This is a genomic window from Bifidobacterium pluvialisilvae (genome assembly GCF_019331695.1).
Taxonomy (GTDB): Bacteria; Actinomycetota; Actinomycetes; order Actinomycetales; family Bifidobacteriaceae; genus Galliscardovia; species Galliscardovia pluvialisilvae.
On sequence record NZ_JAHBBI010000003.1, the window covers coordinates 1 to 115343 of the forward strand.

Genomic DNA, 115343 nt, shown 5'->3' on the forward strand with positions numbered 1-115343 from the left:
GAACAAGCCAACCCGAAAAGTCAAGCACCCCGCCGGATTAACACCCAAAACGTTAATCACACCCCGACACGCAAGACCGGAGAACACCTCACCACGGATTTAAGACCCACGTTTTGACCCTTAACCCCTATTTTGGCTTGTTTTCCTTTACGACGGTAGGCGTTTCTCCTGTTTGGGTTATATGGGCGGGGAACTCGGTTTCTGCCGGTTTTGTGGGTCTATCGGCTCGCTGGAATATGAAAGTGGGTCTGTCGGTTCGCGAGGACGGTGTTTTTGACGTCCCCGTGTATATCTCAGACCCACAAGTCCGTAGATGAACGGGTAGACCCACGGTTATTGAACATGCCGGACCCACAAATCCGTTTGCCTGAACGGATAGACCCACAAACCGGAGGACACAGGCCCTTGGGCGGTTGATGGCTGGCGTTGTGGGTCTATCGGCTCGCTGGAATATGGAAGTGGGTCCATCGGTTCGCGAGGAGGGTGTTTTCGGCGTCCTCGTGTATGTCGTGGACCCACAAACCCTCAGATGAACGGGTAGACCCACGGTTATTGAACATGCCGGACCCACAAATCCGTTTGCCTGAACGGATAGACCCACAAACCCGGTTTATTGACCGGTCCGTTGATTGGGTAGACCCACGAACTTGGGCCGTTGATTGGTCGGACCCACAAACCAGAGGACGGATAGACCCACAGACTTGGCGTTGCGAACGGGTAGACCCACAAATCCATTGAACGGGTGAACCCGCAGACTTGGCCCATTGGGCGAGTTGGCCTATGAACATGGTTCGCTGAACGGATAGGCCCACAAGACCTGGCCCATTGATTGGATGGGCCCACAAACCTGGTTCGTTGATTGGCCGGACCCACAAAACCATTGAACGGATAGACCTACATATTTCCGAATGTAGGGTTTTGGCGCTTGGCCCTCCTGGGAAGGAAACCGCTCGAGACGTTGGGTTTCGGGGGTCTTCGGGTGGGAAGTCCCTGCCTCGAGGACGCGGCGCAGCCCGCCGTGCGGACCATGTGTTCCTCCGGCGCGAGCCCTACCAGCCGATGCGGGGGACGGCGTAGACGACCGAGGCGAACACCATCAGGCTCGTCGCGCACTCGACCAGTCCCGTCACCATCGGACCAATCGTCCGGTTGCGGGCCAGCAGCGGCAGCACGACCGAACGGGCCACCAGCGTCGCGCCGCCCGCGCCCAGCGTCGGCTGCGCCGCGAACCCGAGGCACGTCAGCACCACGTTCCATATGACCGATGCGCGAAGATACGACGACTTGCCGCGCTCGCGAATCATCGTCTTGACGAACAGGACGGATCCGAACTGCGTGAACGCGAAGATCGCCGCGGCGTAGCAGCCCTCACGGGAGAGCGGCACATGCATGCCGAACACGTCGAACCCGACCGCCGTGCCTCCGGGCGTCGGATGCTCGCCGAACAGCGGCATCACCGTGGCCATGGTCGCCGTGGCGAGCACCGCGGCCGCGTTCGCCCACAGCGACCGCTCCCGCCGGTTCCACGACGCCATCAGCGACACGGCCAGCAGCACGGCGAACACCGGCGCCCACGCCAATACCTCGGGATGCAGGAGCACGAATGGCACGCCGACCAACGCGGTCAGCGCGCCATAGGTGAGCATCGGCTTGCGGTAGCGCCTCCGGAACCGCGACTTCACCCACCGGGCGGCCGAGAACTGGAGAAAATAGCACAGCAGCCATGCGGCCAGCAGCCACAGCTGCGTCGGCGTTGCGCCGCTGAGCGTCATGCCGGCCATCGCGGGCAGCAGCACCATGGCCCAGGCGCCATGCTGGTCGGGGATCCAACGACGCAGCGCACGGCCCGCGATCGGCGGGACCGATGCCGTGGGGCGCCTGTTCGGTGAATACGGAGTGTATTGAGTCATAACGGACCATCGTACGGCACGTCGTTCATGCCACGCGTCAGAAGCGTGTGGGAATATGGGGGTGTAGCAAAGGATTCCTCAGGGTCCCACATGGTCGTGGCCCGGCACGCGGAACCCCGTGGAATGAAGGGAAAGGGAATGCCATGGCATTCATCGGTTTTGGAACGACGCTCCTGTTCATACTATTGGTGCTCATCATCGTGCTGCTGTTCCTGAGCCTGTACATCGTGCCCCAGCAGAACGCCTACGTCATCGAACGACTGGGCAAGTTCCATGCGGTCACGGTGGCCGGCCTGCACATGAAGATACCGTTCATCGACCGCATCGCGCAGAAGATGAACCTGCGCGTCAGCCAGTTGGACGTCAAGCTCGAGACCAAGACGCTCGACAACGTGTTCGTCACCGTGGTGGCGTCCACCCAGTTCCGCGTGGACGCGCGCCACGTGGACGTGGCCTACTACGAGCTGCAGAACCCGGCCGCGCAGCTGCGCAGCTACATGGAGGACGCGCTGCGTTCCGCCATTCCGGCGCTGACGCTTGACGACGCGTTCGCCCGCAAGGACAACGTGGCCCTCGACGTGCAGCAGACCGTCGGCAACGAGATGCAGCGCTTCGGCTTCAACGTGGTCAAGACGCTGATCACCGCCATCGACCCCTCCGCGCAGGTCAAGCAGGCCATGGACTCCATCAACGCCGCCCAGCGTGAGAAGGAGGCCACTCGCCAGCGCGCCGAGGCCCAGCGCATCGCCATCGAGACCCAGGCGCAGGCCGACGCCGAGAAGACCCGCCTGCAGGGCGAGGGTCAGGCGAACTACCGTCGCGAGATCGCCAACGGCATCGTCGACCAGATCAAGAGCCTGCACGCCGTGGGCATGGACATCAGCGAGGTCAACCAGGTCGTCATGTTCAACCAGTACCTCGACGTCATGCGGTCGATGAGCGAGTCGAAGAACGCGAAGACGGTCGTGCTGCCCGCATCCACACCGGCCGGATTCAAGAACATGTACGACGAGGTCACCAACGCGCTGCTGACCGGCCAGGCCGCCGGCGAATCCGGCGGCTTCCCGGCCACGGGCTTCCCGACGTCCGGGAAGTGAATCACCGACGGAACAAACGAAACCATGGGCAAAATCGGCACGTGGAACGTTTGACGTGTTTTCGGCCTGATACTGTTGAAAACCGTGCAAATAGGGAATCGTCATATCCGCCTCGGTGTGCTTGACATCGGGTCCAACACCGTCCATATGCTCATCGTCGACGCCGCTCCGGGCGCGCGCCCGGAGCCGGAGGCGTCCAGCCGTTCCGTCGTCCGCATGATGCAGTACCTCAAGGAGGACGGCACCATCAAGAAGTCGGGCGTCAAGGCCATCCTCGCCGCCGTGGACCAGGCGATGAAGCTCGCCGAACAGTATGAGGTCTCGCAGGTCGTGCCCATCGCCACGTCGGCGTTGCGTGACGCGCCCAACGGGCCGAAGATCCTCGTGCAGATCGAGCAGCGCATCGGCCAGGGCGTCTCCGTGCTCTCCGGCCCCGACGAGGCCCGTCTCACCTTCCTCGCCGCCCGGCGCTGGTACGGCTGGGGCGCCGGCCGCCTCCTCGTGCTCGACATCGGCGGCGGCTCCCTCGAAGTCGCCTCCGGCGTGGACGAGGAGCCGGACAAGGCCATGAGCGTCCCCGCGGGCGCCGGCCGCGTCACCCACTCCTACCTGCCGGAAGGCACCGCCGACTCCAAGCAGCTCGCCCACCTGCGCAAGAAAGTCGACCACATCATCGAGCCCATCGTCAAGGAGTTCGCCGACTCCAAGCGGCCCGACCACGTGGTCGCCACGTCGAAGACCTTCCGCTCTCTGGCCCGTCTCGCCGGATCCAAGGTCAAGACCATCGGCTCCGACGAGAGCTGGCGCATGAACCGCGCCCAGCTCGAGGACTGGATTCCGCGCCTCGCCTCCATCGAGCCCGAGCAGCGTGTGGCGTTGCCGGGCATCACGCCGGAACGCACCAACCAGATCGTCGGCGGCGCCGTCGTGGCCGACGAGATCATGAAGGCGTTGAAGATCGACGAGATCGAAATCTGCCCGTGGGCCCTTCGCGAGGGCGCCATCCTGCGCTGGCTCGACCAGTTCGGCCGCACGCGCTTCGGATTCTGAACGGTGTTGCCAAAACCCGGGAGGTACGGTATACTGAAACGCCGTTGCCCGGGTAGCTCAGGGGATAGAGCACCGCTCTCCTAAAGCGGGTGTCGTGCGTTCGAATCGCATTCCGGGCACGAGAGAGGTCTTGGATTCATACGAAACGTATGGGTTCAAGACCTTTTTATATATACATGTCCATATATCCATCTCGGATTTCGGTCGACCGTGGTCGACCGCCATCGGCGATGGGTTCGTAAACAGGCGGGGATGACGTATGACGATGATCGGCGGGGCTTGGCGATCCGCGTTCGGCAGGATATGCGGCGCGCTCGCCGGGGTGTTGGGATTCGTCACCGGCGTCGGCATCGCCGCCAGGCTGCTGCCGATGGGCCTGTCCGCATTGCCCTATGTGCCGAATGTCGTCGCCGCCACGCCATGGTTCGCGGTAAGCGCGACGCTCGCGTTGCTGTTCGCCGTGCTGGGCCGCCGCCGCATCATGACCGGTTTCGCGGTGGTCTGCCTTGCATTGCTGACCTACTGGCAGGCGCCGTTCTACGCCCATGTGATGTCCCCGTCGTCGCAGTCGCAGACGTCCGCCGGCTCCGCGACCCTGCGCGTGATGACCTGCAACGTGTACAAGGGACGTGCCGACGCCGCGAAGATCGTCGAACTCGTGCGTGACCGTCATGTGCAGGTGCTTGCCATGCAGGAGACGACCGAGGAGTTCGTGAAGCGTCTCGACGCCGCCGGCATAGAAAAATATCTTCCGTATGCGAAGACCGCGTCCGCGGACGGCATCTACGGCAACGGCGTCTGGTCGTCGCTGCCGCTGCGCGACACCGTCCGCGACGAGGTGCAGTCCAGCGCCTCGCAGATGCCCGCCGGCACCGTGACCCTCGGCAACGGCAAAACGCTGCGGTTCGTCTCCGTCCATACGACGTCTCCCGTGAACGGCTACTGGAAGCAGTGGAAGCGCAGTCTCGACGAACTCGCCGCCATGCGTGAACGCACCGGCAGCACCTACGTGTTCATGGGCGATTTCAACGCCACATACGACCATGCGCCGTTCAGAAACATCCTCGGCGACCGTTTCACCGACGCCGCGCGTTCCGCCGGGCATGGCCTTACCCCGACATGGCCCGCCGACCGTAGCGGGGTGCCGCTCATGTTCGGCATCGACCACATCGTCATGGACAAAGGGGTGTCCGCGGGGGGTCTGGAGACCAGCCGCGTCGACGGCTCCGACCATGCCGCCCTGCTGGTCACCTTGCATGTTGGCGAATGAATACTGAACAAAATATGGAAACGTGTTCCCGTGGCTTTACATTTTTCCATCGGGGTACTACACCTGACATTGGCTGATGTCGGAGCGATCCGAAATCGGTAGATATTGTCGCTATGAATAGGAGTTCTCATGGACGAGAAGACGCTGGTCGAAAAGATGAAGAAGGTCGTTATCGTTGACGATGTTCTGGCTCTTGCCAAGGAACTGGGTCTGGATTGGACCTACGAGCAGGCCGACGAGGCTCTGGGCCGCATCAACGCGACCAAGAACGACATCGCCGAGCTCGCCGGCGACACCATGGAGAAGGTCGCCAAGGAAGTCTTCGGTATCTGAGACTCTTCGGATCGTCGTCTGTAGACGAATGGGGCCGTTGCGTTATCATGCGCAGCGGCCCCTGTTTTTTTATTGTGCAGCGGCCTTTGGCCGATGTGGTCTGTTGTGCGAACCGCGTTCGCAATCTCTCCCTCAGCCAGCCTTCGGCCATCGGTCTCCCTCTGACGAGGGAGCTGTCGAGCGTGGCGAGACTGAGGGAGAGACCGCGGCAGCAGCCGCGATCGACACTGTTCGGCCGAAGGTCGATGCAGTGTAGCCGATACCTTTTACAGATTGCCTTGCGTGCCGGCGGTGGCGCCGGCGCTGGCCTGTTCGGCCTGGGCGGCGTCGAGCTGGGAGCGCACGTCGTCGAGCAGCTTCTGCGCGCGCTTGGCCAGCGCCTCGCCCACCTGCCACTGACGCATCGAGGCGTCGAGATCCAGGCCGCCGGCCTCCAGCGCCTGTACGGCCTGGATGAGCTGGTCGCGTGCCTGCTCGTAGCTCAGCGAGTTGATCTTCTCCAGCTCCTCGGCGGTCAGGGACGGTACGGATGAGGCGTTCTGCGTGGTCTCGTTCGTCATATCGGGCTCTCCTTTATATATGTCCATGTATTGCTATGTATGTGTTAGTGATTGTTATATGAATGGATGGCGGTCGTGGGGCGTTATCGCGCGGTGGCGTGGATGCGTCCCTGCCGCAGGGTGACCGCCAGCTCGTCGCCGGCATGGACGCCGTCGGCGTCGGTGACGACATGGCCGTCGGCATCCTGCACGACGGCGTAGCCGCGGTCCAGCGTGGACTGCGGGCTCAGGGCGGTGAGCGAGGCGTGCAGTTTCTCCACGGTCAGGCCGGCGTCGTCGACGATGCGGCGCATGCCGATGTCGAGGCGCTGTCGGGCGTCGTCGACGAACCGCTGCGGGCGTTCGAGCATGGTCAGCGGCTGGGTGAGGCTCGGCCGGTTCGCGTAGCCCTCGATGAGCCGCATCTCGTTGTCCACTCGCGAACGGATGCGGTCGCGGATGCGGCGGCGGGCCTCGTCCACGATCTGCAGCTGCTCGTTGACGTCGGGCACCGCGCGCTTGGCGGCGTCGGTCGGCGTGGAGGCGCGCATGTCGGCGGCGAGGTCGATGAGCGTCCAATCGTCCTCATGGCCGATGGCGGAGACGATGGGCGTCACGCAGGCGGCCGTCGCGCGGACCACGCCCTCATCGGAGAAGCCCATGAGGTCCTCGAAGCTGCCGCCGCCTCGCGCCACGATGATCACATCCACATCGGGGTCGGCGTCGAGCCGCTGGATGGCGGCGATGACGTCCGGCGGGCAGCTCGGCCCCTGCACGTGCGCGTGCACCACGGTGAACCGGATGGTGGGCCAGCGCAGACGGGCATTGGTGATCACGTCGCCCTCCGCGCGCGCCTGCGGGGCGCATACGAGGCCGATGCGACGGGGGAATTCGGGAATCGGCACCTTGTTCTCCGCGTCGAACAGGCCTTCGCCCTTGAGCCGCCTGCGCAGCTCCTCGATCTGGGCCATGAGGTCGCCCTTGCCCACGCGGCGGATGTCGTCGCCCATGAAGCTCAGCCGGGTCTGCTTCATCCACACGTCCGGCCTGCCGTGCAGGATCACACGGTCGCCCTGGCGGAATTCGCGGGCCATCTGCGCGAACCGTCCGAAGCCGGTGACGTTCAGCGAGATGTCCTCGACGTTGTCGCGCACCGTGAGATAGGCGGAGCCCGCACGGCGCGTGTTGATCTCGGAGATCTGCCCCTCGATCCACGTCCCGGGCCATTTGGCCACGGCGTCATGGTACTTGCGGCTGAGCAGGCTTATCGGCCACGGGTTGTCCGGCGTGGTGTCGCGGGCGAGCCGGGGCAGCGGCTGCGGCTGCGTCGGCGCGGCCGCTCGCGGCGCTGCGGGGTCCTGGGAAAACAAATCGGTCATACGTTCCACTGTCGGTCAGATGGGGGACATCGACGCCGTCCGTGAACTTCGTCACAGGACCCGTGTGAGGCATGTCACAATGCGCCACGGCGTGCCGGAATTGTCTTGCGTTCCCGGCACAATCATTGGTCGGCGATGACACGCCGACGGTACGGTCATCCGACGTCGGTTTTCCGCATGATGAAGCCGAAATCACTAGATATGCGTTTATGGCAACGGTAGACAACTAGATATTGTGGTCGAAGTGCTGTAATGTGCTATAGGCCGGTTGACGTGGTCCCGGCGGGAACGACCACGAAACACACGTCCGACGAACGTTATTGGAAACCATTGAGGAAGGAGCCCCATGAGTGCGCAGGTGCTTGAGCAGGATACGACGGTGACCATGGAAGACAGGAGCGATGCCGTTCTCGTCGAGAAGCGTGACGGTCGTGTGGTGGACTTCGACCCCATCAACATCATCAACGCCGTGGCCGCCGCGTTCAGCGACCTCGACAAGAAGGTCGGCCCGCAGGAGGAGCAGATCATCCGCGACATCGCCCTGCGCGTGGAGGCCGAGGTCAAGGACCGCTACACCGGCCCCGCCAAGATCGAGGACATCCAGAACCTCGTCGAGCACGCCCTGATCGGCGAGCACCTGTACGAGGTGGCCCGCACCTACACCAACTACCGTCTCAACCGCGACATCGAGCGCGCCAAGGCCACCGACATCAACGAGGCCGTGAGCCGCCTCGTCAACAAGGACGAGGCCCTCGTTCGCGAGAACGCCAACAAGGACTCCAACGTCTACGCCACCCAGCGCGACCTGCTCGCCGGCGCCGTGAGCAAGGCCTCCGCCTTCTCCATGCTGCCCGAACGCGTCTCCAACGCCCACATGAAGGGCGACATCCACTTCCACGACGCCGACTACTCGCCGTTCACCGCCATGAGCAACTGCTCGCTGCCCGACTTCGGCGACATGCTCGCGCACGGCTTCGCCCTCGGCAACGCCATGATGGACTCGCCGAAGTCCATCGGCACCGCCGCCACGCAGATCACGCAGATCATCAAGGACATCGCCGGCTGCCAGTACGGCGGCCAGACCGTCAACCGCTGCGACGAGATGCTCGAACGCTACGCCAAGCGCGACTACGACAAGAACATGAAGATGGCCGAGGCCATCCTGCCCGACGAGATGCCCGTCAACGTGGCCGAGGACGTGGTCAGGGGCCTCAAGGCCCAGGAGCCCAAGTGGCTGCACTTCGAGAACCGCGAGCCGTTGCCCGACGACGTCCCGTTCGACGAGAACCTCTCCGAGATCGAGCAGCTGCGCGAGGTCTACGCCAAGATCATGACCCGCAAGGCCATCTACGACGCCATGCAGACCATGGAGTACCAGATCAACTCCAACCGCGTCTCCAACGGCCAGACCCCGTTCGTCACCGTCGGCTTCGGTCTCGGCACCTCGTGGTTCGCCCGCGAGATCCAGCGCGCCATCCTGCTCAACCGCATCCGCGGCCTCGGCAAGGACCGCCACACCGCCATCTTCCCGAAGCTCGTGTTCACCGTCAAGCACGGCGTGAACGCCGACCCGGGCGACCCGAACTACGACATGAAGCAGCTGGCGCTCGAATCCGCCACCAAGCGCATGTACCCCGATGTCGTGTTCTACGAGAACATCGTCAAGATCACCGGCTCCTTCAAGGCCCCGATGGGCTGCCGCTCCTTCCTGCAGGGCTGGAAGGACCCGAAGACCGGCAAGGACGTGACCGACGGCCGCATGAACCTCGGCGTCGTCTCCGTGAACGTGCCGCGCATCGCCCTCGAATCCCACGGCGACGTGGAGCGCTTCTGGAAGCTGTTCAACCAGCGCATGGAGGTCGCCCACGAGGCCCTGCAGTTCCGCATCATGCGTTGCAAGCAGGCCACCCCGGTCAACGCGCCGACCCTGTACCGCTACGGCGCCTTCGGCCGCCTGAACGCCAACGACAAGGTCGACCAGCTGTTCAAGGACGGCCGCGCCACCGTGTCGCTCGGCTACATCGGCCTGTACGAGACCACCGCCGTGTTCTTCGGCAAGGACTGGATGACCGACCACCACTGGGACGAGGACGGCAAGAAGTTCGCGCTCTCCATCGTGCAGCGCATGAACGACCTGTGCAAGCAGTGGAGCGCCGCCGAGGGCTACCACTACTCCGTGTACTCCACGCCCGCCGAGTCGCTCACCGACCGCTTCAACCGCATGGACCGCGAAAAGTTCGGCAAGGTCCCCGGCGTCACCGACCACGACTTCTACACCAACAGCTTCCACTACCCGGTGTGGCTGCAGCCCACCCCGATGGAGAAGCTCGCCTACGAGAAGGACTTCCCGTACCTCGCCTCCGGCGGCTTCATCAACTACTGCGAGTTCCCGTGCCTGCAGCCGAACCCGAAGGCCCTCGAGGCCGTGTGGGACTACGCCTACAACATCGGCATCGGCTACCTCGGCACCAACACGCCGATCGACCACTGCTTCGTGTGCGGCTTCGAAGGTGACTTCGAGCCCACCGAGGAGGGCTTCAAGTGCCCCGAATGCGGCAACTCCGACCCGGACAAGTGCAACGTGACCAAGCGCACCTGCGGCTACCTCGGCAACCCGGTGCAGCGCCCGATGGTGCACGGCCGCCACGAGGAGATCGCCCACCGCGTCAAGCACATGAGCGGCGAGACCGGCCACGTGACCCTCGCCGACGGCACCGAGCGCGAATGGTTCGAAGAGACCAAGTGATCTCGCGCTGAAGCATCGGCTCCCCTCCGGACCGGAGGGGAGCCTTCTTTGCGTGTAAGGAGGTGAACCATGCCGCAGGACTCATGGAAGCAGGTGAAGCACCACGACTTCGCCGCCGGCGAACCAGGCCGCGGCCCCGGCGTCCCCAGTCCGCTGACCAACAATCCCAAAGCCGGCCAGTGGGACGGCCGGCGCATGTGCCGGAACATGATCGCCGACTACAAACGGTTCCTCATGACCGACGGCGAGGGCATCCGCTGCTCCATCTACGTGAGCGGCTGCCCCTTCCGATGCGAAGGCTGCTACAACTCGTCCATCTGGGACTTCCAGGCCGGCTACGAGTACAACCAGAGGCTCGAGGACCAGATCATGGACGACCTCTCCCAGTCATTCGTGCAGGGACTCACCCTGCTCGGCGGCGAGCCGCTGCTCAACACCCCCGTGCTTACACCCTTGGTGAAAAAGATCCGCGAACGCTTCGGCCACGCCAAGGACATCTGGTGCTGGACCGGCTACACGTGGGAGGAGCTTATGAGGCCGGGGGAGACCCCCGACAAACGCGAGTTGCTCGAACTCATCGACGTGCTCGTCGACGGACGCTACCTCAAGGACCAGCACGACTCGCTCCTGCAGTTCCGTGGCTCGAAGAACCAGCGGATCATCGACGTGCAGAAGTCCCTGGAGGTCGAGGAGCCGGTGATCTGGGGCCGTCTGCACGACCAGGAGCGGTTCATCCCCGAGATGTACGGCAAGGACCGCGACAACGCCGAGGGCGACAAGTAGAGGGAGGCGGGGAGAGAGTCTTGACAGTCTCGGGCGTTGCGTCGAATATACTTCGCCCGTGGCTGAAAAGACGGGCGCTTTGTGAGAAATCTCATGGGAATCGTCGCCAGTCGTTCCGCCCCGCCGACTACGATTCAACAATGAACAATGTGCGAGAACGTGAGGTTGGACGCCGCGAGGGACAGTGAAGGCGCGGCCGGTTGAACGTGAACAGGGCACACGAACGGATGAAGGAAACAGCATGTCGGAGTTGAAGACGAACGACTACATCAGAATCGGTCTGGACATCGGATCGACGACGGTGAAGGCGGTGGTCCTTGATAAGGACGGCTCGAAGACGGCCGTGGGGGAGGAGTCCCCGCTCGCCGCACCGGGACAGCATATTCTCTACGCCGACTATCGACGACACCATGCCAACGTCCGTGCCACCGTGGCCGAACTGCTGACCGACATCCGCGAGCATCTGGCCGAAATCGGACGTCAGGACGAGCCGGTCAGGCTCTCCATCACCGGATCCGGCGGCCTCGGCCTTGCAGACAACCTGCACGTCCTGTTCGCACAGGAGGTCATCGCGGAGACCGTCGCCATCGATGCGAAGTACCCGCAGGCCGACGTCATCATCGAACTCGGCGGCGAGGACGCCAAGGTCACGTATCTCAAGCCCACGCCCGAACAGCGCATGAACGGCTCCTGCGCCGGCGGCACCGGCGCGTTCATCGACCAGATGGCCACCCTGCTCGACACCGACGCCACCGGGCTCAACGAGATGGCCAAACGGTACGAAACGCTCTATCCGATCGCCTCGCGATGCGGCGTATTCGCCAAAACCGACCTGCAGCCGCTTATCAACGACGGCGCCGCCAAACCCGACCTCGCCGCATCGATCTTCACGGCCGTGGCCACGCAGACCATCGCCGGCCTCTCCTCCGGCCGTCCGATCCGCGGCACCGTCATCTTCCTCGGCGGCCCGCTGTTCTTCCTCTCCGAACTGCGCGAGGCGTTCCGCCGCGCGCTGAAGGACCAGGTCAAGGAATTCATCACGCCGGAATCGGCCCACCTGTATGTGGCGTACGGCGCCGCGCTGCTCGCCGGCGAGGAGACCAGCGACGAGACCGAGGAGGGCTCCACGCACTACGAGCCGCGAACCCTCGCCGACATCCTCGACGCGTTGGAGAACCTCAAGAACCTGCCGGGCAACACCCCGACCATGCCCCCGTTGTTCGACACGGAGGCCGACCGTGAACGCTTCAACGAACGCCACCACCGCGAACACATCCACATCGGCACCCTCGACGGCGCCAAGGGACCGCACTTCCTCGGCATCGATGCGGGATCGACCACCATCAAGGCCACGCTCGTCAACGACGACCGCGAAATCGTCTGGTCGTCGTACGCCAACAACGAAGGCAGCCCGCTGACCGCGGCCGTCAACATCGTCAAGAAGATTCAGAGCGAACTGCCCGACGGCGCCTGGATCGCACGCAGCTGCGCCACCGGCTACGGCGAAGGGCTCATCACCACCGGACTGCACCTCGACGAAGGCGTGGTGGAGACCATGGCCCACTACCGCGGCGCCGAAATGGTCAGCCCCGGCGTCACCGCCGTCATCGACATCGGCGGCCAGGACATGAAATACCTGGCCATCAACGACGGCGTCATCGACTCCATCGCCGTCAACGAGGCCTGCTCCTCCGGCTGTGGGTCGTTCCTCCAGACCTTCGCCCAGTCCATGGGGCTGACCATCCAGGAGTTCACGCAGAAGGCACTGGCCTCCGACCATCCCGTCGACCTCGGCTCGCGCTGCACCGTGTTCATGAACTCGTCGGTCAAGCAGGCGCAGAAGGAGGGCGCGTCCATCGAGAACATCGCCGCCGGACTGTGCTACTCCGTCGTGCGCAACGCCCTGTACAAGGTCATCAAGCTGCGCGACGCCGGCGAACTCGGCGACACCGTCGTCGTGCAGGGCGGCACGTTCCTCAACGACGCCGTATTGCGCGCCTTCGAACTGCTCACCGAACGCGAGGTGACCAGGCCGAACATCGCCGGCCTCATGGGCGCGTACGGCGCGGCCCTGACCGCGCGCATGCACTACAACGACGACGACGAACCGGGCAAACGATCCTCCATCCTCACCGGCGACGCGCTCGACAACCTGTCGATGACGTCCGAACGCGACGTGTGCAAGCTGTGCCAGAACCACTGCAAGCTCACCATCACCACGTTCGCCGACGGCTCGCGCTACGTGACCGGCAACCGCTGCGAACGCGGCGGCGACCGCAACAAGCAGCGCTCCGACCGGCCGAACCTCTACGAATACAAGTACAAGCGCTGCTTCTCCTACCGCAGGCTCACCGACAAGAAGGCCACCCGCGGCGAGATCGGCATCCCGCGTGTGCTCAACATGTACGAGAACTACCCGTTCTGGTTCACGCTGCTCACCCGGCTCGGATTCAAGGTCATGATCTCCGGCCGCAGCAACCACGAACTGTTCGAGACGGGTATCGACTCCATCGCCTCCGAGAACATCTGCTACCCGGCCAAGCTCGTGCACGGGCACATCAAGTGGCTGCTCAAGAAGAACATCAAGACCATCTTCTACCCGTGCGTCTCCTACGAGGAGAACCTCGTCGAGAACACCGACAACCACTACAACTGCCCGGTCGTGGCCAACTATCCGGTCGTCATCGGCGCGAACATGCCCGAACTGCGCGACCCGTCCATCCGCTACATGCGCCCCTACTTCAACCTCGCCGACCACGGCCTCATGGTCGACCGCATCGTCGAGGAGTTCGCCTGGGCCGACGTGACGCGCGAGGAGGCCGAGGAGGCCGTCAAGGCCGCCTACGCCGAAGACAAGCTCTTCAAGCATGATGTGCAGCAGGAGGGCCTGCGTGCGCTCGCCTACATGAAGGAGCACGGCTGCCGTGGCATCGTGCTCGCCGGCCGCCCCTACCACATCGACCCGGAGATCAACCACGGCATCCCCGAGACCATCTGCGCGCTCGGCATGGCCGTGCTCTCCGAGGACTCCATCTGCGAACTGCAGCCCGGCGAGGACCTGCATCTGAGCGACTACCTCGCCGACGGGGAGAAGAGCCCGCGCGAGAAGGACGCGGCCGGATTCCGCCACGTGGGCGACCGCAAGGTGACCCGCATGCCGCTGCGCGTGACCAACCAGTGGGCCTACCACTCCAGGCTGTACGCGGCCGCGCACTTCGTGGCCTCCTATCCCGGCCTCGAGCTCGTGCAGCTCAACTCCTTCGGCTGCGGCCTCGACGCCATCACCACCGACCAGGTCGCCGAGATCCTCGCCGACAAGGCCGACGTGTACACGCTGCTCAAGATCGACGAGGTCTCCAACCTCGGCGCCGCCAAGATCCGCCTGCGCTCCCTCAAGGCCGCCGTCGAGGAACGCGAGGCCAACAAGGCCCGCGAGGAGCGCGCCGCGCAGCAGGCCAACGAGGCGCAGCAGGCCGATGAGAAGGCCGCCGAGCAGCGGACCGCCGAACAGGTGCGCCGCGAGACCATGGCCGAGAACCGCCTCGCCGAGGCCCAGGCCAAGTACGAGGAGGCGCGCCGCCAGCTCGAGGCCGCGCAGGCCGCCATGGACAAGGCCATGCCCGCGGCGAACCTCGACGCCGGATTCGTGAAGAAGCCGTACGCCATCGAACTCGGCGCGGGTGCGAAGAGCACTGCTCCGTCCGCGGCCGCCAAGCCGGCCGGCAAGGGCGAATTCCGCAGGACCGGCTCCAAGGCCCCCACCGCCGGACGTCAGGTGCTGCTCGACGCCGTCATGGAAAGCAACCCCAAGGCCAGCGCGCAGACCAAACGTGCCGTGAAGAAGAACGCGCACAACACCGCCACCATGTCGAAGTACGCCAACCGCATCCCCTTCGGCAAGTCCATGAAGAAGGACTACACGATCGTCGCCCCGCAGATGAGCCCCATGCACATGTCGCTCATCGAATCGGTCATCCGGTCCGGCGGCTACAAGTTCGACGTCCTCAGGCACGCCAGCCGCGACGACGTGGAACTCGGCCTCAAATACGTGAACAACGACGCCTGCTACCCGGCCATCATGGTCGTCGGGCAGCTCGTCAACGCCATCGTCGAAGGCAAGTACGACCCCGACAAGGTGGCGCTCGCCATCACGCAGACCGGCGGCATGTGCCGCGCCACCAACTACTTCGGCCTCATCCGCAAGGCGCTCATCGACGCCGGCTACCCGCAGGTGCCGGTCATCGCATTGAGCACGCAGGGGCTCGAATCCAACCCCGGCTTCACGCCCACGCCGGCGCTGCTGCACCGGGCCGTCAAGGCGCTCATCGTGGGCGACCTGTTCCTCAAGTGCCTGTACCGCGTGCGCCCGTACGAGAAGGTCAGGGGAAGCGCGAACAAGCTGTACGAGATGTGGGACGCCATCGTCCGTGAGGTCATCGAGCATCACGGCTTCTCCAAGACCGCCAAGTCGAGGATCGGCAAGGGGTACCTGCCGTACCCGACCCTGCTCAAGGAGATCGTCAAGTCGTTCGACGCCCTGCCGTTGCGCGACATCCCGCGCAAGCCGCGCGTGGGCGTGGTCGGCGAGATCCTCGTCAAATACCATCCCGACGCCAACAACCACGTGGTCGACGTCATCGAATCCCAGGGATGCGAGGCCGTGGTGCCCGGCATCATGGAGTTCATGACCACCCGCCCGTACATCACCGACTGGAACGAGAAGAACCTCGGCATGGGCGGCAACAAGCAGCTGTATGCGCTCATGCGCTGGGGCCTCGACCGCTACCTCAACCCGGTGCGCCGCGCCATCGCCACCGCCAACGGCAAGTTCTCGCAGGACCTGCCCATGGCCGAGCTGGTCAAGAAGGCCGGCGAGGTCACGTCCGTGGGCGTGCAGGCCGGCGAAGGCTGGCTGCTGACCGCCGAGATCCTCGAGCTCATCGAATCGGGCGCGCCGAACGTGGTGTGCGCCCAGCCGTTCGCCTGCCTGCCGAACCATGTGACCGGCCGCGGCATGTTCGGCGAGATCCGCCGTCAGCATCCCGAGGCGAACATCGTGTCCATCGACTACGATCCGGGCGCCTCGCAGGCCAACCAGCTCAACCGCATCAAGCTCATGATCTCCGCCGCCAAGCAGGCCGAGGCCAAGCGCCAGGCCGCCGAGGCCGCGAACGACGAACGCAATCGCGCGCAGGGTGCGCACGGTCAGGACGGCGGCGAAGGTCAGTCCTCCACCCCAAGCCTGTCCGAGGCCGCGTAGGCCAAGACGGCGCATGCGCGCGTAGGCCGGAGCCGCGCGCATGCGGGGCGAGATCGTCCGCGCACGGGCCGATGCCCGGCCGGATGATGGCGTCCGGCGTCCCCAATGCCACGCGACACGCCGAATGTTGCATATGCAACTGTTGTATATGAGTCGTATTACCATCTGCTGTTGCATATACAACATTCGATGCAGGCGATGCATACGAAACGGATATGGCAGGACGACGTGAATCGGGGAATCGCATGGACAAACGCATACTCAGCATGGAACTGCGTGCGTTGTGCAAATCCGTCGACCGCTATCTCGGCGAGACGATGCCGGAGTCGGCGGCGGACGCCACGGGCGGCAACGCGCACATCATCATGTTCCTCGCGCGCAACCGCGACAAGGACATCTATCAGCACACCATCGAGCAGAAGTTCTGCATCACCCGGTCCACGGCGTCGCGCGTGCTGACGCTCATGGAGAAGAAAGGGCTGATCATCCGCGAGCCGGTCGCGCACGACGCCCGGCTCAAGAAGATCGTGCTGACCGCCAGGGCCGATTCCATCGTCGCCGACCTCAAACGCAGCGGCGAACGGATGGAACGACGTCTCGTCGACGGCTTCTCGGACGACGAACGACAGGCCGTCCTCGACTACGTGCGCCGGATGCGCGACAACATCGACAAGGCGCAGCGGGAATTCGAACAGCATGGAATACACAACGAAACGACGGATACGAAACGCAACGATATGACGAAGAAGGAGGGCGACAAGTGACCGATACCGCAACAACGGGCGCCGCAACAACGGGCGCCACGACCGACGTCGCAAGGCAGAACAAGCCGGCCAGGCCGACGCACCTGTTCCGCACATTGGGCGGGTCGATGCGCGAATACAAAAGGGAAAGCCTGCTCGCGCCGGCGTTCGTGGCCGTGGAAAGCATCCTCGAGATCCTCATCCCCACGGTCATGGCCATGCTCATCGACCAGGGCATCACCGGCGGCAACATGAACGCCATCGTGAAGTTCGGCCTCATCCTGCTGCTGTGCTCGGCCGTCTCGCTGAGCTGCGGCTTCCTCGCCGGACGCTTCGCCGCCGTCGCCGCGGCGGGCTTCGCGAAGAACCTGCGCCACGACCAGTTCGAGCAGGTGCAGCGCTTCAGCTTCACCAACATCGACCGGTTCTCCACCGGTTCGATCATCACGCGACTGACCACCGACGTGACCAACCTGCAGACCGCCTACATGATGATGATCCGCATGGGCGTGCGCGCGCCCATCATGGTCGTCGTCGCATGGATCTTCTCGTTCCGCATCAGCCCGTCGATCTCCATGGTGTTCCTCGCGTGCATCCCCATCCTCGGCCTCGGCCTGTGCGGGCTCGCCGTGCTCGTGCACCCCGTGTTCGAGCGCGTCTTCCACACGTACGACGAACTCAACAACGTGGTCGACGAGAACCTGCAGGGCGTGCGCGTCGTCAAGTCGTTCAACCGCGAAGGCTACGAGATCTCCAAGTTCGACCGCATCTCACAGCGCATCTTCAAGGACTTCACCAAGGCCGAACGCATCATGAGCTTCAACATGCCACTCATGATGCTGTGCGTCTACGGCTCCATGATCCTCATCTCGTGGATGGGCGCCAACCAGATCGTCGCCTCCGGCAACGACCCCGCCGTGGGCCTGACCACCGGCGACCTGACCGCCCTGGTCACCTACGCCATGCAGATCCTCATGGCCATGATGATGCTGTCGATGATGTTCGTCATGGTCATCATCTCGCAGGCGTCCGCCGAACGCATCACCCAGGTGCTGCAGGAGAAGAGCACCGTCGTCGACCCCGAGCATCCGGTGCGCGAGGTGGCCGACGGGTCCATCGTGTTCGACCACGTGACCTTCCGCTACTCCGACGGCTCCGAAAAGCCCGTGCTCGACGACATCGACCTGACCATCCCGTCCGGCGCGACCATCGGCATCGTCGGCGGCACCGGCTCCGCGAAATCCTCGCTCGTGCAGCTCATCCCGCGCCTCTACGACGTGTCGCAGGGCTCACTCAGGGTCGGCGGCGTCGACGTGCGCGACTACGACCTCGAACTGCTGCGCGACCAGGTGGCCATGGTATTGCAGAAGAACGTGCTGTTCGGCGGCACCATAGCCGAGAACCTGCGCTGGGGCAACCCCGACGCCACCGACGAGGAGCTGCGCCACGCGTGCCGCCTCGCCCAGGCCGACGGATTCATCCAGGAGTTCCCCGACAAATACGACACGATGATCGAACAGGGCGGCACCAACGTCTCCGGCGGACAGCGGCAACGACTCTGCATCGCCCGCGCGCTGCTCAAGAAGCCGAAGATCCTCATCCTCGACGATTCCACCAGCGCCGTCGACACCAAGACCGACCGGTCCATCCGGGCCGCGTTCCGCGACGAGATCCCCGACACCACGAAGATCATCATCGCACAGCGCGTCGCCTCCGTGCAGGAATCCGACATGATTCTCGTGATGGACAACGGCCGCATCGTGGCCCGCGGCACGCACGACGAACTGCTCGAAACCTGCGACGAATACCGGTCCATCTACGAATCCCAGACCAGGAACCAGGCCAACCCGGAAGAAGTTGAAGGAGGTGCCCGCTGATGCCCGCGAAGAACGAATCGGCAACCAAGTCCGCCGCCACGTCCTCGTCCAAGTCCGCCGCCGGCCGCCGGCCCGCCATGGCCAAGCCGGCCCCCGGCACCATCAAACGCATCTTCGGCTACATCATGCAGTACAGGGCACGCGTCATCATCATCGTGGCGTGCATCCTCATCGGCGCCGCCGCCCAGGCCGGCTCCGCCCTGTTCCTGCAGACGCTCATCGACAACTACATCCTGCCGCTCGTCGGCGTGGCCGACCCCGACTGGGGGCCGCTCATCCGCGCCATCACCCTGATCGGCTGCCTCTACGCGGCCGGCATCATCACCGGCTGGCTGTGGCAGTGGCTCGTCGTCACCGTCGAACAGGGCACGCTCAAGAAGATCCGCGACGACATGTTCGCCCACCAGCAGCGGCTCCCCATCCGCTACTTTGACAGCCACGAGCACGGCGACATCATGAGCCACTACACCAACGACACCGACACGCTGCGTCAGGCCATCAGCCAGTCGTTCCCGCAGATGTTCTCCGCGGGCATCTCCGCGCTCGCCGCACTGCTGTCGATGCTGTGGCTGTCCGTGCCGTTCACCGCGTTCGTGGTGGTGTTCACCATCGGGCTGCTGTGGGTCGTGCGCAAGGTCGTCGGCCGTGCCGGACGGTTCTTCGTCAAACAGCAGCAGTGGCTCGGCGACGTCAACGGCTTCGTGGAGGAATCCGTCAACGGCCAGAAGGTCATCAAGGTGTTCAACCACGAAAAGACCACGCAGAGGACCTTCGACGAGAAGAACGAGGAGCTCTTCCAGGCGGCCGCCGCAGCCAACACATGGGGCAACGTGACCATGCCGATCGTCGGCAACCTCGGCTACCTGCTCTACATCCTCATGGCCATCATCGGCGGCGCCGTCGCGCTCGCCGGACTCGGCAACTTCGGCCTGACCGGCGCCGGGCCGCTCACGCTCGGCACGCTCATCTCCCTGCTGACGCTCTCGCGCTCGTTCATCAACCCGATCGGCCAGGTGTCCATGCAGCTCAACATGGTGATGATGGCCATCGCCGGCGCGTCACGCATCTTCGCGCTGATGGACGAGCCCGTGGAGACCGACGGCGGCACCGTGACCCTCGTGAACGTGGAGCTCGGCGACGACGGCCGCACCATGACCGAAACCGACCACGAGACCGGGCATTGGGCATGGAAGCGCGAGGAGGGCGACGACGGCATGCGTTCGCTGCGCGCCGCCGAAAAGCTGCACGGCGCCGCTCGCGAAGTGGCGCTGAAGGCGCGCGAGCAGGCCGTGACCTCGCCAGACGGCCGCTACACGCTGCTGCGCGGCGACGTGCGCTTCACCAATGTGACGTTCGGCTACGATCCGGACAAGCCCGTGCTGCACGACATCACCTGGTTCGCCAAACCCGGTCAGAAGATCGCGCTCGTGGGCGCGACCGGCGCCGGCAAGACCACCGTGACCAACCTCATCAACCGGTTCTACGACATCCAGGAGGGCCAGATTCTCTACGACGGCATCTCCGTCAAGGGCATCCGCAAGCCCGACCTGCGTCGTTCGCTCGGCGTGGTGTTGCAGGACGTGAACCTGTTCACCGGCACCGTGATGGACAACATCCGCTACGGCCGGCTCGACGCCACCGACGAGGAGTGCATCGAGGCCGCGAAGCTCGTGAACGCGGACGGCTTCATCCGCATGCTGCCGGAAGGGTACGCCACCGTACTCGAGGGCGACGGTTCAGGTCTGTCGCAGGGCCAGCGCCAGCTCATCTCCATCGCACGCGCCGCCGTCGCCGACCCGCCCGCGCTGATCCTCGACGAGGCCACGTCGTCCATCGACACGCGCACCGAGGAGGTCGTGCAGGCCGGCATGGACGCGCTCATGAAGGGCCGCACCGTGTTCGTCATCGCGCACCGTCTCTCCACCGTGCGCAACTCCGACGTCATCATGGTGCTCGACCACGGCAACATCATCGAACGCGGCAACCACGACGAGCTCATCGCCCAACGCGGCGAGTACTACCAGCTCTACACCGGCGCCGTCGAGCTGGAGTAGCCGCATTCAGGGCCCGCATTCCCGCCGGGGGAGTGCGTGCCTGCTCGTTCCGGTGTGCGGCGCCGGAGGCCCGGTGCTGCTGGCCAACTCCAAGTTCTGGGGTGTTGCCGAGGTCTGCCCGGCACCAATCCGCAAGTTCTGGGGTTTCGTTTCGGGAGAGGCCGAGTATGGTCGTTGCGATTGCAACGACCATACTTCGGTTCTGCCCGGTGAAGGCCCCAGAACTTGGAGATAGATGTCCGCACGGTGGTGCATCGCCCCGGAACTCAAGGATTGCCCGGTTGGGATGCGATGTCGCTCGCCGTTTTGCTCGGAGGCCGCCGGGCGGTGGCGTGGATGCCGTATCCCATCTCCGCGTTTCCCGGACTAGGCTGGTAGCCATGGCAACTGAACAGCAGATTCCACATGATGCACGGCCGTCCCAGACCGACCATTCCCGGCATGCTTCCCATATTCAGCCCGGACGGACGAAAGCCACGATGCTGGGCCTCATCATGGTGTTTGCGCTTCGCAAGCGCATACGGGAACAGTGCCATGCCGATCTTCGTGCGACCGACGTGGAACGCCTGATCGAGGTGGTCGAGGAGGGGGAGCTCAATCAGAGCATCCTCGGCATATTGCACGATGCGTCGCAGCGGACCGAACCGGTGCCCGCCGCGCTGGCCACGCTGCTGACGCATGAGGATCCGGTCAACAAGCCCTTCGAGCTGCACGATGAACCGGCGTCGGAGGATGAGAGGTCCCTTGCCGTTGGTTTCTGCATTCGCATGGATACGGCGCTGCATGGCACCGAGGCTGCCGATGAACGCGATACCGTCCACGCGAACCTTACCGGGGAGCGCGCCTCCTCCCATCGTTGCGACATGGTCTTTCGCGTGCTTTCCACCATCCACAGCTTGCTCAATCTGCAGGACGAGATCGACCGCAAGCATCACCAGGCATAAGATGATATTCCCGTTGCGATACTCACCATTCCCTCCGCGAACGTGACGGAACTCCGGCTGTGTTCTCGTTGTTCGCCGTTTCCGGACGCAACACGCCGAAAAACGGGCCTGCTCGCGTCCGAAAACAGTGAACGACCGAGATTCGCGGTGATTTTGGCGAACAATCGCAATCCGGCGGCGGATTTGGCGTACGACGTAATCCGCCGCACCGATGTTCGTTGCGTTTTTGTCCGGTTCTCTGTGGTGTCAAGTGATACGGAACAAGACGGAGAGACGGGACGGAACGTCACATGTCGTTGATTCACCTGCTGTCGGTGCAGCCGAGGACCATCACAGAACGGTTGCGTACGGGGCGGGCCGTGCGATGCGACCCCGCCAAGGCGAGAATCGAAAGCTTCGCCGACTATGCGTGGCGGCAGTACGCGTGGGTGGGCGAGCAGATGGAACGGCACGGCATCGCGCGGCCCGACGGCGTGGAGCTGCCGATGTGGGCGTGGGCGGCGCGCGAGCCGGGCGTCGATTTCGACGTCGACGACGTCACGACGGCGCATTCGTCCGGCGACGGCGCACCGACCATCGAAACCGTAGAGGACGTGCTGGCCTTGGAGGTCCCGGAGGAGAACGTGCTGCTGACCAGTTACGACGACTGGTCGGCGTGGCCGTTCATCTCGACGGACGGACTGGCGATGCCCGGCCCCGACGAACTGGCCGCCATGGACGCCGACCCGACCGACGTACTGCTCGACCGATGGTTCGACCGGTCCGACGCCATGAGTTTCGAGGAGCGCGCCGCCACATGGTGGCGTTGCATGCGCCCGGCGTCGTCGTTGCGCAAGCCGGTCGAGATGGGTATCGACAGCGAGACCGGCAAGCCGTATCATGACTGGATTCAGGCCACGGTATGGGAGTTCCGTCTCGAATGGCTGCGACGGGTCTGGAAGTCAGGGGAGAACCTGGCCGGTACCGCCGCCTGGCTGGACTGGAACATAGGGAACGCACCCGCCTAAGTTTTTTATATATTTTTATAATGTTTTATATTCTTTTATAATTCTTTATAACTTTTTATATTCGTGCGATTCGATTGTTTCGACACGAGACGCGATTGCTCGTATGGGAGAAAGGCGGCGGTATGTCCCCGAGGAAAGCAAACCCATTCAAGCCCACCGCCGGGCGTATGCCGCCATTGCTCGTCGGCCGCGACGGAATCATCGATGATTTCGTGGAAGGACTGGAGGATGGTCCGGGGGCACCTGGCCGTCTGATGTGCGTGACTGGTGCGCGCGGAGTGGGGAAGACGGTGATGCTGACCGAATTCGGTCGTATCGCAAAAGAGCGAAAATGGGAGGTGATCGACGAGACGGCTTCCGACGGTCTTGCCAAGCGTCTGTTGGAACGGTTCGTTCCAGATAAGCCATCGGTGAACCTGTCCGTGAAGCCATCCCTGTCCGTCGCCGGTCTTGGGGGTCTTTCGTTGGGGGAGGCCAGCGTGTCGTCGCAACGGATGCCATTGACGTTGCGTGAGGCCATGGGGCGACGTCTTGACGTTCTGGAACGGCGGAAGGCCGGCATGCTGATCACTGTGGATGAGGCCCAGTCGGCGGCTCGCGAGGATATGATCGCCATCGCCACGGCAATACAGCATCTCATCCGTGAGGAACGGAACATCGCATTCGTCTTTGCCGGCCTGCCGACCATCGTGTCCAAATGGCTCAATGACGATGTCTTGACGTTTCTTCGGCGGGCGCAGTCCGAGCGTTTGGGCGATATTCCGCTTGCCGAAGTGCGGGACGCGTTCGTTGATACATTCGAGGAGTCCGGCATCGCCATAGGCGGCGACGCGTTGCGTATGGCGGTCGATGCGACCGAGGGGTATCCGTTCATGATTCAGCTCGTCGGATACCACATCTGGCGTATCGCCTATCGGCGCCAACGCGATGGTGCGGCAGACGAGAAGGGCATGTCGGTCAGCGAGGATGATGCGAATGAGGGTGTTGCCAATGCCCTGAGCCGGCTCGGCGACGCCGTGCATGGTCCCGAAGTTGACGGTCTGTCTCCAGTGGACAAAACCTATCTGCTGGCGATGGCCCAGGATGACGGCCCCTCCTCCACATCCACAATCGCCGAACGTATGGGCAAGGACGTCGGATACGCGAATATCTATCGCACCCGTCTGATTGATGCGCAGGTGATTCGGGATGTGGGATACGGGAAGGTCGATTTCGCGATACCTTACCTACGTCGGTATCTGCGTGAGCACGCCGCGTATATTCGCATGAGCGCGGATGGCGGCAGGGCTGAGCGGAAATGATTTCGTGTTCTGGCCATTATTCGCGATGTCGGCGTATGATTCGACGGATTTCGTGATGCGGGTCACATTCCGTGGGGATTCTCCGGGATGACGTTCCTGCCGTCCGTGCGACGGTGCTATCATATACGCGGTGAGCATCGATCCGTCATCAGCGGGGAGCTTCCGGAAGAACGGCCGACGTCCGATGCGGCGACAACGCAACGTGACGGCGGCTTATTAGACCCGGCGGGTAGGCCCGAGACAGCCGAATTCAAGCGGTCGCATCGACGTTCCGGGACGTTTGGGACGGGTGCGGCAAGCGAGGTGGTACCGCGGTTCGCCGCGCATCGCACGTTCGCGTCGCACACGACGCAGCGACATCGATGCCGGATGATTCGTCCTCGTGGCAGTAGTAATGACGAAACTGTGCATGAGGAGATAGCGGTGAGCAACAAGTTCCCGAAGGCCGCGGCCGACTCCAGTCTGGAGCACGTGGCACCGAACCCGAGTTTCCCCGACCTCGAGGTGAAGACCCTCGACTATTGGGACAAGGACGACACCTTCCAGAAGTCCGTCGAACGCAATCCTTCCGGCGACCACAGCCAGAACGAGTTCGTGTTCTTCGACGGCCCGCCGTTCGCCAACGGCCTGCCGCACTACGGCCACCTGCTCACCGGCTACGCGAAGGACGTGATCCCGCGCTACCAGACCATGAAGGGCCGCAAGGTCAACCGCGTGTTCGGCTGGGATACGCATGGCCTGCCCGCCGAACTCGAGGCGCAGAAGGAACTCGGCATCGACTCCGTCGACCAGATCGAGAAGATGGGCATCGACAAGTTCAACGACGCCTGCCGAGCCTCCGTGCTCAAGTACACGAACGAATGGCAGGACTACGTGCATCGCCAGGCCCGCTGGGTCGACTTCGAGCACGGCTACAAGACCCTGAACATCCCGTACATGGAATCCGTGATGTGGGCGTTCAAGCAGTTGTACGACAAGGGCCTCGCCTACCAGGGCTACCGCGTGCTGCCGTACTGCCCGAAGGACCGCACGCCGCTGTCCGCGCATGAGCTGCGCATGGACGCCGACGTGTACCAGGACCGTCAGGACACCACCGTGTCCGTGGCCGTGAAGCTGCGCGACGAGGACGCCTACGCCGTGTTCTGGACCACCACCCCTTGGACCGTGCCCACCAACTTCGCCATCGTCGTCGGCGCCGACATCGACTACGTCGAGGTGAAGCCGACCGAAGGCAAGTACGCCGGCAAGAAGTTCTACTTCGGCAAGGACCTGCTGCCCCACTACGAGAAGGAGCTCGGCGAGAACTACGAGGTCGTGCGCGAGCTCAAGGGCTCCGAGCTGGAGGGCCGCCGCTACTGGCCGGTGTTCCCGTACTTCGCCGGCGAGAAGGCCGAGTCCGAGGGCAACGTGCCCGGACCGCAGGGCTACACCATCTTCACCGCCGACTACGTCGACACCGTCGAGGGTACCGGCCTCGTGCACCAGGCCCCCTACGGTGAGGACGATATGAACACGCTCAACGCCAAGGGCATCAAGAGCACCGACGTGCTCGACGCCGGCTGCCGCTTCACCGCGCAGTGCCCCGAATACGAGGGCATGTACGTGTTCGACGCCAACAAGCCGATTCTGCGCAATCTGCGCAACGGCGACGGCCCGCTCGCAGCGATCCCCGAGGAGCACCGCGCCATCCTGCTGCAGGAGAAGAGCTACGTGCACTCCTACCCGCACTGCTGGCGCTGCGCCACGCCGCTGATCTACAAGCCGGTGAGCTCGTGGTTCGTCTCCGTCACCAAGATCAAGAAGCGTCTGCTCGAACTCAACCAGGAGATCAACTGGATCCCGGAGAACGTGAAGGACGGCCAGTTCGGCAAGTGGCTCGCCAACGCCCGCGACTGGTCCATTTCCCGCAACCGCTTCTGGGGCTCGCCGATCCCGGTGTGGGTGAGCGACGACCCGAAGTACCCGCGCGTCGACGTGTACGGCTCGCTCGAGGAGCTCAAGGCCGACTTCGGCGACTACCCGCGCGACCGTGACGGCAACGTGAACATGCACCGCCCGTGGATCGACAACCTCGTGCGCGTCAACCCCGACGACCCGACCGGCAAGAGCCACATGCACCGCATCACCGACGTGCTCGACTGCTGGTTCGAGTCCGGCTCCATGTCGTTCGCGCAGTTCCACTACCCGTTCGAGAACAAGGAGAAGTTCGAACAGCACTTCCCGGCCGACTACATCGTCGAATACATCGGCCAGACCCGCGGCTGGTTCTACCTGCTGCACGTCATGGCCACCGCGCTGTTCGACCGCCCGGCCTTCAAGAACGTGATCTGCCACGGCATCGTGCTCGGCTCCGACGGCCAGAAGATGTCGAAGCATCTGCGCAACTACCCGGACGTCAACGGCGTGTTCGACAAGTACGGTTCCGACGCCATGCGCTGGTTCCTCATGAGCTCGCCGATCCTGCGCGGCGGCAACCTCATCGTCACGTCCGAAGGCATCCGCGACACCGTGCGCCAGGTCATGCTGCCGCTGTGGAGCTCCTACTACTTCTTCACCCTCTACGCCAACGCGGCCAACAAGGGCGAAGGCTTCGACGCCCGTCTGCTGCATGCCGACGAAGTGGCCGCCCTGCCCGAGATGGACCGCTACCTGCTGGCCCGCCTGCGCAAGCTCGTGGCCAACGTGCAGAAGTCCCTCGACGAGTTCGCCATCTCCGACGCCTGCGACGAGGTGAGCGACTTCATCGACATGCTCACCAACTGGTACATCCGCAACACGCGCGACCGCTTCTGGAACGAGGACGCCAACGCCTTCAACACGCTGTACACCGCGCTCGAGGTGCTGTGCCGCGTGATGGCGCCGCTCGCCCCGATGGAGACCGAAACCATCTGGCGCGGCCTCACCGGCGGCGAATCCGTGCATCTGGCCGACTGGCCGTTCCTCGCCGACGAGAAGACCGGCGAGCCGACCGAGCTCGGCAGGACGCTCGTGGCCGACGACAAGCTCGTCGCCGCCATGGAGAAGGTGCGCGAGGTCGTCTCCGGCACGCTGTCGCTGCGCAAGGCCCAGCAGATCCGCGTGCGCCAGCCGCTCGCCAAGCTCACCGTGGTCGCCGAGGACGTGGCCGCGGTCGAACCCTACACCGACATCCTCAAGTCCGAGCTCAATGTCAAGGACATCGAGTTCTGCACCATGGAGGACGCCGGCACACAGGGCCTGCGCATCGTGCACGAGCTGAAGGTGAACGCCCGCGTCGCCGGCAAGCGTCTGCGCAAGGACGTCCAGTTCGCCATCAAGGCCTCCAAGACCGGCGCATGGCACGTCGGCGAGGACGGCGCCCCCGTGGCCGAGACGCCGAACGGCGACATCGCGCTCGTGGAAGGCGAGTACGAGCTCATCAACCGCGTGGAGGAGAAGAACGCCGAGGAGGCCGCCAACTCTGTGTCCTCGGCCCTGCCGACCGGAGGCTTCGTGATCCTCGACACCGAGCTGAACGACGACCTCGTGGCCGAAGGCTACGCGCGCGACGTCATCCGCGCCGTGCAGGACGCCCGTAAGGACGCCGGCCTCGACATCGCCGACCGCATCAGCCTGAAGCTGACCGTGCCGGCCGCCGACGCGCCCAAGGCCGAGCAGTTCAAGGACCTCATCGCCCACGAGACCCTGGCCGAAGCCGGCGTGACCATCACCGCCACCGACGCCAAGGAACTCGGCATGGAGGTCGCCAAGGCCTGACGTTCCGCGTGGCCCCCGCGGCAATCGGGGCCGGACAGGGGCTGCGAGCCGTTTTCCACGGTTCGCGGCCCCTTCTTTGCGTCGTGGGCTATATGGAATACAGGAATATACCGAACACAGAAACATATGGAATACAGGAACATATGGAACGCAACGGAACCAAGGAGAGCAGCATCATGACCGTTTCTTGCAGCGCCGGCAGGCGTCCGCACCGCCGCCCGCTCGTCGCCCTCATCGCCTGTGTGGCGGCGCTGGGCATGTTGTCCGCGTGTGGGGAGGCAGCCGACTCCTCGTCGGCATCATCTTCGTCGTCGGCCGCGTCGTCGTCTTCGTCGTCGACGACCGGCGGAACGGGTACGTCGTCGGGCAGCGCTTCCGGTTCGACGTCGACGAATGATTCGACGTCCACCGGCAACGGCACCAAGGCCACCGACGCACTGGCGAAACTGCCCGTCAAGGGCCGTGCGCCCAAGACCGGCTACTCGCGCGATCAGTTCGGCCCCGCATGGGCCGACGTCGACGGCAACGGATGCGATACCCGCAACGACATCCTTGCACGCGACATGCAGAACGTGACCTACAAGTCCGGCACCCACAACTGCGTGGTCACGTCCGGCACGCTCGCCGACCCCTACACCGGCAAGACCATCAACTTCAAGCGCGGCCAGAACACGTCGTCCGCCGTGCAGATCGACCACGTGGTCGCCCTGTCCGACGCATGGCAGAAGGGCGCGCAGCAGATCGGCGCAGACAGGCGCAAGCAGCTGGCCAACGACCCGTACAACCTGCTCGCCGTCGACGGTCCCGCCAACCAGCAGAAAAGCGACGGCGACGCCGCCACCTGGCTGCCGTCGAACAAGTCCTACCGCTGCGCCTACGTGGCGCGGCAGATCGGCATGAAGACCAAGTACTCGCTGTGGGTCACGCAGGCCGAGCATGACGCCATGGCCACCATCCTCGCCACCTGCCCCACGCAGACCGTGCCCACCTCCGGCGGCAACGGCACGGAGTCCTCAGGCTCCACCGGCTCCGCGCACACGTGGGCCGTCACGCCCAGCCCCCCAGCCAGCGCAAGCACGCCGGCGGCCACCAGCACGCCAAGCGCGACGTCAGGCTCGTCATCCGGTACGTCGTCGAATTCGTCGAGTGATTCGAACGTCACGTACAGGAACTGCGCCGCCGTGCGCGCCGCCGGCAAGGCGCCGCTGCACCGCGGCGACCCCGGCTATTCGTCGAAGCTCGACCGAGACGGCGACGGCGTGGCCTGCGAGTAGCGGCCAGACCGGCCGGGCCGACCGAATCGGTCGGGCCGTTTGAGCCGGCCATCGATAATGCGTATAGCGGGAATCCGCCGATGTTCGAGGGCGCGCAGCCCCGGCATCCTAGAATTTCCGCTATACGCATTTTTCTTTTTTGGAAGGGGATTCCATTGACCGACTCCACGCCGATCGATTCCGTGCCGAACGATACGCAACCCATCATCGACTTCCGCCTCCGCCCGTTCTCCGAGCATTACGACCGCGGCTTCTCCGACGCGATGGTCCGCCGCTTCTTCTCCGGATTCGGCTACGACATCACCGCCGCCGCCACCGACCGCAGTTACGCATCCCTCAGGCGCGAACTCGACGAGGCGAACATCGTCAAGGCCGTGCTCCCCGGGCGCAAGGTCTACGACACCACCAACGACGAATTGTTCGACTACGCCGCCAAAGACCCGGATCGATTCCTCGTCTTCCCGTTCCTCGACGTGGCGAAGCCCGGCGAGGCATTGGACGTCATCGAACGCGACGTCGTGGCGCGCGGCGCCAAGGGCGTCTCCATCGAACCGCTGGGCGGCAACGACGTGCGTTTCGACGACGAGCGCATCCTCCCGGTCTATGAGCGTCTGCAGGAGCTCGGGCTGCCGGTCATGGCGACGGTCAGCGCCTTCGCCAGCGACCTCATCGACAACACCATCCCGCGGCAGATCCATCACGTGGTGCGCGAATTCCCGGACCTCACGTTCATCGTCTCGCATGCCGGCTGGCCGTGGGTGGCCGAGATGGTGCCCATCGCCTTCATGAACACGAACCTGTACCTGCTCGCCGACTTCGAGGGCACGCGCGGCAATGCGGCCCCGGAGTTGCGTCAGGCCGCCGAGCGCATGATTCCGGACCAGGTGCTGTTCGGATCCTCGTTCCCGCTGGGACCCATCGCCCAGGGCGTGCGGAACATCCGCGACTGGCGTCTCGACCAGGCGAAGGAGCGCAAGGTGCTATACGGCACCGCCGCGAAGATTCTGGGAATCTAACCGTGCAATCAGCCGGAAACCTCGAGTTGTGGGCGTGATTCTCCGAGAGAATGCCGGTGTCGGATGAAGTACCGGATGGATTGCGTTGCGATATCGCCGGATTGCGTCGTGCTCCATGGGAATTGCGGCGGTTTTGATGGATTGGGCTGTATTTTGTCGGAATTGCGGTTCGGTCCATGGGGAATCCGGGGCCGTGACATCAAGATCCGCATGATTGCAACGTTTCTTTGGTATCGGTTTTCTTCCGACGATGGACAGCGGCGCATTTTCGCTGGAATTGCGCCGTGGTCCACGAAAAACCGAGGTTTCCCAATGGATTGGGCTGCATTTCGTGAGAAACGCGGCGCAATCCATCGTCATGCCCATTCCTCCGTCCCGCCACTTACCGAGCCTGACGTAATCACACCCGTCGTGCGCCGAAGTCACCGCGCACGGACGTCTCCTCCCCAGGACTGACTTGTCCGTGTGTTTTTCCGTCGCATTACGTGTTGCCGCCGTCGATGACGGTATTGTTCGGAATGTGCGATGCAGCTTCGCGGGACGAAACCGCCATATATGCTGTTGTGGGCAATACGAACGTGGACGAGGTGTGTATGAAACAGATCGTTGTGGGTATTCTGGCGCATGTGGACGCCGGAAAGACCACGCTTTCCGAAGGGCTGCTCTACCGGGCCGGCGAAATCCGCTCACTGGGCCGCGTGGACCATGGCGACGCGTTCCTCGACACCGACGACATGGAGAAGCAGCGCGGCATCACCATCTTCTCCAAGCAGGCGATCGTCGAATACGGCGACCTGCGCATCAGCCTGCTGGACACGCCGGGCCATGTGGACTTCTCCGCCGAGATGGAACGCACCCTGCGCGTGCTCGACTATGCGATACTCGTGGTGAGCGGCGCCGACGGCGTGCAGGGCTACACCGAAACGTTGTGGCGGCTGCTGGAACGCTACCATGTGCCGACGTTCGTCTTCGTCAACAAGATGGACGCCGTCGGCGCCGACCATGATGCGCTGCTCGCCCAGTTGCGCCGCCGCTTCGGTGACGGATGCATGGACTTCGGCATGGAACCCGCTCCGGGGAAGCGCGAGGACACGGCCATGCTCGACGAGGACGCCATGGACGAATATCTCGCCGACGGCGTGATTAGCGACGGTCGGCTGCGGGAGATGATCGCCGGGCGGCGTCTGATTCCCTGCTATTTCGGGTCGGCGCTGAAACTCGACGGCGTCGACGAACTGCTTGAAGGACTGGCCGCATACACCCGGCAGCCCGCATACCCGGACGAATTCGGCGCACGCGTGTTCAACATCGCGCACGACCGGCAGGGCAACCGGCTCACCTGGCTGAAGGTGACCGGCGGGGAGCTGCCGGTGAAGGCGTGGCTGACGAATGAGAGATCCTTCGGCTCCGCTCAGGATGACAGAAAGGGTGCGGGGGCAAGCGGCTCCGCTCAGGATGGCAGGGACGGCGTGACCGATACGGCGACGCCGGGAGAGGTGTGGCGGGAGAAGGCCGACCAGCTGCGCATCTACTCCGGCGCGAAGTTCACGCTCGCCGACACGGCCCCGGCCGGCACCGTCTGCGCCGTGACCGGCCCCACCCGCACCTTCCCCGGCGAGGGCCTCGGCTTCGAACCCGACGCCGGCGAGCCGGTGCTCGAGCCGGTGCTCACCTACACCGTGCTGCCCGGCGACTATGACATCCACAAGGCGTTGGTCGCCCTGCGCGAGCTCGACGACGAAGATCCGCTCCTGCACGTCGTCTGGGACGAGCGGCTCCAGGAGATCCGCCTGCAGCTCATGGGCGCCGTCCAGCTGGAGATCATCCAGCAGATGATGCGCGACCGGTCCGGACTCGACGTGCGTTTCGGCCCCGGCACCATCCTCTACAAGGAGACCATCACCGCACCCGTCGAAGGCGTCGGCCACTTCGAGCCGCTGCGCCACTACGCCGAGGCGCATATCCTGCTTGAACCCACCGGCGAAGGCAGCGGCCTGAGCTACGCCACCACATGCAGCGAGGACGTGCTCGACCGCAACTGGCAGCGGCTCATCCTCACGCATCTCAAGGAGAAGGAGCATCTCGGCGTGCTCACCGGCTCGCCCATCACCGACATGCGGTTCACGCTCGTGGCCGCCCGCGCCCACCTCAAGCACACCGAGGGCGGCGACTTCCGCCAGGCCACCTACCGGGCCGTGCGCCAAGGCCTCATGCGCGCCAGGGAGCGCGGCGACTGCCGGCTGCTCGAACCCTGGTACCGGTTCCGCCTCGAGACGCCGCAGGATATGCTCGGCCGCGCCATGGCCGATGTGCAGCGCATGGGCGGCACGTTCGACCCGCCGCAATCCGACGGCGACCATGCCGTGCTCGAAGGCGTCGCACCGGTATCCGAGATGCGCGACTACGCCATGGACGTCAACGCCTACACGCATGGCCAGGGCCATATCGTCTGCACGTTCGGCGGCTACCGACCCTGCCACAACGCCGACGACGTCATCGAACAGGCCGCCTACGACCCCGAATCCGACATGGAGAACACGCCCGACTCGGTGTTCTGCGCGCACGGCGCCGGATATCCGGTCAAGTGGGACGACGTCGAATCGCATATGCATCTGCCGTTGCGGACGGCACGATAGCACTCCGGCAGCGAGCCCGCCGTTTTCCTTAGCACCGTCTGAGAACGCGGATGGCATGGTGAAGGCAACGGCATCGCCATGGGCGATGACCGGTTCCGCAAATCTTCGTAAGGATTGTCATGCCACAGTTTCTCAGCCCCGAATTCATCATCGGCGCGGCCGGCCCGTGGGCGCTGGTCGTCTCCGCCCTCATCGTGTTCGCCGAATCCGGCCTGCTCATCGGGTTCTTCCTGCCCGGCGACTCCCTGGTCTTCCTGCTCGGCATGGTCTCCGCCGCCATGGCCCTGCCCGGCTCCCCGCTCGCCTCCACGCCCCTGTGGATCATCTGCCTCGTCGTCGGCGTCTGCGCGTTCATCGGCGACCAGGTCGGCTACGAGCTCGGCAAGTTCGGCGGCGACAGCCGTCTGCTGCATTCATGGACGACCGGCAGGAACGCCGAACGACTCGCCCGCGCCCGCGCGTTCTTCGACCACTACGGCTACAAGGCCATCATCCTCGCCCGCTTCGTGCCGATCTTACGCACGTTCGTGCCGTTCGCCGTGGGCCTGACCCATTACAGCCACCGCAAGTTCATCTCCGCGAACCTCGTCGGCGCGCTCGCCTGGGGCATCGTCGTGCCCGTCGCCGGGCATCAGCTGGGGCGCGTCTCGATCATCGCCGACAACATCGACGCCACCTGCATCATCATCGTGTTCATCTCCGTGCTGCCGCTGATCGTCAAGGGCGTGCGCTCATGGCTGGCATCGCGCAAGCCACAGGCCGCCCACGCCGACTGACGACTGACAGCAGGCGCCCGACCACTCACGGCACCGGCGTCGGCGTTGTCCGGGGGCCTGCGGAATCGCCGTTCGCCGGGGAGGCGAATCCCGCTCCCCGGCGAACCGGATATGATACGGTTCTCGTGTATTCGGCCATACACCAAGGAGACGGGTCATGCTGCAGATCAAGTCGATCTCCAAACAATACCGGACCGGCGATTTCGTCCAGAAGGCGCTCGACGACGTGAGCCTCAACCTGCGCGACAGCGAATTCGTGGCCATCCTCGGCCCCTCCGGGTCGGGCAAGACCACGCTGCTCAACATCATCGGAGGCCTCGACCGCTACGACAGCGGCGATCTCGTCATCAACGGCATCTCCACGAAACGATACAAGGACCGCGACTGGGACTCCTACCGCAACCACACCATCGGCTTCGTCTTCCAAAGCTACAACCTCATCCCGCATCAGACCATCCTCTCCAACGTGGAACTGGCGCTCACCATCTCCGGCGTCTCCAAGTCCGAACGCCGCGAACGCGCCCGCAAGGCCCTCGAACAGGTCGGCCTCGGCGACCACGTGGACAAGCGCCCCAACCAGCTTTCCGGCGGCCAGATGCAGCGCGTGGCCATCGCCCGCGCCCTGGTGAACAACCCCGGCATCGTCCTGGCCGACGAGCCCACCGGCGCACTCGACTCCGACACCTCCGTGCAGATCATGGACCTGCTGCGCGACGTGGCCAAGGACCGCCTCGTCGTCATGGTCACCCACAATCCCGAACTCGCCGAACGGTACGCCACGCGCATCGTGGAGCTGCGCGACGGCCGGATCCGCAGCGACTCCGACCCGTTCGAGCCCGATCCCGGCTCCGACGCCGCCGCCAAGCCCGCCGTGCACAAGACCATGGGCCGCGCGTCCATGTCGTTCGCCACGTCGCTCGCCCTGAGCTTCAACAACCTCGGCACCAAGAAGGCGCGCACCATACTCACGTCGTTCGCCGGTTCCATCGGCATCATCGGCATCGCGCTGATCCTGTCCATTTCGACGGGCGTGAACACCTATATCTCGAACATCCAACGCGACACGATGGCCTCGTATCCGATCGAGATCCAATCGCAGTCGTTCGACATGTCGAGCATCATGAAATCGCAGATGTCCGACGCCGAGGAGGGCCGCAGCGCGTCCGCGAAGACCGACGGCATCTACCCGGACGACTCCGGCATCAAGCAGGTGTCCAGTCTCACCAGCTCCATCACCAAGAACAACCTCAGCAAATTCAAGAAGTATCTCGACGACCCGAACAGCGAGATTCATAAATACGTGGGCGCCAACGGCATCCAATACACGTACGACGTCAAGTTCTCCGTCTACGACCGCGACCCCAAGGGCACGCTGGTCAACGCCGACGGCGTGACCATCGGCTCGAAGTCCGGCGACGCCATGTCGTCGAAGATGGCGTCGTTGGGCGCCCGGTCGTCGCAGAACATGGCCGACATCCAACGCACGCAGATGTCGATGATCACCGGCAAGACCGACGAGAACACCGCGCCCGAATCGTTCAACGAGATCATGCCCGGCGCGAAGTCCGGCCAGCGCATCAGCAAGGTCATCACCGACAACTACGAGGTCGTCAAAGGCTCCTGGCCCAAGGCCAAGGACCAGGTGGTGCTCGTGCTCGACCAGAACAACAAGGTCTCGCTCACCACGCTCTACGAGCTCGGCCTGCTGCCCGCCAGCGACTACAACGACATGATGACGAAGATCAACGACGGCAAGGACGTCAAGACCGACACCGGCCGCATCGACTACGACAAGGCCCTCGACCAGACGCTTCGGCTCGTGCCCGCCGCCGACCAGTACGTGAAGAACGCCGACGGCACGTACCGATACGTCGTCGACGACGAGGACGAGGTAGCCAAACTCGCCGACAAGGCCATGAAACTGAAGATCGTGGGCGTCGTCCGGCCCCACGCCGACTCCAAGACCACACCGCTGGCCGCCGGCGTCGGCTACACGCGCGACCTGACGAACTACCTCATCGACTACGCGAACGACAGTGCCATCGTCAAGGCGCAGAAGGCCTCGCCGAAGAGGAACGTGCTCAACGACCTCGCGTTCTCGCCCGCCGACGACAAGGCGAAGGCCGCCGACGCGAAGACCTACGTGGCGTCGCTCGGCGTCAGCGACAAGGCGAACATGGCGCGGTCCATGCTCGGCGACTCCGCCGGCGCCTCCGCACAAAGCGGGGGAGCGGCGGCCGGCACGACGACGGACGCGTCCGGCGCCGCATCCGCATACGGATCGGAGGCCACGACCGGCGCGTCCGGCGCCGCTGCCGCCATGGGCGCGATGAGCGAACAGCAGCTCGCCGACCAGTTCGACGCGTACATCGCCACCGCCCCCACCGCCACGCTCGTGAAGATCTACGACCAGTACGTCTCCAGCGGCGACTACGACGACAACCTCGCCGCGTTCGGCGTCGTCGGCCGCGACGCGCCCACCGCCATCAGCATCTACACCGACAGCTTCGACGACAAGAACGCCGTCGGCGACGCCATCAGCCACTACAACGACGGCGTCAAGAAGGCCGACAAGATCGTCTACAACGACTACGTGGGATTGATGATGAACTCCGTGACCACCATCATCAACGTCATCTCCTACGTATTGATGGCGTTCGTAAGCGTTTCGCTCATCGTGTCGTCGATCATGATCGGCATCATCACATACATCTCCGTGCTCGAACGCACCAAGGAGATTGGCATCCTGCGCGCCATGGGCGCCTCGAAACGCAACATCTCCCAGGTGTTCAACGCCGAGACCGGCATCATCGGCCTGCTCGCCGGACTCATCGGCATCGGCGTCACCCTATTGCTGCTCATCCCCGGCAACCAGCTGCTGCATCATCTCATCGGCAACAACGACGTCAACGCCGTGCTGCCCGTGGGCGGCGGCGTCATCCTCGTGGTGCTCAGCGTCGTATTGACGCTCATCGGCGGGCTCATCCCGTCGAAGAAGGCCGCTAGGCAGGATCCGGCCACCGCGTTGCGTACGGAATGACGTTGCGTACGCGATGACGTCGGTAACGTCGGTTTTCCTCGACGTTGCATGCACGATATATTGCAAAACTAGACTGCGTTCTAGTCAGGGCGGATGGGGGAACGGGCGACAGGCGCCGTTCCCATCCGCCCGACGCACCAGAAAGGACCATATGATGGCAGGAAAGCACATCGGCGTTATCGGATTCGGCAACATGGGCGGCGCAATCATCGGCGGCGCCATCGAACACGGCGTAATTAAGGCGTCGGACGTCACCATCTTCGACCCCAATGCCGAGAAGATCGCCTACGCGAAGTCGCTGGGGCTGGGCACGGCCGCCAGCGAGAAGGACGTGGTCGCCGCCAGCGACATCGTACTGCTCGCCGTCAAGCCGCAGATGTTCGCCGCCATGGCCGCCAAGGCCGGCTCCTTCGACGGCAAGGCCATCCTGTCCATCATGGCCGGCGTGACCGCCGACCGCGTGCGCGACACCGTCGACGGCACGCCGCGTGTCATGCGACTCATGCCCAACACCCCGGCACTCGTCGGCGCCGGCGCCTTCGCGCTCGACTCCGACAGCGACTTCACCGACGACGAGAAGGCCTTCGCCAAGGCGCTGTTCGAATCGCTCGGCATCGTCGAATTCGTGCCCGAACACCTGCTCGACGCCGTCACCGGCCTTTCCGGCAGTGCACCCGCGTTCGTGGCGCTGTTCATCGAGGCGCTCGCCGACGGCGGACTCAAGGAGGGTCTGCCGCGCGCCACCGCCTACCGGCTCGCCGCGCAGACCTGCCTGGGCGAGGCCAAGCTCATCCTCGACAAGAACATGACGCCGGCCGCCGCCAAGGACATGGTCACCTCGCCGGCCGGCACCACCATCGCCGGCTACGCCGTGCTCGAGGAGGCCGGACTGCGCGGCACCGTGATGAAGGCCGTCTCCGCCGCCGCCCAGCGCTCCCGCGAACTGTGATTCCTTTGGCGTCCTGAGCGGAGGGCATGCCCCTAATGTCATCCTGAGCGGAGGATGTATTCCTTAATGTCATCCTGAGCGGAGGCCGTACTCCTTAATGTCATCCTGAGCGCAGACCGTCAGGTCGTAGTCGAAGGATCTTGGACCCCTTGGGTTTTCATAGATCCTTCGACTCGCTGCGCTCGCTCAGGATGACAAGGAGAGCACTCGCTCAGGATGACGCACACGGGGGCCGCCAGCTCAGGATGACGGGGTCTCCTTCCTGAACCGGCTAGAACATCGGGCCGGCGGCGCCGATGCCCTGCAGGAACGTCGCCACGTCGCGCATCTCGGGCATGTTGATGCTGTGCGCCATGCCCGGATACACCTTCTCGGTCAGCGTGCCGTGCTTCCTCCAGAAGTCGCCCATCGCCGCCACCTCCTCCTTCGGGAAGATGGTGTCGGCGGCTCCATGGCCGTAGAACACCGGGGGAACCAGTTCCGCAAGACGTTCGTCTCCGGCCACGGCGCCCGGCGCCAGCCAGCCGGAGAAGCACACCGCAGCCCGGTACCGCTCCGGGTTCACACGCAGCAGATGACCGGCCAGCAGACCGCCCTGCGAGAAGCCCATCGCCACCACGTCACGGTCGGCGGGAATGTTCGCCGCCACCCAACGGTCCACGGCTTCGGCGGCCTCCAACGCCTGCTTGTCCAGTGATGCGCCGACCGGCACGCCCTCATGATCCCACGTGCCGAACCACGTGTATCCCATGCCGTAATCGATCGGCGCACGCAGTGACGCATAGTCCGCGTCCGGCGCGCAGAAGCGCAGCAGGTCCGGCAGATCGTATTCGTTCGACCCCCAGCCGTGCAGCAGCACGAACACCGGCCGGCGGGGATTGCCGTTGAGTTTCGTCAACGTCTTGGTGATTTCCATGATGGTCCTTCCTTGATTGCCATATCCAGCATACGGGGAACGGCGTCATAGCGGTGGAATCGTCCTGCGGGCGATACGGTATGGCCGATGGCCCACGGGTCTACGGCCACAGTCTCTCCCCCAGTCGGCTGACGCCGACAGCCCCCTCGTCAGAGGGGGCCAGAAAACCGTGTATTGATGTGACGGTCAGAACGTGACGCGCATCTGATGCCAGACGACGCCACCATGCGTGGAATCGGAGACGCCCTCGTCCACGAAGCCAAGCCGCGCATAGAACGCGATCTTCTCCGTCTTGCACGTCAGCACCACACCGGCACGCCCCTGTTCGCGGGCGTCATCAATCACCCGGCGCAGCACCGCGGACGCATACCCATGCCGGCGATATTCCGGCATCGTATTCACGCCGAAAACCATCTGCCACCGGCCGTGCTCGTCATGCATCGCGGCATCGGCATACATCACGTCGGCAAGATCGCGTTCGTCCGTCGTCATGCCGTTGACGAAACTGATCAGCGTGCCGCCGCCATGATTATCGGCACCGTCGGCAGCACTGTCGTTTTCGTTGTCGACCATCAGCCAGAAATGATTCGGATACGCCTCCAGACGCCGGCGGAAATCCTCGCGCGACGCGGCCTCCGCCGGCGGGAAGCACGCCGACTCCACCGCGGCGATCGCATCGAGATCATCCAACGTCGCATGACGAATGGTCGTATGACGAACGCACATCGTTCCCGTTCCCTCCAACCCGACGGGACGAGACCCGTCAGCAAAATCTATAACCGGCTATCAATCGTTGCAACGACGTCGCCGGTCGCACGCCATATAGATTTTACCTATGCTGACGCGCTTGAAAGCAAGGAAGGCGCGCGCTTAGCTGTAATCAACGGACTTTTCGCAACAGGAACACGAACGACAGAAGGGGAAGACGATGGCACGGTTGAAGACGCAGCTCGTACACGGCGTACCGGTGAACGACAACAATACTGGCGCGGTGAACCCGCCCATCTACAACTCCTCCACCTACACGTTCAAATCCGTCGAGGACACCCCGCGTTGGGACTACGCGCGATCGGGCAACCCCACGCGCGAATTCCTCGAACGGCAGATTGCCCAGCTCGAACACGGCTGTCAGGGCTTCGCCTTCGCCTCCGGACTCGCCGCCATCCACGCCGCGCTCGCCATCTTCAAGCCCGGCGACCACATCATCGTCAGCGACAACATCTACGGCGGCACCTACTCGCTCATCAACGAACACTTCACCCGCTGGGGACTCATCTTCCACCCCATCGACACCACCGACCTCAAACTCGTCGAAAAGGTCTTCAAGGCCGTCGAAGACGAAGGCGAGCACGTCGAGGCCATCTACTTCGAAACCCTCACCAACCCGCTGCTCAAGGTCAACGACACCGCCGCGCTCGCCGACATCGCCCACGAGCACAAGGCCATCGCCATCGTCGACAACACGTTCCTCACCCCGTACCTGCAGCGTCCGCTCGACGTCGGCGTCGACATCGTGCTGCACTCCGCCACCAAGTACCTCGCCGGGCACTCCGACGTGAACGCAGGACTCGCCGTCGCCCGAAAGAAGGACATCGCCGAACGCCTCTACTTCTCGCTCAACCGTCTCGGCGGTGTGCTCGCCCCCGCCGAATGCGACGCCGTGCGCCGCGGCATCCAGACGCTCGCACTGCGCATGGACCGTCAGCAGGAGAACGCGCTCACCATCGCACGGTTCCTCAAGAACAGCCCGGTCGTCGCCGACGTGCATTATCCGGGACTGGCCGACTCGCCCGACTACCATCTGGCGGTGCGCGAGCTCAACGGCTTCGGCGGCGTGCTCTCCTTCGAGGTGAAGAAGGGCGTGAATCCGGCCGACGTGCTCAACAACCTGCACGTGTTCCGGCTGGCCGTGAGCCTCGGCGCGGTGGAAAGCCTCGCCGAGTTCCCCGCACGCATGACCCACTTCGAGGTGCCGCGCGAGGAGCGGCTCAAGCTCGGCATCAGCGACGAGCTCATCCGCCTCTCCGTCGGCATCGAAGACGTGTTCGACCTGCTCGAGGACCTCAAGCAGGCGCTTGACATCGCGGAACGCAACGCGTTCTCCGGGCGCAACGACGGCAATCGCATCGCCGTGGACTCCCGGTCGTTCGAGCAGGCGTTCGGCGGGGAGCTGGGGGAGACGGAGCGGCGCGAGGTTCCGGTGAACCCGCTGAACGAGCAGGCCTCCCTCTGAAAGGGTTGTGGGCGTCAGTCGCTTGCAGACGGAACGGGCCCCCTCTGACGAGGGGGCTGTCGGCGTAGCCGACTGGGGGAGAGATTGTGACCGTGATTGTGCCGTGGCGGCTGTGGTGCTTTCGTTCTCTCCCTCCGTCACGGCTTCGCCGTGCCACCTCCCTCGTCAGAGGGAGGCGGGGATGGGACGCCGCGACTGCGGCGGGCCCCCTCTGACGAGGGGGCTGTCGGCGTGAGCCGACTGGGGGAGAGACTGGAACGGTGATGGCTGCGCCGCCCGTGATTACGGTGGTTGCCGTGATTGTGCCTTGGCGGCTGTGGTGCTTTCGTTCTCTCCCTCCGTCACGGCTTCGCCGTGCCACCTCCCTCGTCAGAGGGAGGCGAGGGCAATCGGCCTCACGACGCCACGGTCTGCAATTGTGGGCGGGCTATGCCCGCGCCTTGCTTGCTTCGCGGTTCCTTGGCGGAACCGCTACGCCCGTGGCTGCTCGACAGTCCACCGGACTGTCTCACGACGCCACGGCCTGCATCGCCACGGCGGCGAGGTAGTTGACCGGCTGGCTGAAGTTCGGCTGGAAGAGCAGGTCCACGTTGGCCAGCTGGTCGATGGTGAAGCCCGCCTGGATGGCGATGGACACCGCATTCGCCGCCTGCGCCACATCCGGCTGCTTCGACAGGAACTGCGCGCCCTTGATCTTGCGGGTCTCCGGGTCCCAGGTGAGCGTGGCCGTCACCGGCGTGGTGGTGAGCATGAACGCCGGACGGAAGTCCTGCGTCAGCGTCGTCGACTTCACGTTCACGCCGCGCGCCTCGGCGCCGCCCTGCGTCAGGCCCGTCGCCGCCAGCGACAGGTCATAGAGCTGCACGGCGCTGGTGGCCTGCGTGCCCATGTACTTCTGCGTCGGTTCCACGATGTTCGCACCCACGAGCAGCGCCTGACGCACCGCGTTCGTGGCCAGCGGGATGTAGTCGTAGGTGCCGGTCGGGTTGTAGAACACGGTGGCCGAGTCGCCGGCGGCGAACACGTCCTGCGACGGCTCGCTTTCGCCGCTGATCGTGGCGCGCATGTACTCGTCGGTGGTGATGGCGCCGTTCTTCAGCATGTCGAGCTGCCCGGCGAACAGGTCGGTGCGCGGCAGGAAGCCCGCGCCCATGATGGCGCAATCCACCTCGAACTCGTCCTCGGAGGTCACCACGGTCACGGTGCCGGAATCGTTGAGGCGGAACTCGGTGACCATGTGGCCCAATGCCAGCGTCACGCCGTGATCGGTGAACGCCTGCTCCACCACGTCGGAGATCGGCTTGTCGAAGTTCTTCGCCAGCGCGCGGTCGAGGCCGTCGACGAGCACCGACTGCACGCCGATCTCGCTGAACTGCTCGGCCAGCTCCGCGCCGATGTATCCGGCGCCGATCACGGCCACCTTCTTCGCGCTCTTCGCCATCTCCTTGATGGCCAGGCCGTGGCCCCAGTTCTTGCACAGTTTCACGCGGCCGTCCCCAAGGCCTTCCGCCAGACCCGGAATCGGCGGCGTCACCGGCTTGGAGCCGGTCGTCACCACGAGCTTGTCGAATTCCAGCGTGCTTTCCTCTCCGGTCTTGAGGTCCTTGGCCACCAGCGAGCCGCCCTTGACGTCCACGCTGAGCACGTCGTGCTCCATATGCATCGTCGCGCCCAGCGAGGCCAGCGCCTCGGGGGAGGAGTAGAACATCTTCTTCGGGTCGGAGACGTGGTCGCCGACCCACAGGGCGATGCCGCAGGAAAGGAACGAGAGCGTGTCATTGCGCTCGTAGACGTGCACATCCCAATCCGGATGGGCCTGAAGAATGGACTGCGCGGCGAACGTTCCCGCGTGGGTGCAACCGACGATGGCTACGGTGGTCATAGCAAAACTCCCATGTTTTGTTGTATGTGTCAACACCCAACTATAGAAGACCGCTATGGCAAATCGCGGCAACACGTTCGCCGAAAGATAACAAAACGATTACAGGGTAAGAATAGTCACAAAACGTCGTGACGACATGCGGATGCATGCTGTCACGACGTCATATGTCGTCACACATTCGTCGCGTCGTAAGACGTCATGCGGCGAAAAACTCGGCCACGGCCTTGGCGTCGGCATATCCGCGCCGGTACATGAGGTTCAGCCCCTCATAGGACTTGTGCAGCGTGGAAAGCCCGTACAGGTCGGTGGGGGCGAGTATCAGCACCCGGCCCTCATCCTCGTATCGCTTCGCCAGCGCCACCTCGTCGTTGTACGTCCGGTATCGGTTCAGCAGCCGTTCCGCGGCCTCGGGGTAGGTGCGGCGGAGGATGGCGGCGGGCCCCTTGTCGCGTTTCTGCTCGCGCAGCACATCCTTCGGACGCGTGAGCACGACCACCACCTTGTCGCATCCGTCGTCGAACGCCTTCTGCACGGGGATCGGATCGGCGATGCCGCCGTCGAAATACGGCACCCCGTCGACCACGTACGGCTCGCAGGCCACCGGTACGGCGCTCGACGCCTTGCAGATGTCGTAATCGTCCTGATGCATGCGCGACTTGGGGAAATAGTGCGGCAGGCCCGTCTCCGCCTCGGCCGCCACCACATAGTATTCGATGGGGCTGTTCTTCACGGCCTCGTAGTCGAGGGGGTCCTCGCCGTCGTGGTTCGACAGCGTGCCGTACACGTAGTCGAGATGCACGAAATTACGGTCGTGCACGAAATTATAGGTGCTCGCGTATTCACGGCGGAACGCGTAGCCCGTGTAGAAACGGTACGTGCGGTTCTTCTGCTTCGAGAGCAGGCACGTCAGATTGGCGCTGCCCGCCGATACGCCGATGGCGTAATCGATGCGCACATCGTCCTCCAGCAGACGATCGACGACGCCCGCGCCGTAGATCGCGCGGAATCCGCCCCCGACGTCGATGATTCCCGTCTTCATGACGACTCCCTTCCATGACGGTTCGTATGCCCGTCCGCCGCCGGCTGCATGACGGACGACGTCGAATCGAGACCGACCGATGCCCGTCCGCCGTTATGCGGTCGATGATACGCTATTCGCCGAGCAGGGTGTGCGACAGTTCGACAATACGTTCGGAAGTGTCCGAATTGGCGATTTCGACCGAGCCGGGATGCGTGTCCTCGGCCAGTCCTCCCAGCGATTCGAGAATCACGCCGAGATGGTTGATCGTGCCCTCGTTGCCGTCGATGATGGCGGTGTGCGTGGGAAGCAGCTCGCGGAAATAGTCGCGGTAGAACACGAAATGCGTGCAGCCGAGCACCACGCTGTCGATGGAATCGAGGTCGTACCGGTCGAAATAGCCATGCAACGTGTCCATCACCAGATCGTGGTCGCCCAGCTCGCCGGCCTCGACGATGCGGACCAGTTCCGGGCACGGCTGCTTGCGGATGTCGTGTTCGGAATCGAACCGGTGCAGCAGGTCGGCGAACTTGCGCTCCTTCAGCGTCAGCGGCGTGGCGGCCACGATGACGTGCTGACGCACGCCGTGCCCGCGGTCGCAGGCCACCTTGAGCGCCGGCTCCATGCCGATGATCGGGATGTCGTAGCGTTCGCGCAGATCGTTGACGGCGGCCGACGTGGCGGTGTTGCAGGCTACGACGATGGCCTTGACCCCCTGCCGCACGAACCGGTCGCAGATGTCGAAGCAGAAGCCGCGGATCTCCTCCGGCGGCCGCAGGCCATAGGGCGCGTGGGCGCTGTCGCCGAAATACAGCACCGACTCGTTCGGCATGTCGTGGCGCAGCTGCCTGGCCACGGACAGTCCGCCGAGTCCGGAATCAAACACTCCGATGGGCGCGTTCGACGACATATGGTCCTCCTTGTGACGGGTTCTCGAGATAATCCCCTACAAGATTAGTCGTTTCACTGCCATAGTCTTGGGTTTCATGAGCATTCCCCAGACTGTTTACAAAGGGCATGGCACCGGCAACGACTTCGTCGTATACGCCGATGCCGACGGCGACCACGAACCGACCGAGGAGGAGATTCGTTTCCTCGACGACCGTCATTTCGGCGTCGGAGGCGACGGGTTGCTGCGGCTGACGCATCCGCGATACGTCTCCGACCTTGACGACGGACAGGTGGATGAGTTCGAGAAGGCGGGAGTGGACTGGTTCATGGACTACCGCAACGCCGACGGCTCGCTCGCCGAGATGTGCGGCAACGGCACGCGTGTGACCGCCCTGTTCGCGCAGATGATGGGATACGCGGCGGGGCCGGGCGGCGAGCCGTTCCGGTTGGGCACGCGCGCCGGTGTGAAGACGCTCACCTCGTTGGGGGCGGTCGAGGGGCTGGGACGCAACGTGTTCCGCATCGACATGGGTGCATGGAAGTGCGCGGAGGAGAAGACGTTCACGGTAACGATTCCCGGACACGAAGGATCGGCCCGCGGCACGTTCGTCGACATGGGCAACCCGCATGTGGTCGCCGTGCTGGAGGACCGCAGCGGCAGTGGGCTCGCCGACGGCGCTACGCTGCCGGCGGTCGCGGACCTCGACCTCGCGGCCAAGCCGGTGGTCGACCCCGTGTTGGAATCCGACCAGAACGCGGAGTTCGTGCGCGTGGACGCCATCGACCGTAAAGCGAACCATGGTGTGGCGTTCATGCGGGTGAACGAGCGCGGCTGCGGCGAGACGCTCTCCTGCGGCACGGGCCTGTGCGCCACGGCGGTCACTCTGCGCAGGCTCGCCGGCATCGACGACTGGACGATCACCGTGCGCGGCGGCACGCTCATGGTGCATGTGGATGACGGGCACGTGGAGCTCACCGGCGATGCCGCCATCGTCGGCAGGGTGGAGCTGCTGTAGCGAAGTCGCCGTGGCCCAAGCCGCTGGGGCGGGGGTTCCGGGTGTGTGGCCCGGAACCTAATGCCTGGAGCCTAGAACCGGAGCAGGGAGACACCCTCGTTGAGCATGATGACGGTGACGAGGACAAGCACCCAGACGACGTCGATCATGAGGTCGAGGTTGAGGCGGTAGTACGTGTCCAGGCCGCGGCGCAGGCCGCCGAGCGGACCGTCGGCGCGCGGCAGGTCCTGCGTCTGCACGCTCGCGTGCGAGAGCGCCATGAACTGGATGGTCGTGGAGAACATCAGCACCAGGCACCACGGGCACAGCGCGCGGATGACGAACACCGACTGCGTGAACAGCCAGTATGCGTAGAAGAGCGCGGCCAGGCCGCCCAGCCATGTGCAGATGGCGAACCAGCGGGGCACGGCCACGCGTGCGAGGCCGATGACGGCAACGGTGACGAATACGGCCTCGGCGGCGATGCCGAAGAACGCGTTCGGATAGCTCAGGTCGCCGAGGTGGATGATCTCCGCCTGCCAGCTCTGCGCCACCGTGGAGCAGGAGACCACGGAGTTCACGTCGCAGTCGAGCTTGACGTCGGGGTTGCGGGCCAGATGCAGCGTCTCGGCCGAGAGCACGAACGACACGCCGAGCGCCACGAGCGACATGACCAGCATGACGAGATAGGTCCATGTGGCGCCGTGCCGCCATCCCCGCGGTGTTCCCCGGTAGCCATCCGCCTGGTAGTCGTCCACCATCGTCGTCATCGTCTCGTCCCCCTGACGTCCGTCGGCGCCGTCCATGGGCGGCGCCCGTGAAGGTGTCCGCCGCGCATCGTCATGCCATTGCAGGGCATGATGTCATCGCGACTGACGTGTATTTATGACGCCAACAGCTTACGATAGTGATATGACTGCACGAAACGTAACGAACGCCGGCTGGGATCTGCACTGCCACAGCGCATACTCCGACGGCACCGAATCACCGGAGGGACTGGTTCTCGAGGCGCGCCGGCGGGGACTCGCGGGCGTCGGCATCACCGACCACGACACGTGGGCCGGCTGGGACGAGGCGGAGGAGGCGAGCCGCCGTTATGGCGTGCCGCTGGTGCGGGGCACGGAGATCACCGCCGACGTGGACGGCATTTGCGTGCATATGCTCGGTCTGCTGTATTCACCGGACGACGAGGTGCTGCGCTCCCTGTTCGAGACCACGCGCGAGAACCGCACGAAACGCATGAAGAAGATGGTGGAGAACCTGTCCGCCGACTTTCCCATCACATGGGACGACGTGATCGCGCAGGTGAAGGAGGGGGAGGCGACGACCATAGGCCGGCCGCATATCGCCGACGCCATGGTGGCGTTGGGGTTCTTCCCGAACCGTTCCGCCGCGTTCGCGGGCACCATCAACAAGAACGGCCCGTATTACGTGCCGATAGTCTCGCCGGATGCGAGGACGGTGGTCGAGGCGGTCAAGCATGCGGGCGGCGTCGCCGTCATCGCGCACCCTGCGGCCACCTCGCGCAACAAGCGCATCCTCACCGATGAGCATATCGCCGGTCTTGCGCAGGCCGGACTGGATGGTCTCGAGGTGTTCCATCGCGACAACTCCCCCGAACAGCAGCAGCGTCTGCTGGGGCTGGCCCGGGACCTGCATCTGCTGACCACCGGAGGTTCCGACTGGCATGGCGCGGGCAAGCCGAACGTCATGGGGGAGAACACGACCGATGCCGCGACGGTGGAGGAGATCGCGCGCCGGGGTGCCATCGGCATCGTGCGGTAGGCCGGGCCGTCCCCGGTCTTGGCGAAACCGAAACGGCCCCCGCAAGCGGGGGCCGAGGGTTGGGGTCAGTTCAGTGCGCCGAATCCAACCGGATGAGAAGTATCCGAGCCCACGATGGCGTAGCCGATGGCCTTGCCGGGGATGACGATGCGGCGGCCCTTCGTGTCGGTGAGGTCCACGACCTCGCCGTTCTTCACGGCCTCGCTGATCGCGGCGCTGACCTCGTCCGCGGACTTGTCGGTGGCGAAGCTCACCGGGCGGGTGACGTTCTGAATGCCGATCTCGACGTCCATGATTCCTCCTTGGCCGTATGGCCGGTTGCTGGTTATCAACACTATTACCGGATTCTAGCGATTCCCGTCGGATCCGTCCGAATCGTCCGTAGGCTCTTCGCTGTCGGCGTCAACGGCGTCCGGGGTCCCGCCGTCGGATGCGTCGCCGATCAGCGAGACGTAGCCGGTCGGATGGCCGCCCACGTGGTTGTCGTCGGGGGCCTCCACGGTTGCGCCGCCGTCGGGGGCGATGTTGCCCTCGTCGTCGAAGTCCGCCTCGGTCAGCCTCGGCAGGGCCACGGTCCGCGTGTCGTCGCTTTTCACGTCGGGCGGCGTCACCACGTCGGTCTTGGACTCCGGTGCCTGCGGGTGCGCGTCGGTCGGCTCGTCCAATAGGGGACGCTGGCGCCTGGTTTTCGGCGGGAACGACGTCTGCGCGGCATCGCGGTCCCGACGGTCGTCCTGCGGGGTGTTCCGTGGTTCGGCGGCAGGTGCCGGCCCGGGACGGTCCGCACGCCGCCCGGCTTGCCGGTCGTCCTGTGCGTCGTTCTCCAGCAGTGTGCCCACGGTGATCGTGGAAGGATGGCGTTCGGACTTCTTGGAGTCGCCCTGCGGCGCGAGTTTGGACGCCCGCACGGAAAGCTGGTGGGCGAGCCGCTCCACCTGTGCCTTGAACTCGATGATCCTGTCGTTGTCGGCGCGGTCGAGCGCCCGGATGAAGTCGCCCACCTGCTCCATCTGCAGCCACAGGCTGGCCCGCAGCATGATGAGGTCGTCGAGCCGGGATCCGATCAGCCGCGCGTAGGCGGACAGCACGTTGTTGCGGCGCTTGGAGTCGAGCCGGCTGAAGATCCAGGCCAGGTCACGCGCCGGGTCGTTGACCTGCATGTTGCTCCAGTGGTAGATGGCGTTGAGACCGGTGCTCGAGAACAGTATGTCGCCGTCGTCGAATCCGCCGTGCACCGGGCAGGTGTGGAACGCCCACAGTCCCTCGGTGGCCACGATGCGGTCCCAGCTCGACGTGATCTCGTCGGGGACATGGCCCGCCTCCTTCAGACGGGCGATCCACGAGACCAGCTGGTTCCTGATCTGCATGGAGGAGAATGACGGGTACCGCTCCTTTTCGAGGAACGCCGGACGCAGACGGTGGATGGCGCCGATGGCCGTGCCCACGGAGACGCATTGGCTTTCGGTCAACTGGTCGAGCGGGGTGGCGAACCCCTCGTTGTGCACGGTGATGAGCACGGCGGTGGAGCCGGTGGGACCGTTGGCGTGCTCGCCCGACTGGAACGCCACGGTGCGTTCCAGCGCGAAGCCCAGTCCCGCGGGCTCCTTGGCGCGAAGCAATGCGGCCGATGAATCCGCGCGGGTCAGCAGCAGCTTCTTCCCGGCCGTAGTGTCGGACACGCTGACGTCGAACTCCCGGCCCGTGGTGTCGGTGACCACGGCCGTATCGATGCCGTCGGCGCCGGAGAGCGGATACTGCTCGGATTCACGCGTGCTGGCCACGGCGAGATTCGGCATGGCGGCGGATGCAAGAGCTGCCAAGGTAAATACTGAACGTTCACTCACGTGTCCCACTCTAATGCACGTCGGCTTCCGATTCGTTCAGGAAACCTGCAAGAATGGGCATGTGAACACAACAGGCGAGGAAATTCTCCAGGGACTCGACGAGGCGCAGACCGCGGCCGCGCGCGCCGTCGACGGCCCCGTGCGCATCATGGCGGGCGCGGGCGCGGGCAAGACCCGCACCATCACACGCCGCATAGCCTACGCATGCGCCACCGGGGCGTGGAACCCGATGGGAAGCCTCGCCGTCACCTTCTCGGTGAAGGCCGCGGCGGAGATGCGTTCCCGTCTGGCGGCGCTCGGCGTGCCACAGGTGAAGGCGGCGACGTTCCATTCCGCCGCGCTGAAGCAGCTGCGTCGCGTATGGCCCGAGCTGAGCGAGGCGTACTTCCCGGCCATCCTCGAGGATCCGAGGGAGGTCGTGGCCGCCGCCTATACGCGGGTGACGGGCGAGACGGGCGTCGATCCGATGATCGTCCGCGCGTTGCTTGCGGAGATCAATTGGACGAAGGTGTCGCTGATCGCCCCCGAGGACTACGAACGCGTGTGCGCGGCCACGCATCGGATACCGCCCGCGGAGCTGGACGCCGGACGCATGGCGGACGTCATCACGGCGTACGAGCAGACGAAGACGGGACGCAACCGCATCGACTTCAATGACATCCTGCTCATGGCCTGCCACGTGCTCGAGCATTTCGAGGAGCAGGCGGCCTCGATCCGTTCCGGGGTCCGTTGGGTCACCGTCGACGAATACCAGGACGTCTCCCCGCTGCAGCACCGGCTGCTGAAACTGTGGATGGGGGAGCGGGACTCCCTGTGCGTGGTCGGCGATCCGGCGCAGACCATCTACTCGTTCGCCGGGGCCACCAGCTACTATCTGCTGAATTTCGGCGACGAGTTCCGTTCGCTGAACGCCGACGTCAAACTGGAGACGGACTACCGTTCCACCCCGCAGATCGTGCGCTACGCCAACAGGGTGCTGTCCGCCGCGGCCTGCGCCGACGACTATCTCGACCTTCGTTCGGGCCGCGACCCCGGCAGAAGGATGATGTGCTCCTCCTACGACACCGACGAGAAGGAGGCGCAAGGGGTGGCGAGGAAGATCGCCGCACTGGTGGACCGTGGCGTCGATCCCGGCGACATCGCCGTGCTCATGCGCATCAACGCGCAGGGGGCGATGGTCCGTGCGGCGTTGTCCCGGCTGCGAATCCGCTCGCGGGTGCGCACCGAATACGGGCAGAGCGAGGCGTCGCTCCTCGACTCGTCCGGTGCGGCGGCTCGGGCGGCCGCGGCCGACATCGCCGCCGGCCCCGCCGGAGCCGTCAGCATCTCCACCATTCACGCCGCCAAGGGTCTGGAATGGCGGCACGTGTTCATCATCGGATGCTCGGAAGGGCTGATGCCGTTCGGCTCGCCCGCGCCGGGGGAGCTTCTCGAGGAGGAGCGGCGGCTCATGTACGTGGCCGTCACCCGCGGCGAGGACACCGTGGACCTTTCCTTCGCCGCGGCCAAGGACGCCGCAAGTATGCAGCGCCGTACCCCGAGTCGTTTCCTCAGATAGTCGTTGCCGAGTCGGGCGTGCGGCGGCGGGTTGTTGACGCACTAGGCGGTCGGCGGCGGGTTGTTGCCGTGCTAGGCGGTCGGCGGGTTGTTGTCACGCCGGGCGAGCGATAATCTGCCTTGTCATTCTGAGCGAGCGTAAGCGAGTCGAAGAATCTTTAATCTTTTGCCATGACAAACAAAGATCCTTCGACTCCGGACTCCGTCCTCCGCTCAGGATGACACAGGGCGGGCCTTCGCGGCCGTTCACCCGGGACGGCGGAAGGCGGGTCAGTTGCCGCCGTCGCTCCCTTTGTCGTTGTCGCCGCCGTTGTTCTCGTCAAGGAGCTTGCTGAGTTCGGCGTCCCAATCCACCGAAGTGCCGGGGCGGGACCCGTCGGCGGCGCTCCTGGCCTGGGACCCGTCGCCGGCCGGCTTGTCGTCCGTGAACGTCGGCAGCAGGTCGGGATGCCCCCACCTGCGGTCGCGCTCCGCGGCGCCTTCGGCCGTGGTGATGGATTCCCACAGCCCTGCGGCCTCGCGCAGTCGCTTCGGACGGAGCTTGAGCCCCAGCAGCGATTCGAACGTCAGTTCCGCCGGTCCGCCGACGGCGCGTTCGCGCCGCATCATCTCGCGCAGCTGCTCGATATGCGGCAGATGGGCCATGCCGGCACGCCACACCACGCAGTCGACCCAGCCCTCGACCAGGGCGAGCAGCGTCTCGAGGCTGTCGAGCGCCTCCTTCTGCTCGGGAGAGTCGCTGATGCCGACCTTGGCGAGGTTCACCGCGCCGGCGATGGACTCGGGATTCATGGCCTCGGCCTCGCGCAGCTGCTCCTCCATGGCGTCGAGGTCGATGGAGATGCCGCGCGCGTATTTGCCGATCAGCGCCTCGAAACGGGGCATCAGCCACGGCACGGAGGCGTAGAGGCGGGCGTGGGCCACCTCATGCAGGGCGAGGAACCCCATGACCTCGGCCCTGTCGATCTCCAGCTCCTTGGCGTAGGCGTCGATGTTCTCGGGGATCAGCGCGCCGGCCGGGTTCTTCAGCAAGGCGATGCCCTGGTCGAAGCTGCCGTGCACCTCGCTGGAGAGGTTGCCGGCCGCCTGGCCCAGCTGCATGGCGAACGAGGTGTTGCCCAGCAGCTTCATCAGCATGGCCGGGTCCTTGAGGTCGTCGGGAATCGGAATCGGCACGGGCCCGGCGAACATGCCGGACACCTCGCCGTCGATCGCGCCGCCGAGACGTTCGGACAGCACCGAGGCCAACGCGTCGTTCATCGACTCGGCCACCGGCGCGGCGAACGACGCCCACGAGGGCAGCGTGCGCTCCACCCATTCGGCGCGGGTGAGCACATCGGCCTGTCCCTTGACCGGATCGAATTCGGTGACGGTGTCGAGCCACAGGTTCGCCTCGCTCAGCGACTGCCGGGCCGCCGCGCCGTCCTCGGCGCTGACCATCGATGCGGAGCCGGCCTCGCGGGTCTTGTTCAGGGCGATGGACTGGGCGAGCTTCACGTTGATCGGCCCCTCCTCCATCGTGCGATGCACGTCGCCCGCGGTGTTGAGGCCTCCCGCCGTCAGCGCCTCCGCCAGCGAACGGACCTCCGACGGCTTGGGCAGCCCCTCGACCCCCTGGCTCATGATCTGGTCGCGAATCGATTCGGGCAGCGCGGAAAACTGCTTCCACGCCATTTCCCCCTGAACCGGGCCGAAGGAGTCGATAAGCCACTGATGCAGTTCGTTGTCTTCCATACCTTCACCATCTGTTGCCCGACGCATGAGCGCCGCTACGGTTGTTATTGTTGACTCCAATACTATAAAGAAGTCCTTTGCATCCATACTATGAGGGGTATGTCCATCATGCATCTCAAACGCGCCAAGTTCGCCGTCAGCGCCATGCCGTCGCGCATCATGTGGTATTTCCGTGTTCGCGGCCTGAAATACAGCCTCGGTCTCATCGGTGCCGTGCTGTGCGTGGTCATGCTGTGCATGCCCAGCGGCTACGTGACCGAGGGGCCCGGTCCCACCAGGGATGTGCTCGGCACGGTGGGCACCGACGACGCCGGCGGGTCGGGCGACGCCAGGCCGATGATCGTGGTCAAGGGCGCGAAGACCCATGACGACACCGGCCGTCTGCTGCTGACCACGGTGAACAGCTACGGCATCGACTGGCCGCCGACCAACGCGGAGGCATTGGTGGCCTGGGCGAACCCCCATGCCGGCGTGCTGCCGCGCGAGGCGGTGATTCCGCCCGGGCAGAGCGGCGACGACTACACGCGCACGGCGAAGAAGGAGATGACCGGCGCACAGGACACCGCCTCCGCACAGGCGCTGAAGTTCCTCGCGGCCCGCGGCATGGACACGTCCGGTGTGACGATCTCCATGAACGTCGACGAAATTGGCGGCCCCTCCGCCGGCATGATGTACGCGCTGGGAGCCATCGACAAGCTCACCGCGCAGAACGAGACCGGCGGCAGGACCATCGCCGGCACCGGCACCATCGACAAGGACGGCAAGGTGGGCGCGATCGGCGGCATCAGGCTGAAGATGCTCGGCGCCAAACGCGACGGCGCCACATGGTTCCTCGCCCCGAAGGACAACTGCGACGAGGTCGTCGGTCATGTGCCGGCCGGTCTGCGCGACGTGAGCGTGTCCAACCTGTCCGAGGCGTACAAGGCCCTGGTCGCCATCGGGCAGGGCAAGGGCGGCTCCCTGCCGCATTGCGCCGTGAAATGACGTCGTCGAATGGCGTCGTCCCGCGGCGGACGACCACTATTCGTACATTCGTGGTTTCGATGCCGTTGTTGTTCCGCAAGTGTTGCTATGCTGAACCCGTGGTTGAAACTACTAGGCATACGGCTGACGTTTTTGGATTCCATTCCGGCGACATCATTCAGGAATGGCTATGGGACGATGACGTGGATGATTCCATCCGCGAGGGCATCGAGACCATCACCGGCGAGGACCTCGTCGACGAGGATTATGACTCCGACGTCGACGGCGTGATCCTGTGGTGGCGTGATGGCGACGACGAGGACGCGTTGTCCGACACGATCATGGACGCAGCCACCGTGCTCACCGATGGCGCCCCGTTCTGGGTGCTGACCCCGAAGCCGGGGCGTGAGGGCGCCGCAGGTGCCACGACCATTGAGAACGCGGCGAAGACGTCCGGAATGAACGCCGCTACCCCGCAGACGCTGAACGCCGACTGGAATGCGGTTCGTCTGCGCGCGTTCGGAAAAGGAAGATGATGATGTGGGGCCGGTAGAGGCCCCTTCCATTCATGAATCGTCGATTAGGGTGGAAAATTGACGGTTTTTGGCGTGCATTGGCACATTCGTGAATTGAAAAGGCCGTTGGGATTGTCCAACGGCCTTTCATTGTGGGTGATAAAGTGCCCTAGGGTTATAGCCCAAAATGCGGGCACGATGTGGGCATGGAGTCGTGAAATCGAAGGAAAATGAAAAGGGAACGTTGATATTCCAACGTTCCCGGCATGTGGGTGATAAGGGACTCGAACCCCTGACATCCACCGTGTAAAGGTGGCGCTCTAACCAACTGAGCTAATCACCCGCAATCGTCTAGGATAACGTATTCCATATGGACGACGGTCCCGCGTGTCGTATTTTTTGCTGGTTTTTTCGTGTCCGTCCGGTTCCGGTACGACATTTGACCGCGCAATCACGTAAGGTGACTGTAGTCAAAGAAATCCATCGCAGCCGGGGGAGGTCGGTTTTATGGCGCATCAGCGTGAGACAGGGCGGAATGGCGCTTCGATCGCGAAGGCGGGAAAACACAAGTGGGGCTACGACGTCAGCCAGGTCAATTCCTTCCTCGAACGAGCCCATACCCTGTACGAGGACGCCGAACCGAAGATGACCCAGGAGGACATCCAGAACGTCTCCTTCGCGCTTGAGAAGGACGGGTATGTGATCTCACAGGTCGACGCGGCGCTCAACCGTCTGGAGAAGGCCGTGGTCGACAAGCAGACCCAATGGGACGTGGCCTCGTTCGGCCGCGTCGCGTGGCGGGCCACCACCGAGCAGCTCGCCCACAGCCTGTATCCCCGGTCGGAACGCCCCGAGAAGGATCGCTTCTCCCCGGGGGAGGACAAGAAGCCGTCGTACGACCGCAAGCAGGTCGACCGTCTGGTCGCGCAGATCGTGGGCAAGATCCGTCGCGAGCTCGGCGAATCCGACCGCGACGGGGACGTCGACGACAAGGCCGACGCCGAACTGACGTCGATGCGCGTCTCCAACATCATCTTCACCCAGCGCACCGGACGTCGCGGATACAGCGAACGACAGGTGGACGCATACCTCAACCGCGCCGTGCAGGTGCTGTCCCGCCTCGAATCGTTCGCGCGCCTCGAAGGGCCGCTGTCCAAGGTCGGCGTCGCCGATGCCGACGCCGACGCGCCCGCGGCCCCGGTCCGCGCGGCCGTCCAGTCCGCACCGGCCCCGTTGAACAAGCGTCCCACGGAGATGCTGTTCAACACCGTGCCCCAGCCGAAGAACGAGGCCAGGACCGAGCCGTTGGAAGGCTACGGATACGCCCCGCGCAAGGCCGCGGCCCCGGCCCCGGCGCAGGACGCCGGAGGGAACGGGGGAAGGGACTCCTCGTTCTACGATCTGCGCAAGGCGGAGAACGAGATCTTCAGCGGCAACAACGACGGCCTGCCCTTCGCCCAGTCGCCCGCGGCCGCGGTCAGCGGGTCGCTGGCGGGACTGGTGAACGCGACAGGCGCCGCAGCCAAGTCCCAGGCCCCCGCCGCCGACACGTCACGGCGTCCTTCGGCGCCGGAACCGTCCCCGCTCGAGGAGACCGCCGCATACACGCCGGATGACCTGCCCGCACCGCCGGCCCCGGCCGCCGCGGCATCCCACCGGTTCGACTTCGCGTCCTCCCCGGCCCCGGCCTCAGCCCCGGCCACCGGTACCGCGCCGTCACCGGCGATGACTCCGGCCGCGCAGGCGCCCACCGTTCCGCCGTCGCCGGCATCGCCCGCCGTCTCCTCCCCGGCTTCGGGCGGCAATGCGGTGCCGGAGCCGTCTCCGGCCCTCGGACAGACCGAGGCGTACTCCTTCGACTTCGACGCACTCGACGGCGCCGGCAAGGACGATGCCGGCGACGACGGCATCCGGACCACGCCGTATCTGGCCTCGTCATATGAATCGGCGTACGCTCCCGCGCCCTCGAACACGTCCGCAACGACGGGTACGTCCGCGGTTTCGCATGCGCCCGACGTCGCCCCCGCAGGCACCGCCCCGAAGAAGGACGACGCGGGGGACGCCGCCCACCGGGCATCGGCGAGCGAAGCGGACGACTACCTGTCGTCGCTGCTCGACACCAGCTCCATCCCGGCGTTGGACTTCCACATCCCCAGCCTGACGTTCCCCACGGACGACGAGAAGAAATCCTGACAGGCAATCCATCAGAAGCAGGTGAACAGCAAGTGAGTCAATCACCGAACGACAACCCCGTCGACACCGGGTTCGACGACGTTGCGTGGCATCGCAGCGTCATCGTGCTCGGATCCACGGGATCCATCGGCACCCAGGGGCTCGACGTCATCGCGCGGCATCCCGAGCGGTTCGAGGTCATGGCCCTCGCCGCGGGAGGCTCGCATGTCGGGCTCCTCGCCGAACAGGCCGTGCGCTTCCATGTGCGTCATGTGGCGGTGGCGCGGCAATCCGCGGCCGATGAGCTGCGCCGCGCCATGGCCACGCTCGGCGCCACCGACGTGGACGTGACCGCTGGTCCGCAGGCCGTCATCGACGTCGCCGCACTCGGCGCGGACGTCGTGCTCAACGGCATCACCGGATCCATCGGACTGGAACCGTCCATCGCGGCGCTCCAGGCGGGATCCCAGCTCGCGCTCGCCAACAAGGAATCCGTGGTGGCCGGCGGCCATCTGCTCTTCGACGCGCAGGTGCGCGCCGGGCAGATCAACCCCGTCGACTCCGAGCATTCCGCCATCTGGCAGTCGCTCAGGTCCGGCACCCATGGCGAGGTGGAACGGCTCGTCGTCACCGCCTCCGGAGGCCCGTTCCGTGGCCGCAAGCGCGCCGAGCTCACCCATGTGACACCGCAGGAGGCCCTCCATCACCCCACCTGGAACATGGGGCCGGTGGTCACCATCAACTCCTCCACCCTCATGAACAAGGGGCTGGAGGTCATCGAGGCCAGCCGCCTGTTCGACATCCCGCCGCAGCGCATCGCCGTGACCGTGCACCCGCAGTCCATCGTCCACTCCATGGTCGAGTTCCGCGACGGCGCCACCATCTGCCAGGCCTCGCCGCCCGACATGCGCCTGCCCATCGCGCTGGGCCTCTCCGCCCCCGACCGTCTGCCGAACGTCGCCCGGCCATGCGACTGGACGACCGCCTCGCAGTGGACGTTCGAGCCGCTCGACAACGAGGCGTTCCCCGCCGTCGAGCTCGCCCGCCATTGCCTCGCCGCCTCCGAAAAGCACACGGCGGTGCTCAACGCGGCCAACGAGCAGGCAGTGCATGCGTTCCTTGACGGCAGGCTACCGTATCTGGCGATCACCGACACCGTGCGCCGGACGCTTGACGAGCTGGACGACGAACTGCGCGGCGCGCCCCTGTTCGAATCCGTGGAGGAAATGAGCCAACTCGAGCAAACCGCACGACGTCTGGCCGACGATTTGATAAACAACAATCGTGACTGATTCCAAAACCATGAGCAAAACCGCATCCGACACCGCGTTCCGCAGGACGGGGACGCCCTCCATCGGCGAATCCCCGTTGCACCCGCGACGCAAGTCCCGCCGCATCATGGTCGGACCCGTCCCCGTCGGCGGCGGTGCGCCCGTGAGCGTGCAGTCGATGACGAACACCGTGACCGCCGACGTCAACGCCACGCTGCGCCAGATCGGCGAACTGGCGCAGGCGGGATGCGACATCGTACGCGTGGCCGTGCCCAGCCAGGACGATGCCGACGCCCTGCCGTCCATCGTGGCGAAATCCCCGATCCCCGTCATCGCGGACATCCATTTCCAGTCCAAATACGTGTTCCAAGCCATCGACGCCGGATGCGCGGCCGTGCGTGTGAACCCCGGCAACATCCGCAAGTTCGATCAGGTCGGCCCCGACATCTGCAAGGCGGCCACCGACGCCGGCATCAGCCTGCGCATCGGCGTCAACGCCGGATCGCTCGACAAGGAGCTCTACGCCAAATACGGCGGGCCCACGCCCGAGGCCCTCGTCGCCTCCGCGCTCAAGGAGGCCCACATGTTCGAGGACGTCGGCTTCCACGACTTCAAGATCTCCGTCAAACACCATGACGTCGTCACCATGGTGCAGACCTACCGGCTGCTCGCATCCAAGGGCGACTGGCCCCTGCACCTCGGCGTCACCGAGGCGGGCCCCCAATGGCAGGGCACCATCAAATCCTGCCTCGCGTTCGGGGCGCTGCTCGCCGAGGGCATCGGCGACACCATCCGCGTGTCCCTGTCCGCGCCGCCGGTCGAGGAGGTCAAGGTCGGCTGCAAGCTGCTTGAATACCTGGGGCTGCGAGCACGCAAGTTCGACATCATCTCCTGCCCGAGCTGCGGCCGCGCGCAGGTGGACGTCATCCAGCTCGCCAACGCCGTGACCGACGGGCTCAAGGGCATCACCGCGCCCATCCGCGTGGCGGTCATGGGCTGCATCGTCAACGGGCCGGGCGAGGCCCGCGAAGCCGACCTCGGCGTCGCATCCGGCAACGGCAAGGGGCAGATCTTCATCAAGGGCAAGGTCATCAAGACCGTGCCCGAGGACCAGATCGTCGACACGCTGCTCGACAAGGCCCACGAGATCGCCGAGCGTATGAAGGAGGAGGCCGAGGCCAACGGCACCACGCTTGACGCCGAGCCCGTCGTCATCCCCATCCAGACGCCGTCCCGCGCCTAGCGGGAAGCCGATCGGCCCCTCTACTTCAACGGCAGCGTATAGAATGGCCCGCGTGTTCAAACGCCGGAAAACCCAACAGGACCCCACGGACTGGACGTGGTCGAAGAAGATGCTGGTCAGCATTCCCATCTTCATCATCCTGATGGGCATCCTGACCTCGGTATCGCACATCACCACCGTGGAGTGGAAGAACGAGCCGACCGACCGCAGCGTACAGACCCTGTCGGCCGACACCGCCGTCACCTACCGCAACACCACCGGCAAGGCGTTGCCCGTCCGCGGCACCTACGCCGTGGAGACGCGCGGCACCTGGATCGACCTCGTCCGCCCGTCGACGGGGGAGCGGCAGCGGGCGCATGTGCTCGTCCGCTCGCCCAAGGTCGCGGCCGACCGGAACAGCCTCCCCGCCGTCGTGTTCATGCACGGCGCGGGATACGGCACCGCGGACAACTCCTTCGGCGATGTGGCCGAGGACCTGAGCTCGGCCGGATTCGTCACCGCCACCGTCGACAAGCCCGTATGGTCCACCAACGACATCACCCGCGACTACCCGGCCTCGGCCCACGCCTACGACCAGGTCGTCGACTACCTGCGGACGCTCGACACCGTGGACCCGGACAACGTCGGCATCTACGCCACGTCGGAAAGCACATGGATATCGCCGTACCTCGTTCGCGACGACGGTCACATAGCCTTCCAGATACTGCTCTCGCCCATGGTCTACAGCCCCCGGCACGCGCTGGGGTTCTTCGTGGCGCAGGACTTCGCCATCGTGGGCGCCAACCCGGGATACCAGTCCATCGTCAGGCGCGTGTTCAGCGCCGACATGGCCCGGTTCGGACTGGACAACCTCGACTTCAACCCGCTCGTGCCGCAGGGCTACGCCATCCCCACCCTCGTGGCCTACGGTTCCAAGGACGTCATGACCGCACAGGTCGACGGCGTCAGCGAGATCGAGGGCATGGCCAGGGAGAACGACAACTGGGACGTCACCATACGCAACTATCCGGTGGCCAACCACGTGATGAGACTGGGCGACGAGGCCGAGGAGGGCACGCCTCTCGTCGACCGCTACGAGGACGACATGGTCGACTGGGCCGTGGGACAGGCGCGCGGGCTCGAGGAGACCTCCGCGCCGATCGCCGGTACCACCATCTACCAGTCCATAGCCGTTCCCACCAACCTCAGGGCCCATCCATGGCTCACCGTGTACGGCGTCATCATCCACACGACCGCCGCCGCCATGCTGGTTGTCGCGGCGGTCCTCAACATCGTGGCGCTGGTGCGCAAAATCCATCACCTCATACGGCGCAAGGGGCCGCTGCTCGGCTACGTGCGCGGCTACCAGCGCGTGCTCATCGCCATATCCGTCACCACCATGGCGTCCCTGCTCCTGTTCATGGCGGGCGTCGGGCAGATCGTCTGGCGCATGGTGGAACTCATCTGGGGAGCCGCCCCCGAGGCGCCCGGCATGATCTACTGGAGCTGGTACGCGATCCAGGGCGCATGCGCGATCGTGGTGTGGGCCTGGTCGCGTGTGTTCTGCGAGATACTGCACACCATGTCCATCAAGGGCCTGCTGCGCACTCCGGAGGAATGGCGCGCCGACTTCAAGGTGAAGCGGCTCACCGGAAGGCCCGTGCTGCGCATCCGCGACTGGCATCCCGGACCGGTGATCGCCTCCACGCGCTTCGGCGTCGTCATGTTCGTCGTCACCACGCTCGCCATGTTCTGCATACTGCTGGTCCTGGCGTTCTGGGGCCTGTTCATCTATTGACGATCGCGGAACGGACGTCCACGCAATACGCATCGAGGAGGTGAACCAATGCCGCTGTACAAGGACGAGGGACTGGTGCTGCGCACCGTCAAACTCGGCGAAGCCGACCGCATCATCACCATCCTCACCCGCGACCACGGCAAGATCCGCGCCGTGGCCAAGGGCGTACGACGCCTCAGGTCGCGGTTCGGCGCCCGGCTCGAACCCTTCATGCGAGCCGACCTGCTCATCGCCACCGGCCGGTCGCTGGACGTCGTCTCCCAGGCCTCGTCGAAAGGCATGTACGCCGACCGCATCATCGCCGACTACGATTCCTACGTCAACGCCGGCATGGTCGTCGAGACCGCGGACAGACTGTTCTCCACACTCGACGAACCCTCACCGAGGCAGTATCTGCTCGCCGTCGGCGCCGTCTCCGCATTGGCCAGACGACTGCACGCCCCCGGCGACATCGGCGAATCCTACATGCTGCGCGCGCTCGCGCTCGCCGGATGGCGGCCGCGTCTCGACGCCTGCGTCGTATGCGGCGGGGCGGCGGGGCTGTGCGCGTTCTCCACACCGGGAGGCGGCGCGATGTGCGGCGGGGACCGCACCCCCGAGGCGCGGACCGTGACGGCACGGCAGCTTGCCCGGCTCAGGGCCTTGCTTGCGGGAGACTGGGACGCATTGGACGGTGCCGACGATGACGATGACGGGGCCGGCGTCGTCCACGCCATAGTTGAAGAATGGGCGGAGTATTATCTCGAACGTCCGATTCGTTCCGCGCACTTGCTAGATTCGTAACCATGGCTTTTGAACACGTCGATTACACGTCGCTCGACATTCCGGCGGCGCCCTTCTCCGACCCCTCGATCATCCCCGACTTCCCCAAGGGCAAGGTGCCCCGCCACGTGGGCGTCATCATGGACGGCAACGGACGCTGGGCGCAGCAGCGCGGACTGGTGCGGACCAACGGCCATCAGGCCGCCGAACCCGTGGTGTTCGACACCATCGCCGGCGCCATCGAGGCCGGCGTGCGCTATCTGAGCCTGTACACGTTCTCCACCGAGAACTGGAAGCGCTCGCCTTCTGAGGTGCGGTTCCTCATGGGCTTCAGCCGCGAGATCATCCACCGTCGTGTGGCGCAGATGGACGAGTGGGGCGTGCGCGTACGCTGGTCCGGCAGGCGTCCGAAGCTGTGGAAGTCCGTGATCGACGAGCTCGAGACCGCCATGGAGCGCACGAAGCACAACAAGACCATCGACGTGGTGTTCTGCATCAACTATGGCGGACGCGCCGAAATCGCCGACGCTTGCGCGGCGATTGCAAAGGAGGTGCGTGACGGACGCATCTCCGGCGACCGCGTCACCGAGAAGATGATCGCCCAGCACCTCTACAATCCCGACATCCCCGACTGCGATCTGGTGATTCGCACGTCGGGCGAACAGCGCACCAGCAACTTCCTGCCGTGGGAGGCCGCCTACGCGGAGCTTGACTTCGTACCCGAGCTGTTCCCCGACTGCGGGCGCGAGGTGCTGTGGCGCTCCATCGACCACTACATCCACCGCGACCGGCGGTTCGGCGCGGTGAAGAAGCAGTGAACACCGCGGCAGCAAGGCCACGGGGCGGCCGTCAGTAGCAGTCCCAGGTGTAGAGCACTTGCGAGAAATCGAGCCGGCGCAGACGGTCCGGCTCGATGAGGAAGTTCATCACGCCCGTATCGCCGAACATGAGGCGGCCGTCGTCGAGCGAATCCAGTTGGAGCAGCAGCGTGGTGGCCCGGTCCATCGTGGAGCCGCCGCCGCGGGGATCGTCCTGGGTGAAGACCGGGTAGCCGCCGATTCGCATGCCGTCGCCTCCCATGACGTCGGTGAGTGTGTCGCGGATCTCCGCGTCGTGCGTGGCGAAGAAGTCGCGGTCGCGGTCGTTCAACGCGTTCAGGCAGCGTTGCAGCATGGCCTCGAACCGGAAATCGGACGTCGACATCGCCTGCGTGGTGAGCTGCGGCTCCAACCGGAACTCGACGTCGGGACCGCCCAGTGGCAGGTCGGTGTCGTCCTTCCAGCGGGGGCGGACGATGCGGCCGTGGGCGGTGTCATCCGGCATGGGGATGTATCGTATGCGCCATGAGCGTTGCAGGGCCAGCCGGTCCCAATCCATGCCGAACAGCGGGTCGTCGCCGGCGATGAAGAACTGCAGCAGGCCATCCTGCGGGAAGCCGTCGAGATGGGGCAGCTGGGCGAAGTTGAGCTGGGCGATGAGGAACAGCGGCTCGCCGGTCTCCTTGTTCTTGGGCGTGCCTATGGCCGGGGGCACATAGAATGCGCCGCCGACTTTGGTGTCGGTGATGGACGGCGCGTCGTTCGTGGGGGAGAGCTCGATGGCGGGGCGTTGCGTCTCGTTCCGGATCATCGCGGCGATCATCTGCGCCACGTAGTCGGTCAGCTGGGGGATGCGCTGCGTGTCCAAATAGGCTTCGTCGCGTTGGATTCCCGTGACGTTCGCCGCTATGGGGTTGGGGGTGTTGCGGGCGATGTTGCGCTCCTCCTTCGAGGCTTTCCCTCCGAACAGCATGTCCATGAGTCCCATGGCATCCTCCTTACCGCATGACGATGCGTTTCACGCTATGACATAGCCTAATCGCCGGGTGTTGCCTTCGAGGGACCGAATGGTGAAGAAGGCGTGTCCATCGGCGCATACGCCAGTTATAGTCATCATGACTATATGTGCTATGCTCATACTGATTTTCACGGGAGACGATGACGGACGGCAATCAGGACAGGCGTTCCGCCACCGTATGACGGTACCGCGGAGAACGGTACAGTAAGGACATCGCCATGAGCGTGGCTTCAGTAAACGACATCATCGAACGGCTCGGCGTCACCAGCACCTGCGACGCGGGACTGACCAAGGACCCGTGGGCGTTCGACACCACCCGGCCGACCTACGGGCCCGGTGCTTCGGCACTGGACATGATTCCGAAGAACGCGCCGAGGCAGCGGCCGCTGCCGGCCGAATACCGCGACGCCTCCGACGGCGAGCTGCAGGAGCGCATCCGCGACGCCAAGGCGCGCCTGGGCTCCAGACTGCTCATCCTCGGCCACTTCTACCAGCGTGACGAAATCATCGTGCACGCCGACTACGTGGGCGACTCCTTCCAGCTGGCCAAGAACGCCACCCAGTGTCCCGATGCCGAGCACATCGTGTTCTGCGGCGTGCACTTCATGGCCGAGACCGCCGACATCCTCTCCACGCCCGAACAGAGCGTGACCCTGCCGAACCTCTCCGCCGGCTGCTCCATGGCCGACATGGCCGACATCGACCAGGTCGAGGACTGCTGGCGGCAGCTCGGCGAGATCTGCGGCACCAAGCCGGGCGCCGACGGACTTCAGCAGATCATCCCCGTGACCTACATGAACTCCGCGGCATCGCTCAAGGCGTTCTGCGGACGCAACGGCGGCATCGTCTGCACGTCGTCGAACGCGCACGCCGTATTGGAATGGGCGTTCGCCCGCGGCAAGCGCGTACTGTTCTTCCCCGACCAGCACCTCGGCCGCAACACCGCCCGCGCCATGGGCATCCCATTGAGCCAGATGCCGTTGTGGGACCCGTACAAGCCGCAGGGCGGCGCCAGCAACCCCGAGGACTACGCCAAGGCGAGGATGATCCTGTGGAAGGGCTTCTGCTCCGTGCACCAGCGCTTCACCGTCGACCAGATCGAACGCGCCCGCAAAGCATACCCCGGCGTGAAGGTGATCGTGCACCCCGAATGCTCCATGCAGGTCGTCGACGCCGCCGACGGCACCGGATCGACCGCCTACATCGTCAAGGAGATCGCCAACGCGCCCGCCGGCTCCGTCATCGCCGTGGGCACCGAGATCAACCTCGTGAACCGTCTCGCCGCACAATACCCCGACAAGACCGTGTTCTGCCTCGACCCGGTCGTCTGCCCCTGCTCCACCATGTACCGCATCCATCCGGCGTACCTCGCCTGGGCGCTGGAAAGCATCGAACGCGGCGACATCGTCAACCGCATCACCGTGGACGAGGACACCGCCCGCGAGGCCAAGGTGGCGCTCGAACGCATGCTGGAGGTGCATCCGTGATCGTCGTCATCGGCGCTGGCGTCGCCGGACTGTCCGCCGCGCTCGCCGTGGCCGGCACCGGACGCGACGTCACCTTGGTCACCAAGACCGAGCTCGTGGAATCGAACACCTACCATGCGCAAGGCGGCATCGCCGCGGCCATCTTCGCCGACGACGACCCGAAGCTCCACGCACGCGACACCATCGCCGCCGGCCATGGATTGTGCGAGCCGCAGGCCGTGGACATCCTCACCCGCGAGGGCGCGGACCGCGTGCGCGAATTCGCCGCGGCCGGCGTGCGCTTCGACCGCGACGCCGAAGGCCGTATGCTTCGCGGGCTTGAGGCGGCCCATTCCCGCGCCCGCGTCGTACACGCCGGGGGAGACGCCACCGGCAAGGTGCTTGAACTCGACGTGTCCGCCATGGTGCGGGCCAACCCCCGCATCCACATCATCGAACACGCCTTCCTCGAAGACCTCGTGGTCCGCGACGGCGCCGTCGCCGGCGTACGCGTGCTGACGGAGTCGGGAAGCGACGTGCTCGCCGCCGACCGCGTCATCCTCGCCACCGGCGGCGCCGGACGCATGTACCCGTACACCACCAACCCGCAGGTCGCCACCGCCGACGGACTCGCCGCCGCCATCCGCGCCGGCGCCGAAACCGCCGACCTCGAGTTCTACCAGTTCCATCCCACCGCCCTGGCCGTCGGCGAGCACTTCCTCGTATCGGAAGCCGTGCGCGGCGAAGGCGCGGTCCTGCTCGACGACCACGGCGAACGGTATATGACCCGCATCGACCCGCGGGCCGAACTCGCCCCGCGCGACGTCGTGGCCCGCGAGAACTTCCGCGTGATGCAGCGGCAGGACGGCCATCCCGTCATGCTCGACGTCTCCCCGATGCGGAAGGAGCATCCCGACCTCGCCGCGTTCCTCGCCCACCGGTTCCCGACCATCGACGCCTACACCAAATCCCTGGGCTTCGACTGGAGCCGCGAACCCATCCCCGTCGCCCCGGCCGCCCACTACTACATGGGCGGCATCCGCACCGACCTCAACGGCCGCGCAAGCATCCCCGGACTGTATGCGGCGGGGGAGTGCGCCCGCACCGGCGTCATGGGATCGAACCGGCTCGCCTCCAACTCCCTGCTCGAAGGCCTCGTCTTCGGCCGCCGCGCCGGACTCGCCGCAGTGGCCGACGGGCCGGCCGCCATATGGCATCCCGTGCCGTTCACGAACTCCGCCACCGGCAGGCCATCCGGCGAACAGCCGGTGACGCTTGCCATGCCCGCAATCGACGACCATGACAAAGCGTCCGAAACATGGGACCGCAATCGCATCGAAGCCACGATGTGGCACGGCGTCGGCGTGCTCCGCAACGCCGACGGACTCGGAGCGGCGATGCATCAACTGGGAGACGGCCTTGCACTCGCCAATGCCGACGCCGATTCAGGCGGCGACGTCGACTCGTCGTACGACGATCACACGCGCCGCCTCGAAAACCGCAACATGCTCACCGTCGGCTACGTGGCCGCCAACGCCGCGCTCGCCCGCACCGAATCCCGCGGCGCCCACGCCCGCACCGACCATCCCGAGCCACGCGACGAATGGGCCCACTCCGTCGCCTACCGCATGCCCCTTGCCTAGTCCGACACCAAAGGAACCATCATCTTGCTCACCACGCATCTCATCCACACGGTCGTCGACGCCGCACTCGTCGAAGACGCGCCATACGGCGACATCACCTGCGCGACCGCCATCCCCGCCGACGAAACCGGCACGGTCTCGCTCGTCGCCCGCGAAAACGGCGTCATGAGCGGCATCGACGTCTTCACCGCCGTGTTCGCCCGGCAGAACCCCGCCGTAAACGTCACGCCGTACATCACCGACGGCCGGGACTTCGTTGCAGGACAGCGGCTCGCCGACATCGACGGCCCGATGCGCGACATCCTCACCGCGGAACGCGTGGCGTTGAACCTCACCCAACGCATGAGCGGCATCGCCACCATGACCGCCGCCTTCGTCAAGGAGGCGGCACGCGGCAACGCCATGCCCGACGCCAAGGCGCCGCGAGGCTTCGCCCATACACGCATCGTCGACACCCGCAAGACCACGCCGACGCTGCGGGCGTTCGAAAAATACGCCGTCACCTGCGGCGGCGGCCACAACCACCGGTTCGGTCTCTCCGACGCCGTCATGCTCAAGGACAACCACCTCGCCGCGCTCGCCGCCCGGGGCCTCGGCCTTGCCGACGCCATCCGGCACGTGCGCGAACAGGTCGGCCACACCACGCACATCGAGGTGGAGGTCGACCGTCTCGACCAGATTCCCGCCGCGCTCGATGGCGGCGCCGACACCATCATGCTCGACAACTTCACGCTTGACGACACCCGTAGAGGCGTTGCACTCATTGATGGGCGCGCGCTCGTCGAAGCCAGCGGCAACATGACGCTCGACCGCGTCGCCGACGTGGCCGCCACCGGCGTGGACATCATTTCCGTCGGCGCCCTCACCCACAGTGTTCGCAGCATCGACCTCGGGCTCGACTATGTCCGCTGACACCGCGCTCTACCTCGACGCCGCCGCCACCGAACCGGTGGGCCGCACCGTCATCGACGCCATGCTGCCGTTCATGACCGACGCCTACGCGAACCCCGCCAGCGTCCATCAGGACGGCAAGACCGCCGCCCGTGCGCTCGACGCCGCCCGTCATTCGTTCGCCGCCAACCTCGGCGCCGCGGCCGACGACGTCATCTTCACCTCCGGCGGCACCGAATCCGACAACCTCGCCGTCAAAGGCATTGCGTTGGCGCAGATGCGACGGCTGCCGCACGGCGTTCGTCCACGCATCATCGTCTCCGCCGCGGAACATCCCGCCGTGGCCGAATCGGCCCGATGGATGCAGCGGTTCTTCGGCGCCGACGTGGTCGTGGCACCGGTCGACGACCATGCCCGCATACGGCTCGACGCCTTGGAGAAGGCCCTTGCCGCCGGTGACGGCGCGGATTCACGGCCGGTGCTCGTATCGGTCATGCTCGCCAACAACGAGGTCGGCACCATCCAGCCGGTGGAGGACGTCGTGCGCATCGCGCACTCCCACCATGTCCCGGTGCATGTGGACGCCGTGCAGGCGGCCGGTCAGATTCCCATCCGCATGCGCGACTGGGATGTGGACGCGCTCAGCGTCTCCGGCCACAAGTTCGGCACGCCCAAGGGGCTTGGCGCGCTGCTGGTGCGCGGCCGCGTGCCCCTCGAGCCGTTGCTCAGCGGCGGCGGCCAGGAGCGTGGGCTTCGCTCCGGCACGCAGAACGTGGCCGGCGCGGTCGGACTCGCCATCGCCTTGGACGAGTCCATCCGGTTCATGCGCGCGCATCATGCCGCACTCATCGCATCGCGCGACCGGCTAATCCGGGGCGTGCTCGAGGCCATACCGCAGGCACGGCTGACCGGCGATCCGGTGAGCCGGCTGCCCGGCCACGCGTCGTTCATCTTCCCCGGCGTCACCGGTGAGGCGCTGCTCGTCGACCTCGACGCCCGCGGCATCGAATGCTCCTCCGGCTCCGCCTGCGCCGTCGGCCGTCATGAGGTTCCGCCCACGCTGCTCGCCATGGGCTTGGAGCCGGCGGCGGCCAGGTCCGCGCTGCGCTTCACCTTCCGCCGTCCGCTCACCGACGCCGACATCGCGCGCATCATTGCCGCGCTATGTGCCTCCTGCAACTCCCTAGGCCTGCACTGACCGGCTGCATTACCGCCTGAGATTGTCGATATCGCAGATTTCCTCGTGCAAATCATCACAAAACAGGACGATTGGCGACAAATTGCGCGAGGCAACCATGGATATCGTTTGTCCGGGGGAGGAAAACGGAGGACCCGGCTCCGTGGAATGCGGAACCGGGTCCTTTTTTTGCAGCGGGACAGTGCGTCAGGCACTCAGTCAGATGCTCAGGCGCGCTTGCGCAGCGTCAGCGCGGCGCCCGCACCCAGCAGGACGAGCATGGCGACGACGCCGGTGGTGACGTCGGCGCCCGTCTTGGCCAGGCCGTTGGACTTCACGGCGTTGGCGTTCGTCGTGGTGGCGGCGGGCGCGGGCTTCTTGGCAGTGGTGTCGGCGGCCGGCTTCTTGGTGGTGTCGGTCTCGCCGCCCTTGTTCGGCGTGTTGCTGCCGGGCAGCACCACCTTGTCGAGCATGGTGAACACGTAGGTGATGGTCGCACCGGACTCGCGGCCGGTGTAGGTCACGGTCTGGGTGTCGTAGTCGGCGCCCAAGCCAACCTTCTTGCCGTTCTTGTAGGTGGCGTAGTAGGCACCGCCCTCGTCCCTGCCGGTGGCGCCGATGTAGTGGAACAGCGCGTCGGCGTCCTGCACGGAGTAGTTGGGCACGGAGTTCTTCAGGCCCTTAAGATCCGTGGCGGTGAGCTTGGTGTACACGGTCTTCGTCGGGGACCATCCGTCGAAGCCCTTGCTGGTGTCCGTCTGGCTCGGGAGAACCCAGTACGAGGCCTCGAGGTAGGCGCGTTCCTTGTCGTTGAACTTGGCCAGCGGGTCGACGGGCTTGGTCTCCTGCTTCTCCTTCACGGTGATGGTGAGCGTGGCGGAGAGGCCTTCGGCGGCGGTGCCCGTCCTGCCGGTCAGCGTGACCTTGGCCGTGCCGGCCTTCAGTGCCTTGACACGTACGTCGGTCTTGGGATTCGCGCCGTTGTCGACGAATTCGATGACCTTATCGGTCTGCGTGAGTCCCCATGTGAAGTAGTCTTTGTCCACGTTCGTGACCTTGGCGCTCAGGCCGAGCTCGACGCCGACCGTCAGGGTGCCGGCGGTGAGGGTTTCACCCTGCTCGTCGATGATGCTCACCGACTTGGTGGTCGGCTGCGGGTCGGGCTGGGAGGGCGTGGTGCTGGTCAGGTGGATGGTGCCGGTCTTGTCTCCGCCGAGGACCGTCAGATAGGCGCCGGCGGGGGAGAGGTTCACCTTCTTGGATTCGACGGTGGTGCTGGACTCGTATCCCTTGACGGCGAGGGAGAAGGAGCTGTACCTGCCATTGGAGTGGAAGATGCCGTCCGTGGTGGCGGACCCGGTGTACATGCCGACCTGCGCGGTCTTCTGCTGGTCGCCGGTCGCCGTATAGGTCACCGTGTATTCGCCCGGCTTGACGCCGACGTACTTGGTTTCGGTGGTGTGGGCGTCCTTGGTGGCGGTGCCGTCGTTCAACACGGCCTTCGGCACATCCTTGTCGCTGTTGACGGCCACGATGCCGAGGGCGCTGGTCTTGACCGAGTCGTTATGCGTCGGCAGTCCCGACAGCTGGAAATCATACGTCTCGTACTTCGCGTCGGCGGCGGATGCGGCGGTGGTGCCGGCGAATCCGGCCATGCCGAGGGTCAGTGCCGCGGCGAGCAGGCCGGCGGCCGCACGGCCGAGTCGGCTTTTCTTCTCCATGATCGTCATGGGTGAACTTCCTTGTCTCTTGGGTATATGGCCCCGTTCCGCGAGGGTGGGGCGCCATGCGGTGTTATCCGGCAGTGTCATCCATCACTGCAACACAAACGGCGATGCCGATAAAACCCCACGACTACGCCCATCGTACCGCTGTTGACGGGGGTTGTCGAGGTTAATGAAAACTACGTAATTACTGACGTCGTAGGGATATTTCGCCACAACCTAATTCGGGGGTATTGGTATGTGACCAACCAACCCCTTGTCGTTTGCTTCGTGTTCACCATCCGTCAACCGTCTCACCATCATCAGGGCGTACGTCGAACTGGCCGATGAGGGCGTAGTGAGGGACGTCCGGGCAAAGGCGCTTTCGTCATCTCGAAAGGCGACAGCATGATGAAGAGGCAGCCGACCCAATGGTTGCGCAAGGGATTCGGCGACGTCGTTACGACGGCGAAGCCGGTGGAGATCCCGCTCGCCGAACTGCACGACATGCCTAACGAAGACTATGCCACGCAAGATGCCGCCGGCGACCGTGACGGCTGCTGATGGGGTGGTACGAAAGCCGTGGACGCATGCTTCAGGTACGTAGTCCAGACGGGTCGTCGCCGCGTTTGTGGCGTCGTATCGTGTGTTCGTGCGCCGCTATGAGCCCAAGGAGATGTGATTGGCGGCGGAGGGAATGGAATCGGCCCTCGGCCGATGCGATGACATTGCGGACTGACGTCCGCGATCTCTCCCTCCGTCACGCCTTACGGCGTGCCACCTCCCTCGTCAGAGGGAGGTCGATACCGCGAAGCGGCGCCCTCTGACGAGGGAGCTGTCGAGCGTAGCGAGACTGAGGGAGAGACCCGGCCGTAAGGCCGAGACAACACCGCATCGGCCGAAGGCCGATTCCTCTGGTATATGTGGGGTGCCTTGTACCGCTCACTCCAGTCCGATGGACTTCAGGTTGTGAGTGGTGAGCGACGAGACCTTGAGGTCGCCGGATTCGGCGGCGAGCCGCACGGCGCGCGGGCCCTCGGCCGCGTAGCTGTAGGAGCTCATCGCCTGGTGTCCGTCGTTCACGTAGACCTCCACGGAGCCGCGGTCCACGAACACGCGCAGCTTCAGCTCGCCGGCCTCGAGCTCGGCCGGGTCGAGCGGGGCCATGCGGTAGCCGCGGTCGCCGTACTTGTTGGCCTGACGGTCCACCACGACGCCGCCGATCTGGTCGTCGTAGGCGACGTACGTGTAGGAGCCGTCCTCGGTGGCATGCACCTTGACGCCCGCGCGTTCGGCCGTGGTGGCCTTGAGGTCGATGGTCATCTCGATCTCCATCGCCTCGGCGTCGTCCGCCACCGTGAATTCGGTGCCGGAGGCGACATCGACCGCGCCGAAATCATTGGAATCCTCGCGCAGGGCTTCGATCTCCGCGGCCGGCGCGGTGTGCACGTCGCCGTCGTCGCCGAGGAACACCTCGCGCGGCAGGGTCAGCTGGCCGCACCAGCCGTCCTCCTGCATCGGGATGGGATCGACGAACGGGCTGAGCCAGCCGTACATGATCTGACGGCCGTCGGTGTTGCTCGCCGTGTCGCCGGGAACGGTGTTGAACGACTGCGGCGCATAGAAGTTGTGGCCGCAGTCCCACAGACGGAAGTCGGTCTCAGGCTTGAACTCGCCGCCCGGCTCCCACGTGCCGATCATGTAGCCGGCGTTGTTGACGTTGCGGTTCATGAAGCCGTTCGGCTTCGAGCCCATGGCGGAGAATCCGATGACCCACTTCTCGTTGCCGTCCTTGTCGGTGACGGGGAAGAAGTCGGGGCATTCGAGCATGAACACGTCCGGGTCCGGATGTTCGAACAACACGGTCTTGAATGTCCATTCGACCATGTCGTCGGAGGTGTACAGCCACATCTGGCCGCGCTGTTCGGCGGAGGAGACGCCGAATGTCATGTACCATACGCCGTTCGTCTTCCACACCTTCGGGTCGCGGAAGTGCCAGTGCACCCTGTCGCGCGGGCAATCGACGACCATGCCCTTCTTCTCGAAGGAGTCCAGCGTGTCGTCGGTCGGTTCGGCGAGCATCTGCACCTGCCATTCGCCGTCGGAGCCGTCGATGCCGTTGGCCCAGCGGTGGCCCGTGTAGTAGAACTTCGGCTTGCCGTCGTCGCCGATGACTGCGGATCCGGAGAACACGCCGTTCTTCTCCTCCTCGAGGCTGGGGGCGAAGGCGATGGGTTCGCGGCGCCACGTGACCATGTCTTCGGAGGAGACGTGGCCCCAGTGCATCGGACCCCATTGGGTGCCGTAGGGGTGCAGCTGGTAGTAGACGTGCCAGCGGCCGTTGTAGTGGCACAGTCCGTTCGGGTCGTTGATCCAGCCGCCGTTGGAGGCGATGTGGAACTTCGGATACCAGCGGTCGTTGCGTTCGGCGGCCATCCTGGCGACGCCGGCCTCGGCCTTGGCGAGTTCCTCCGCATGGTCCTTGATGGGGGAGTGGGTGGGCTTGAAATCACTCATCGTTGAATGGTCCTTTCCTGGTTGTGGGTTGTGGGTTGTGGATCTGACGTTCGATATGACGGTGGGCTCCCCTCGGTGAGGGGAGCCGGACGGTGCCGCGGAATCAGGCCTTGGCTTCGGAGGTCTTGGCGGCCTCCATCTCGCGCAGCTGCCTGTCGGTGTAGAACGGGTCGCCGCCGACCTCCTGATCGTCGCGCTTGATGACGAAGAAGCCGTAGATCAGCGCGCACAGCACGATGGCGGAGATGACCCAGAAGGTCACGCGCGAGCCCATGTCGTTGTTCGGCAGCACCTGGGCCATCTTGTCATGGAAGGCGCCCAGCGGCGTGGAGAAGATGACCTGGCCCACCTGCGAGGCGATCTGGAAGCCCACCATGTACAGCGTGGCGGAGAGCTTGGTGTCGAAGTGCAGGGTGAAGTAGCGGAACGCCGGCAGGCAGAACAGCGGCACCTCGATGGAGTGGAACAGCTTGACAATGGAGACGGTGACCGGGTCGTGGAACACGCCGCACAGGCCGATGCGCAGGAACATCACGGTGGCGCCGAGCAGCAGGGCGTTGCGCACGCCGACCTTCTTCATGATGATCGGCACGACGCCCATCATGGCGGACTCGAGGAACACCTGGAAGCCGTTGAGCGTGCCGTAGGTGGCGTTGCCGATGGCCTCGGTGGGGAAGAGGTTGGCGTAGTAGGTGGGGAACATCTGCTGGTCGAACACGGTGTAGAAGGTGTTGGTCAGCAGCATGAAGACGATGAGCACCCACAGGGTCGGCATCTTGAGCACGGCCACCATCTCCTTGAAGGAGGGGTTGGTGGGTTCGGCGTTCGGGTCGGACTCCTTCTTCAATTCCTCCCTCTGCTCCTTCGGCACCCAGAAGGCGTAGACGAGCAGCATGCACACGCCGAACGCGGATCCGACCCAGAAGTTGAGCAGCGGGTTGATGTTGAACAGGAAGCCGGCGCACAGGGCGACGATGGCGTAGCCGAAGGAGCTCCAGGCGCGGGACTGGCCGTATTCGAAACCGAACTTGCGCGAGTAGCGTTCGGTGATGGCCTCGAACAGCGAGCATCCGGACATGAAGCCCGCGGAGAGCACGACGGCGCCGATGAACGCGCCGATGTAGCGCGTGGTGCCGCCGGCGAGGATCATCGGCGCGTAGACGAACTGCACGAACGGGCCGACGAGCGCGGCGACCAGGGCCACGAAGACCACGAGCTTGCGCTTGATGCCGAGCTGGTCCTGGATGGTGCCGTAGATGAACATGATGACCAGTGTGGCCAGCGAGTTGATGGAGTAGATGGTGCCGACCTCGGCGTTGGTCAGTCCCACTCCGGAGATGAGCCAGCGCTGGAAGAACGACCACCAGATGCCCCAGGAGCAGAAGAACAGAAAGATGCCGAAGGAGCTTTGCAGATACGAGGGGTTCTGCCAGACCTTTTTGCTTGCCATGTCGTTTCCTTTTCTCTCGCGGTTTCCTACAGAGGTCCGCAGCTTTGCGGCTGTGTGTGGATAAACGCAGACCCGGCGTCCGGGGCACGTCATAGGGGTCGCGCTCGGCCGTGGTGTTGTCTGTGTCGTGTTGTCGGGTGGTGCCACTGGATTGTGTCTGTGTCACCGGGGTTGCACTCGTTGGCCGGGGCCTCACTGCCTTGCCTCGTCGCCGTGGTCTTGATTAACGATATTAACGTATCAACGACGTTTCGTCAAACGATTGACGTCAATGTTGACAATGAAAACGGAGGATATGGTGGAATCACTGGGAAAACTGCGAAAAACGACGGATTCACTCGGCGTGTCGCGATAATGGAGATGGATGTGGAAGAAGCCTTCCTGTCATCCTGAGCGGAGCGCCCGCTCAGGATGACATTGGGAGCGTGGCCTGCGCCCGGGATGACGGTGACGGGGCTACAGGCCGATGGGGCGCAGGTGGTGCACGCGCAGGAAGGGGATGTCCAGCGTGCCGGATTCGGCGCTGATCTCCACGGCCTGCGGTCCTTCGGAGGGGAAGCTGTACGAGGTCATCGCCTGCTCGCCGTCGTTGACGAACACCTCCACGGAAGCGCTGTCGATGAACACCCGCAGCTTCAGCGAGTTGCTGGTGAACGGCGCCGCACGGTAGCCTCGGTCGCCCCGCGCATTGGAGTGCCGGTCGATGAGGATACGGTGCGTCTGCGCGTCGTAGTAAACGCACGTGTGCGCGTTGTCCGACGTCGAATGCACCTTCAGGCCTCCGAACTCGGCCGTGGAGTGGTTGATATCGATCTCCATCTCTATTTCGACGGCACCGCCGTCCTCGACGATCGTCCGCGTCTCGTTGATGCCCAGCGTGAACGGCGCGAACGTGACGGTGCTCTCCCTCAGGCCTTCCAGCTCGTCGGCGGGGTTCGACCGGATGCAGCCGTACGAGTCAAGACGAATCTGCCGGGGCACGGTGAGCTGCCCGCACCAGCCGTCGCCCTGATTGGGGATGGGCGGCACGAACGCGCTCATCCAACCGTATTGGAGGCGCCGGCCGTCGGGCGCCGGCATCGACTGCGGGGCGTAGAAGTTATGCCCCCAGTCCCACATGCGGAACTCCGTGCGCGGGGTGAACGCCTCTCCCGGCTCCCACGACCCGATGACGTAGCCGGCGTTGTGGTGGTTGCGGTTGGCGAACCCGTTCGGGCGCTCGCCCATGGCGGAGAAGCTCAGGACCCACGACTCGTTGCCCTCCTTGTCCTTCAGCGGGAAGAAGTCCGGGCATTCGAGCATGTACACGCTGGGGTTCGGATGCCGGTAGAGGATGCGGTCGAAATGCCAGATGCGCATGTCCTCGGAGACGTAGAGCAACACCTGGCCGCGACGGTCCCTCGTGCTCATGCCGAAGACCATGTACCACAGGCCGTCCTGCTTCCACACCTTCGGGTCGCGGAAGTCGGGGAACCGGTCGATATTGTCGATGACGACGCCGAGCTTCCTGAAATGCACGCCGTCATCGGAGACGGCGGCGCACTGCACCTCGAAGTTGCCGTCGGCGTCGTCCACGCCGTTGGCCCAGCGGTGTCCCGTATAGAACAGCCACATGCGGCCGTCGTCGCCGACCACCGCCGACCCGGCGAACACGCCGTCGCGTTCCGCCTCCAGACTTGGCGCCAGCGCGATCGGCTCGCGCCGCCATGAGACCATGTCGTCGCTGGAGACATGGCCCCAGTGCATGGACCCCCATTGCGTGCCGTACGGATGCAGCTGGTAGAACACGTGCCAGCGGTCCTTGAAACGGCATGGTCCGATCGGGTCGTTGATCCATCCGCCGGGTGAGGCTATATGGAACCTCGGATACCACCGGTCGTTGCGTTCGGCCGCCAACGCGGCGACGCCCGCCTCGGCGCGCGCCAGCGCCTCGTCATGGTCGGTGAACTCCCTGTTGCCGTCATTCGTCATTGAATGCCCTTTCTCTATGTCAAACGATTATAGGAAAGGCGAACGATTATCGTCGGATATCACCGAGGATATGCGGCGCCGTCGTGTCGGCGTCGGTATCGTGCGCCGACGACACGACGTCATCACATCCCGACGACCGACTTCTTGCGAATCAGCGTGCAGTGGATGCGAGCCGTGTTGGTGTCCAGCGGCGGGATGGGGGAGCGTGTCTCCGGCAGCGGCAGCCCGCCGAGCGAACGGTGCTCGATGAGCGCGACGAGCTTCAGCGTGCTCCAGTACCCCATCTCGTAGTGCGGCAGGTCCACGGTGGTCAGCTGCGGTGCCAGCGTTTCGGCGAAGATGCGGTGGTTGTCCACGCCGACGACGCTGATGTCGCGGCCGACGACGAGGCCGCGACGGGCGGCCGCCTCGTAGACGTACCATGCGCGGGCGTCGTTGAAGCAGAAGAACCCATCGGGGTGCTGCTCGTCGAACAGCCGCTCGACGGCGTCGAGCGCCGGCTGGTTGAAGGTCGTGCCGGCCTCGAGCCGGGAGTCGAACGGGCGCCCGGCCTCCTGCAGGGCCCGGCGGTATCCGGCGCGTCGGCCCGTGTCGGCGGCGTAGGCGCGGTCGACGGCGCCGATGTAGGCGATATGCCGGCATCCGGCTCGGATGAGATGGCGCGTGGCATCGTATCCGATGGATTCCTCGTCGGGAACTATGGACGGCGTACGGCCGTCCACGTCGCTGCCGTCGAGCAGCACCGTGGGAAGGGGACTCATCCCGGTGGGCAGCTTCGTGCGCTGGTTGAACATACGCGCATAGATGAACCCGTCGACCCCGTACTGCTTGAGCGTGCTGATCTCATGGTCCTCAAGGTCGGCGTCGCCGTTCGTGTTGACGGTCAGCAGCATGTACCCCAGTGATCGCGCGGCGTCCTGGGCCCCCAGGATCAGGCGTCCCGCATATGGCGTGGTGGCGATTTCATCGCTGACAAAACCGAGGATGCGGGTCTTGCTGGTCCGAAGGCTCCTTGCGAGCGGATTCGGCCTGTATCCCAGTGTCTTGGCGATTTTCCGCACTTTTTCGGCGACGGATGGTTTCACGCGACCGACGTCCCTGTTGTTCAATACCAACGACACCGTCGAGATTGATACCCCCGTGCGCTCAGCGATCTCCTTCATCGTTGTCATATGCACTACGTTAACGCTTTGCGTGCGATTTTTGCCGCGTTTATTGCTTTTGCCTAAGGATTTTGTTCACCAACTCGACTTTTCCGTTCATCTGATGGTCGAATCCCGGACGCATGTCCATCTGCAAGCTCACCTGGGTGCGGTATCCATGGTCATAGAGCACGAATGCCGCGCGTTTGACCAGATCGAGTACGTCGTCGTAATCCCCCTCGATGTCGGTGCTCATGGCGTGGGTGCTGTTGTCGAGGCCGGAATCGCGAATGACATCGATAACCTGAGCGACGTATTCGCTGAGCTCCTCGCCCACGCCGGTCGGCCAGATGGTCAGCTGGGCGAGCGTGTTGACGTAGCGGTTGGCCGCGTTGGCCGTCTCATGGGTCAGCAGGGCCTTCGGACGGGGCGTGTGGCCGTGGCGTTCGCCACCGCGCACGGCCCGCCACGCGTCCACGAGTTGTTCCGTGGCGAGACGTGGGTCGTCGGCGCCGGCGATGGCCGAGACCACGAACCAGCCGGCAGCCTTCGTGCGCGCGAGCGGGGCGATGTCGGCGAGCTTCACGCCGCCGCCCACCACCACCGGATAGTCGCTGGCCTCGCACAGGCGGGCGATGGCCTCGATGGATTCGGCGTCGTCGTCGGCCTTCTCGATGAGCGTGGCCTCGGGCTTGGTGCCGGTCGGGTGGACGGCGCCCGCGCCGATGTAGTCCACCACGCCCGCGGGGAGGTCTTCGATGATGTCGAACAGCTCCGTGGTGTTGGCGGAGAGGCCGACGATGGCGTCCGGCCCGAGCAATTCACGGCAGGATGTCGCCGGCACGTCGGTCTGGCCCACATGCACGCCGTCCACCTTGATGCCGAGGTCGCGGGCGGCGAGCACCGCGTCGAGACGGTCGTCGATGAGCAGCGGCACCGTGTCGGACTTGCCGGCCTCGTCGATGACCTGCGCGATGTCGCGCGCCATGTCGATGATCTCGCCGGCGTCGGCGTGCTTGGCTCGCAGCTGCACGATGGTGACGCCGCCGTCGAGCGCCTGACGGACGACGTCCGTGACAGGGCGGCCGTGCGTGTCGTCGGGGCCGAGCACCAGATACGCGGAAAGGTCGAACGAATCGCGCATGGAGGCATAGGGGAATCGAAGGGTCATGACATGTCCTTTTCCATGTAGATAGGGGACTGGGCGATCTCGTCGGCCGTGGTGTTCCACAGGGCGTCGAGGAACGCCGTCTGGAACGATCCGGGGCCGTTCGCCTCGCGTTCGGCGCTGTCCGCGGCGCGGTTGTAGTGCAGGGCGGCGGCGATGGCGGCGGTCAGCGGCTCGGCCACGCAGGCGTAGGTGGCGGTGACGCCGCCGAGCGAGCAGCCAGCGCCGGTGATCTTGGTCATCCACGTGCTGCCGCCGGGCAGCCGATAGCCGTCCGTGCCGTCGGTCACCAGGTCGACGGCACCGGAGACCGAGACCACGCCTCCCGTGAACCGCGCCAGCGCGCGGGCGGCGGGGATGGCGGCGTCCACCTCGTCGCTGGCCTCCACGCCGGCCCGGCTGCGCGAGTCGGCGCCGTCGAGACCCCAGATGCCGGCGAGGGCGATGGCCTCGGAGGCGTTGCAGCGGATGATGGTCGGGGGAGTGGCGGCGAACGCGCGCAGGATGGCGCCGCGCAGTTCGCCGGCGCCGGCGCCCACGGGGTCGAGCACCCAGGGCAGGCCGTGCTCGGCGGCGTCGCGGGCCGCGGCGGGGTACTCGGTGCGGAACGGCTCCAGCAGGGTGCCCATGTTGATGTAGGTGGCCCCGGACGCTCCGCGGTCGAGCGCGGCGGCTTCCTCGCCGCTGTAGTGCATGGCTGCGGTGCCGCCCACGGCCAGCTGCGCATTGGCGACGAGGTTGATGGTGACGAAGTTGGTGAGCGACTGCGCCAGCGGCGTGGTGCGCCGCACGGCCGCCACCGCCTCGGCGACGGACTGGCGCAGCGGGCTGCCGATGCCGAGGTTGCGGTGGGCCTCCGGGGTCGCGGATCGTGTTGTCGAAGTCATCGAATGCCTCCCTACGATGGTGTTAGCCAACAGGTTCCAAGGGTCAGGCCGTGGCCTTCTCAACCTTGCGGCCCGAGCCGCGCCGGTTCCCCTGGCATGATGCTCCATAACGTATGCGGCGGCTAGGACAGTGGCGGTGCGCGCGGCCGGCGCGGCGACGGGAATGCGTGTCAGTGCTGGGCGGTAGAGTCGGTGCCGACTATTTCGACATCGTTGACCATATATAGAAGGTGGATTGTGGCTGAATCGAAACTTGACGCGGTGGTGTCCCTGGCGAAGCGCCGCGGATTCGTGTTCCCGGCTGGCGAGATCTATGGCGGCACGCGTTCCGCTTGGGACTACGGCCCGCTCGGCGTCGCCCTGAAGGACAACATCAAGCGTGAGTGGTGGCGCTCCATGGTCGTCACCCGTGGCGACGTCGTGGGCGTGGACACCTCCATCATCCTGCCTTCCGAGGTGTGGGTGGCCTCCGGCCACGTCTCCGTGTTCAACGACCCGCTCGTCGAATGCCTGAACTGCCACAAGCGCAACCGCGCCGACAAGCTCGAGGAGAGCTACGCCGAGAAGCACGGCGACAAGCTGCCGGAGAACGGCATGGCCGACATCGTCTGCCCGAACTGCGGCACCCGCGGCAAGTGGACCGAGCCGCGCGACTTCAACATGATGCTGCGCACCCACCTCGGCCCGGTGGAGGACGAGAACAGCCTGCACTACCTGCGCCCGGAGACCGCGCAGGGCATCTTCGTGGACTTCAAGAACGTGATGACCTCCTCGCGCTCCAAGCCGCCGTTCGGCATCGCGAACATCGGCAAGAGCTTCCGCAACGAGATCACGCCCGGCAACTTCATCTTCCGCACCCGCGAGTTCGAGCAGATGGAGATGGAGTTCTTCGTCCAGCCCGGCACCGACGAGGACTGGCATCAGTACTGGATCGACGCCCGCACCCAGTGGTACCTGGACCTCGGCGTCAAGCCGGAGAACCTGCGCCACTACGAGCATCCGAAGGAGAAGCTCGCCCACTACTCCAAGCGCACCGTGGACATCGAATACAAGTTCGGCTTCCAGGGCTCCGACTGGGGCGAGCTCGAGGGCGTGGCCAACCGCACCGACTTCGACCTCTCCGCGCACTCCAAGCACTCGGGCGAGGACCTGAGCTACTTCAACCAGGCCACCGGCGAGAAGTACGTGCCGTACGTCATCGAGCCGGCCGCCGGCCTGACCCGCTCGCTCATGTGCTTCCTGGTGGACGCCTACGACGTCGACGAGGCCCCGAACACCAAGGGCGGCGTGGACAAGCGCACCGTGCTGCGTCTCGACCCGAGGCTCGCCCCGGTCAAGGCCGCCGTGCTGCCGCTGAGCAAGAAGCCTGAACTGAAGTCCGTGGCCGAGGACCTTGCCGCCGACCTGCGCCAGCATGAGTGGATGATCGACTACGATGAGTCCGGCGCCATCGGCCGCCGCTACCGCCGTCAGGACGAGATCGGCACCCCGCTGTGCGTCACCGTCGACTTCGACACGCTCGACGACCACGCCGTGACCATCCGCGACCGTGACACCATGAACCAGGAGCGCGTCTCGCTGGACAGGGTCGCCGAATACGTGGACGCCCGCATCGGCGAGCACCGCACCCGCGTGCCGATGAAGCCCGTCTCCATGGGCGGCGAGGCATGGCCCGACTCCGTGAAGATCAACGAGGCCGGCGGCCTGTACTGATTTCCGCGATGCATCCACTCCCCGGGGACGGGGAGCCGCCGGCGACGGCCGGAACAAGGGTGGCGCCCCTGAGAGACGCCACCCTTTAGTCGTCTGTCCGGCCGTACACGACACCAATCATCCCAAGAAGTGAAGGAATATGGAAGAGAACGTCTCCCTGCCTCCGGTCGAGCTCGGCCCCATTCATGTGAAGACCCCGGTCGTGCTGTCGCCGATGGCGGGCGTGACCAACTGGCCGTTCCGCGTATTGTGCGAGGAGTACGGACCCGAGGGGTTGTACGTGGCCGAGATGATCACGGCCCGCGCCCTGGTGGCGCGCAATCCCAAGGCGTTGCGGCTGTGCCGGTTCGCGCCGGGCGAGCGGATCCGTTCGCTGCAGCTGTACGGCGTGAGCCCCGCCATCGTGGAGATGGCCGCGCGCATCGTGGTGGACGAGGGCATGGCCGACCATGTGGACCTGAACTTCGGATGTCCCGTGCCCAAGGTGACCCGTCGGGGCGGCGGCTCCGCGCTGCCGTGGAAGACCGGCCTGTTCCGCGAGATAATCCAACGCGTGGTGAAGGTCTGCTCCGAGGCGGACATCCCCGTGACCGCCAAGATCCGCGTGGGCATCGACCACGACCACGAGACGTTCCTGCAGGCCGGGCGCATCGCACAGGAGGAGGGATGCGCCGCGGTGACGTTGCATGCGCGCACCACGGCCGAATACTACGGTGGCCACTCCGACTGGAGCCGCATCGCCGAACTCGTGGAGGCGCTGGACATCCCCGTCTTCGGCAACGGCGACATCTGGAGTGCGAACGACGCGCTGGCGATGGTGCGCGAGACCGGCTGCGCGGGCGTGGCCATCGGCCGCGGATGCCAGGGCCGTCCGTGGCTGTTCGCCGATCTCAGGAACGCGTTCGCCGGGTCGGACGAGCGCATGGAGCCCACACTCGGCGAGGTGGGCCGCATCATCATGCGGCATGCCGAGCTGCTCACCGAGTTCTATGACGGCGACGAGACCATGGCCGTCCACGACCTGCGCAAGCACGTGGCCTGGTATCTCAAGGGCTTCCCCGTGGGGGGAGGCGTCCGCAGGGCGTTCATGGAATGTGAAGACTTGGGGGATGTTCGCCGTCAGGTCGATTCCCTCGACCCGGACATCCCCTATCCGCGGGCCGTCGAGGACAAGCCGAGGGGGAGGGTGCGCTACGCGAAGAAGGTCCATCTGCCCTACGGCTGGCTCGACTCCCAGGAGCTGACCGAGGAGCAGCGACGCACGGTGATTAGCGCCGATCCGTTGGATGCCTCATACTGAAGACGATAGAGAAAACCCGTACACGCTATACAATATTCACGATTGAACGGTAATACTGCGATAAAGTTAGGCATAACCGTGAGTGACAGGAGCATACAGTGAGCGACATTGCCGAAGCTGACAACTTCAACAATAAGACCCTCATCAAGGTCGTTGGTGTGGGCGGAGCCGGCGGCAACGCGGTGAACCGAATGATCGCCGAAGGACTGCAGAACGTCCAGTTCGTCGCCATCAACACGGATGCCACCGACCTGTTGCGCTCGGATGCCGATGTCAAGATCTCCCTTTCCGACAACTCCAACCGTGGTCTCGGCGCCGGCGCCGACCCGGAGAAGGGCGCCAAGGCGGCCCAGGACCACCAGTCCGACATCGAGGAGGCCCTCAAGGGCGCCGACATGGTGTTCGTCACCTGCGGCGAGGGCGGCGGCACCGGCACCGGCGCCAGCCCCCTCGTCGCCCGCTGCGCCCGCCAGCTCGGCGCGCTCACCGTGGCCGTGGTCACCCGTCCGTTCAGCTTTGAGGGCCCGCGCCGTTCCGCCTCCGCGGACACCGGCATCCAGAACCTGAGCAAGGAGGTCGACGCGCTGATCGTCATTCCCAACGATCGTCTGCTCGATTTGTCCGACCGCTCCATCAGCATCATCGACGCGTTCAAGACCGCCGATTCCGCACTGCTGGCCGGCGTGCAGGGCATCACCGACCTCATCACCATGGTCAACCCGTACATCCACGTCGACTTCGCCGACGTCACCTCCGTGCTCAAGGACTCCGGCACCGCGCTGTTCGGCATCGGCTCCGCACGGGGCGAGGACCGCGCCAACCAGGCCGCGGAGATCGCCATCAGCTCCCCGTTGCTCGAGTCGAGCATCGAAGGCGCCCACGGCGTGCTGCTCAACATCGCCGGCCCGATGAACCTCTCCCTGCAGGAGGCCAACGAGGCCGCCGAGCTCGTGCGCGAGGCCGTCCATCCGGAGGCGCAGATCATCTGGGGTCTCGCCCTCGACGACGCCTACGGCGACGAGGTGCGCGTCACGGTCATCGCCGCCGGCTTCGACGCGAAGAAGGACGTCAAGAGCTCCTATCGTCCGGTGGAACGCAACACCACGTCGGGCGACCGTGCCGAGGTCTCCAGGCCCGAGGTCCCCGAGCTCCGTCTCGACGACATGAGCACCCGCCCCGCCCCGCAGCCCGAGCAGCAGCCGGCTGCCGCGCCCGTGGCCCCGGCCCCCCAGCCCGCGCAGCAGGCCGCACCCGACAGCACCAACGAGCAGCCGGCGGTCAACCCGCGCACCACGTTCCCGGATTCCGGCTTCGACGATCTTGACATCCCCGATTTCCTGCGCTGACATTTTCTGAAGGAGAACTATGGCCGGTTTCATGAAGAAGACGATGTCGTATCTCGGCATGGCCGATGTCGACGTCGATGACGACGACATCGTGCAGGAGGAGCCCGACGTCGTCCCATCGTCGTTCGACTCCGACACCACGGTGACGCCGGCCTCCCCGGTATCCCCGGCCCCCGCGACCGCGTCGCGCTCCCGCCAGACCCCGTTCAAGGCACAGCTCAACCGCATCACCACGATTCACCCCAAGACCTATGAGGAGGCGCAGCTGGTCGGCCGCGCCATCCGCGACGGCGTGCCCGTGGTGCTGAACCTCACCGGCGTGGAGGAGAGCGTGGCGTATCGCATCGTGGACTTCTCCGCGGGTGTCGTGTTCGGCGTCCGCGGCTCCATCGAACGCGTGACCCCGCGCGTGTTCCTGCTCAGCCCGGCGCAGGTCAACATCAAGGTCGAGGACACGTCGGCGGACTCCAACGCCGACATCTTCGGTGACTGACGGAACCGTTCGGCGCGGGGCGAACGGTTCCGCGGGCGTTGATACGGTTGCACTATGAGTTTGATATTTATCCTGCGTCTGATCCTCGACTGGCTGATCAACGCCTACATCTTCGTGCTGTTCGTGCGTATGATCCTCGATTGGGTCAATGTGCTCGCCCCCCGCTGGTATCCGCGTGGCGTCGTGGCGTCGCTCATCGACATCGTCTACCAGCTGACCGAACCCCCGCTGCGATGGCTGAGAAGGTACATCCGGCCGATACCGCTCGGCGCATTATATCTTGACGTGAGTTTCATCGTCCTGTATTTTGCCTTGGTGGTGCTGCAGATCATCATCTGAATCATCTGACACCCCAGAACACGCGTCGCAAATGACATGGGTTCCCCGTCCGGTCATAGATGGCGTGCTAGCATAGTTTCGAGTACGTAATTTCATGAGCTCCTATCGAGCTGAGAGTGAGGTTGGGATCTGCAATGGCCCTGTTGACACCGAATGATATTCGTAACCACATTTTCCAGACGGTTCGTTTCAAGGAAGGCTACGACATCGACGAGGTCGATGACTTCCTGGATGAGGTCACCGAAACGGTAGAGGCACTCGGCAGCCAGGCAGCGCAGTCGGGTTCCACCCAGTCCCTCGGTCCGGATGTGGCGGCGCTGAACGAGAAGATCTCGCAGCTGACCAACGAGAACGGGAAGCTGCAGAACGAACTTGCCCAGGCCAAGGCGGCCCCCCAGCAGCAGACCTCCTCCGCGGATGCCGAGCAGGTGCAGGCGCTCATCAGCCAGAACGGCCAGCTCAAGTCCCAGGTCGACCAGCTCAACGCCCAGATCGACCAGCTCACCGCCCAGTCCGCCAAGAGCGACGGCATGTCCGCGCAGTTCGAGGCCGAGCGTCGCCGCTCCGCCGAACTCGCCAACCAGCTGCAGGCCGCCAAGCAGCAGATCGCCATGCTGCAGCAGTCCCAGAACTCCTCCAACGGCCAGACCGCCCAGGCCAACAACCAGATCGCCACCCTCACCCGCGAGCTCGAAGCCGCCAAGACGCGTGAATCCCAGCTGCGCGAACAGCTCTCCAAGGTCGAACCCTCCACCGAGACCGGCAGCCTGCGCAAGATCGCCGGTGCCGGTGCCGGCGCCACCACCGAGCCCGAACGCGCCACCGCGATGCTCGCCCTCGCCATGCAGCTGCATGACCAGTATGTCGACAAGGGCAAGGCCCAGCGTGACCAGCTCATTTCCGAAGGCCAGGCCAAGCACGAGGACGTCATCCAGAAGGCCGACGCCTACAGCAAGCGCATCCATCAGGACGCCGACGCCTACTCGCAGCGCGTCCACTCCGAGGCCGACGCCTACAGCAAGAAGACCCGCAGCGAGGCCGACGACTACTCGGTGAAGACCCGCAACCAGGCCGACCAGTACTCCAAGAAGACCCATGAGGAGACCGAGGCCTACAGCAAGCAGGTGCGCAGCGAGGCCGACGCCTACAGCGCCCAGACCCGCCAGACCGCCGAGGAGTCCGCGAAGAAGACCCGCAACGTGGCCGACCAGTACGATCGCCGCACGCGTGACGCCGCCGACGACTACGCACAGCAGGTCAAGGAGAAGCTGTACAACGACTCCAAGGTCATCGAGGGCAACATCGAGGGCCTCAAGCAGTTCGAAGCCGAGTACCGCAGCCGCCTGACCGAGTTCCTCGGCCAGCTGACCACGCAGATCTCGGACACGAACAACTACGCGACCATGCAGGACAACCCGCTGAGCAAGTAGTCCTCCGTATACGGCATGGGTATCAACAACTCGACAAGACGGCCGCGTCTGTGCGTGGCCGTCTTCGCATGTGTGGCCGTCATCGCGCTGGCGCTCGACCGCGTCACCAAGATGATGGCATTGGCATCACTGGACACGCAGCATGCCGTGACGGTGGTCCCCGGGCTGCTGTCGCTGCGTCTGCTGCATAATCCCGGCGCTTCGCTGGGCATGGGCTCGTCGATGACCTGGGCCATCGCGCTGCTGGCCATCGTCATGTCCGTGGTCATCCTCGTGGCCGGACTGCGCACCACGTCGCCGATTTGGGCCGTATGTCTGGGATTGGCCCTGGCGGGCGCGGCGGGCAACCTCATCGACCGTGTGATCTACGCGACGGGTGTGCTCGACGGCAGTGTCGTGGACTTCCTCGACTATGGGTGGTCGGTCGGCAATGTCGCCGACATCTGGCTCATGGTCGCGGGCATCGGATTGGTCATACTCGTGTTCAGGTCCGTGCCATTGCGGACGCCGCGACGGGAGGACGACGCGGATGCGCCGCATGTGGCGGCATCGTCCACGACGGAGGTGCACTGATGTCGACGATCGTTCCCGCCCCCGACGCCCTGGTGGGCAAGCGCTTCGATGTGGCCGTGGCCAAGATGACCGGCGAATCGCGCTCGAAGTCCAGCGAGCTCATCTCCTCCGGGCAGGTGCGTCTTCTGCACCGTTCCAGCGACCGTTCCACCACGCTGCTCGCCGGCGACATGGTGGAGTTCGACATCGTCGACCGGGCGCCCGAGCCCGAACCGGTGAGCATGGACATGGCGATCGTCTACGAGGACGACGACATCGTCATCGTAGACAAGCCCGTCGGCGTGGCCGCGCACGCCTCGGTCGGATGGAGCGGACCCACCGTGCTGGGCAGCCTGCTGCAACGCGGCGTGCACATCACCGACTATGGCGCACCCGGACGGCAGGGCATCGTCAGCCGGCTCGACGTGGGCACCAGCGGGCTCATGCTGGTGTGCAAGTCCGAACTGGCGTACAAGGAGATGCGACGCCAGTTCTCCGAGCATGAGGTCGTCAAGACCTACCATGCCATCGCCCAGGGCGACTTGGCGCAGGACAAGGCCACCATCGAGGCACCCATCGGCCGGGCCAAGGTCTCCGACTTCCGGTTCACCGTCACACCCGCCGGCAAGCCGGCCGTCACCCACTGGGACGTGCTTGAACGCTTCGGCGAGGCCACACTGGCGAAAATCAATCTGGAGACCGGCCGCACGCACCAGATTCGCGTGCACTTCTCATCCATCGGGCACCCGCTGGTCGGCGACCACATGTACGGGGCGAACCCGCGTCTCGCCGAAACGCTTGGTCTGGAGCGCCAATGGCTGCACGCCATGGCATTGGATTTCCGCCACCCGCGCACCCACGTCTGGACGCATGTGGAATCCCATTATCCGTCCGACCTCCAGCACGCGCTCGACGTGCTGCGTGAACGCAGGAACCAGCGGGACGAGGCCTAGCCCCGGCCGTGCGCTACAACGCGTTCAGTTGCGCCCACGCCGCGTAGCCGAGCGGCGCCAACGACACCAGTATGGCCGTGACCGCCATCCACAGTCCCCGTCTTCGCCGTCCGGTACGGGTGTCGACGCGCAGGCATTGCACCGTTGCGACGATTCCGGCAAGCATCGCCGCGGCGGCGCACATCAGGGTGAGCAGACCCAGAGCAATGACGGCCAGCAGCACCACTGCATCCTCGGCCCGGTAGTCGCCCCTCCCCAGATACAGGAAGCCGGCCGCGGCCGACGCCAGCATCAGCAGGCACAGCACGGCGAATATCAGGGCGGCGACCGCGGTCCCGGAGAAACGGGGCTTCGCCGGACAGGCCGTTTCTTCCAAGCTGGTGGCGCGCGCATCGACTCCGGCGATGGGCGGCGGGGGAGCGGTGGCAGGGGCCTGCGGCCTCGCGGGGCGCATGGGTTCGGTGGGCTGTGTTCTCATACATCCATCATTCCGGCCGTGGATGGCCTGCGCAAGCCATGGGCGAAATGTTGACGGATGTGGAACACGCCCGGAATCCCGCCGATTCCCCCGCACCGTCATCCATCGGCGGGAAAGCGGGTTGCGCGCGTGCGGTATGGTGGAGCCTATGGCTGAACCGGCAAAGAACTTCGTGCATCTGCATAACCACACGCATTACTCCCTGCTCGACGGCGCATCGAAGATCCCGAATCTGGTGAATCGCGTCAAGGAGCTCGGCATGCCGGCCGTCGCCATCACCGACCACGGCAACATGCACGGCGCCTACGAGATGTGGAGCACCGCGGTCAACGCCGGAGTCAAGCCCATCATCGGCATCGAGGCCTATGTGACGCCGGAGACCGCCCGGCAGGACAAGTCCCGCGTGCATTGGGGCACCGAGGAGCAGCGCAAGGCAGGCGACGACGTCTCCGGCGGCGGCCTCATCACCCACCTGACCATGTGGGCGGAAAACGACGAGGGACTCGTCAACCTGACGAAGGCCAGTTCCGTCGCCAACCTCGAAGGCCGCGTGATGCGCTACCCGCGTATGGACAAGGAGGTGCTCTCCACGTACTCCAAGGGCGTCATCGCCTCCTCCGGATGCCCCTCGGGCATCATCCAGACGCGCCTGCGCCTCGGCCAGTTCGACGACGCGCTGCGTGTGGCGGGGGAGATGCAGGACATCTTCGGCAAGGACAGCTTCTACATCGAACTCATGGACCATGGTCTGAGAATCGAACGCCAGGTCACCGAAGGCCTGCTGACCATCGCGAAGAAGCTCAACGCCCCGCTGCTCGCCACCAACGACTCCCACTACGTCAAGGCCGAGGACGCAGGCGCACAGGACGCCATGCTGTGCATCAACTCCGGATCGAGGCTCGACGACCCCGACCGCTTCAAGTTCGACGGCACCGGATACTACATCAAATCCGCCGAGGAGATGCGCGACCTGTTCAAGGAGTTCCCCGAGGCGTGCGACAACACGCTGGAGATCGCCGAACGGTGCAACGTCATGTTCGACGACCACGAGGACGGCGCGTTCATGCCCCGGTTCGACTGCCCCGAAGGCTGGGACGAGACCTCCCTGTTCCTCAAGAAGGTGGAGGAGGGCCTCGAGAAACGCTATGACGGCAACGTTCCCGAACACGTCTCCAAACAGGCCGACTACGAATGCGGCGTCATCTGCCAGATGCAGTTCCCCGGCTACTTCCTCGTCGTCGCCGACTACATCAACTGGGCCAAGGAGCACGGCGTCATGGTCGGCCCCGGCCGAGGCTCCGCCGCAGGCGCCATGGTCGCCTACGCCATGGGCATCACCGAGCTCGACCCGCTCGAGCACGGTCTGATCTTCGAGAGGTTCCTCAACCCCGAACGCGTGTCCCTGCCCGATATCGACGTCGACTTCGACCCCGAGGGCCGTATGAAGGTGCTCGAATACGTGGCCGACAAATACGGCCACGACAAGGTCGCCCAGTGCGTGATCTACGGCACCATCAAGACCAAGCAGGCGCTCAAGGACTCCGCCCGCATCATGGGCTACGAGTTCTCCATGGGCGAGCGCGTCACCAAGGCATTGCCACCCGCCGAAACCGGTGGCAAGGACATCAAGCTGCACGACATCTTCGACCCGAAGGCCAAGCGCTACGCCGAGGCGCGCGAATACCGCGAACTGTACGACACCGACCCCGACGTCAAACGCATCACCGAGGAGGCGATGGGCATCGAGGGCCTGATCCGTCAGACCGGTGTGCACGCCTGCGCCACCATCATGGGGTCGGAGCCCATCACCGACACGTCGCCGTTGCTGGAACGCACCGACGGCACCGTGACCACCACGTTCGAATACCATACGTGCGAGACGCTCGGCCTTGTGAAGATGGACTTCCTCGGGCTTTCCAACCTCACGGTCATCCGCGACACGCTCAAGAACATCGAACACAACGGCAAGGGAACCATCGACTACACGAAGATTCCCCTGGACGACAAGCCCACGTACGACCTGCTCTCGCGCGGCGACACGCTCGGCGTCTTCCAGCTCGATTCCGACGGCATGCGCTCCCTGCTCAAGACCCTCAAGCCCGACAACTTCAACGACATCTCCGCCCTCATCGCCCTGTACCGACCGGGCCCCATGAGCATGGACTCGCATACCAACTACGCCAAGCGCAAGAACGGCCTGCAGAAGATCGTGCCCATCCACCCCGAGCTGGAGAAGCCGCTCAAGCAGGTGCTCGACGAGACCTACGGCCTCATCATCTACCAGGAGCAGGTGCAGTCCGCCGCCCGAATTCTCGCCGGCTACTCCCTCGGCAAGGCCGATGTGCTCAGGCGCGCCATGGGCAAGAAGAAACCCGAGGTGCTGGCCAAGGAGAAGATCCCGTTCTTCGCCGGCATGAAGGAGCACGGCTACTCCGAGGAGTCCGCCGAGGCCGTGTGGGAGATCCTCGTGCCGTTCTCCGGCTACGCGTTCAACAAGGCCCACTCCGCCGCCTACGGGCTCATCTCGTACTGGACCGCCTACCTCAAGACCCATTACCCCACCGAGTTCATGGCCGCGCTGCTGCAGGGCGCCGCCACCAACAAGGACAAGACCGCGCTCTACCTCGGCGAGGCCAGGCGCATGGGCATCCAGGTGCTCTCCCCGGACGTCAACGAATCCGTGTACGAGTACTCCGCCGTCGGCGACGTCGTGCGCTTCGGCCTCGGCGCCATCCGCAACGTGGGCGAGAAGGCCGTGGCCGACATCATCGCCGAACGCAACGGCCCCCACGGCAAGTACGTGAACTTCATGGACTACATCAAGCGCGTGCCGCTGACCGCGCTCAACCGCCGCCTGGTCGAATCGCTCATCAAGGCCGGCGCCTTCGACTCCATCGATCCGAACCGCCGCGCCCTCTACGAGATCCACGAGGACGCCATCGACCAGATCGTGCCGCTGAAGCGCAAGGAGGCCGAAGGCCAGTTCGACCTGTTCGCCGGCCTCGGCGACGACGACGGGGACGCCGCCGGCGACCCGCTCGGCGACGCCGACGTGCAGGTGCCCGACATCGAGGAGTGGCCCAAGAAGGAGAAGCTCAACTTCGAACGCGAGATGCTCGGCCTGTACGTCTCCGACCATCCGCTCTCCGGCATGAGCTCCGTGCTCGCCGGCCTGCGCGACATGTCCATCGCCCAGCTCATCAACCGGGCGCCCACCATGCCCGACCGCGAGCAGGTGGCGATAGCCGGCCTCATCACCAACGTGGACCGGCGCGTCTCCAAGAAGGGCAACCCGTGGGCGATCGTGACCATCGAGGATCTGGAGAGCTCCATCCAATGCATGTTCTTCGGCAAGGCGTACGAGTCCGCCGCGCCGAACCTGGCCCTAGACAAGATCGTGCGCATCCGCGGCGTGGCCGACGTGCGCGACGAGACCGTGTCGTTCCGCGCCTCCGACATGGAGGAGGCGGTGCTGGAGGCCGAGGACGAGCGCGCGCTCGTCATCATGCTGCCCGAGGCGGCCATCGACCGGCCGCATATGGAACGGCTCGCCGCCATACTGCGGCAGCATCCCGGCTACAGCGAGGTCAGGTTGGCGGTGACGCACGACAAGGGCGACGTCACCCTGCTCACCTTCGGCGACAACTTCCGCATCAAACGCGACACGTCGCTGTTCGGCGAGATCAAGACCATCTTCGGACCCGCCTGCCTCGCCGCGGCCTGACGCACCGGGCCTTATCGCCGTGGGCTTCTCGATCCAGCAGTTCGATCCGAAGAAGATCAATCCGAACGACGACAAGGCCATCATCCACATCAACACGTTCGTGGAGGACACGGACGCGCACTACTCCACGACGCTCAACATCATGGCCGACATCGACCAGACGCTCGCCGCGCTCATCGTCCGTCTACGCCGTGAAGGGGTCGCGTTCGACGATTCGCATCCGGCGATTCGCGAACTGCTCCATCGCGAGTACGAGTCCTGCGCGGACGACGATTCGTTCCCGATGAAGCCGCAGCGCATCGTATATGACACGCGCCGCGCCGTGGAGGACGACGGCGTGGTGCTCGTCGACACGGGCGCGCTCAAGATGTGGATGGCGCGTCTCTACCCCACATACCGGTCCAACACCTGCGTGATCGACAACTCGCTCTCCACGATGGCATGGACGCTGCCCGGCGCCGTGGCCGCATCGATGGCCGATCCCGGCAGGCCCGTGCTCGCGGTGATGGGCGACGGCAGCTTCATGATGAACGTGCAGGAGATCGAGACGGCCGTCCGATGCGGCTGCCGCATGGTGATCCTGGTGTGGGTGGACGAGGCGTATGGCCTGATCAAATGGAAGATGGACATCCACGACGGCACCCATGAGTACGTGGACTTCAACAACCCCGACGTGGTGGCGCTCGGCGCGAGTTTCGGCGCCAAGGGACACGAGATCGAAAGTGCCGACGAGCTCTACCCGGTGCTGCATCATGCGCTGCGTTCCGGCAGCGGCGTCGACATCATCGCCTGCCCGGTGGACTACCGCGAGAACATGCGGCTCATCGAGAAGCTGGGTGATATCGACTTCTCCGGCTGAGCGTCGTTGCGCCGTTTCTCCGTCCCCGGGATTAGTATGGTCCGGTCAATCGGACGAGGGAAGGAGCGGCGGCGTATGGGCGCGGATGGCACCGAAACGAAAACGGGGACGGGCGGAACCGTCGGCAGGGCGTTCAGGGCGGCGTTCCCGCTGACCCTGCCCATCGCCGCCGGCTTCCTGTTCCTCGGTTGCTCATACGGCCTGCTCATGCACGCCAAGGGCTTCGCGTTCCTCTACCCGGTGTGCATGGCGTATTTCATCTTCGCCGGTTCGATGGAGTTCGTCACGGTGAATCTGCTGCTCAGCGCGTTCAACCCCGTCGCCGCGTTCATGTTGTCGTTGATGGTCAACGCGAGGCATCTGTTCTACGGACTGTCGATGCTCGGCAAGTACAAGAACATGGGATGGAAGAAGCCGTATCTGATCTTCGCGATGTGCGACGAAAGCTTCGCCATCAACTCGTCGGCCCGCATCCCCGACGGCGTGGACCACGGATGGTTCATGCTGTTCGTGAACCTGCTCAACCGTTGGTATTGGATAGCCGGCACCGCGCTCGGATGGCTGGTCGGCGGCCTGCTGCCGGTGAGCACCAAGGGCATCGAATTCGTACTGACCGCATTGTTCCTCGTCATCTTCCTCGACCAGTGGATGGGGGAGAAGCGGCATCTTCCCGCCATGGTGGGCGTGCTCGCCTCGCTGGGATGCCTCGTCGTGCTCGGTCCCGACCGGTTCATGATTCCGTCGATGGTGCTCATGCTCGTGTTGTTCGTCATTCTGCGTCCGTATCTCGACGATCCGCGGCCGGTGGCCGATGATGGCGGTGCCAGGGGAGAAAAGAACGACGTCGATGATGCCGACGACGTCGTGAAGAACGTAGAGGACACGGAGGCGAACGCATGACGATGACCGTGCTGCAGAGCGTACTGACGATAGCGGTGGTCGCGTTGGGGACCATGCTCACCCGCTTCCTGCCGTTCCTGCTGTTCCCCGAGTCGAAGGAGCCTCCGCGCTTCATCGAATACCTCGGCAAGGTGCTGCCGTATGCGATGACCGGCCTGCTGGTCGTCTACTCCCTCAAGGACGTCTCGCCCATGACCGGGGACCACGGCGTCCCCGAGCTCATCGCCATGGCGGCCATCGTCGCATTGCACGCGTGGAAACGCAACATGCTGCTGTCGATCGCCGGGGGGACCGTCCTGTACATGGTGCTCGTCCAGATGGTGTTCGTCTGACATCTCGTGGCGATGTGTCGTTTGGTGTTCGCCTGACGATGAACTCGCGCCACGATGTTCCGACATGTGGGTTTTCCCGTTCGCGACGGTGATGTGAACGGACTACACTGCTAGTTGACTGAATACCAGCGCAGATGATTCCGTGAGTCATTCGTGAAAAGGGGCGATGTATGGGCAACGGAAAATCCATGAAAGTCAGCGAGATGATCGGCACGTTCCTCGAACCGGACGCACCGGTGAGGGTCGACGCGTTCGACGGGTCGTCGTTCGGCCCGTCCGACGCCGACCTGCAGATCGCCATCACCAGTCCGAAGATGATGTACCAGCTGGTGCACAACCCCAACGAGATCGGCGTGGCCCGCTCGTACATCCTCGGCTACTTCGACATCAAGGGCATCGACTACGCGGACCCGTATCCGCAGCTGCGGCAGCTCGTGGCGCTCTCGCCGTACGTGCGCAAGCCCTCGCCGGCCGAGCTGGCCCGGCTCGCCGCCGCCGTGCTCAGCCACGGCATCCACAAGGTGGAGGTGCCCGAATCCGAGGGTCCGTCGAAGTTCGACCGCATCCGCCACGGCCTGATCCCGCACACCGAGAAGGCCGACTCCGAGACCGTCAGCTTCCACTACGACCTGTCGAACGAGTTCTATTCGCGGTTCCTCGGCCCGTCGATGACGTACACGTGCGCCGTGTTCGACACCCCGGAGACCAGTCTCGATGTGGCCCAGCAGCGCAAGCTCGACCTTGTGCTTGACAAGCTCGACCTCAAGCCGGGCCAGCGCCTGCTCGACATCGGCTGCGGCTGGGGTTCCATGGTCATCGCCGCCGCGAAGCGCGGCATCAAGGCATTGGGCGTCTCGCTCTCCCGCGAGCAGATCGAGTACGGCCAGGAGTGGATCCGCCGCGAAGGCCTCGAGGACCTCGCCGAACTGCGCGTGATGGACTACCGCGAAGTGCCCGAACGCGACTTCGACGGCGTATGCTCCATCGGCATGATGGAACACGTGGGCGCCAAGAACTACCAGCACTACTTCAACGAGATGTACAAGCTCGTCAAGCCCATGGGCAAGCTGCTCAACCACCAGATCACCATCAGCCACAACAAGCCCAACGGCCGTCCCGGCACCGACGAGTTCCTCGACCGGTACATCTTCCCCGACGGCGACCTCGCCTCGCCCGGCTTCATCGAGTCGCGCATCCACGACGCCGGATTCAACGTGGTGCATCAGGAGAACCTTCGCCAGCACTACGCGCTCACCCTGCACAACTGGAACCGCAACCTCAAGGCCAACTGGGACGCCGAGGTGGCCGAGGTGGGCTTCGAACGCGCCAAGGTGTACGGCCTGTACCTCGCCGCCTGCGCGCTGAACTTCGAGCTCGACGGCATCCAGGTGCACCAGTTCCTCGCCGTCAAGCCCGACCGTGAGGGCCATCCGATGGGCGACTGGTATCCGCTGCGCCCGTGGTGGAAGGCCTGACCGTTCCCGCAATCCCACGCCGTCCGCGCCCCGATGGGCCGGACGGCGTTTCCGTCTCCGAAGTATGAGACGATGCGTCTGATTCGCCGGTTTTCGTCAGTGGCGGTTTCTACCATCGTGAACATGGCAGAGAACATTATGCGAATCATTGACCTTCGAGGCAAGAGCCTCAGCCGAGCCGAACTGCTGGCCGCGATGCCGCGCGCCGCGATGGGAACCTCCGAGGCCACCGACCTCGTGCGACCCATCCTCGACGACGTGAAGGAGCGCGGCGCCGCCGCCCTGCGCGACTTCGAGGAGAAGTTCGACCACGTGCGTCCCGCGAACCTGCGCGTGCCCAAGGAGGCCATCGCCGCGGCGCTCGACACCCTCGACCCCGAGGTACGCGCCGCCATCGAGGAGTCCGTGCGCCGCGCCCGCGCCGTGGCCGCCAACCAGGTGCCGAAGGACTTCCACACCGACCTGGCCGAAGGCGCCCGCGTGGCCGAACGCTGGATTCCCATCCAGCGCGTGGGCCTGTACGTGCCCGGCGGCAAGGCCGTCTACCCGAGCTCGGTGATCATGAACGCGGTGCCGGCCCAGGCCGCCGGCGTCGAATCGCTCGCCATCGCCACCCCGCCGGCCCGTGACGACGCCGAGGGCCTGCCGAACAAGACCATCCTCGCCACCTGCGCCATCCTCGGTGTCGACGAGGTGTACGCCGTCGGCGGCGCCCAGGCCATCGCCATGTTCGCTTATGGCGCCAAGGGCTCCGAGCCGCAGGACGGCGACGTGCTGTGCGATCCGGTCGACAAGATCACCGGTCCTGGCAACATCTTCGTGGCCACCGCCAAGTCGCTCGTCTCCGCGTTCGTGGGCATCGACGCCGTCGCCGGCCCCACCGAGATCGGCATCATCGCCGACAAGGACGCCAACCCGAGCCTCGTGGCCGCCGACCTCATCGGCCAGGCCGAGCACGACGAGCTCGCCGGCTCCGTGCTGTTCACCGATTCGCCGGAACTCGCCGACAAGGTGCAGGAGAACCTGAACTACCGCGTGCCGCGCACCGAGCACGCCGAACGCGTGCACACGTCTCTCTCCGGCACCCAGTCCGCCATCGTCCTCACCGACGGCCTCGACCAGTCCATCGACGCCGCCAACGCCTACGCCGCCGAACACCTCGAGATCCAGACCGCCGACGCGGACGCCGTCGTCAAGCGCATCAGGAACGCCGGCGCCATCTTCCGCGGCCCCTATTCGCCGGTGCCGCTCGGCGACTACATGTCCGGCTCCAACCACGTGCTGCCCACCGGCGGCACCGCACGCTTCGCCGCCGGACTCGGCGTGCACACGTTCATGAAGCCCGTCGAGGTCATCGAATACGACGAGGAGGGCCTGAAGGCCCTGGCCGCGCGCATCAACGCGTTCGCCGTCTCCGAGGACCTGCCCGCCCACGGCGAATGCGTGCTCTCACGCTTCGTCAAGGACCCCTACGACAAGGCCACCCTGCGCGAGCAGGAGAAGGAAGCCGGCCTGCGATGAGCGAGACGACCAGCAACGCCATCCCCGCAAGCCTGCCGCTGCGCAACGACCTGCGAGGTGAGGAACCGTACGGCGCACCCCAGCTCGACGTCCCCGTCTGCCTCAACGTCAACGAGAACCCGTACCCGCCCGCCCCCGACGTGGTCGACACCATCGCCGAGCGCGTGCGCGAGATCGCCCCGACGCTTAACCGCTACCCGGACCGCGAGCACATCGCCCTGCGCAAGGCCTTCAGCGACTACCTCGCCAAGGAGTCCGGCACCCGCCTCGCCGTCGACCAGCTGTGGGCCGCCAACGGCTCCAACGAGATCATGCTCCAGCTCTTCCAGGCGTTCGGCGGCCCGGGACGCAAGGCCCTGAGCTTCACGCCCACATACTCCATGTACCCGGAGTACGCGCGCGACACGTTCACCGAATGGGTCACGGTGCCCCGCAACGACGACTTCACCATCGACACCGACGTGGCCGTCGAAGCCATCAAGACCATCCGGCCCGCCATGGTGCTCGTCACCAGCCCCAACAACCCCACCGGCACCCCGCTGCCCATGGACCAGACCCGCGCCCTCCTCGCCGCATGCGAGCAGGCGTCCGTCGACGGCGCGCCCGACGGCGTGCACCCGATCCTCGTGGTGGACGAGGCCTATGTGGAGTTCCGTACGCCCGGCGTGCCCTCCGCCGTGAGCCTCGTGGACGAGCATCCGAACCTCGCCGTCAGCCGCACGATGAGCAAGGCATTCGCCTACGCCGGCGCCCGTGTCGGCTACATCGCCGCAAGCAAGGGCATCATCGATTCCATGCGCATCGTGCGCATGCCCTACCATCTGAGTGCCGTCACCCAGGCCGCGGCCCTCGCCGCCCTCGAGCACACCGACGAACAGCTCAGCACCGTCGCCCACCTGCGCGAGACCCGCGAGCAGACCGCCGCATGGCTCGAAACGCTCACCTACAAGGGCCGTAACCTCACGGTGGCACACTCGGAATCGAACTTCGTGTACTTCGGCGTCTTCGACGACCGCGACCTCATCTTCGACGAACTGCTCAAGCGCGGCGTGCTCATCCGCGACGTCGGCCCCGACGGCTGGCTGCGCGTATGCATGGGCACCGACGAGGAGATGGCCACGTTCCGCAAGGCGTTCGTGGAAGTGCTCGAACTGGCCCAGAAGGCCTGAAAGGAGTCGGGATGGCAAGAACAGCCACCATCACACGCGAGACCAGCGAGTCCTGCATCGAGCTGACGCTCAACCTCGACGGCACCGGAAAGACGAACATCGACACCTCCGTGCCCTTCTACAACCACATGATGACCGCACTCGGCAAGCATTCGCTCATCGACCTCGACATCAAGGCCCATGGCGACACCGACATCGACGTGCACCACACCGTCGAGGACACCGCCATCGTCTTCGGCGAGGCGTTGAAGCAGGCCCTCGGCGACAAGCGCGGCATCCGCCGCTTCGCCGACGCCACCGTGCCCCTCGACGAAGCCCTCGCCAAGGCCGTCGTCGACATCTCCGGCCGCCCCTACGCCGTATGCACCGGCGAGCCGGAAGGATTCCAGTACGCCATGATCGGCGGCCACTTCACCGGCTCCATGGTGCGTCACGTCATGGAATCCATCGCACTGCACGCCGGCCTGTGCCTGCACCTGCAGCTGCTCGCCGGACGCGACCCCCACCACATCGCCGAAGCCGAGTTCAAGGCCGTCGCCCGCGCACTGCGCTTCGCCGTCGAACCCGACCCGCGCATCCAGGGCCTCATCCCCAGCACGAAGGGATCGCTATGAGCGACCAGACACCCAACACCCCGAACGACGCCGACCGCGACCCCGACTCACTCAGCGAGGAGGAGATCAACGCCGCACTCGCCGGATTCGAGGACGAGCTCAACGGCATGGACTCGTTCGACGCGGAGCTCCAGGGGCTGCTCGGCAACAAGGCCAAGGCCGCAGTGCTCATCACCCAGCTGAGCGCCGCCGACCTGCTCGCCGCGTTCTGCCAGCTCGCCGACATCTCCGCCCAGTGCGTGGCCGCCAAGACCGGGGCGGTCGCCGTGCTGCGCAACGTGGACGGCGACGGGCCCGAGGCCGCGGCACGCGACCTCACCACCGTGATCTCGGGGCTTTCGGTCGTGCTGGCCGTGAACCGTGCGGACAAGCTCGAAGCCACCCTGTGGGTCAACGGCAAGCCCGGTACACAGTTCGCGCCGCCCGTGCTGTTCATGTCCACGCCCGAATTCGTGGAGGACCTGCTCATCGGCACCACCGACATCGACAGCCTCCAGAAACAGGACCTCACCATCGTGGACTCCGGCGCGATGGAACGTGCCGAGGCGCTGAACGTGATAGCCCAGCATACGAAATTCGGCCGCGGTGGCTCCACCAAAGGTTCCAGCGTCGACTGAGATTCCGACCGAGACATCCCGATGGCCGGCGGGCAGACGGCCCGAACAGAAAGGCATGACATGACATCCGTAGTGGTATTCGACTATGGCTTCGGCAATGTGCGCTCCATGGTGCGTGCGTTGGCGAACCTCGACGTCGATGTGACCCTGACCAGCGACTACCGCCAGTCCATGGACGCGGACGGACTCGTCGTCCCCGGCGTCGGTGCGTTCGCCGCCTGCGTGAAGGGACTGAGGACCGTGGGCGGCGACCGTGTGATCGCCGAACGCCTCCAGGCCGGCAAACCCGTGCTCGGCGTATGCGTCGGCCTCCAGGTGATGTTCTCGCAGGGCGTCGAAGGCGGCACGCCTGCCGACGGCCTCGGATACTTCGGGGGAGTGGTCGAACCGCTCGACGCCGACGTGGTGCCCCACATGGGTTGGAACACCATCGAGGCTGCCGAAGGATCCCGTCTGCTCAAGGGCCTTGGGAACGAGCGCTTCTACTTCGTCCATTCCTACGCCGTAAGCCATCCGACCGATGACGGCGCGAACGGCGGCGTGCTCGCCGGCGACGACGAGCGCATCACCTGGTGCGAGTACGGCCGCAGCCGCTTCGTCGCGGCGGTGGAGCAGGGGCCGCTCAGCGCCACCCAGTTCCATCCCGAAAAGTCCGCCGAGGCCGGCGCCCAGCTCCTGCGCAACTGGATCGCCACCTTCTAGCCTCTCCGGCCCTCCGACGAGGGGACTGTCAGCGAAGCTGACCGGGGGAGAGACCGCGGCGCAGCCATACCATCACATCGGCCGCAGGCCGATTCCACAACTTTTCCGAAAGGACCACATCATGCTCACCCTTCTTCCCGCCGTCGACGTGCGCGACGGCAAGGCCGTACGCCTGCGTCAGGGCGAATCCGGCTCCGAGACCGACTACGGCAGCCCACTCGAGGCCGCCCGCACCTGGGTCGAATCCGGCGCCCAGTGGATTCATCTCGTCGACCTCGACGCCGCCTTCGGCACCGGCGACAACCGCGCCCAGCTCAAGGCCATCGTCGGCGAACTCGGCGACAAGGTCAACATCGAGATGAGCGGCGGCGTACGCGACGACGCCAGCCTCGACGCCGCGCTCGACGCCGGCGCCGCCCGCGTCAACATCGGCACCGCCGCACTCGAAAACCCCGAATGGACCGCCGCAGTCATCAAGAAGTACGGCGACCGCGTGGCCGTCGGCCTCGACGTGCGCGGCCACACCCTTGCCGCCCGTGGCTGGGTCAAGGAGGGCGGCGACCTGTTCGAGACCATGAAGTTCCTCAACGACGCCGGCTGCTCCCGCTACGTCGTCACCGACGTGGCCCGCGACGGCATGATGAGCGGTCCGAACATCGAACTGCTGCGCGAGGTCGCCGAACGCACCGACGCCAAGGTCACCGCATCCGGCGGCATCTCCAGCCTCGACGACCTGCGCGCCATCAAGACGCTCGACGGTCTCGGCGTCGACTCCGCCATCCTCGGCAAGTCCCTCTACGCCCGCGCCTTCACCCTCCAGGAGGCCCTCGAAGTCGCCAACGCCTAAGGAGGGAATCGCCTTCGGCGATGCGGTGTCCATAGCGGCTTCGCCGCGGTCTCTCCCTCCGTCACGCCTTACGGCGTGCCACCTCCCTCGTCAGAGGGAGGTGTTGCCGTTTTGGGCAAGCGTTCCTTTTCCGTCATCCTGAGCAATCATTCCCCATATGCATCCTGAGCGAGCGGAGCGAGTCGAAGGAGTCACCTAGCTCGGAGAAGATCCTTCGACTCCGGCCTACGGCCTTCGCTCAGGATGACATAGGGGAGACACCCTATGTCACTTCGCGCAGGGGAGGCGGCCGGACCTGATGGCGTCCATGAACACGGCGTAGTCCAACTCGTTCTGGTCCGCATACTGCTTCGCGAACGCCATGATCGCATTATCGAACGTGTCGTCGTCGCCCATATACGCGCTGATCGCGATCGCATCGCCCGTGCGCGCATGCGCGTGCGCCAACGCCCACGCGCTCATACGGGCCGTATTGATGATGCCCTCCTTGCCGGCATGGTCCAGATCGATCGACCCCTTGCCGTTCCACAGCTGACGCACGTAATAATCCTTGCGCAGGCCCTCCGGCGTCGTCATGCTCGTCCAGCCCAGCAACACATCCGACGTCGTCTGGATGACCTTCTGCCCCTGCACCACACGCTCGCCATGCGTGCGGAACCGGCTGCGGCCCACGAACCGCTCCAGCACCGACTCCTCGGCCTCCTTGATCTGCAGCACCAGCGCGTCGTTCACATCACGGCCCGACAGCAGCATCACCCACACGCGCGTGCCCACACTGCCCACGCCCACGACCTTGCGCGCCGCATCATGATAGCGGTGGTACGAATCCAGCACCTGACGGCGGTCCGCATACAGATTGTCCTTGTACCGGCTGAACAGCGTCTCGATCGTCACATCCAACGGACCCTCATGGTCATAGCCCTTCAGCTCGCCGATCGGCACCAGTTCAGGCGGATCGGAACGGAAGCGCGGCTCGCCATCCACCAGCTCGCCGAACTTGCGCGCCGCATGGTTCGAATCCTTCGACAACGCCTTGTTCACCGCCTTGCGCAGCGTCTTGCTCGGCATGCCGTTGCGTGAATACTCCTGCAGCGTCTTCTCCACATCGAGATTCGCATACCAGACGTCGAGATTGTCCATCTTCGCGAACTCGTCCATCGACTCATGATACGAACGGATGCACGCCTGCACCGCACGCCGGCTCGTCTCCCCGTCGAAGCCGCGGTCACGCGCGCAGATCTCCACGCTCGTCACCAGACGCTTCACATCCCACTCCCACGGACCAGGCAGCGTCTCATCGAAATCATTCACATCGAACACCAGATGCTGCGTCGGCGACATGAAAATACCGAAATTCGCGATATGCGCATCGCCCACGCACTGCACCGGAATCCCGCTGACCGGCGTCTGCGCCAGATCCGACGCCATGATCAGCGCCGTGCCCCGGTAGAACGTGAACGGCGAAACACTCATCCTCGCATACCGCAGCGGAATCAGCTCCTGCACGCGAATCGCCGACTGCTCCTCCAGCAAGGCGATCTTCTCCACACGGTTCGGCAACGGATGCCACATCGCATGACTGCCCAACGGCGCCCGACGCCTCGCGATCGTGCCCATCAACGCACGGTCCTTGGGATTCGAGGCCTCCACCCAATCCAACGTCACCGGAGGCTCCTCCACGCCATCCGAGGCGCCGCCGAACGGGGCGGAAAACCGCGTCGTCGCGGAAATCCCAATCGCAGTCATGACAACAAACTCCTTCGCAAACAAGAGGACAGCCGACCATAACACCATACCCGCAAACACGTCCACAATGCGACACGCAACCCTTCTGTTAACGACACGTGAAACAAACTCATGAAACCATGTCACACATGGACAGACAGCAGGAGTTTGCTTTGCGCACGGTCGAAGAACGCGACGTGCGCTTTATTCGTTTATGGTTCACCGACGTTCTCGGCACCCTCAAATCAGTGGCCATCGCGCCCGCCGAACTCGAAGCCGCCTTCGAAGAGGGCCTCGGCTTCGACGGCTCCGCCATCGAAGGACTCACCCGAGTCTCCGAAGACGACATGATCGTCAAGCCCGACCCCTCCACCTTCCAGATCCTCCCATGGCGGGGCGGCCCCCAAGGCACCGCCCGCATGTTCTGCGACGTGCTCACCCCCGAAGGCGAACCCAGCCTCGGCGACCCGCGCCACGTGCTCAAGCGCACCCTCGCCAAAGCCAAGGAAAAAGGCTTCACCTTCTACATCCACCCCGAAATCGAGTTCTACCTCTTCGAACTCCAGGACGACTGGTCCAAGTCGCCCAAGCCCGTCGACGAAGGCGGCTACTTCGACCACGTGCCGCGCAGCCCCGGCATGGACTTCCGCCGCGCCACCGTCAACATGCTCGAACAGATGGGCATCTCCGTCGAATACTCGCACCACGAAGGCGGACCCGGCCAGAACGAGATCGACCTGCGCTACGCGGACGCCCTCACCATGGCCGACAACATCATGACCTTCCGCACCGTCGTCAAGGAAATCTCCCTCGAACGCGGCATCCACGCCAGCTTCATGCCCAAGCCGTTCTCCAACCACCCCGGCTCCGGCATGCACACCCACCTCAGCCTCTTCGAAGGGGACGCCAACGCCTTCTACGAAGCCGGCCAGGAATTCAACATGTCGCTCACCGCGCGCCAGTTCGCCGCCGGCATCCTCTACCACGCCGCCGAAATCACCGCCGTCTGCGACCAGTTCGTCAACTCCTACAAGCGCCTCTGGGGCGGCAACGAAGCCCCCAGCTACATCTGCTGGGGCCACAACAACCGCTCCGCACTCCTCCGCGTGCCCCAATACAAGCCCGGCAAAGGCAACTCCGCGCGCATGGAGTTCCGTGCCCTCGACCCCGTCACCAACCCCTACCTCGCCTATTCGCTCCTCCTCGCCGCCGGCCTCGACGGCATCGACAAGCAAATGACCCTCGGCGAACCCACCAGTGACGACGTCTGGGAGCTCACCGACGAGGAACGCCAGGCCATGGGCATCGAACCCCTGCCCGACTCCCTCGACACCGCCCTCAAGATCATGGAGAAATCCGACTTCGTCGCCGACGTCCTCGGCGAACACGTCTTCCGCTACTTCCTGCGCAACAAGCGCAAGGAATGGGAGGACTACCGGGGGCAGATTACTCCCTACGAACTCCAGCACTACCTCCCCAAGCTGTAGAAAATCCGTTTCACGGAGCGTTATCCGGCTATGGGAAACTCGACGTACTTTTGTACGCCTTCGTTTCCCAACGCCGGATACCGCACGCGTGAAACGGCTTTTTACTTAGGCGGTAAAAAACTCGACGTACTCTTGTACGCCTTCGTTTTTGTCCATGGCGATACCGCACACATGGAACGGCTTTTTTTTTACTTTGGCGGTGAAAAAACGGGGAAGTGGGTCTAACCCGTTTATGAGGAAGGGGTTTTCGGCGTCCCCGTGTATGTCATAGACCCACAAACCTTTTTATGAGCCTTTTGACCCACGGTTATTGAATGGCCGAGACCCACAAATCTATTCCGGAGACCTTTCCATCATCGAATTATTGCGGACGTGGGTCTTCGACAACGTCGGCTAGCTCACAATGCGATGTGGGGAATCTCACGGCAACATGGCGCGGGAACATCCCATCGTGAATTACTGTGAAAGTGGTATCTCAGAGGAAAACACAGCAATTCACGAATAGAGAGACGGTTCATGTCATCGAATCCCGAACAGACGTCAACAACATCCAGCCAGATGGAAGCCCCCGCGGCCGCACCCGCCACCGCCCCTGATGCGGCCACAGCCGCCGCCGCAGCGGCAGCCACCGCGGCAGCGGCCGCCGCGTCGGCCGCCGCGACCGCCGCCGACGCGGCCAACAGCGCCGCCAACACCGCGGCCACGGCAAGCGCGACACCCACGGCGACGGCAGCGCCCGCGTCCCCGCTCGGCGCCGCGCCCAAGCTGCATCCGCTGTTCCCCGGCAACGTGTTCGTCTCCACCGTGCTGGACGTGCTCAACAGCAAGGAGACCATGACCGGCCGCCTCGTGAGCAAATACATGCAGCGCGCCCTCATGGCCGGCCTGTTCGTCGGCATCTTCTTCACCGCGTTCTTCGCCATCTCAGCCACCTTCGCCGCCGCCGGCCCCGCCATGGCGCTCGCCGGAAAGGTGCTCGGCGCATGCACGTTCGGCTGGGCGCTCGTGCTCATCTACTACACGAACTCCGAACTGCTCACCTCGAACATGATGATCGTGTCCATCGGCGTCTACCACAAGCGCATCAGCTGGCTGCACAGCCTGCGCATCCTCGGCCTGTGCCTCGTCGGCAACCTGCTCGGCGGCCTCGTCGTCGCCCTGCTCATGCGGTTCTCCACCATCATCAGCGGCGACATCTACACCGTCATGGTCACCGCCGTCGCCACCAAGACCGGCTACCTCACCCAGGGCGCCTTCGGCATCGCCGACCTGTTCGTCCGCGCCATCTTCTGCAACTTCTGCATCAACATCGCCATGCTCATGTGCTACAACGGCAAGATCGTCAACGACTTCACCAAGTGCATCATCATGATGGTCGCCGTGTTCGTGTTCGCCTACCTCGGCTTCGAACACTCCGTCGCCGACTCCGTGCTGTTCCTCATCATGGGCCTGCACGGCGTAGGCGACCCGGTCATGGAGGTGCTCGCCATCATCGTCGTCATACTCGGCAACTTCGTGGGCGGCGGCCTGCTCATCGGCATCAACTTCGCCGTCATGAACGACCAGCACACCCACCATGCCGAACGCAACCTGCGCCACAACATCGGCCGCCGGTAACCGCCGACGCCGGCATGACGTGAAAGAGGACGGCCACGGTTCCCCATGGAACGTGACCGTCCTCTTCCATATTGTCGCCGTGCCGTTTCGACGGCGCGGTTTCGACGGCGCGGCTACTCCTTCAACGCCTTCGTGATGCGTTTGAGGCTCACCGGCCGTGGTGTGCCGAGCTCCTGCGCCCACAGGCTCACACGGAACTCCTCCACCATCCACCGGGCCTTCTCCACACGGGCCGACATCTCATCGTGACGCGGACCGGCCGGCAGCTTGCCCGCCTGCTCGCGCGCCTTATCGACAAGCCGTTGCGCCTCGTCGACCTCCCACGCCCAGTTCACGTCACGCGACTTGTTCGTCTTCGCCTTCTCCAGACGCAGCAGGTCCGCATGCAGATACCGTTCCAGCGAGCGCAGCGCCTCCGGAGGCATGGCGCCGATGAAGCCGGGCGTGACGAGCGAGCCGATATGCTCGCGGATGGACTGGAGCACCGACAGCAGCGGCAATGACGCCGTGCCCGAAACCGCCTTGTCCACCTCGGCGTAGCGGCGCAGGGCGGCGATCACGTCACGCGCCACCTGATACACCGTGTCCTCATACACCTGCGTCACATCGCCGACCGCGTCCGCCAGCTGCGCGTCGTCCCTGATCTTCCCGACGTCCGGAAGCAGACGCTTCACCGCGGCCAGCTGCAGGTCCTCGACCAGGTCCTTCGTATTCTTGTACGGCGCGGAGGCCAACATCAGCGCCTCGCCGCCCAGCCAGCGCGAGGAGATGCGCTCATCCGGCAGCCGCAGCGCGTCCAACGCCGCCTTCCAGAGCATCGACGAACGCGACACCATCGTGGCGCCGGCCTTGTGCAGCAGGTTCGCCGACTGCACCACCTTGCCCTGGTCCGCCGCCTTCGTCGCCTGCCGTTTCACCGTCTGCCGGGCCGACTCGGCCGCCTGCTCGGCGAACCTCGCCTGCAATTCGGCCAACGACTTCGATGACGCCAGCACCGTCATGCGCTGCGGGCCACGTCCGCGGCCCCGGCCATGACGGGAATTGCGGCCGCCGGCCGGCTTCTCCACCACGAACGTCATGCGCACATGCTTCGGCAGCCGTGCCAGCTGCTCCTCGTTGAACACCTCCGGATGCAGCTGTGCGCCGACCACATGGATCGCCGCCTGCGTGAAGACATGCCTGAGGTCGGGCCACTGCGCCACGCCCGTCGTGTCATCGACCGGGGGAGCGGCGGGATGGCCCTGCTCGCCCGAGCCGGGGAGCGCATCATAATGGTCGTCGATCCATGCGCGGATCTTCCTCGCCGTGTCCGGCGCCGGCACGAACTGCACGCGCAACGCCTTCGGCAGCGACTTGATCATCGCCACGATCAGCTCGTCAAGCAGGCCCGGCACGTTCCATGTGAACTGCTCGGGCGTGATGCGCGAGAGGAACTTCAACGGCACGTGCACCGTCACGCCGTCGTTCTCCGCCTGCGGATCGTAGACGTATGAGAGCTTCAGGTCGATGGGGGAGCCGTCCGAGCCCAGCGTATGCCAATGGTCCGGATAGTCGTCGAGGCTCACCTCCTCGGAATCGGCAAGACGCTCCACCTTCGACGGGTCGAAGTCAAGCAGCGTCGGATCCTCATCGTGATGATGCCGCCACCACGACCCCAGCCTCGCCATCGACGTGATGTCCGCCGGCAGCTTCGCATCATAGAAGTCGACGAGATCCTCATCCGTCACCCGGTCGACCACGTGACGGGTGCGGGCCGTCTCCTCATCCGACTCCTCCAGCACCGCGCGGTTGTTGTCGATGAAATCGTCATACGGGAAGCGCTGCTGCACCTCGCCGGCCACCAGACCTTCGCGGATGAGGAAGTCACGGGCCTCGACGGGGTTGATGGCCCCCCACTGCACCGTCCGATCCTGCACGATGGGCAGGCCATACAGCAGGACCTTCGCGCTCGCCACGGCCGCGCCCTTCGACGCCGACCAATGCGGCTCCGCATACGTGGTGCGCGTCAGCTTGCCCGCCAGCGGCTCCGCCCACGCCGGATCGATCGCCGCGGCCGACCGCGCCCATAGGCGCGACGTCTCCACCAGCTCCGCCGCCATCACCCACTGCGGCGTGGACTTCGCCACCGCCGACGCCGGAAACAGCGCGAACCGCGTGCCGCGCGAACCCAGATACTCATTGCGCGACTGCTTCTGCGCGCGCTTCATCGCGCGGGCCTTCGCCGCACCACGAAGACCCGCGAAATCGGAGGCCTTCGGCTCACGCACCTGCTGCATGCCGATGCTCGACAGCAGTCCCGACAGCATAGCCTTATGAATTCCCATGGAATCCCACGAGCATGTGAGCGAATGCGCCGCCTGCTGGTTCTCCGGCAGCTGACGGACCTCCAACGCCGGACGCGAACCCGGCAGCGGGTCGCCCACCGTGAACTTCAGCTCACGGCACATCTGCACCAGCTGACGGTACAGGTCACGCCACTGGCGCATACGGGGATAGTTCATGAACTCTGCCTTGCACAGGCGCCGCAACGCCGAATTCGACGTCTCCCCATCCGCTTGGAAGAACCGGTCCCACATGTTCAGCGCCGTCAGGAAATCACTCGACTCGTCCGCATAGCGGTTATGCAGACGGTCCGCCTCGTCACGCTTCTCCTCCGGACGCTCGCGCGGATCCTGCAGGCTCAGGAACGCGACCACCACCAGCACCGCCGCCAGCGTGTTCGGCGCATCCTTCGCCGCCTCCACCACCATGCGTGCCAGGCGCACGTCGATCGGCAGACGCGACAGCTGACGGCCGATACGCGTGAGCCGCACCTCGCCGCGCGAGCGCGTGATCGCCCGCAGCTCCGTCAGATCGTTGAAGCCGTTCGTCACCGCACGCGTGTTCGGCGGGTCGATGAACCCGAAATCCGTGATGTCCTCCGCCGTATGCGCCACACCCACCGACAGCATGTGCAGCACCACCGACGCCAGACCCGTGCGCAGGATCTCCGGCTCCGTGAACCGCGGCCGCGTCTCATAATCCTCGCGGGAGTACAGGCGAATCGCGATACCATCGGCGATACGGCCGCAACGACCCGCACGCTGGTCCGCGCTCGCCTGGCTGATCGGCTCGATCGGCAGCCGCTGCACCTTCGCCGCCTTCGAATAGCGGGAGATACGCGCCGTGCCCGGATCGACCACATACCTGATGCCCGGCACCGTCAGCGACGTCTCCGCCACATTCGTCGCCAGCACGATGCGCTGATGCGAATGCGGCTCGAACACCCGATGCTGCTCCTTCGCCGAAAGACGGGCGAACAACGGCAACACCTCGATGGCGTCCGGACGACGCATGTCCGCCGTGCGCTGGCCGAAATGACGGCGCAGCGCCGATTCGAAATCATGGATGTCGCGCTCGCCGGACGCGAATACGAGAATGTCGCGCGCGCCCCGCTCATGCGAGGAATGAATCACCAGTTCGGCGCAGGCGCGTGCCACGGCCGTGGCCGCATCAGCCGAATCGGCGTCATAGTCGTCGTCATCGCCGCCCGACCGTTCGAAACCGGGCACGTCATGCATGAGCGCCGGGGGAGCGCCCAATGGCTCATACACCACCTGCACGGGGAACGTGCGCCCCGACACCTCAATCACCGGCACGTCCGTATGCAGCGCCTTGGCGAAATGCTCCTGGAACTTCACCGAATCGATGGTCGCCGACGTGATGATGAGCTTCAGATCACGGCGCTTCGGCAGCAGGGCCGTGAGATACCCCAGCAGGAAATCGATGTTCAGGCTGCGCTCATGCGCCTCGTCGATCACGATCGTGTCGTAGGCGTACAGCTTCGGATCGCGTTGGATCTGCGCCAGCAGAATACCGTCCGTGACCACGCGCAGACGCGTCTTCGGCGAACTCTCGTCGGTGAACCGCACCTGGAAGCCGATCTCGTCACCCAGACGCGCACCCATCTCGGCGGCGATGCGCTCCGCCACCGTGCGCGCCGCGATACGACGCGGCTGCGTATGCACGATCTGGCGGCCATGCGAACCCCGGCCCAGCTCCAGCAGGATCTTCGGCAGCTGCGTGGTCTTTCCCGAACCGGTCTGACCGGAGACAATCACCACCTGATGGGTGCGCACCGCCTCGGCGATCTCATCCTTCGCGGCGCTGACCGGCAGTTCGGCAGGATACTCAAATTTCACGGAAATCCGTTCCCTCTACATCTTCTGTATATACATAAACGCATACGTCGCGTACGCCGACGTATGCGAAACGACATACGTATGCATGACAAATGGCATGACGCGACGTGTCGTACGCGTCATCGACGTCGATCATCGCGATCGAAGGACCTCGATCACACGATACCCCTTCGACGACGCGTATTTGCGGACGGTGAAACCGTCGCCCAGCGCATCGGCAAGCCAGGGAATCAGCGAATCGGCGCCCAGATTGCGCTGCACCACCAGATACGCCTCACCCGCCGGGGCCAGCCGCGGCAGATACGTCATCAGCAGTTCGTGCAACGGCTCCTTGCCGATGCGGATCGGCGGATTCGACCAGATGACGTCGAACCGCAGGCTATCGTCGAGATCGGCGTTCAGGACCGCGCGCACATTATCGCAGCCGGCCTTCGCGGCATTGTCCTTCGTCAGCGCGACCGCGCGCTCGTTCACGTCGACGCCCCACACCGCGGCCTTGGGCGACTCCAGCGCCAACGCCAGCGAAATCGGACCCCATCCGCAGCCGACATCAAGGAACACGCCCTCCTCGGGCGGCATCGGCGCATGGCGCAACAGCACCGACGTGCCCAGATCGAGACGCGAACCCGAGAACACGCCATGCGACGTCTCCACATCGACGTCATGCCCGCGCAACGTCACATGCAGCGTGCGGCGGACGTCCTGCGATGACGGCGAGGCCGAAAAATACTGTTCGTTTGGTGTCGTCATCGGAACTCCATATCTCCTTACGGTTCTGGACGGTGAACGTCGCGTCGATGGTCCGGTGCGCAGGCGTATCGGGGCTCCCGCGCACATGTCTTCTCACACGATGATAATAAGGAGCCGGAATAGAACAGCGTTCAAGAGGTGTCAGTGACCAATACCAGCACAACGACCAACGCCGATGAGGCATGGAACAACGATGACCGCACCGGTGCCCGCGACGGCGAGCCGTACTCGCAGTCCTCGCCCCTGAACGAGCAGTCCGAGGTGCTCCAGGACGCCCGCGGCACCGGGTTCGCCGAGGACAGCGAGGAATGGTCCGAACGCGAATCACGCAACCAGCTCAAGCACGTGACCGGCCTCGGCGAACTGCAGGACATCACCGAAGTCGAATACCGTCAGGTGCGTCTCGAACGCGTGGTGCTCGTCGGCGTATGGTCCAGCCTCGAAACCACTCAGGCCAAGGCCGAGGAATCGTTGCGCGAGCTCGCCGCACTGGCCGAGACCGCCGGCGCCGAGGTCATGGACGGCCTGCTCCAGCACCGTCTCAAACCCGACTCCGCCACCTACGTCGGCTCCGGCAAGGCCAAGGAGATCGCCCGCATCGTCGGCGAACTCGAAGCCGACACCATCGTCGTCGACGCCGACCTGCCGCCCTCGCAGCGACGAGGGCTCGAGGACGTCGCCAAGGTCAAGGTCGTCGACCGCACCGCCGTCATCCTCGACATCTTCGCCCAGCACGCCACCAGCCGCGAAGGCAAGGCGCAGGTCGAACTCGCCCAGCTCGAATACATGCTGCCGCGACTGCGCGGCTGGGGCGGCTCCCTATCCCGCCAGGCCGGAGGCCAGGCCGCGGGCCAGGCCGGTGGCATCGGATCGCGAGGCCCCGGCGAGACGCAGATCGAAATGGACAGACGCGTCATCCGCACCCGCATGGCCCGGCTGCGCCGCCAGATCCGCCAGATGGCCCCCGCTCGCGAGGTCAAACGAGGTTCGCGCCGCCGTCACGGACTGCCGTCCGTCGCCGTCGTCGGCTACACCAACGCCGGCAAATCCTCACTCACCAACCGGCTCACCGGCTCCGTCGAACTCGTCGAAAACGCCCTGTTCGCCACCCTTGGCACCGCCGTGCGACGCACCAAATCGGCCAACGGCCGCATCTACACGTACGTCGACACCGTCGGCTTCGTACGCCGCCTGCCCACCCAGCTCGTCGAAGCGTTCAAATCCACGCTCGAGGAGGTCGGCGAAGCCGACGTCATCCTCCATGTCGTCGACGCCTCCCACCCCGACCCGTTCTCCCAGATCGACGCCGTCAACGACGTGCTCGCCGACATCCCCGGCGTCGAAGGCATCCCCCGCATCCTCGCCTTCAACAAGACCGACCTCACCGACGACACCACCCGCGAACGGCTGCACAGCCTCGAACCCGACGCGTTCCTCGTCTCCGCGGCCACCGGCGAAGGAGTCGACGCCCTGCGCGACGCCGTCGAGGCCCTGCTGCCCGTTCCCGACGTGCACGTCACCGCTCTCCTGCCCTACGACGCCGGCGCCATACTCTCCGCCGTGCGCGAATACGGCGTCGTCTCCGTCGTCGACTACCGCGCCGACGGTGTCTACCTCGAAGCCGATGTCGACCGGCATCTCGCCGCCCAGATCGTCGACCACGCCATCGACGAATAGGCGCCGGCGACGAATACATCAAGGTTTCATAAACAATTCGTGAACACCCGCATTCCGCGTCAGCAGTGTCAAAAGGTGCGGATAAAGTAAAGCCGAAGTTGGCATGATTTGCCGCAGTTGAAAGCAATTTCAATTTCGAAGAGAGGTGCCTTTTTATGGCAGAATCACCCATTCGTCCCACCAAGCTCGCGATTATCGGTGCCGGTGCCGTCGGCTCCACCATGGCCTTCGCCGCCGCCCAGCGAGGCGTGGCCCGTGAGATCGTCCTCGAAGACATCGCCGCCAAGCGCGTCGAGGCCGAGGTGCTCGACATGCAGCACGGTTCCAGCTTCTACCCCACCGTCTCCATCGAGGGATCCGACGACGTCGAGATCTGCCGTGATGCCGACGTCGTCGTCATCACCGCAGGCGCCCGCCAGAAGCCCGGCCAGTCCCGCCTCGACCTCGCCGGCGCCACCATCAACATCATGAAGTCCATCATCCCCGGTGTCGTCAACGTGGCCCCCAACGCCATCTACATGCTCGTCACCAACCCGGTCGACATCGTCACCCACGTCTCCATGAAGATCTCCGGCCTGCCCGCCAACCAGATCTTCGGCTCCGGCACCAACCTCGACTCCGCCCGCCTCCGCTTCCTCATCGCCCAGCAGACCGGCGTCAACGTCAAGAACGTCCACGCCTACATCGCCGGCGAACACGGCGACTCCGAAGTCCCGCTCTGGGCCTCCGCCACCATCGGCGGCGTCCCCATGTGCGACTGGAAGGAACTCCCCGGCCACGAGCCGCTCGATGCCGCCAAGCGCGAGCAGATCCACCAGGAAGTCAAGAACGCCGCCTACCGCATCATCGAAGGCAAGGGCGCCACCAACTACGCCATCGCCATGTCCGGTGTCGACATCATCGAATCCATCCTCAAGGACTCCAACCGCATCCTCCCCGTCTCCTCCCTTCTCGACGACTTCCACGGCATCTCCGACGTGTGCATGTCCGTCCCCTCCGTCCTCAACCGCCAGGGCGTCAACACCCACATCAACACCCCGCTCTCCGACGGCGAGCTCGCCGCCCTCAAGCGCTCGGCCGAGACGCTGAAGGAGACCGCCGCCAAGTTCGGCTTCTAGTAAAAAAAGACTCCCACGGAGTGTCATCCGCGTTGCGGAGAGTTCGACGTACCTTCGTACGCCTTCACTCTCCGCGCCTTGATGACACACACGTGGGAGTCTTTTTTTACCTCAGTCGGGTCCACGGCGTTTGTGCGTGCGCCTTCATTCTCCGCGCCTTGTTGACACACGCATCGGTCCCTTTTTTACCTCAGTGGGATTCTGTGGAGTCATTTTCGTTGCGGAGAGTTCGATGTGCCTTCGTACGCCTTCACTCTCCGCGCCTTGATGACACACACGTGGGAGTCTTTTTTTACCTCAGTCGGGTCCAAGGCGTTTGTGGACCTTGGCGTACTTTTCGTATGCCTTTGTTTCCCGCGTCTTGATGACATGCGCGCGGGATGTGTTTTTTACCGTGCTAGCAGCCCGTGATGCGATTCGCATTGCGGGATTGTTGTATTCCTTCCGACGCGGTAAACACGCCTGATGCAGCAGCGGCGTTTTACAGCTTACGGAGGACTGTCACGACCTTCCCCATGATCGTCGCATTGCTGCCATCGATGGGGGAGTATGCGGGATTGTGGGGAATGAGCCACACATGCCCGTTCTCCTTGCGGAAGGTCTTCACCGTCGCCTCCCCGTCGAGCAGGGCTGCGACGATATCGCCGTTCTCGGCCTCGTTCTGCTCTCGGACGACGACGAAGTCCCCATTGCAGATGGCGGCATCGATCATGGAATCGCCATGCACCTCCAGCATGAACAGGTGCCCGGCCCCGGTCAGCCGTTCCGGCAGCCGCATGACGTCGTCCACATGTTGTTCCGCGGTGATGGGGACGCCGGCGGCGATACGCCCGACAAGGGGAACGTCGTGCGATTGCATGATCGACTCGCTGGAATCGGGGGAGGGGTCGGTATCGGCCTGCACCGCGAACCCAAGGACGGCGGCGTCGTTCCGATTGCCGCGACGCAGGGCGTCATGCTGGTCGGACAGCAATTCGATGGCACGCCCCTTGTTGGCGCTGATACGGATGAACCCCTTGTCCTCCAACGCCTGAAGCTGATGCTTGACTGAAGACGGGCTTTTCAGGCCGACGGCCTCGCCGATCTCGCGGAACGAGGGGGCGAATCCCCGTTCCCGCACATGGGAGCGGATAGCCGCGAGCACATCGCGCTGACGCTCGGTGAGGGCATCCTCGCCGTGGCCGAGGGAAGGGTGCCCGTTGCTGGTGAAAGAAATGGTGCTCACGGAATGCTCCTTTCGATTGGTTCAACTGTACCGTGCCCATAACGAAAAATCAAACAGATGTTCGAAGTCGATGTTGCGACATTCGAACATCTGTGCCATACTTAGAACACGTGTTCGATAGCACAAACGTTCGAGAAGGGTGGTTGCCATGTTGGACACAGCGATGCGGGACGCAAGGGAACAGGGGACTCCGGTGCGGTGCGGTGCTGCTCGGGGTGAGTCGGTATCGTCGGGTTCGGCGTTGACGGAGCCGGCGGGGCCGGCGCGGCATGGGCGTGCGTGGTTTGGGGGGACTCCCATGATGCTGCATGTCCTGTTGCGAACCTTCCGTTCATGGCAGGAGCGGGTGGGCATGCTCATGCTGGTGGGGGTGATTGTCGTGGTCGGCGGCGTGATGCTCGTTCCCGCGCAGCGCGCCGACTCCGACCCGGGGCCGCAGGAGGTGGTCAGCTATGTGGTCGCCCCGGGCGACACGCTGTGGTCGTATGCCGAGGAGATCACCCCGCCCGGCGGAGACGTCAACGACACCATCGACGAGCTCAAGGCCATGAACCATATGCGGACATCGTCGCTGCGGGTGGGGGACCGCATCGTCGTGCCGAAGCACGCCTCGCAAATTCCGCGATGACCCCGGGTATGGGACTGTGGCCGGGAGGGGACACGCTGATATGGGAACACCAACGTTTACTCTTATGCATATGCATTGTCCTTTTTGCCAGAACCCGGATACGAAGGTCGTGGATACCCGCGTAGGAGAGGACGGCTATGCCATTCGCCGTCGTAGAGAGTGCCCGAAATGCCAGCGGCGGTTCACCACGGTGGAGACCGCGACGCTTATGGTGGTGAAGCGTTCCGGCAACGTCGAGCCGTTCAGCCGCGACAAGGTCATCGCCGGCGTGCGTAAGGCGTGCCAGGGACGTCCCATCCGTGAAGAGGATCTCAAACAACTGGGGCAGAAGGTGGAGGAGGACCTTCGGTCCCGGGGTCTCGCCCAGGTCAAATCCGAGGATGTGGGCAGGGCCATTCTCAAACCGCTGCGCAACCTTGACGAGGTGGCGTACATGAGATTCG

At 64.8% G+C, this 115343-nt stretch carries 84 protein-coding genes, 2 tRNA genes, 4 pseudogenes and 1 riboswitch (1 of these 91 running past the window's edge); of the genes and pseudogenes, 64 read left to right on the top strand and 26 right to left on the bottom strand.

Annotation, left to right across the window (positions count from 1 at the left end):
- Positions 1-1049: 1049 nt before the first annotated feature.
- Positions 1050-1910 (bottom strand): YwiC-like family protein, encoded by an 861-nt coding sequence (locus tag KIH77_RS02870; protein ID WP_219099583.1) that lies wholly within the window; start codon positions 1908-1910, stop codon positions 1050-1052.
- A gap of 143 nt (positions 1911-2053) precedes the next feature.
- On the opposite strand from KIH77_RS02870, the gene KIH77_RS02875 reads away from it, so the two are divergent.
- The 5 genes from KIH77_RS02875 (at position 2054) to KIH77_RS02895 (ending at position 5660) form a co-directional block, all read left to right on the top strand.
- The gene (locus KIH77_RS02875; RefSeq protein WP_219099584.1) at positions 2054-3007 is read left to right on the top strand and encodes an SPFH domain-containing protein; all 954 of its coding nucleotides are present in this window, start codon (positions 2054-2056) and stop codon (positions 3005-3007) included.
- Between the two features lie 84 nt (positions 3008-3091).
- On the top strand, positions 3092-4057 hold the full coding sequence (locus KIH77_RS02880) for a Ppx/GppA phosphatase family protein (RefSeq protein ID WP_443623251.1): 966 nt from the start codon (positions 3092-3094) through the stop codon (positions 4055-4057).
- Positions 4058-4103: 46 nt separating this feature from the next.
- Positions 4104-4176, top strand: a tRNA-Arg gene (locus KIH77_RS02885).
- Positions 4177-4322: 146 nt separating this feature from the next.
- Entirely contained in the window at positions 4323-5327 is a 1005-nt protein-coding gene (locus tag KIH77_RS02890) for an endonuclease/exonuclease/phosphatase family protein (protein WP_219099830.1), read from the top strand.
- Between the two features lie 129 nt (positions 5328-5456).
- Positions 5457-5660 carry a hypothetical protein gene (locus KIH77_RS02895; RefSeq protein ID WP_219099585.1) on the top strand — a complete coding sequence of 68 codons (204 nt, stop codon included), beginning with the start codon at positions 5457-5459 and terminating at the stop codon, positions 5658-5660.
- Positions 5661-5926: 266 nt separating this feature from the next.
- On the opposite strand, the gene KIH77_RS02900 is transcribed toward KIH77_RS02895, so the two are convergent.
- Both KIH77_RS02900 and xseA read right to left on the bottom strand, forming a co-directional pair.
- Positions 5927-6220 (bottom strand): exodeoxyribonuclease VII small subunit, encoded by a 294-nt coding sequence (locus tag KIH77_RS02900; RefSeq protein WP_219099586.1) that lies wholly within the window; start codon positions 6218-6220, stop codon positions 5927-5929.
- 83 nt (positions 6221-6303) lie between these two features.
- Positions 6304-7578 (bottom strand): exodeoxyribonuclease VII large subunit, encoded by a 1275-nt coding sequence (xseA, locus tag KIH77_RS02905; RefSeq protein ID WP_219099587.1) that lies wholly within the window; start codon positions 7576-7578, stop codon positions 6304-6306.
- Positions 7579-7924: 346 nt separating this feature from the next.
- Here xseA and nrdD point away from each other — a divergent pair, with 346 nt between their 5' ends.
- From nrdD to proC, 17 genes and pseudogenes are all read left to right on the top strand, one after another.
- On the top strand, positions 7925-10324 hold the full coding sequence (nrdD, locus tag KIH77_RS02910; protein ID WP_219099588.1) for an anaerobic ribonucleoside-triphosphate reductase: 2400 nt from the start codon (positions 7925-7927) through the stop codon (positions 10322-10324).
- A 69-nt stretch (positions 10325-10393) separates the two neighbouring features.
- Positions 10394-11107: an anaerobic ribonucleoside-triphosphate reductase activating protein gene (gene nrdG / locus KIH77_RS02915; protein WP_219099589.1), complete on the top strand. Its 714-nt coding sequence runs from the start codon at positions 10394-10396 to the stop codon at positions 11105-11107.
- Between the two features lie 241 nt (positions 11108-11348).
- Positions 11349-14531: pseudogene (locus tag KIH77_RS10620) on the top strand (acyl-CoA dehydratase activase-related protein); the annotation flags it as partial.
- Between the two features lie 309 nt (positions 14532-14840).
- Positions 14841-16367: pseudogene (locus KIH77_RS10625) on the top strand (activase); the annotation flags it as partial.
- A gap of 245 nt (positions 16368-16612) precedes the next feature.
- Positions 16613-17131 carry a MarR family winged helix-turn-helix transcriptional regulator gene (locus tag KIH77_RS02925; RefSeq protein WP_219099831.1) on the top strand — a complete coding sequence of 173 codons (519 nt, stop codon included), beginning with the start codon at positions 16613-16615 and terminating at the stop codon, positions 17129-17131.
- Between the two features lie 107 nt (positions 17132-17238).
- Positions 17239-18987: an ABC transporter ATP-binding protein gene (locus tag KIH77_RS02930; protein WP_219099832.1), complete on the top strand. Its 1749-nt coding sequence runs from the start codon at positions 17239-17241 to the stop codon at positions 18985-18987.
- Positions 18988-19064: 77 nt separating this feature from the next.
- Positions 19065-21041: an ABC transporter ATP-binding protein gene (locus KIH77_RS02935; RefSeq protein ID WP_236024450.1), complete on the top strand. Its 1977-nt coding sequence runs from the start codon at positions 19065-19067 to the stop codon at positions 21039-21041.
- Positions 21042-21421: 380 nt separating this feature from the next.
- Positions 21422-21985, top strand: a complete 564-nt coding sequence (locus KIH77_RS02940; RefSeq protein WP_219099592.1) for a hypothetical protein — start codon at positions 21422-21424, stop codon at positions 21983-21985.
- 290 nt (positions 21986-22275) lie between these two features.
- On the top strand, positions 22276-22992 hold the full coding sequence (locus KIH77_RS02945) for a DUF3841 domain-containing protein (RefSeq protein ID WP_219099593.1): 717 nt from the start codon (positions 22276-22278) through the stop codon (positions 22990-22992).
- A 167-nt stretch (positions 22993-23159) separates the two neighbouring features.
- Complete coding sequence (locus KIH77_RS02950; RefSeq protein WP_236024425.1) at positions 23160-24293, top strand: ATP-binding protein; 1134 nt, start codon at positions 23160-23162, stop codon at positions 24291-24293.
- Positions 24294-24716: 423 nt separating this feature from the next.
- The gene (ileS, locus tag KIH77_RS02955) at positions 24717-28028 is read left to right on the top strand and encodes a mupirocin-resistant isoleucine--tRNA ligase (RefSeq protein WP_372445348.1); all 3312 of its coding nucleotides are present in this window, start codon (positions 24717-24719) and stop codon (positions 28026-28028) included.
- A gap of 176 nt (positions 28029-28204) precedes the next feature.
- Positions 28205-29302 (top strand): GmrSD restriction endonuclease domain-containing protein, encoded by a 1098-nt coding sequence (locus tag KIH77_RS02960; protein ID WP_219099595.1) that lies wholly within the window; start codon positions 28205-28207, stop codon positions 29300-29302.
- Positions 29303-29457: 155 nt separating this feature from the next.
- Entirely contained in the window at positions 29458-30318 is an 861-nt protein-coding gene (locus KIH77_RS02965; protein WP_219099596.1) for an amidohydrolase family protein, read from the top strand.
- A gap of 593 nt (positions 30319-30911) precedes the next feature.
- The gene (locus KIH77_RS02970; RefSeq protein WP_219099597.1) at positions 30912-32954 is read left to right on the top strand and encodes a GTP-binding protein; all 2043 of its coding nucleotides are present in this window, start codon (positions 30912-30914) and stop codon (positions 32952-32954) included.
- A gap of 119 nt (positions 32955-33073) precedes the next feature.
- The gene (locus tag KIH77_RS02975; protein ID WP_219099598.1) at positions 33074-33730 is read left to right on the top strand and encodes a DedA family protein; all 657 of its coding nucleotides are present in this window, start codon (positions 33074-33076) and stop codon (positions 33728-33730) included.
- Positions 33731-33887: 157 nt separating this feature from the next.
- A complete protein-coding gene (locus KIH77_RS02980) occupies positions 33888-36770 on the top strand; it encodes an ABC transporter ATP-binding protein/permease (protein WP_219099599.1) in 2883 nt (960 codons plus the stop codon).
- 154 nt (positions 36771-36924) lie between these two features.
- Positions 36925-37719 (top strand): pyrroline-5-carboxylate reductase, encoded by a 795-nt coding sequence (proC, locus tag KIH77_RS02985; protein ID WP_219099600.1) that lies wholly within the window; start codon positions 36925-36927, stop codon positions 37717-37719.
- A gap of 271 nt (positions 37720-37990) precedes the next feature.
- Here the strand turns inward: proC and KIH77_RS02990 are convergent, their stop codons facing one another.
- Both KIH77_RS02990 and KIH77_RS02995 read right to left on the bottom strand, forming a co-directional pair.
- Positions 37991-38635, bottom strand: a complete 645-nt coding sequence (locus KIH77_RS02990) for an alpha/beta hydrolase (RefSeq protein WP_219099601.1) — start codon at positions 38633-38635, stop codon at positions 37991-37993.
- Between the two features lie 186 nt (positions 38636-38821).
- Positions 38822-39361, bottom strand: a complete 540-nt coding sequence (locus KIH77_RS02995; protein WP_219099602.1) for a GNAT family N-acetyltransferase — start codon at positions 39359-39361, stop codon at positions 38822-38824.
- Between the two features lie 202 nt (positions 39362-39563).
- On the opposite strand from KIH77_RS02995, the pseudogene KIH77_RS03000 reads away from it, so the two are divergent.
- Positions 39564-40721: pseudogene (locus tag KIH77_RS03000) on the top strand (trans-sulfuration enzyme family protein); the annotation flags it as partial.
- Between the two features lie 655 nt (positions 40722-41376).
- On the opposite strand, the gene KIH77_RS03005 reads toward KIH77_RS03000, so the two are convergent.
- The 3 genes from KIH77_RS03005 to murI all read right to left on the bottom strand — a co-directional run bounded on the left by KIH77_RS03005 (position 41377) and on the right by murI (position 44678).
- A complete protein-coding gene (locus KIH77_RS03005; protein ID WP_219099604.1) occupies positions 41377-42750 on the bottom strand; it encodes an FAD-dependent oxidoreductase in 1374 nt (457 codons plus the stop codon).
- 196 nt (positions 42751-42946) lie between these two features.
- On the bottom strand, positions 42947-43789 hold the full coding sequence (locus KIH77_RS03010) for a patatin-like phospholipase family protein (RefSeq protein WP_219099605.1): 843 nt from the start codon (positions 43787-43789) through the stop codon (positions 42947-42949).
- 112 nt (positions 43790-43901) lie between these two features.
- On the bottom strand, positions 43902-44678 hold the full coding sequence (gene murI, locus KIH77_RS03015) for a glutamate racemase (protein WP_219099606.1): 777 nt from the start codon (positions 44676-44678) through the stop codon (positions 43902-43904).
- A gap of 76 nt (positions 44679-44754) precedes the next feature.
- Here murI and dapF point away from each other — a divergent pair, with 76 nt between their 5' ends.
- Complete coding sequence (gene dapF / locus KIH77_RS03020; protein ID WP_219099607.1) at positions 44755-45675, top strand: diaminopimelate epimerase; 921 nt, start codon at positions 44755-44757, stop codon at positions 45673-45675.
- A 71-nt stretch (positions 45676-45746) separates the two neighbouring features.
- Here dapF and KIH77_RS03025 read toward each other — a convergent pair whose 3' ends face one another.
- A complete protein-coding gene (locus KIH77_RS03025) occupies positions 45747-46415 on the bottom strand; it encodes a vitamin K epoxide reductase family protein (RefSeq protein ID WP_372445355.1) in 669 nt (222 codons plus the stop codon).
- Positions 46416-46566: 151 nt separating this feature from the next.
- Here KIH77_RS03025 and KIH77_RS03030 point away from each other — a divergent pair, with 151 nt between their 5' ends.
- Positions 46567-47439, top strand: coding sequence for a PHP domain-containing protein (locus KIH77_RS03030; RefSeq protein WP_219099609.1), 873 nt, complete (start codon positions 46567-46569; stop codon positions 47437-47439).
- A 65-nt stretch (positions 47440-47504) separates the two neighbouring features.
- Here the strand turns inward: KIH77_RS03030 and KIH77_RS03035 are convergent, their stop codons facing one another.
- Both KIH77_RS03035 and KIH77_RS03040 read right to left on the bottom strand, forming a co-directional pair.
- Positions 47505-47732 carry a DUF3107 domain-containing protein gene (locus KIH77_RS03035; protein WP_219099610.1) on the bottom strand — a complete coding sequence of 76 codons (228 nt, stop codon included), beginning with the start codon at positions 47730-47732 and terminating at the stop codon, positions 47505-47507.
- Positions 47733-47786: 54 nt separating this feature from the next.
- Complete coding sequence (locus KIH77_RS03040) at positions 47787-49259, bottom strand: phosphotransferase (RefSeq protein ID WP_219099611.1); 1473 nt, start codon at positions 49257-49259, stop codon at positions 47787-47789.
- A gap of 85 nt (positions 49260-49344) precedes the next feature.
- Here KIH77_RS03040 and KIH77_RS03045 point away from each other — a divergent pair, with 85 nt between their 5' ends.
- A complete protein-coding gene (locus tag KIH77_RS03045) occupies positions 49345-50841 on the top strand; it encodes an ATP-dependent helicase (RefSeq protein WP_308283180.1) in 1497 nt (498 codons plus the stop codon).
- 269 nt (positions 50842-51110) lie between these two features.
- On the opposite strand, the gene KIH77_RS03050 is transcribed toward KIH77_RS03045, so the two are convergent.
- Positions 51111-52574, bottom strand: a complete 1464-nt coding sequence (locus tag KIH77_RS03050; protein ID WP_219099613.1) for a zinc-dependent metalloprotease — start codon at positions 52572-52574, stop codon at positions 51111-51113.
- Between the two features lie 108 nt (positions 52575-52682).
- On the opposite strand from KIH77_RS03050, the gene KIH77_RS03055 reads away from it, so the two are divergent.
- Together KIH77_RS03055 and KIH77_RS03060 are read left to right on the top strand one after the other, a co-directional pair.
- A complete protein-coding gene (locus KIH77_RS03055) occupies positions 52683-53558 on the top strand; it encodes a YlbL family protein (protein ID WP_372445356.1) in 876 nt (291 codons plus the stop codon).
- Positions 53559-53617: 59 nt separating this feature from the next.
- Positions 53618-54073, top strand: a complete 456-nt coding sequence (locus tag KIH77_RS03060; RefSeq protein ID WP_219099615.1) for a DUF3052 domain-containing protein — start codon at positions 53618-53620, stop codon at positions 54071-54073.
- Between the two features lie 248 nt (positions 54074-54321).
- Here the strand turns inward: KIH77_RS03060 and KIH77_RS03065 are convergent.
- A tRNA-Val gene (locus tag KIH77_RS03065) sits at positions 54322-54395 on the bottom strand.
- 164 nt (positions 54396-54559) lie between these two features.
- Here KIH77_RS03065 and KIH77_RS03070 point away from each other — a divergent pair.
- From KIH77_RS03070 to KIH77_RS03095, 6 genes are all read left to right on the top strand, one after another.
- A complete protein-coding gene (locus tag KIH77_RS03070; RefSeq protein ID WP_219099616.1) occupies positions 54560-56245 on the top strand; it encodes a DivIVA domain-containing protein in 1686 nt (561 codons plus the stop codon).
- A gap of 101 nt (positions 56246-56346) precedes the next feature.
- Complete coding sequence (gene dxr, locus KIH77_RS03075) at positions 56347-57516, top strand: 1-deoxy-D-xylulose-5-phosphate reductoisomerase (RefSeq protein WP_308283215.1); 1170 nt, start codon at positions 56347-56349, stop codon at positions 57514-57516.
- A gap of 10 nt (positions 57517-57526) precedes the next feature.
- Entirely contained in the window at positions 57527-58738 is a 1212-nt protein-coding gene (gene ispG, locus KIH77_RS03080; RefSeq protein ID WP_219099834.1) for a flavodoxin-dependent (E)-4-hydroxy-3-methylbut-2-enyl-diphosphate synthase, read from the top strand.
- Between the two features lie 109 nt (positions 58739-58847).
- Positions 58848-60515, top strand: a complete 1668-nt coding sequence (locus KIH77_RS03085; RefSeq protein ID WP_236024453.1) for an alpha/beta hydrolase family protein — start codon at positions 58848-58850, stop codon at positions 60513-60515.
- Positions 60516-60563: 48 nt separating this feature from the next.
- A complete protein-coding gene (recO, locus tag KIH77_RS03090; protein WP_219099619.1) occupies positions 60564-61298 on the top strand; it encodes a DNA repair protein RecO in 735 nt (244 codons plus the stop codon).
- Positions 61299-61300: 2 nt separating this feature from the next.
- Positions 61301-62095 (top strand): isoprenyl transferase, encoded by a 795-nt coding sequence (locus KIH77_RS03095; protein ID WP_219099621.1) that lies wholly within the window; start codon positions 61301-61303, stop codon positions 62093-62095.
- 31 nt (positions 62096-62126) lie between these two features.
- Here the strand turns inward: KIH77_RS03095 and KIH77_RS03100 are convergent, their stop codons facing one another.
- On the bottom strand, positions 62127-63083 hold the full coding sequence (locus tag KIH77_RS03100; RefSeq protein WP_219099623.1) for a YwqG family protein: 957 nt from the start codon (positions 63081-63083) through the stop codon (positions 62127-62129).
- A gap of 248 nt (positions 63084-63331) precedes the next feature.
- Here KIH77_RS03100 and nadA point away from each other — a divergent pair, with 248 nt between their 5' ends.
- The 4 genes from nadA to KIH77_RS03120 are packed head-to-tail and all read left to right on the top strand — an operon-like array spanning position 63332 to position 68311.
- On the top strand, positions 63332-64600 hold the full coding sequence (gene nadA / locus KIH77_RS03105) for a quinolinate synthase NadA (RefSeq protein WP_219099625.1): 1269 nt from the start codon (positions 63332-63334) through the stop codon (positions 64598-64600).
- Entirely contained in the window at positions 64597-66222 is a 1626-nt protein-coding gene (nadB, locus tag KIH77_RS03110) for an L-aspartate oxidase (protein WP_219099627.1), read from the top strand. Before nadA ends, nadB begins: the two co-directional genes overlap by 4 nt.
- A 24-nt stretch (positions 66223-66246) precedes the next feature.
- Entirely contained in the window at positions 66247-67134 is an 888-nt protein-coding gene (nadC, locus tag KIH77_RS03115; protein WP_219099628.1) for a carboxylating nicotinate-nucleotide diphosphorylase, read from the top strand.
- Positions 67124-68311 (top strand): cysteine desulfurase family protein, encoded by a 1188-nt coding sequence (locus KIH77_RS03120; RefSeq protein ID WP_219099630.1) that lies wholly within the window; start codon positions 67124-67126, stop codon positions 68309-68311. The genes nadC and KIH77_RS03120 overlap by 11 nt, the downstream gene beginning before the upstream one ends.
- 206 nt (positions 68312-68517) lie before the next feature.
- Here KIH77_RS03120 and KIH77_RS03125 read toward each other — a convergent pair whose 3' ends face one another.
- A complete protein-coding gene (locus KIH77_RS03125) occupies positions 68518-70020 on the bottom strand; it encodes a hypothetical protein (protein ID WP_219099631.1) in 1503 nt (500 codons plus the stop codon).
- Between the two features lie 381 nt (positions 70021-70401).
- On the opposite strand from KIH77_RS03125, the gene KIH77_RS03130 reads away from it, so the two are divergent.
- Positions 70402-70557, top strand: coding sequence for a hypothetical protein (locus tag KIH77_RS03130; protein WP_219099632.1), 156 nt, complete (start codon positions 70402-70404; stop codon positions 70555-70557).
- A 378-nt stretch (positions 70558-70935) separates the two neighbouring features.
- On the opposite strand, the gene KIH77_RS03135 is transcribed toward KIH77_RS03130, so the two are convergent.
- The 6 genes from KIH77_RS03135 to thiM form a co-directional block, all read right to left on the bottom strand.
- Entirely contained in the window at positions 70936-72510 is a 1575-nt protein-coding gene (locus KIH77_RS03135; RefSeq protein ID WP_219099634.1) for a glycoside hydrolase family 32 protein, read from the bottom strand.
- Positions 72511-72613: 103 nt separating this feature from the next.
- Complete coding sequence (locus tag KIH77_RS03140; RefSeq protein ID WP_219099636.1) at positions 72614-73960, bottom strand: MFS transporter; 1347 nt, start codon at positions 73958-73960, stop codon at positions 72614-72616.
- 456 nt (positions 73961-74416) lie between these two features.
- Positions 74417-75931 (bottom strand): glycoside hydrolase family 32 protein, encoded by a 1515-nt coding sequence (locus tag KIH77_RS03145; protein ID WP_219099637.1) that lies wholly within the window; start codon positions 75929-75931, stop codon positions 74417-74419.
- A 122-nt stretch (positions 75932-76053) separates the two neighbouring features.
- Complete coding sequence (locus KIH77_RS03150) at positions 76054-77103, bottom strand: LacI family DNA-binding transcriptional regulator (RefSeq protein WP_219099639.1); 1050 nt, start codon at positions 77101-77103, stop codon at positions 76054-76056.
- 40 nt (positions 77104-77143) lie between these two features.
- Positions 77144-78244 (bottom strand): MTH1187 family thiamine-binding protein, encoded by a 1101-nt coding sequence (locus KIH77_RS03160; RefSeq protein ID WP_236024428.1) that lies wholly within the window; start codon positions 78242-78244, stop codon positions 77144-77146.
- Positions 78241-79128 carry a hydroxyethylthiazole kinase gene (thiM, locus tag KIH77_RS03165; RefSeq protein WP_219099641.1) on the bottom strand — a complete coding sequence of 296 codons (888 nt, stop codon included), beginning with the start codon at positions 79126-79128 and terminating at the stop codon, positions 78241-78243. Before thiM ends, KIH77_RS03160 begins: the two co-directional genes overlap by 4 nt.
- Positions 79120-79231, bottom strand: a riboswitch (TPP riboswitch). (Overlaps the previous gene by 9 nt.)
- A gap of 134 nt (positions 79232-79365) precedes the next feature.
- Here thiM and KIH77_RS03170 point away from each other — a divergent pair.
- From KIH77_RS03170 to KIH77_RS03205, 8 genes are all read left to right on the top strand, one after another.
- Positions 79366-80841: a glycine--tRNA ligase gene (locus tag KIH77_RS03170; protein ID WP_219099643.1), complete on the top strand. Its 1476-nt coding sequence runs from the start codon at positions 79366-79368 to the stop codon at positions 80839-80841.
- Between the two features lie 139 nt (positions 80842-80980).
- A complete protein-coding gene (gene dusB / locus KIH77_RS03175; RefSeq protein WP_219099645.1) occupies positions 80981-82141 on the top strand; it encodes a tRNA dihydrouridine synthase DusB in 1161 nt (386 codons plus the stop codon).
- 98 nt (positions 82142-82239) lie between these two features.
- Complete coding sequence (gene ftsZ, locus KIH77_RS03180; RefSeq protein ID WP_219099647.1) at positions 82240-83487, top strand: cell division protein FtsZ; 1248 nt, start codon at positions 82240-82242, stop codon at positions 83485-83487.
- A gap of 19 nt (positions 83488-83506) precedes the next feature.
- Positions 83507-83980 carry a cell division protein SepF gene (locus KIH77_RS03185; protein ID WP_219099649.1) on the top strand — a complete coding sequence of 158 codons (474 nt, stop codon included), beginning with the start codon at positions 83507-83509 and terminating at the stop codon, positions 83978-83980.
- 54 nt (positions 83981-84034) lie between these two features.
- Positions 84035-84319, top strand: coding sequence for a YggT family protein (locus KIH77_RS03190; RefSeq protein ID WP_372445350.1), 285 nt, complete (start codon positions 84035-84037; stop codon positions 84317-84319).
- A 134-nt stretch (positions 84320-84453) separates the two neighbouring features.
- The gene (locus KIH77_RS03195; RefSeq protein ID WP_219099651.1) at positions 84454-85749 is read left to right on the top strand and encodes a DivIVA domain-containing protein; all 1296 of its coding nucleotides are present in this window, start codon (positions 84454-84456) and stop codon (positions 85747-85749) included.
- 21 nt (positions 85750-85770) lie between these two features.
- The gene (locus KIH77_RS03200) at positions 85771-86322 is read left to right on the top strand and encodes a signal peptidase II (RefSeq protein ID WP_372445357.1); all 552 of its coding nucleotides are present in this window, start codon (positions 85771-85773) and stop codon (positions 86320-86322) included.
- Positions 86322-87254, top strand: coding sequence for an RluA family pseudouridine synthase (locus KIH77_RS03205; protein ID WP_219099654.1), 933 nt, complete (start codon positions 86322-86324; stop codon positions 87252-87254). The genes KIH77_RS03200 and KIH77_RS03205 overlap by 1 nt, the downstream gene beginning before the upstream one ends.
- 13 nt (positions 87255-87267) lie before the next feature.
- On the opposite strand, the gene KIH77_RS03210 is transcribed toward KIH77_RS03205, so the two are convergent.
- Complete coding sequence (locus KIH77_RS03210; RefSeq protein WP_219099655.1) at positions 87268-87630, bottom strand: hypothetical protein; 363 nt, start codon at positions 87628-87630, stop codon at positions 87268-87270.
- Positions 87631-87880: 250 nt separating this feature from the next.
- Here KIH77_RS03210 and dnaE point away from each other — a divergent pair, with 250 nt between their 5' ends.
- The 11 genes and pseudogenes from dnaE to priA all read left to right on the top strand — a co-directional run bounded on the left by dnaE (position 87881) and on the right by priA (position 100492).
- Entirely contained in the window at positions 87881-91456 is a 3576-nt protein-coding gene (gene dnaE / locus KIH77_RS03215; RefSeq protein ID WP_219099657.1) for a DNA polymerase III subunit alpha, read from the top strand.
- A 10-nt stretch (positions 91457-91466) separates the two neighbouring features.
- Positions 91467-92315: pseudogene (locus KIH77_RS03220) on the top strand (thiamine pyrophosphate-dependent enzyme); the annotation flags it as partial.
- Positions 92316-92390: 75 nt separating this feature from the next.
- On the top strand, positions 92391-93215 hold the full coding sequence (locus tag KIH77_RS03225) for an AzlC family ABC transporter permease (protein WP_219099658.1): 825 nt from the start codon (positions 92391-92393) through the stop codon (positions 93213-93215).
- Entirely contained in the window at positions 93212-93547 is a 336-nt protein-coding gene (locus KIH77_RS03230) for a branched-chain amino acid transporter permease (RefSeq protein WP_219099659.1), read from the top strand. The genes KIH77_RS03225 and KIH77_RS03230 overlap by 4 nt, the downstream gene beginning before the upstream one ends.
- Before the next feature lie 170 nt (positions 93548-93717).
- Complete coding sequence (locus KIH77_RS03235; RefSeq protein WP_219099660.1) at positions 93718-95022, top strand: class I SAM-dependent methyltransferase; 1305 nt, start codon at positions 93718-93720, stop codon at positions 95020-95022.
- 123 nt (positions 95023-95145) lie between these two features.
- The gene (gene hisD / locus KIH77_RS03240; protein ID WP_219099661.1) at positions 95146-96543 is read left to right on the top strand and encodes a histidinol dehydrogenase; all 1398 of its coding nucleotides are present in this window, start codon (positions 95146-95148) and stop codon (positions 96541-96543) included.
- Positions 96540-97712 (top strand): histidinol-phosphate transaminase, encoded by a 1173-nt coding sequence (locus KIH77_RS03245; RefSeq protein ID WP_219099662.1) that lies wholly within the window; start codon positions 96540-96542, stop codon positions 97710-97712. The genes hisD and KIH77_RS03245 overlap by 4 nt, the downstream gene beginning before the upstream one ends.
- Before the next feature lie 11 nt (positions 97713-97723).
- A complete protein-coding gene (gene hisB / locus KIH77_RS03250; protein ID WP_219099664.1) occupies positions 97724-98326 on the top strand; it encodes an imidazoleglycerol-phosphate dehydratase HisB in 603 nt (200 codons plus the stop codon).
- Complete coding sequence (locus KIH77_RS03255; protein ID WP_219099666.1) at positions 98323-98943, top strand: hypothetical protein; 621 nt, start codon at positions 98323-98325, stop codon at positions 98941-98943. Before hisB ends, KIH77_RS03255 begins: the two co-directional genes overlap by 4 nt.
- Before the next feature lie 60 nt (positions 98944-99003).
- Entirely contained in the window at positions 99004-99645 is a 642-nt protein-coding gene (hisH, locus tag KIH77_RS03260) for an imidazole glycerol phosphate synthase subunit HisH (protein WP_219099668.1), read from the top strand.
- A 118-nt stretch (positions 99646-99763) separates the two neighbouring features.
- The gene (gene priA / locus KIH77_RS03265; RefSeq protein WP_219099839.1) at positions 99764-100492 is read left to right on the top strand and encodes a bifunctional 1-(5-phosphoribosyl)-5-((5-phosphoribosylamino)methylideneamino)imidazole-4-carboxamide isomerase/phosphoribosylanthranilate isomerase PriA; all 729 of its coding nucleotides are present in this window, start codon (positions 99764-99766) and stop codon (positions 100490-100492) included.
- Between the two features lie 267 nt (positions 100493-100759).
- On the opposite strand, the gene KIH77_RS03270 is transcribed toward priA, so the two are convergent.
- Positions 100760-102109 carry a DUF2252 domain-containing protein gene (locus KIH77_RS03270; RefSeq protein WP_236024455.1) on the bottom strand — a complete coding sequence of 450 codons (1350 nt, stop codon included), beginning with the start codon at positions 102107-102109 and terminating at the stop codon, positions 100760-100762.
- A gap of 257 nt (positions 102110-102366) precedes the next feature.
- Between KIH77_RS03270 and glnA the strand changes: the two genes are divergently transcribed.
- Both glnA and KIH77_RS03280 read left to right on the top strand, forming a co-directional pair.
- The gene (gene glnA / locus KIH77_RS03275) at positions 102367-103704 is read left to right on the top strand and encodes a type I glutamate--ammonia ligase (RefSeq protein WP_219099671.1); all 1338 of its coding nucleotides are present in this window, start codon (positions 102367-102369) and stop codon (positions 103702-103704) included.
- Positions 103705-104220: 516 nt separating this feature from the next.
- Entirely contained in the window at positions 104221-105321 is a 1101-nt protein-coding gene (locus tag KIH77_RS03280) for a formate/nitrite transporter family protein (RefSeq protein WP_236024431.1), read from the top strand.
- Between the two features lie 113 nt (positions 105322-105434).
- On the opposite strand, the gene hrpA is transcribed toward KIH77_RS03280, so the two are convergent.
- Positions 105435-109502 (bottom strand): ATP-dependent RNA helicase HrpA, encoded by a 4068-nt coding sequence (hrpA, locus tag KIH77_RS03285; protein ID WP_219099675.1) that lies wholly within the window; start codon positions 109500-109502, stop codon positions 105435-105437.
- Between the two features lie 132 nt (positions 109503-109634).
- Positions 109635-110252 carry a class I SAM-dependent methyltransferase gene (locus KIH77_RS03290; RefSeq protein WP_219099676.1) on the bottom strand — a complete coding sequence of 206 codons (618 nt, stop codon included), beginning with the start codon at positions 110250-110252 and terminating at the stop codon, positions 109635-109637.
- Positions 110253-110495: 243 nt separating this feature from the next.
- Here KIH77_RS03290 and hflX point away from each other — a divergent pair, with 243 nt between their 5' ends.
- Positions 110496-111929, top strand: coding sequence for a GTPase HflX (gene hflX, locus KIH77_RS03295; protein WP_219099841.1), 1434 nt, complete (start codon positions 110496-110498; stop codon positions 111927-111929).
- A gap of 155 nt (positions 111930-112084) precedes the next feature.
- Positions 112085-113047, top strand: a complete 963-nt coding sequence (locus tag KIH77_RS03300) for an L-lactate dehydrogenase (RefSeq protein ID WP_219099678.1) — start codon at positions 112085-112087, stop codon at positions 113045-113047.
- 481 nt (positions 113048-113528) lie between these two features.
- Here the strand turns inward: KIH77_RS03300 and lexA are convergent, their stop codons facing one another.
- Complete coding sequence (gene lexA, locus KIH77_RS03305) at positions 113529-114272, bottom strand: transcriptional repressor LexA (RefSeq protein WP_308283187.1); 744 nt, start codon at positions 114270-114272, stop codon at positions 113529-113531.
- 298 nt (positions 114273-114570) lie between these two features.
- Between lexA and KIH77_RS03310 the strand changes: the two genes are divergently transcribed.
- Both KIH77_RS03310 and nrdR read left to right on the top strand, forming a co-directional pair.
- Complete coding sequence (locus KIH77_RS03310; protein WP_236024432.1) at positions 114571-114900, top strand: LysM peptidoglycan-binding domain-containing protein; 330 nt, start codon at positions 114571-114573, stop codon at positions 114898-114900.
- A 70-nt stretch (positions 114901-114970) separates the two neighbouring features.
- Positions 114971-115343, top strand: partial view of a transcriptional regulator NrdR gene (gene nrdR / locus KIH77_RS03315; RefSeq protein WP_219099681.1) — the 5' portion only. It continues 89 nt past the right edge of the window; 373 of the gene's 462 nt are visible here — the first part of the coding sequence; it begins with the start codon at positions 114971-114973; the stop codon falls past the right edge of the window.

Bases quoted from the DNA above. Each gene is read 5' to 3' on its own strand.
- KIH77_RS02870 (WP_219099583.1), bottom strand. From the start codon at position 1,910: ATGACTCAATACACTCCGTATTCACCGAACAGGCGCCCCACGGCATCG.
- KIH77_RS02875 (WP_219099584.1), top strand. From the start codon at position 2,054: ATGGCATTCATCGGTTTTGGAACGACGCTCCTGTTCATACTATTGGTG.
- KIH77_RS02890 (WP_219099830.1), top strand. From the start codon at position 4,323: ATGATCGGCGGGGCTTGGCGATCCGCGTTCGGCAGGATATGCGGCGCG.
- KIH77_RS02895 (WP_219099585.1), top strand. From the start codon at position 5,457: ATGGACGAGAAGACGCTGGTCGAAAAGATGAAGAAGGTCGTTATCGTT.
- KIH77_RS02900 (WP_219099586.1), bottom strand. From the start codon at position 6,220: ATGACGAACGAGACCACGCAGAACGCCTCATCCGTACCGTCCCTGACC.
- xseA (WP_219099587.1), bottom strand. From the start codon at position 7,578: ATGACCGATTTGTTTTCCCAGGACCCCGCAGCGCCGCGAGCGGCCGCG.
- nrdD (WP_219099588.1), top strand. From the start codon at position 7,925: ATGAGTGCGCAGGTGCTTGAGCAGGATACGACGGTGACCATGGAAGAC.
- nrdG (WP_219099589.1), top strand. From the start codon at position 10,394: ATGCCGCAGGACTCATGGAAGCAGGTGAAGCACCACGACTTCGCCGCC.
- KIH77_RS02925 (WP_219099831.1), top strand. From the start codon at position 16,613: ATGGACAAACGCATACTCAGCATGGAACTGCGTGCGTTGTGCAAATCC.
- KIH77_RS02930 (WP_219099832.1), top strand. From the start codon at position 17,239: ATGCGCGAATACAAAAGGGAAAGCCTGCTCGCGCCGGCGTTCGTGGCC.
- KIH77_RS02935 (WP_236024450.1), top strand. From the start codon at position 19,065: ATGGCCAAGCCGGCCCCCGGCACCATCAAACGCATCTTCGGCTACATC.
- KIH77_RS02940 (WP_219099592.1), top strand. From the start codon at position 21,422: ATGGCAACTGAACAGCAGATTCCACATGATGCACGGCCGTCCCAGACC.
- KIH77_RS02945 (WP_219099593.1), top strand. From the start codon at position 22,276: ATGTCGTTGATTCACCTGCTGTCGGTGCAGCCGAGGACCATCACAGAA.
- KIH77_RS02950 (WP_236024425.1), top strand. From the start codon at position 23,160: ATGCCGCCATTGCTCGTCGGCCGCGACGGAATCATCGATGATTTCGTG.
- KIH77_RS02960 (WP_219099595.1), top strand. From the start codon at position 28,205: ATGACCGTTTCTTGCAGCGCCGGCAGGCGTCCGCACCGCCGCCCGCTC.
- KIH77_RS02970 (WP_219099597.1), top strand. From the start codon at position 30,912: ATGAAACAGATCGTTGTGGGTATTCTGGCGCATGTGGACGCCGGAAAG.
- KIH77_RS02975 (WP_219099598.1), top strand. From the start codon at position 33,074: ATGCCACAGTTTCTCAGCCCCGAATTCATCATCGGCGCGGCCGGCCCG.
- KIH77_RS02980 (WP_219099599.1), top strand. From the start codon at position 33,888: ATGCTGCAGATCAAGTCGATCTCCAAACAATACCGGACCGGCGATTTC.
- proC (WP_219099600.1), top strand. From the start codon at position 36,925: ATGGCAGGAAAGCACATCGGCGTTATCGGATTCGGCAACATGGGCGGC.
- KIH77_RS02990 (WP_219099601.1), bottom strand. From the start codon at position 38,635: ATGGAAATCACCAAGACGTTGACGAAACTCAACGGCAATCCCCGCCGG.
- KIH77_RS02995 (WP_219099602.1), bottom strand. From the start codon at position 39,361: ATGTGCGTTCGTCATACGACCATTCGTCATGCGACGTTGGATGATCTC.
- KIH77_RS03005 (WP_219099604.1), bottom strand. From the start codon at position 42,750: ATGACCACCGTAGCCATCGTCGGTTGCACCCACGCGGGAACGTTCGCC.
- KIH77_RS03010 (WP_219099605.1), bottom strand. From the start codon at position 43,789: ATGAAGACGGGAATCATCGACGTCGGGGGCGGATTCCGCGCGATCTAC.
- murI (WP_219099606.1), bottom strand. From the start codon at position 44,678: ATGTCGTCGAACGCGCCCATCGGAGTGTTTGATTCCGGACTCGGCGGA.
- dapF (WP_219099607.1), top strand. From the start codon at position 44,755: ATGAGCATTCCCCAGACTGTTTACAAAGGGCATGGCACCGGCAACGAC.
- KIH77_RS03025 (WP_372445355.1), bottom strand. From the start codon at position 46,415: ATGGTGGACGACTACCAGGCGGATGGCTACCGGGGAACACCGCGGGGA.
- KIH77_RS03030 (WP_219099609.1), top strand. From the start codon at position 46,567: ATGACTGCACGAAACGTAACGAACGCCGGCTGGGATCTGCACTGCCAC.
- KIH77_RS03035 (WP_219099610.1), bottom strand. From the start codon at position 47,732: ATGGACGTCGAGATCGGCATTCAGAACGTCACCCGCCCGGTGAGCTTC.
- KIH77_RS03050 (WP_219099613.1), bottom strand. From the start codon at position 52,574: ATGGAAGACAACGAACTGCATCAGTGGCTTATCGACTCCTTCGGCCCG.
- KIH77_RS03055 (WP_372445356.1), top strand. From the start codon at position 52,683: ATGCATCTCAAACGCGCCAAGTTCGCCGTCAGCGCCATGCCGTCGCGC.
- KIH77_RS03060 (WP_219099615.1), top strand. From the start codon at position 53,618: ATGCCGTTGTTGTTCCGCAAGTGTTGCTATGCTGAACCCGTGGTTGAA.
- KIH77_RS03070 (WP_219099616.1), top strand. From the start codon at position 54,560: ATGGCGCATCAGCGTGAGACAGGGCGGAATGGCGCTTCGATCGCGAAG.
- ispG (WP_219099834.1), top strand. From the start codon at position 57,527: ATGAGCAAAACCGCATCCGACACCGCGTTCCGCAGGACGGGGACGCCC.
- KIH77_RS03085 (WP_236024453.1), top strand. From the start codon at position 58,848: ATGCTGGTCAGCATTCCCATCTTCATCATCCTGATGGGCATCCTGACC.
- recO (WP_219099619.1), top strand. From the start codon at position 60,564: ATGCCGCTGTACAAGGACGAGGGACTGGTGCTGCGCACCGTCAAACTC.
- KIH77_RS03095 (WP_219099621.1), top strand. From the start codon at position 61,301: ATGGCTTTTGAACACGTCGATTACACGTCGCTCGACATTCCGGCGGCG.
- KIH77_RS03100 (WP_219099623.1), bottom strand. From the start codon at position 63,083: ATGGGACTCATGGACATGCTGTTCGGAGGGAAAGCCTCGAAGGAGGAG.
- nadA (WP_219099625.1), top strand. From the start codon at position 63,332: ATGAGCGTGGCTTCAGTAAACGACATCATCGAACGGCTCGGCGTCACC.
- KIH77_RS03120 (WP_219099630.1), top strand. From the start codon at position 67,124: ATGTCCGCTGACACCGCGCTCTACCTCGACGCCGCCGCCACCGAACCG.
- KIH77_RS03125 (WP_219099631.1), bottom strand. From the start codon at position 70,020: ATGACGATCATGGAGAAGAAAAGCCGACTCGGCCGTGCGGCCGCCGGC.
- KIH77_RS03130 (WP_219099632.1), top strand. From the start codon at position 70,402: ATGATGAAGAGGCAGCCGACCCAATGGTTGCGCAAGGGATTCGGCGAC.
- KIH77_RS03135 (WP_219099634.1), bottom strand. From the start codon at position 72,510: ATGAGTGATTTCAAGCCCACCCACTCCCCCATCAAGGACCATGCGGAG.
- KIH77_RS03140 (WP_219099636.1), bottom strand. From the start codon at position 73,960: ATGGCAAGCAAAAAGGTCTGGCAGAACCCCTCGTATCTGCAAAGCTCC.
- KIH77_RS03145 (WP_219099637.1), bottom strand. From the start codon at position 75,931: ATGACGAATGACGGCAACAGGGAGTTCACCGACCATGACGAGGCGCTG.
- KIH77_RS03150 (WP_219099639.1), bottom strand. From the start codon at position 77,103: ATGACAACGATGAAGGAGATCGCTGAGCGCACGGGGGTATCAATCTCG.
- KIH77_RS03160 (WP_236024428.1), bottom strand. From the start codon at position 78,244: ATGACCCTTCGATTCCCCTATGCCTCCATGCGCGATTCGTTCGACCTT.
- thiM (WP_219099641.1), bottom strand. From the start codon at position 79,128: ATGACTTCGACAACACGATCCGCGACCCCGGAGGCCCACCGCAACCTC.
- dusB (WP_219099645.1), top strand. From the start codon at position 80,981: ATGGAAGAGAACGTCTCCCTGCCTCCGGTCGAGCTCGGCCCCATTCAT.
- KIH77_RS03185 (WP_219099649.1), top strand. From the start codon at position 83,507: ATGGCCGGTTTCATGAAGAAGACGATGTCGTATCTCGGCATGGCCGAT.
- KIH77_RS03190 (WP_372445350.1), top strand. From the start codon at position 84,035: ATGAGTTTGATATTTATCCTGCGTCTGATCCTCGACTGGCTGATCAAC.
- KIH77_RS03195 (WP_219099651.1), top strand. From the start codon at position 84,454: ATGGCCCTGTTGACACCGAATGATATTCGTAACCACATTTTCCAGACG.
- KIH77_RS03205 (WP_219099654.1), top strand. From the start codon at position 86,322: ATGTCGACGATCGTTCCCGCCCCCGACGCCCTGGTGGGCAAGCGCTTC.
- dnaE (WP_219099657.1), top strand. From the start codon at position 87,881: ATGGCTGAACCGGCAAAGAACTTCGTGCATCTGCATAACCACACGCAT.
- KIH77_RS03225 (WP_219099658.1), top strand. From the start codon at position 92,391: ATGGGCGCGGATGGCACCGAAACGAAAACGGGGACGGGCGGAACCGTC.
- KIH77_RS03230 (WP_219099659.1), top strand. From the start codon at position 93,212: ATGACGATGACCGTGCTGCAGAGCGTACTGACGATAGCGGTGGTCGCG.
- KIH77_RS03235 (WP_219099660.1), top strand. From the start codon at position 93,718: ATGGGCAACGGAAAATCCATGAAAGTCAGCGAGATGATCGGCACGTTC.
- hisD (WP_219099661.1), top strand. From the start codon at position 95,146: ATGGCAGAGAACATTATGCGAATCATTGACCTTCGAGGCAAGAGCCTC.
- KIH77_RS03245 (WP_219099662.1), top strand. From the start codon at position 96,540: ATGAGCGAGACGACCAGCAACGCCATCCCCGCAAGCCTGCCGCTGCGC.
- hisB (WP_219099664.1), top strand. From the start codon at position 97,724: ATGGCAAGAACAGCCACCATCACACGCGAGACCAGCGAGTCCTGCATC.
- KIH77_RS03255 (WP_219099666.1), top strand. From the start codon at position 98,323: ATGAGCGACCAGACACCCAACACCCCGAACGACGCCGACCGCGACCCC.
- hisH (WP_219099668.1), top strand. From the start codon at position 99,004: ATGACATCCGTAGTGGTATTCGACTATGGCTTCGGCAATGTGCGCTCC.
- KIH77_RS03270 (WP_236024455.1), bottom strand. From the start codon at position 102,109: ATGGGCACGATCGCGAGGCGTCGGGCGCCGTTGGGCAGTCATGCGATG.
- glnA (WP_219099671.1), top strand. From the start codon at position 102,367: ATGGACAGACAGCAGGAGTTTGCTTTGCGCACGGTCGAAGAACGCGAC.
- KIH77_RS03280 (WP_236024431.1), top strand. From the start codon at position 104,221: ATGTCATCGAATCCCGAACAGACGTCAACAACATCCAGCCAGATGGAA.
- KIH77_RS03290 (WP_219099676.1), bottom strand. From the start codon at position 110,252: ATGACGACACCAAACGAACAGTATTTTTCGGCCTCGCCGTCATCGCAG.
- KIH77_RS03300 (WP_219099678.1), top strand. From the start codon at position 112,085: ATGGCAGAATCACCCATTCGTCCCACCAAGCTCGCGATTATCGGTGCC.
- KIH77_RS03310 (WP_236024432.1), top strand. From the start codon at position 114,571: ATGATGCTGCATGTCCTGTTGCGAACCTTCCGTTCATGGCAGGAGCGG.